This is a genomic window from Streptomyces sp. NPDC021115, from assembly GCF_044333065.1.
Lineage (GTDB): Bacteria > Actinomycetota > Actinomycetes > Streptomycetales > Streptomycetaceae > Streptomyces.
The window spans coordinates 1-112102 of the sequence record NZ_JBIRQF010000015.1 but is presented as its reverse complement, the minus strand read 5'-3'; the positions used below and the strand labels follow the sequence as shown (position 1 = coordinate 112102).

Genomic DNA, 112102 nt, shown 5'->3' with positions numbered 1-112102 from the left:
GCACCGGCCAGCCGCGCTCGCGCAGCCAGGCGGCGTCCCCGGTGGCCTGGAAGTACTGCCAGGCGGCGAGGGCGATGTCGCTCTGGAGGTGGTTCTGGGTGCGGCAGTGCGGCGGGTCCCAGCTGTGGCATTCGGTCCACAGCCCGCCCTTGCTCGCGCTGGTCCAGGGGTAGAACAGGCCCGGGTAGCCGAGCTTGCGCGCGTTATCGCGGGCACCGGCGCGGGTCTTGTAGCGGTACTCGACCACGGACTTGGCCAGTTCGGGATGGCCGGCCAGCAGCCCCGGATACATCCAGGTCTCGGCGTCCCAGAAGATCAGACCGCCGTAGTTGTCGCTGGTCAGCCCGGTCGGGGCGATGCTGTTGCGGGAACCGGCGCGGGTCGCTGACAGCAGCCCGTACTGCGCGGAGCGCACCCAGTCCTGGAGGTCGCGCTGCCTGCGGCCGCCGATCTCGATGTCGGAGCGCCAGAGCTTGCGCCAGGCGGCGGTGTGCTCCGCGAACAGCTCGGGCCAACCGCGGTCGGCGGCCCGGCGGGAGGCGGCGACGGCGTCGGCGCGCGGGGCGTGGGAGGTCAGCGCGGTGTCGACGCCGACGTACTTGGTGACCTCGTACGCGCGGCCCTTCCGCACCGGGAAACGCATCCCCTGCCGGGCGCTCAGCGTGCCGTCCTCGTCGCCCTTGTCGGCCCGCTCCGCCTTCGTGTTCCGTACGGCGCGGCCGGGGCGAAGGGTGGACGCGACGGCGCCGTCGGTCCTGGTGCCGTCCGTACGGAAGGCCACATCGACCGTGCCGTCGCCACGGCTTCCGCCGCCGGTCTGCGTCATGCGGCGCGCACCGCGCCCGTCGATGCGGTCGGTGACGGTGGCGTCGCCGCTCCAGTGCGGGGTCATGCGCAGCCGTACGGCGCCCACATGCGCGTCGTCGCGGTCGGCGAGCACGTCGTAGGTGAGGTCGGTGGCGCGGCCGTCGGACGCCGTCCAGGTGAGGGACGTACGGACGAAGCCGCAGCGCATGAAGACGGTCTGCCGGTAGTGCGAGACGCGCCCCGCGGACGTGCCGGAGCCGAAGGTCTCCGAGCCCTTGCCGCCAGTGGCCACGTTCAGCGTGGACCAGTTGGGGATGACCGCGGCGACCTGCCGGTTCTCGGTGGTCTTCTTGTTGTGCGCGTACAGGCCCGAGACGAACGCGCCGTCATAGCGGGACGTGAACAGCGGCCAGCCGGTCTTGTCGCCGCCGCCCGTATAGCCGGTGCCGTTGGGCGGTACGCGCTGGCCGAGATAACCGTTGCCCACGTACGCGTGGTAGCTGTCCTTGGGATCGATCCGATCGGAGGTCAGCGCCCAGCCGTCGGACGGCCCACGCGCACAGCCCCCGGCGCCGGCACGGGCCGCCGCTGAGGAGTCGGATTCGGGAGCGGCGGAAGCCGGTGGCACGGCGGCGACCAGCCCGCAGACGAGCAGCGGAGCGATCAGCCGGGCGGCGCGCGGCAGCCGGGGGGTGGAGTACGTCATTGTTCTCCGTCGTGGTTCGCCGGTGACGGTCGCAGCGACGATAAAGAGGTGAACACAACAGGTCAATGGATGGCGCGACGCCTTCACTAAGTGAACATGCGTTCATGGGTCAGAACGCGGTGGGGCGCACCAGCCCCGTCTCGTAAGCGAAGACTGCGGCCTGAGTGCGGTCGCGCAGGCTCAACTTGGTCAGGATCCGGCCGACATGGGTCTTCACGGTCTGCTCGGCCACCACCAGCCGGGCGGCGATCTCCGCATTCGACAGGCCCTGCGCGATCAGGGCCAGCACCTCCGTCTCGCGCTCCGTCAGATCGCCGACACGCTCCTTGAGGGGAGCGCGCGGGACGGCGCCGGTCACCCGGGAGAACTCCGTGATGAGGCGCTTGGTGATGTTCGGGGCGAGCAGCGCGTCCCCGGCCGCCACCACCCGCACCGCATGGGCCAGTTCCTCGGCCGACGCGTCCTTCAGCAGAAAGCCGGACGCGCCGGCGCGCAGCGCCTCGTACACGTACTCGTCGAGGTCGAAGGTGGTGAGGACGAGGACCTTGACGGTGGCGCCGCCCGGTTCGGTGAGCCGACGGGTGGCCTCGATGCCGCCGAGCCCGGGCATGCGGATGTCCATCAGGACGACATCGGGGGCGAGCGCGGCGACCTGGGCGATGGCCTCCTCACCGTCCACGGCCTGGCCGACGACCTCGATGCCGGGTTCGGCGTTCAGCAACACCGTGAAGCCCTGGCGGACCATGCTCTGATCGTCGGCGATCAGAACGCGGATGCTCGTCGTCATGCGGTGTCCTCGGCGGTCTCGGTCGGCCCGGTGGAGACGGGCGGCACGGATGATGCGGGTGGTGCGGGTCGTGCGGGTCGTGCGGGTGACGCGGTGTCGCGCATGGGCAGCACGGCGGCCACCTCGTAACCGCCGCCCGGCATCGGGCCGGTGGCCAGCTCACCCCGGAGCATCGCGACGCGCTCACGCATCCCGAGCAGCCCGTGCCCGGCACCCGCCGAGAGCGGGACGGGGCGGTCCGGGGCGGTGTTGACGACCCAGACGGTGAGCCCGTCCGGGTGGTACCCGATCTCCACCCGCACCTCAGCCCCCGGTGCGTGCCGCAGCACGTTGCTCAGCGCCTCCTGAACGATGCGGAACGCCGACAACTCGATGCCCGGCGGCAAGGGCCGCCGCTCGCCGGTGATCTCCACGGCCACCTCGGTCCCGGTGCTCCGCACCGTGCCCACCAGCTCCTCCAGCCGGTCGAGGGTTGGCTGCGGGGCGTGCCGTACACCATCGGCGAGGGCGTCCTCGGAGCGCAACACGCCCAGCACCCGGCGCAGTTCGGTCAGCGCCTCGACCGCGCTCCGGCGGATGCCCGCGAGATTTTCCTTCAACTCGTCGGAGGGGTTCTCCGCCAGATGCGGGGCGACCTGCGCCTGAATGGAGATCACCGACATGTGGTGCGCGACCACGTCGTGCAGCTCCCGGGCTATGCGGTTGCGCTCCTCGAGCAGGGTGCGGCGAGCCCGCTCCCCGGCGGTGATCTCCTCCTGCTCCACCAACCGTGCCCGGGCCACCCGGCGGCCGCGCAGCGCGGTGCCGACCACCACGGCGGTCACCAGGACCGAGACGACCAGGCCCGGGCCGGACCCTGGGACGGGCACCGGGCCGATGAACAGGCGGGAGACCAGGCACACCAGCAGGCTGATCACCAGCACCTCGGCCGCGATCCGGGGGCGGGTGCGCAGCGCCACCAGGAACAGCACCAGCGCCTCCACCGTCAGCCCCTCGCCGGACCAGGGGAACGTCGCCTCGGGGACGGTCCCGGACCGCGCGGACCACGCGAGCACCACCGCCACGGCCGTGATCGCCCACCAGGCCGGGACCGGCCGGAACAGCGCCATGGCGAGCGCCAGGGACTGGAGCGCGGCGAGCAGGACGCCAAGGCTCGCGCCGACCCCGTACAGCTCCGGGTACTTGTCGATGCACGCGATGAACAACACCACCGCGCCCAGCACCACCGGGAGCGCGAACGCGGGCAGCCAGTCCAGCCAGCTCGGTCCGGCTCGGCGGGGCAGCGGATCGGCCGCCGTCGTCCACAAGTCCTCGCGCAGGATGCCTGGAACGGCCCGCAGCCCTCGCGCCCCCTTCACCGCCAGCCGCCGCCCCCTCATGGACGGGATGCTATCCACGCCGCACCACTCCCGCTCCCTTCCACGCCTCCCCCAACGCCCCGCGCGGGCGCCCTTCGCGCACCACCCGGCCGTCCTTGCGCGGCCTGCCGTGCTCGTACGTACCGAACGCCGCCCGGCATATCAGCAGTGCCGCAGCGAACACCGGCAGCCAGGCCAGTCGGGCCGCCAGCCAGGCCGGGTCGTCGGGCACGGTGTGCAGGCCGGGCAGCGGGCCGGTCAGACGGAGGGTGGTCGAGGTGACCGCCATCATGGCGGTCTGGTGCCACAGGAACACGGTCATCGCGGAGGCGTTCAGCAGCGCCACCGCCGCCCAGAGCGCGGGCCGCGCCAACGCCCGTCGCAGCGGGCCGAGCAGGAGCAGCGCCGCACCGCACTGGGCCAGGCCGAAGGTGACGGCGGCCAGAGTGGGCGGGTTGAGGTTGGATATCGCGGCGCCGGGCACGCCGACCATGGCCGCCGGGTAGCCCCCGAAGAGGACGAGACCGGCCGTGATCACCCCGCCCCCGAGCAGCAGCACCCAGCCGGTCATGCGCCCCCGCAAGCCCCCGCGCGCCCAGGCCGCGCCCAGGCAGTACGGGACCAGCCAGCCCGCAGCGAGGTTGATCCAGCCGGCCCAGGCGGGCCCGCCGAAGCCGAAGCGGTACAGGTCGACATAGATGACGACGGCGAGCGGCCACAGCGGATGCAACCGCGCCACCAGCGGGGTCGCCGCCGTGAGCGCCGCGAAGACCAGCAGGAACCACAGCGGTGACAGCACCAGTTTGAGCAGGGTGTGCAGGGTCGTCAGGCCCACCCCGGAGGCCAGCATCGCCCCCGCCGCCAGGCTCCACACCGCCAGCACCGCGGCGACCGGCCGGAACAGCCGGGCCAGCCGGGCACCCAGCCACTGCCGGTACGTCACGCCCCGGGCTCGGGCGGACGCGTGGCTGCGCGCGCTCATCTGCCCACCCACCAGGAAAAAGACCGCGAGGGTCTGCAACGCCCAGGAGAGCGGGACCAGATGGGGCTGGTATTGCAGCGGGCTCGCGGCCCGCACCGTGCCGCTGTCGGCGACGAGGGCGGTCACCAGCCAGTGTCCGAACACCACGCCGAGGATGGCGAACGCGCGCAGCGCGTCCACGGCGCGGTCGCGCTCGGGCGGGGTGGCGGCGTCGACGCGCCGGATCAGCTCACGCATGCCCGTCCCCCACGATCCGGGCCAGGCTCCGCAGGCTGACGGAGCCGGGCTTGAGGTAGTCGCTGTGGCCGCCGTCACCCGCGTCGAACCTCCGGGCGCCGAACCCCTTCGAGACGGGGTCGGTGCCCAGCCCGACGGTGGTGACCAGCAGCGGAATCCGCACATGCGGGACATCGGCTATCCAGTCATGGGTGCCCCGGCCCGCCCAGACGGCGGCACGGGTGTGCAACTGGCCGACACTGTCGGCCCCGGCGCCGGGGCTCCCGTACAGGACGATGTCCGCGACCGCCGTCCCGGACGCGGCCCGGGCGCAGACCAGGGAGCCGTAGGAGTGGCAGAGCAGCGAGATCCGGGCCCGGGGCGCGGCGTCGGCCAACTCCCCGACGAAGGAGGCGAGCCGGGGCGCCGCCCGGTCGGCCCGGCCCGCCGTCAGCACCGCGGGGCTGACCGTGCCCGGCGTCTCGTACCCGAGCCAGGCGACGACGGCGCCCTGCCGCCCGAGTTGGTGCTCCAGCGCGACGGCCCCGGCGCGCAGGCGCCCGTACCTGTCGAGGCTGGTGTCCGACCCCGGCACCAGGACGGCGACCCGCGTGGCGCGCGACAGATCCCCGAAGACCTCGACGGAACGGCCCCCGTCCCGCCCGTCGAAGGAGAGGAACTGCCGCGCCGGGCCCGCCATCTCCCGCAGCGCGGCCGCCCGCCGCCGGTCCCCGTGATCGGCGGCCATCCGCTCGGCGGCCCGTATGTCCGCGCGGCGGGCCGCGTACCGCGCGTCGAGGGCGGCGGGCGTCGCGGCAATCAGCGGAGGCAGCGCCGACGGCGCGGGCGCGGGCACCCCCGCGGGCCGCGCGGCCCCCGCCACCGGCACGGCCACCGAGGCGGCGACGAGCACACCGAGCAGAGTGCGGCGCATGCGGCCGCGCACACGGGATGCCATCCCTGTCCCCTTCCATGCCGGATGTCGTACACAGGGAAGGTAGGGAGCGGGCCGGGTAGTTGGCGTCACTCCAGGGAGTGCACTGGCCGGGTAGCTCTCAGGTATTACGGGTACGACGGGGACGCCCCCTCAGGGCGCGCGGCCTCACGGCGCGCACCCGCCACGCACGGTCCCAGGCCGCGCGGCCCCACCGCGCCGCGGGGTGAAGCTGCGACGATCACCCCATGCGCGAAATCACCTTGATGTCCGATCCGAGGGTCGCGGCCGTGCCGGTCAGGGAGTGCGGGGAGCCGCTGACGGACGTACGCCGCGCACCGGAGCTGCTGGTCGACGGCCGGGCGGCGGACCCCGCCGGGGCCTACGCCTACCTGCGGCAGGGTCTGCTGGAGCGGCTGCTGGCGGCGCAGTCGGCCCTGCCGCCGGGGCTGCGGCTGCTGTTCATCGAGGGCTACCGGCCGCCGGAGCTCCAGCGGCACTACTTCGAGCGACACTCCGCCCGGCTGCGCACCGCGCACCCCACCTGGTCGGACGGGGAGATCCGGACGGCGGCGAGCCGCTACGTATCGCCGCCCGAACTCGCCCCGCACAGCGCCGGCGCCGCCGTCGACCTGACCCTCGCCGGCGCGGACGGGCGCGAGCTGGACATGGGCACCGCCTGGGACGCGACCCCGGAGGAGAGCGCCCGCGCCTGCTTCACGGAGGCGGTGAACATCCCCGCCGCGGCCCGCGCCCACCGGGACGCGCTGGGCGCGGCGCTGACCTCGGCCGGGCTGGTGAACTACCCCACCGAGTGGTGGCACTGGTCCTACGGCGACCGCTACTGGGCCCTCCACACCGGCGCCCCGGCGGCCCTGTACGGCCCGCGGGACCTCCCGGAGATCCCGGAGACGCCCTGAAGAGCAGGGTCGGAAGAGGGCTCAGGCGGTGCGCGACTGCGCGATCTGGCGGGCCATGATCGTCGTCAGTTCGTACGCCGTGTGGGAGGCCGCCACCGCGGTGATCTCCGCGTGGTCGTACGCCGGGGCGACCTCGACCACATCGGCGGAGACCAGGTGGCAGCCCGCCAGGCCGCGCAGGATCTCCAGCAGCTCGCGGGAGGTCAGGCCGCCCGCCTCGGGAGTGCCGGTGCCGGGGGCGTGGGCCGGATCCAGGACGTCGATGTCGATGGAGATGTAGAGCGGGCGGTCGCCGATGCGCTGCCGCAGCTGGTCGGTGATCTCGTCCACGCCGCGCCGCATGACATCGGCGGAGGTGACGATGCCGAAGCCCATCTTCGCGTCGTCGTCCAGGTCCTGCTTGCCGTACAGCGGGCCGCGGGTGCCGACGTGGGAGAGGGCGGCGGTGTCGAGGATGCCCTCCTCGACGGCGCGCCGGAAGGGCGTGCCGTGGGTGTACTCGGCGCCGAAGTAGGTGTCCCAGGTGTCCAGGTGGGCGTCGAAGTGCAGCAGGGCCACCGGGCCGTGCTTGCGCGCGACGGACCGCAGCAGCGGGAGGGCGATGGTGTGGTCGCCGCCGAGGGTCATGAGCCGGGAGCCGCCGTCGAGGAGGTCGTCGGCGGCGGCCTGGACCGTCTCCACCGCCTCGTTGATGTTGAACGGGTTCGCGGCGATGTCCCCGGCGTCGGCGACCTGGGCGAGCGCGAAGGGCGAGGCGTCCTGCGCCGGGTTGTAAGGGCGCAGCAGCCGGGACGCCTCGCGGATGGCGTTGCCGCCGAAGCGGGCGCCGGGACGGTAGGAGACGCCGGTGTCGAAGGGCACGCCGACCACGGCGACGTCCGCGGCGCCACCGATCTGATCGACGCGCGGCAGCCGGGCGAAGGTGGCGGGACCGGCGTAGCGCGGGACGCGGGACGAGTCGACGGGGCCGACGGGGGGTGCGGTGGGGTCACGGTCTGCTGCGGTCATGAAAGCGAGCGTAGGGAGAGCGGCCGTTCCGTCACATGTACGTTCCCCAGCACCCGGCCCGGGCGATTTGGACACCGCGGCCATTGGCGCGACGGGCCCGGCGCTGCCCCGGCCCCAGCGCCTCGCCATGGCCGCGTCACGGCCGCACGCATGGTCTCGCCATGGCCGCGTCACGTCCGCGTCACGTCCGTACAGCGAGCAATGCCGCCCATTTGCCCGGCACAGGGGCGACAATGGGCCACATGCCGATACCCAGTACCGTGCCCAGCCGTGCCGAGCTGATCGACCATCTCGTCCGTACGCGCATCGCGGGTGACGTCGCGACTCCCCGCGAGAACAACCTCTCCCACTACCGCAAGCTCGCGAACGGCGACCGCCACTACTGGCTGGGGCTGGAACTGGACGACCGCTGGGTGGACGAACAGGACGTGCTGGCCGTCATGGCGGAGCGGTGCGGGGTGGTCGACGATCCGGAGCACCGCACCGGGCAGGACACGATCGACCCGGAGCTGACGGTCGGCGCGCTGGACCGGATGGCGTCGGTGCTGCGGAAGGCGGCCGAGGGGCAGCGGCGGGTGCTGTTCGCCACCGGCCATCCGGGCGGGCTGCTGGAGGTGCACAGCGCCACGGCGTCGGCGCTGCACGCGGCGGGGTGCGAGATCGTCGAGATCCCGGGCGGACTGCACGCGGACGAGGGGTACGTCTTCCAGTTCTGCGACGTGGCCATGCTGGAGCGCGGCGCCACGCTGTGGCACACCCACTCCCCCGCCCCCATGGCGGCCATCCTGGACGGGCTGGCCCGGGAAGGGCGGCCGCTGCCGGACCTGGTGGTCGCCGACCACGGCTGGGCGGGGTGCGCGGGGCAGCGCGGCATCGACGCGGTGGGGTACGCCGACTGCAACGACCCGGCGCTGTTCCTCGGTGAGGCGGAGGGGACGCTCCAGGCGGTGGTCCCGCTGGACGACCACGTCACCAATCCGCGGTTCTACGCGCCGATGACGGCCTACTTGCTGGACGCGGCGGGGCTGACGGCCCAGTTCTGACGCCGCGCGCCCCAGGGCGACGCCCGGGGCGCGCATCGCCCCGGGGCGCGCGTCGGACAAGGACGCGCACGCCGCCCCCGGGGATCACTTCTTCGGGCGCGGGACCCGCATGACCCCTTCCTGGATCACCGAGACGGCCAGCCGCCCGTCCGCGGTGAAGATCCGGCCCTTGGCGAGGCCGCGGCCGCCGGACGAGGACGGGCTCTCCTGGTCGTACAGCAGCCAGTCGTCCACCCGGAACGGCCGGTGGAACCACATGGCGTGGTCGAGGCTGGCGCCGACGATGTCCCCGACCGCCCAGCCGCCGCGTCCGTGGGCGAGGAGCACCGAGTCCAGCAGCGTCATGTCGGACACATAGGTGGCCAGGCAGACGTGCAGCAGCGGATCGTCGGCGACGCCGTCCAGTTTGCCGTCGGTCCGGAACCAAACCTGCGACTTCGGCTGCCGGGGCTGTCCGACGCTGCCGTACGGCGGGGCGTCCACGTACCGCAGGTCGACGGCGGCCCGTGCCTGGAGCATCCGGTCGACCACTCCCGGCCCGGCGAACAGGTGCTCGTACCGGGGCAGCAGCTCCTCGGCGGTGGGCAGCGAGAGCGGATCCGGCACATCCGGCATCGGCTCCTGGTGCTCGAGCCCCTCCTCGTCCGCCTGGAAGGAGGCGGAGAGGTGGAAGATCGGCTTCCCGTGCTGGACGGCGACCACGCGGCGCGTCGTGAAGGAGAAGCCGTCGCGGATCCGGTCGACCGTGTAGACGATCGGCGCGCCGGGGTCGCCCGGCCGCAGGAAGTAGGCGTGCAGCGAGTGCGGCGGACGGTCGTCCGGGACCGTGCGGCCCGCGGCGACCAGGGCCTGGGCGGCCACCTGGCCGCCGAAGACCCGCGGCACGAGGGGTGCGGCATCGCTGGTGCCGCGGAACATGTCCTCCTCGATCCGCTCCAGGTCGAGCAGATCGAGCAGGCTCTGTAGTGCGTCATTCATGGTTCAAGCAGTCTTGCAGACCTGTGTTGCGGCGCCGTTGCCGGTGAGCGTGCGCATGGCGACCGTCACAGCCCCATCGACTTGGCGACGATGGACCGCATGACCTCGCTGGTCCCGCCGTAGATGCGGGTGACGCGGGTGTCCGTGTACAGCCGGGCGATGGGGTACTCCATCATGTAGCCGTAGCCGCCGTGCAGCTGGAGGCACTTGTCGATGACGACGGCCGCGCGCTCGGTGGTGAACAGCTTCGCCGAGGCGGCGTCGGCGGCGGTCAGCTCACCGGCGTCGTGCGCGTCGAGCGCCCGGTCGACGACCGCCTGCATCGCGTCCACCTCGGCCTTGCAGTCGGCCAGCGTGAACTTGGTGTTCTGGAAGGACGCCACGCTCTTGCCGAAGACCTCGCGGTCCCGGACGTAGGCCTTGGCGAACTCGACCGCCGCGGCGGACTGCGCATAGGCGCTCACGGCGATGCCCAGGCGCTCCTGCGGCAGGTTGTGCGCGAGGTAGCCGAATGCCTTGCCCTCCTCGCCGAGCAGGTCCTCCACCGGCACCTTGACGTCGGTGAACGAGAGCTCGGCGGTGTCGGAGGTCTTCAGCCCCAGCTTCTCCAGCTTGCGGCCGACCGCGTAGCCCTCGCTCTTGGTGTCCACCACCAGGATGGATATGCCCGCGCGGCGGTCCTCGGGGGTGGCGGGGGCGGTGCGGGCGCAGACCAGGACGCGGTCGGCGAGCACGCCGCCGGTGATGAAGGTCTTGGCGCCGTTGAGGACGTAGTGCGTGCCGTCCTCGGACAGCTTCGCGGTGGTCTTCATGCCCGCCAGGTCCGAGCCGGTGCCCGGCTCGGTCATGGCGATGGCGGTCATCATGTCGCCCGAGACGAAGGAGGGCAGCCAGCGCCGCTTCTGCTCCTCGTTGGCGTACTTGAGGATGTACGGGAGGCAGAGCGCGGTGTGGACGCCGCTGCCGCCGAAGCTGACCCCGGCGCGGGCGCACTCCTCGGTGATGATCGCGTTGAACTTGAAGCTGGTCTCGCCGGCGCCGCCGTACTCCTCGGGGACCTCGATGCCGAAGATGCCCAGCTCACCGAGCTTCTTGTAGAAGTCGCGGGGAGCCTGACCGGCCTCCCGCCACTCCTCGTAGTACGGCACGACCTCGGCGGCGATGAAGTCGCGGATGGTCTCCCGGAACGCCTCGTGATCCTCGTTGAACACCGTGCGACGCATCTCTGCGGCCTCCCTCTGGCTAAGCGCTTGCTCAGCCGAAGTTACCGCCCGGTCACTGAGCCTGTCCAGAGCCGTCCGCATCATGGGCCGCGCCGAAGGCGCCGAGGGCCAGGCGGCGCAGCAGGGCGGCGGTGGCCGCGCGGCCGGGGAGTGCGCCGGGGCGGCCCAGGTGCGGGGTGGAGTTGAGCAGCCCGAACACGGCATGGACACAGGCCCGGGCCGCGGTCTCGGCGAGCCCCGGATAGACCTGCCGCACGACCTCGACCCACAGCTCCACGTACTGCCGCTGGAGCGAGCGCACCAGCTTGCGGTCGGTGTCCCGGAGCCGGTCCAGCTCGCGGTCGTGGAGGATGATCAGCGGGCGGTCGTCCAGGGCGAAGTCGATGTGGCCCTCGATGAGCGAGTCCAGCACCGCCGCCGGGGCGTCCCCGGCGGCCGCCGCGTCCTCGGTGCGCCGCTTGCCGCCCGTCAGCAGGCGGCCGCTGATGCCGACCAGCAGCTCGGCCAGCATCGCCTCCTTCCCGGCGAAGTGACGGTAGAGCCCGGGGCCGCTGATGCCGACCGCCGCGCCTATCTCGTCGACGCCGACGCCGTGGAAGCCGCGCTCGGCGAAGAGCCGGGCCGCCTCCTTGAGGATCTGTTCGCGGCGGGTCGGTGCAGGGGCTTGCGTGCTCATGGAAGCAATTCTAGACAGCGGGGTTAGTGGTCGTTAACCTGGTGGGTATCAAGTTAACGACCACTAACCGGCGGTCGGTGAGCACACGCGAGTCGAGGGGGCCCGAAGCGATGGAGCAGGCACCGGTGCTGCGAAGCGGCGCCGACCCGGGATCCGACGCCTGGCAGGCCAATGAGGCCGCGCACCGCGAGCTGGCCGCGCGGCTGCGCGAGAAGCTGGCCGCGGCCCGGCTGGGCGGCGGCGAGAAGGCGCGGGCCCGGCACACCGCGCGCGGCAAGCTGCTGCCGCGCGACCGGGTGGACACGCTGCTGGACCCGGGCTCGCCGTTCCTGGAGCTGGCGCCGCTCGCCGCCGACGGGCTGTACGAGGGCCAGGCCCCGGCGGCGGGGGTGATCGCCGGGATCGGGCGGGTCGCGGGCCGTGAGGTGGTCGTCATCGCCAATGACGCCACGGTCAAGGGCGGCACGTACTACCCGATGACGGTGAAGAAGCACCTGCGCGCCCAGGAGGTCGCGCTGGAGAACCGGCTGCCGTGCGTCTATCTGGTCGACTCCGGCGGCGCCTTCCTCCCCATGCAGGACGAGGTCTTCCCGGACCGCGACCACTTCGGGCGGATCTTCTACAACCAGGCCCGGATGTCCGGCGCCGGGATTCCGCAGGTCGCGGCGGTGCTCGGGTCCTGTACGGCGGGTGGGGCCTATGTCCCGGCGATGAGCGACGAGGCCGTCATCGTGCGCGGCCAGGGCACGATCTTCCTGGGCGGGCCGCCGCTGGTGAAGGCGGCCACCGGCGAGGTCGTCACCGCGGAGGAGCTGGGCGGCGGCGAGGTCCACTCCCGGGTCTCGGGCGTCACCGACCACCTCGCCGAGGACGACGCCCACGCGCTGCGCATCGTCCGTACGATCGTCTCCACCCTGCCGCCCTCCCCGGCCCAGCAGGGCGCGCCGCCCTGGCCGCTGACGCCCTCCGAGGAGCCCGCCGTCGACCCCGCGGGGATGTACGGGGCGGTCCCGGTCGACTCCCGCACGCCGTACGACGTGCGCGAGGTGATCGCGCGGGTGGTGGACGGCTCGCGGTTCGCCGAGTTCAAGGCCGAGTTCGGGACGACGCTGGTCACCGGCTTCGCCCGGATCATGGGCCATCCGGTGGGCATCGTCGCCAACAACGGCATCCTGTTCTCCGAATCGGCCCAGAAGGGCGCCCACTTCATCGAGCTGTGCGATCAGCGCGGCATCCCGCTGGTCTTCCTCCAGAACATCTCGGGGTTCATGGTCGGCCGCAGCTATGAGGCGGGCGGCATCGCCAAGCACGGCGCCAAGATGGTCACCGCCGTCGCCTGCACCCGCGTCCCCAAGCTGACGGTCGTCATCGGCGGCTCGTACGGCGCGGGCAACTACTCGATGTGCGGCCGGGCGTATTCGCCGCGCTTCCTGTGGATGTGGCCCAACGCCAAGATCTCGGTGATGGGCGGCGAGCAGGCCGCCTCCGTCCTCGCGACCGTCAAGCGCGACCAGTTGGAGGCGCGCGGCGAGAAGTGGAGCACGGAGGACGAGGAGGCGTTCCGGGCGCCGGTCCGCGAGCAGTACGAGACCCAGGGCAGCGCCTACTACGCCACGGCGCGGCTGTGGGACGACGGGGTGATCGACCCGCTGGAGACCCGTACGGTGCTCGGCCTCGCCCTCACCGCGTGCGCGAGCGCCCCGCTGCCCGACCGCACGGCCAAGGAACCCGCGGCGCCCGGCTACGGCGTCTTCCGGATGTGAGGGGATGCACCCGATGAGTGCGGCGCATGCGATGTTCGACACGGTCCTGGTGGCCAACCGCGGGGAGATCGCGGTCCGCGTCATCCGCACACTGCGGCGGCTCGGCGTCCGCTCGGTCGCCGTGTACAGCGATGCCGACGCGGACGCCCGGCACGTCCGGGAGGCGGACACGGCCGTGCGGATCGGCCCGGCGGCCGCCGCGGAGAGCTATCTGTCGATCGAGCGGCTCCTGGAGGCGGCCTCCCGCACCGGCGCCCAGGCGGTCCACCCCGGCTATGGCTTCCTCGCGGAAAACGCGGCGTTCGCCCGCGCCTGCGCCGACGGCGGGCTCGTCTTCATCGGTCCTCCGGCCGGGGCGATCGAGCTGATGGGCGACAAGATCCGCGCCAAGGAGACGGTGCGCGCGGCCGGGGTGCCGGTGGTGCCGGGCTCCTCCGGCAGCGGACTCAGCGACGATCAGCTGATCGACGCCGCCCGGGAGATCGGCACGCCCGTGCTGCTCAAGCCGTCCGCGGGCGGCGGCGGCAAGGGCATGCGGCTGGTGCGGGACGAGGCGCTGCTCGCCGACGAGATCGCCGCCGCCCGGCGCGAGGCGCGCGGCGCGTTCGGCGATGACACGCTGCTGGTCGAGCGCTGGATCGACCGGCCGCGTCACATCGAGATCCAGGTGCTGGCGGACGGCCACGGCCAGGTGATCCACCTCGGCGAGCGCGAATGCTCGCTCCAGCGCCGCCATCAGAAGATCATCGAGGAGGCGCCCAGCCCACTGCTTGACGAGGCCACCCGGGCGCTGATGGGCGAGGCCGCGGTGCAGGCAGCGCGGTCGTGCGGCTATGTGGGCGCGGGCACGGTGGAGTTCATCGTCCCGGGCGCCGACCCGTCCGCGTACTGCTTCATGGAGATGAACACCCGCCTCCAGGTCGAGCACCCCGTCACCGAGTTCATCACCGGGCTCGATCTGGTGGAGTGGCAGCTGCGGGTCGCCGCGGGTGAGCCGCTGCCCTGCGGGCAGGACGGCATCTCCTTCGGCGGCCATGCCGTGGAGGCCCGTATCTGCGCCGAGACCGCCCGCGTGGCGGTCGACGGCCGGGTGGACTTCCTCCCCTCGGCCGGACCGGTGCTCGCCCTCGACGAGCCCGAGGGCGAAGGGGTGCGCGTCGACTCCGGGCTGAGCACCGGCACCGAAGTCGGCACGGTGTACGACCCGATGCTCGCCAAGGTCATCGCCCACGGCCCGGACCGCCCCACGGCGTTGCGGCGGCTGCGCGCCGCCCTCGGCTCCCTGACCGTCCTCGGCGTCGACACCAACACCGGCTTCCTCCGCCGCCTGGCCGCCCACCCGGAGGTCGCCTCGGGCGATCTGGACACCGGCCTGGTCGACCGCGCGGCGGCCTCGCTGATCCCGTCCACGATCCCCGACGAGGTCTACGTGGCAGCCGCGCTGCTGCGCCAGGCGGCGCTGGAGCCGCGTGCCTCGCGGGGCGATGGCGCGGGGGGCAGCGGCTCCGGTGCGGATGTCTGGGTCGATCCGTTCTCCGTGCCCACCGGGTGGCGGATCGGCGGCGAGCCCGCCTGGACGGTCCACCGGCTGCGGATTCCCGGCCACGACCCGGTGACGGTCCGGGTCCGCGGCCGGGCCCAGGAGGCACGGGTCCTGATCGAGTACGCGGACGACGACCGCGCGGCGGCGCCGGACGGCACTCGGGCGCGGCTCACCGTGGTGGACAACCGCACCGTGCTGCTGGACCTCGACGGGGTCACCCACCACTTCCGGCATGTCGTCGACGGCGCGAGCCACTGGCTGGGGCAGAGCGGTGACGCCTGGCGCGTGGTGGGGCATGACCCCATCGAGGAGGCGCTGCGCGGCGGGGCGGCCGCGGCGCACGCCGGGGAGCTGACGGCTCCCATGCCCGGCACCGTCACCGTCGTGAAGGCGGCCGTCGGAGACGAGGTCACCGCGGGCCAGGGCCTGTTGGTGGTCGAGGCGATGAAGATGGAGCACCTGATCTCCGCCCCGCACGACGGGACCGTCACCGACCTCGAGGTGACCCCCGGCAGCACGGTCGCCATGGATCAGCTGCTGGCGGTGGTCGCCCCGCGCGAGACCGAGGAGCGTGAGTGATGACCCTCCCCATGACCTTCCCGGCCCCCGGGCTGCCCGCCCGGGTGCGCATCCATGAGGTGGGGCCGCGGGACGGCCTCCAGAACGAGAAGGCGCTCGTGCCGGTCGCCGTGAAGGCCGAGTTCATCCGGCGGCTGGCGGACGCGGGGCTGACCACCGTCGAGGCCACCAGCTTCGTGCGCCCGGAGTGGGTGCCCCAACTGGCCGACGCCGAGGAGCTGATGCCGCTGATCGACGATGTGCGCGCCCGGCTCCCGGTGCTGGTGCCCAACCAGCGCGGCCTGGAGCGCGCGCTCGCGCTCGGGGCGCGCGAGATCGCCGTCTTCGCCAGCGCGACCGAGTCGTTCGCCAAGGCCAACCTCAACCGCACGGTGGACGAGGCGCTGGCGATGTTCGAGCCGGTCGTCACCGCGGCGCGCGAGGCGGGCGTGACCGTGCGCGGCTATCTGTCGATGTGCTTCGGCGACCCCTGGGAGGGCCCGGTTCCGATCTCGCAGACCGTCTCGGTCAGCCGCCGCCTGATCGACATGGGATGCGACGAGGTGAGCCTCGGCGACACCATCGGCGTGGCCACCCCCGGCCATGTGCAGGAGCTGCTGGCCACGCTGGGCGAGGCGGGCATCCCCGCCGACCGGCTGGCCGTCCACTTCCACGACACCTACGGCCAGGCCCTCGCCAACACCCTCGCCGCCCTCGAATACGGCGTGACCACCGTCGACGCCTCCGCCGGCGGCCTGGGCGGCTGTCCGTACGCGAAGAGCGCCACCGGAAACCTCGCCACCGAAGACCTCGTCTGGATGCTCGACGGCCTCGGCATCGAGACCGGGGTCGACATCCGCCGTCTCACCGCCACCAGCGTGTGGATGGCCCGGCACCTGGGCCGACCCAGCCCGTCCCGCACCGTCCGCGCCCTCTCCCAGAAGGAGATGTGAGTCATGGCGATCGACCATCGTCTCTCCCCCGAGCACGAGGAACTGCGCCGCACCGTCGAGGCGTTCGCGCACGATGTGGTCGCCCCGAAGATCGGGGAGTACTGGGAGCACCATGAGTTCCCTTACGAGATCATCCGGGAGATGGGCCGGATGGGGTTGTTCGGGCTGCCCTTCCCTGAGGAGTACGGCGGCATGGGCGGCGACTACTTCGCGCTGTGCCTGGCCCTGGAGGAGCTGGCCCGGGTGGACTCCTCCGTCGCGATCACCCTGGAGGCCGGGGTCTCGCTCGGCGCAATGCCGATCTTCCTCTACGGCACGGAGGAGCAGAAGCGCCAGTGGCTGCCCGGGCTGTGCTCCGGGGAGACCTTGGGCGCCTTCGGCCTGACCGAGCCGGGCGGCGGCTCCGACGCGGGCGCCACCCGCACCACGGCCCGGCTGGACGAGACGACCGGCGAGTGGGTGATCAACGGCACCAAGTGCTTCATCACCAACTCCGGTACGGACATCACCGCCCTGGTCACCGTCACCGCCGTCACCGACCGCACCGAGGACGGCCGCCCCAAGATCTCCTCCATCATCGTGCCGTCCGGCACTCCCGGCCTCAGCGTCGCCGCCCCCTACTCCAAGGTCGGCTGGAACGCCTCGGACACCCGCGAGCTGTCCTTCGCCGACTGCCGCGTCCCGGCCGTGAACCTGCTGGGCGATCTGGGCCGCGGCTACGCCCAGTTCCTCCGCATCCTCGACGAGGGCCGCATCGCCATCTCCGCGCTGGCCACCGGGCTCGCCCAGGGCTGCGTGGACGAGTCGGTGTCCTACGCCAAGACCCGCGAGGCCTTCGGCCGCCCGATCGGCGCCAACCAGGCCATCCAGTTCAAGCTCGCCGACATGGAAGCCCGCGCCCATATGGCCCGCGTCGCCTGGCGCGACGCGGCCTCCCGCCTGGTGCGCGGCGAGCCGTTCAAGAAGGAGGCGTCGATCGCGAAGCTGTATTCCTCGGAGAGCGCGGTCACCAACGCCCGCGAGGCGACCCAGATCCACGGCGGATACGGCTTCATGAACGAATATCCGGTGGCCCGGATGTGGCGGGACTCCAAGATTCTGGAAATCGGGGAGGGGACGAGTGAGGTGCAGCGGATGCTGATCGCCCGGGAGCTGGGTTTCGCGAGCTGAGCCTCCCGGGGCGGGGCTGAGGGAGGGGAGACACCCCCGCTGTCTCCCCTCCCTCAGCCGTCAGCCGCGCGGAATCAGCATTCGTAGGCGTAATCCGCCTTGCCCTGGGTCGAGTCCCAGGAGACGGAGAGAATGCGCCCAGGGTTGATCGCGATGCAGTCAAGGTCCCAGGCCCAGTCCACGGATACGGTGGCGTTGATCCGCTTGTTGCAGATGTTCTTGATCTGCGCCCGGCCCGGCTTGTTGCTGTAGAGCGACGCACAACCCACGAACGAGGTGGCCTGAGTGGTTCCGGTCACCGAAGGGGCGGCTGCCGCCGTGGAGGTCACCCCGGTCGCGGCGAGAGTTCCCGCGTCACCCGAGAGGGCGCGGAATGCCGCTGAATTCGTCGCGCTGCTGCGGGAGCTCAGAGAAAGATCGGGGCTGACCTCGCCACGCCGGTGCGCGGCTACCGGATCAAGGCGGTGCACTCGGGCCAGTGCGTTTCGGTGCCCGGTGGGTCGACCCGGAAAGGGGATCCGGTGCTCCAACTGTCCTGCACCGCCGACGACACGGGCCAGATCTTCCGGTTCGATCCGGTCCGGGCGCCGACGGCGATTCCCACCGTCACCGGTAACTGATCACTCTTCGGCGGGCCAGGGGATCTGCGGGGAGCGGTAGTAGTCGATGCCCAGGGCGTCCCAGCGGGGCGCCTGGGCGGCGAGGCGCACTCGGTAGTCGTCCCAGTCGTGCGTGGACCGGGGCGACCAGCCGAGTTCGGCGATGCCGGGGAGGCGCGGGAAGGCCATGTACTCGATGTGGGCGCTGGTGGAGAGGGTCTCCGACCACAGTGGGGCCTCCACGCCGAGGACCGAGGACGGCGGGGCGCCGGCGATGTAGCTGCCCGGGTCCCAGTCGTAGGACTGCTTCGCCTCGACGTATCCGGCCCAGCTGAGCCCCAGCGGGGTGCTCGGGTCGTACTTCATGTCCAGGTAGGCGCGGTTGGCGGGCGAGAGGATGAGCCGGGTGCCGTTCTTGGCGGCGTCGGCGACCTCCTTCTCGCTGCCGTTGGTCCCCCAGTACTGGGCGACCGCGCCCTTCGCGGGGCGCGCGCCGGTCAGCTGGTGCCAGCCGACCACGGTCTTGCCGTACTCGGCGACGATCGGCTGGACCCGGTCCATGAAGGCCACGTAGTCGTCGTGGCTGGTGGAGTGCGCCTCGTCGCCGCCGATGTGGAGGAAACGGCCGGGGGTGAGGGCGGCGAGTTCGCGGATGACGTCGTCCGCGAAGTCGTACGTCACCTCCTTGGGCACGCACAGCGAGCTGAAGCCGACCTCGGTACCGGTGTAGAGGGGCGGGGCGACGCCGTCGCAGTTGAGGTCGGCGTAGGAGGCGAGCGCGGCGTTGGTGTGGCCGGGCATGTCGATCTCGGGGACGACGGTGAGGTGGCGGGAGGCTGCGTACCGCACGATCTCCCGGTAGTCCGCCTTGGTGTAGAAGCCGCCGGGCCCGCCGCCGACCTGGGTGGAGCCGCCGTACGTCGCCAGCCGGGGCCAGGAATCGATGGCGATCCGCCAGCCCTGGTCGTCGGAGAGGTGGAGATGCAGCTTGTTGATCTTGTAGAGGGCGAGCTGGTCGACGTACGCCTTGACCTGGTCGACGGTGAAGAAGTGCCGGGAGACGTCGAGCATCGCGCCCCGCCAGGCATAGCGCGGCACATCGGTGATGGTGCCGCCGGAGATCCGCCAGGGGCCGGACTGCCGGGTGGTGCGTTCGACGGACGCGGGCAGCAGCTGCCGCAGCGTCTGGATGCCGTGGAAGAACCCGGCGGACGTACGGGCGCTGATGGTGACGGCGCGCCGGGTCACCACCAGCCGGTAGCCCTCCGCGCCGAGCCCCTTCGCGACGGTTCCCTTCGCGCCTGACCGTTTGACGTCCCGCACGATCCTCAGCCGGATGCCGTCGCCACCCCCGCGCGCGGTGACCGGCAGCCGGTAGCCGGTGGCTGGGCGCAGCACGCCCGCCAGATAGTCGCCCGCCGTGCGCGCGGCTCGGGAGCCGGGCTCCACCCGGATCGGGGTCGTCGGGCGGATCGTGTACGGGCTCTTGCCGGGCCGTACGGAGGCGGGCGCGGGCACGACCCGGTCCAGCGGCACCGGCACGGCCGCAGCGGCGCCGGGCCCGGAGGCGGCAGCGGAGGGCGGCGAGGCCGTGGCGGCGGTCCCCGCCCCCGCCGCCACGGTCAGCAGCAGGGAGCACAGCAGTCGAGCACGGCGTCGTCTCACCTGGTTCCCCCTAGGATGCCCTGGCCTTCAGGCCGGGGAGGAATCAGACTCCTGCGGAGCAGGGCCGAGGTGGCCGCATCGCCGTTAGGGCGATGCGGCGTCCACCGTGCAAGATGCCGGGGCATGCCGCACAAGCCGGGAACTCTCAACTGTCGTACCTCCCGTTTAGATTGGCGATCGTGACTGCGGAAGTGAAGACCAGCGAGGACACTGGGCATGCCCGGTGGACCTACCGGCTTCGCGTGTCTGCCGGTGCCCGTGTGGCGCTTGAGGCGGAGTGGGACCGGTGCCGATGGGTGTGGAACGAGTGCGTGGCCCGTCCGAAGAGGGCCCACCAGGGCGGGGAGAAGTGCGGACCGGCCGCGCTCGACAAGATGCTGACCAAAGCCCGCCGCGTCACACCCTGGCTCCGCAAGGGCTCCTCGGTTCCCCAGCAGCAGCTCATCCGAGACTTCGGCAAGTCCCGCGCGAAAGCGCTGAGAGACATCAAAGACCGGCTCCCCATGCACCGGCGGGCGGGGATGCCCCGCTGGAAGAAGAAGCGGGACACCGCCCCGACCCTGAACTACACCCGGCGCGGCTTCCGACTGAAAGAAGGACGCCTGCACCTGGCGGGCGGCATCGTGGTGACAGTCGTGTGGTCGCGCGAGCTCCCAGCCGACCCGTCCAGCGTGCGCGTCTACCGGAACAACGTCGGCCATTGGTACGCGTCGTTCGTCGTCCCCGCCCAGGCCGAGCCTCTTCCCGGAACTGGCCGCGCGCTGGGCGTGGACTGGGCCGTGAAGGAGACCGCCACCACCACATCCGACGCCCACGACCTTCCCCATGCCCAGTACGGCCAAATGGCCATGGCCAAGCTGGGCCGCTACCAGCGGATGATGGCCCGCCGCCGCTCGCCGAAGGGCAAGCCCCAGTCGAACGGCTACCGCGCCGCCAAGCGGCAGGCGGCGAAGCTGTACAAGAAGATCGCCCGGCAGCGGCAGGGCACCGCTCGCGATGGGGTCTCCCCTGCTCGAGCGAAGCCGAGAGCTTGGGGAAGGGCCAAGAAGGTGGTCCGTGACCATGACGCGGTGGCGGTGGAGGACTTCCGCCCGAAGTTCCTGGCCAGGACGTCGATGGCGCGTAAGGCAGCGGACGCCGACATCGGCGCCACGAAGGCAGCCCTGATCGAGATGGGCCGCAAGCACCAGCGGGACATCCGGCTGGTGCACCCTGCGCACACCACCACGGACTGCGCATCGTGCGGAGCGAGAACCAAGCACGCACTACCTCTCTCAGAACGTACCTACACCTGCCTCGCGTTCGGAGCCGTGTCCCCCAGGGACAAGAACTCCGCCCGCGTGAAGCTCATCCGGGCTGGTCTGAACCCGGCTGGTGTCGAGGGCGTAAGACCTCCCGGACCGCCGGTCCGGAAGGCAGCCTGAGCCAGAAATCACCCGCCCTCAGCCGGGAGAGCAGTCAAAGGGGTTCCCTTCAACGAGGCGTCCGCATCGTGGATACCGCGACATCTTGCGTACCGCGGCGCCCAGTTGGGGTCAAGGTGTAGACCAATGTGTCGCTATGTGCCTGCCAGAATCCATCTCATGGCGGAAATCACCCAGCGCGATGGTGCGTGGACCTTTGACGGTGAGTCGGTACGGATCGTCCCCGGGCGGGACAAGGGCGTGCACCTGGTGCGGCAGGCGCTCGGCGAACTGACCGTGCCCCTGGAGGCGCTGGCGGGCGTCGCGTACGAACCGGGGCGCAAGTCCGGTCGGCTGCGGCTGCGGTTGCGCCCGGGCGCCGATCCGTTGGCGCAGGCCACGGGCGGCAAGCTGCCGGACGCGGCCGATCCGTATCAGCTGTCGGTCGAGGCGGACCGCACCGGTGTCGCCGAGTATCTGGTCGACGAGATCCGGCAGGCCCTGCTGCTCGACCAGGTGCCGTCCGGCCCGTCCGACCGCTATCTGCTGCCCGGTCCGCCGGTGCCACTGTCGGCGACGGCGGGTGACGCCACCGCGTCCTTCGACGGTGAGCAGATCCGGCTGGAATGGAACTGGAAGACGGAGGAGTCGAAGAAGTCCGGCGGCCCCCGCACCATCCCGCTGGCGGATCTGGCGGCGGTGGAGTGGTTTCCGTCCGCCGGGCTGGAGAACGGCTTCCTCCGCTTCACCGTGTCCCAGGCGACGGCGACGGCCGCGCCCAAGTACGACCCGCATGCCGTCGTCCTGTACGGCTTCCGGAAGGATCCGCTGATGGCGCTGGTCGCCGCCGCCGTCGTCGCCCGGCTGCCGCATCCGTTCGCCCCCGCGGAGCCCGCCGACGCGCCCCCGGCCCCGGACGCCGCCCCCGTCGCGCTCGCCAAGGACGAGGACGACGGTGACGCGGATCACGACGCCCTGCTGCGACGGCTGCGCGAACTCGGCGATCTTCACCGGAGCGGGGTCCTCACCGACGAGGAGTTCACCCTCGCCAAACAGGCCGTACTCCGTCGGTTTTCTCGCCATTGAGACCCAAGCCTGCCCGATATCGGGCAGGAATCTTGCGAAACACCCCGAGGAACCGCAGTATCTACGGATGCTCGATCGCCGTATGTCCCACGATGACCTTATCGACCACCTGGTCCGCAGCACGCCGCTCAGCCGCGGCGAGGCGGCCCGGGTGGTGCTGGACGTACTGGCGTACTTCGACGAGACGACCGAGGAGTTCGTCCGGCGACGCCACCGCGAGCTTCAGTCCGGCGGGCTGACCAACGCGGACATCTTCGAGCGGATCACGGCCGAGCTGCCGTACCGCGCGGTGGCACCGCCCGAACTCTCGCTGCGCCAGCTGCGCCGCATCGTCTACGGCTGACGCCGCCGAAGTCGGGGAGCATTCATGATCGATTCAATCGGGAGGGCCTGAACACCATGTGCGGGATCGTCGGATACATCGGAAAGCGCGACGTGGCGCCGCTGCTGCTGGAGGGGCTTCAGCGGCTGGAGTACCGCGGCTACGACTCCGCGGGCATCGCCGTCCAGGCCAAGCCGGGCAAGGGCACGCAGAACGGGCAGTCCGCCGCCGGGCTGAAGACCGCCAAGGCCAAGGGCCGGGTCCGCGATCTCGAGGCCAAGCTGCCCAAGCGCTTCGCGGGCACCGCGGGCATCGCGCACACCCGCTGGGCCACCCACGGCGCGCCCAATGACATCAACGCCCATCCGCACCTGGACGCGGACGGCAAGGTCGCGATCGTCCACAACGGCATCATCGACAACGCCTCCGACCTGCGCGCCAAGCTCACCGCCGACGGCGTGGAGCTGATCTCCGACACCGACTCCGAGGTCCTGGCCCACCTCATCGGCCGCTCGCAGGCGGCCACCCTCGAGGAGAAGGTCCGCCACGCGGTCGCCATGGTCGAGGGCACGTACGGCATCGCCGTGCTGCACGCGGACTTCCCGGACCGCATCGTCGTCGCCCGCAACGGCTCCCCCGTGGTGCTGGGCATCGGCGAGAAGGAGATGTTCGTCGCCTCGGACGTCGCCGCGCTGGTCAGCCACACCCGCCAGGTGATCACCCTGGACGACGGCGAGATGGCCACCATCAAGGCCGACGACTACCGCACCTACACCACCGAGGGCAGCCGCACCGCCCCGGCGCCGACGACGGTGGAGTGGGAGGCCGAGTCGTACGACATGGGCGGCCACGACACGTACATGCACAAGGAGATCCACGAGCAGGTCGACGCCGTGGACCGGGTGCTGCGCGGCCGGATCGACGACCGCTTCTCCACCGTCCGGCTGGGCGGGCTGAACCTGGACGCGCGCGAGGCGCGCGGCGTCCGCCGGGTCAAGATCCTCGGCTGTGGTTCGGCGTACCACACGGGCCTGATCGGCGCGCAGCTGATCGAGGAGCTGGCCCGGATCCCCGCGGACGCCGAGCCCGCGAGCGAGTTCCGCTACCGCAATCCGGTCGTGGACCCGGACACCCTCTACATCGCGGTCAGCCAGTCCGGCGAGACGTACGACACGCTGGCCGCCGTCCAGGAGCTGAAGCGCAAGGGCGCACGGGTGCTGGGCGTCGTCAACGTCGTGGGCAGCGCGATCGCCCGCGAGACGGACGGCGGCGTGTACGTCCACGCGGGTCCCGAGGTGTGCGTCGTCTCCACCAAGTGCTTCACCAACACCGCCGTCGCCTTCGCGCTGCTCGCCCTCCACCTCGGCCGGATCCGCGATCTGTCGGTCGCCGACGGCAAGCGGATCATCGCGGGTCTGCGGAAGCTGCCCGAGCAGATCTCCGAGGTGCTGCGCGGCGAGGAAGAGATCAAGAAGCTCGCCGCGGAATACGCGAATGCAAAGAGCATGATGTTCGTCGGACGGGTGCGCGGCTACCCGGTGGCGCGCGAGGCGTCGCTGAAGCTGAAGGAGGTCTCGTACGTCCACGCCGAGGCGTACCCGGCCTCCGAGCTGAAGCACGGCCCGCTCGCGCTGATCGAGCCCGAGGTGCCGACCGTCGCGGTCCTCCCGGACGACGACCTGCTGGAGAAGAACCGCGCGACGCTGGAGGAGATCAAGGCCCGCAGCGGCCGGATCCTCGCCGTCGCGCACCGGGAGCAGGAGAAGGCGGACCACACGATCGTGGTACCGCGCAACGAGGTCGAGCTGGACCCGATCCTGATGGGCATTCCGCTGCAACTGCTGGCATACCACACGGCGCTGGCGCTCGGCCGGGACATCGACAAGCCGCGCAACCTGGCGAAGTCGGTGACCGTGGAGTGACCAGCGGCTGATCGGCGGTCCCCCGCGTGTGCCACCACGCACGCGGGGGCCGCCCCTTGGCCGGCGTCGCCCTCACACCGGCGCTGGCCACCGCGCGGGAACCGTCACTTCCCGCCCGGCGCCACGCCGAACGGTTTATGCCCCGCACACGTGCCCAATCCACCTCTACGCACGGGTAGTTTCCGCGGGTGTCAAGACGGTCCTGGGGCCATCTCGGCTGTGGGAATGGGGAGTTGAGGCTGTCCAGTTCTGAACGTCTCCCCGCGGCCGCGTCCGCCCGGAGGTTTCGGCGGGAGGGGACTGGAGAAAAGATCAGCCCCCGACGACCGGCTCAAGGCCGACGCAGGGCCTGCTCAGGGCCCGCCCAAGGCCCACCCAGGGCTCAGGACCAACTCGGCACCGGATCGAGTCCGACCCGAGGCCGGGCCGGGACCGGGTGTCTTCGGGAGCCGGGCCGAGCCCGGTGCCGGGCTCAGGGGATGACGACGACGGGCCGCTGCGCGCGGCGCGCGAGCCGCCCGGCGACCGAGCCGAAGATCCGCCCCACCAGGCCGTGCGTGGAGCCGACCACGATCGCGTCGGCCGCGTACTCCCGGCCGACCTCCTCCAGCTCATGGCAGATGTCGCCGCCCCGCTCGACGAGGATCCACGGCACCTCGGTGAGGTGATCGGCACAGGCCAGCTCGAGCCCCAGCACCTCGGTGCGGTGATCGGGAACGTCGACGAAGACGGGGGGCTCGCAGCCCGCCCAGACGGTCGTCGGCAGCCGGTTGGCCACATGGACGATGATCAGACCTGAGCCGGAGCGCCGGGCCATGCCGATGGCGTACGCGAGGGCGCGCTCGCTCGATGTGGAACCGTCGAATCCGACCACGACGCCGTGCTGGAAGGCTGGATCGCAGGAATGACGTGTTTCTTCCGCCGCTTCGGGGTGCGCCATGTGATCGGCGACCCGCTTGCGGTCCGCGGGTTCGGGGATTTCGTGACCGGCCATCGGTGTCTCGGCGAAGGGTGTCCTCGTGCGGAGGGATACGGCGGGGGCAGGTTGAAGTTGGCGGGGGACTAGAGCTCCGCTAGAGCTCGAGACGAGTATCGAACGAAGAAAATCCGTCCGGGATTCATCTTTCCAAGCCCTTACCCCCCAGGGTACGGCGCCATTCCTCACCCGCCCAGGGGAAGCCCCGGCAGCGGAGCGGCCGAAGCGTTCCCCGGAGCATGCCGGAGGGCGGCCCGTAACGCAATGCCCCAAGTGGTCCCGACTCGGACCGTGCCGACCCCTCCCGTACGCCGTGCGGTGGCACGGCAGTGACCTGTCGGCGGGCCGGACGTTGTAGTAGCCGCGGAGCGATCACCTCCGTACGGAACGGGCCCGGACGGCCCGCACCGGCCGCCGCCACGACCGCCCCGCGGGGGCGTCCCGGACGCCGGGGCCGACCCGCACCGGACCCGCACCGGAGCTCCGCTCCACCGCTCTTCCAGTCTCCGCCGACCCGTCTTTCCCTCATCTGTCCACCGCCCGTCCACCGCTCTGTCCACCGCGCGAGAGGAGCCGCCACCGTGCCGCGTATCCATGAGTACGACGCCCCCGGCGGCGGCCCGGGCGGCGACCCGGTGAACGAGGTCATCCGGTGGTCCGCCTTCGGCTGCGCCGTGGTCCCCGCCGTCCTCCTCCTCTGTGGGTCACCCCTGAGCGGCGCGATGGGCGCCGCCGTGGGCCTCGCCGCCGTGACCGCCGCCAGCCGCTCCCTGCTGCGCTACTACGAACGCGCGGCCGCCCGGCTGGACGCCGGGGCGGCGAGCCCGCACCGGGGACGGCACGGGCGCACCGGGATCGGGACGCACCGGGGCGGCCGCCGGACCTGACGCCGGGGCCAGGACGGCTCCGGAAGCGCGCCACGTCGTACTCCGTACACACCACCGCGCTGCTGCATGAGCCGGTCGTACGCCGGTCGAAGTACCCGTCCGCACGTCTGCGCCCGCTGGTTTTCGGCCAACTTCGCATCCCAGTTCTTCCCTTGGCAAACGCCATGCTCAACCCCCTTCCGGCCAGCGTGGAAAGGGGTACGAGCCAGCCGTACCCCCTACGGGAAGTGGGCATCAGCAGGAGGCCCACTTCACAGCGAGGGCTACGAGTGCAACGCTTCGTGATCGAATGCTTCGCGCCAAGTTGTCATGTCGACATAGTGGCGGGTGGTGAACTGGTCACGGCGACCACACGCGACACAGTAGATTCGATCTTGGCCATGACCGGCGGGGGAACCGTTCAGGACCGAGGGGAAACGTGCAGGACCGAGAGGACGCGACCACCGAGGGGGGCTTAGAGCCATGAGCCAGGACTCCACGACCGTACCGGAGACCTCGCGCAAGCTCTCCGGACGCCGGCGACGAGAAATCGTCGCGGTGCTGCTGTTCAGCGGCGGACCGATCTTCGAAAGCTCCATCCCGCTCTCCGTCTTCGGTATCGACCGGCAGGACGCCGGAGTCCCTCGGTACCGATTGCTGGTGTGCGCGGGCGAAGATGTGCCACTGCGAACGACTGGCGGACTGGAACTGACCGCACCATACGGCCTGGAGGCGCTGTCCCGGGCCGGCACCGTCGTCGTACCGGCCTGGCGGTCGATCACCCAGCCGCCACCGGCCGCCGCGCTCGACGCGCTGCGGCGCGCGCACGAGGAGGGCGCGCGCATCGTGGGCCTGTGCACCGGGGCCTTCGTACTGGCCGCCGCGGGGCTGCTCGACGGCCGCCCGGCGACCACGCACTGGATGTACGCGCCGACGCTCGCCAAGCGCTACCCATCCGTCCACGTGGATCCGCGCGAGCTGTTCGTGGACGACGGCGACGTACTGACCTCGGCGGGCACCGCCGCCGGGATCGACCTGTGCCTGCACATCGTGCGCACCGACCACGGCGCGGACGCCGCGGGGGCCCTGGCCCGCCGGCTCGTCGTGCCGCCGCGCCGCAGCGGAGGGCAGGAGCGCTACCTGGACAGGTCGTTACCAGAGGAGATCGGCGCGGATCCGCTCGCCGAGGTCGTGGCGTGGGCGCTCGAGCACCTGCACGAGCAGTTCGACGTCGAGGCCCTGGCCGCCCGCGCCTATATGAGCCGCCGCACCTTCGACCGCCGGTTCCGGTCGCTCACTGGGAGCGCTCCACTCCAGTGGTTGATCACCCAGCGGGTGCTCCAGGCCCAGCGGCTCCTGGAGACCTCCGACTACTCCGTCGACGAGGTCGCCGGGCGCTGCGGCTTCCGGTCCCCGGTCGCGCTGCGCGGGCACTTCCGGCGGCAGCTGGGCTCGTCCCCGGCCGCCTACCGGGCCGCGTACCGGGCCCGCAGGCCCCAGGGCGGCGCCCCGGACCGCGGACCGGACCGGATGGACCGGCTGGAGCGGGCAGAGCGGCTCGGCGGCGACCGCGCCGAGCTGCTCGACCAGCGCACCGGTGAGCACGCCATGCCGCTGCGCCGCCCCGGCGGGCCCGTCACCCATACGAGCCACCACCATCACCCTCCGCACTCGCCGCATCCACCGGGCGGTACGGAACCGGGCAAGCCGGAGTCCGATGCGTACGCCCCCCGCCTGCCCGAGCAGGCCACGGGCCGCGCCCCGGGCCGTCCGACCCTGCCCGGCCAGCGGGAACGCCCCGTAGGGTGAGACGTATGAACGATCGCATGGTGTGGATCGACTGCGAGATGACCGGGCTCTCGCTGTCGGACGACGCGCTCATCGAGGTGGCCGCGCTGGTCACGGACTCCGAGCTGAACATTCTGGGCGACGGAGTGGACATCGTTGTCCGGCCACCCGCCGAGTCGCTGACCACCATGCCCGAGGTGGTGCGGGAGATGCACACGGCCTCCGGACTGCTCGCGGAGCTGGACGGCGGGACCACCCTCGCGGATGCCGAGGCCCAGGTCCTGGCGTACATCCGCGAGCACGTCGCGGAGCCCGGCAAGGCCCCGCTGTGCGGAAACTCGGTCTCCACCGACCGCGGCTTCCTCCTGCGGGACATGCCGACGCTCGAGGCGTACCTCCACTACCGGATCGTCGACGTCTCCTCGATCAAGGAGCTGGCCCGCCGCTGGTACCCGCGGGCCTACTTCAACAGCCCGAAGAAGAACGGCAACCACCGGGCGCTCGCCGACATCCACGAGTCGATCGCCGAACTGCGCTACTACCGGGAGGCCGTCTTCGTCCCCCAGCCCGGCCCGGACTCGGACACGGCGAAGTCCATCGCGGCCCGCCACGTCCTGCCCGCCCGGCAGTCGTGACGACTCGCTCCCGGCACCCGCAATAGCCGGGAGCGAGCACCCCCGCCGACCCTGTATAGTTTTTCTCGGCCGGTGCGGAAAGCACCGGTCGTGGTGGGTATAGCTCAGCTGGTAGAGCACCTGGTTGTGGTCCAGGATGTCGCGGGTTCAAGTCCCGTTACTCACCCTGAACGATCAAAGGGCTGACCTGGTAGAACGGGTCAGCCCTTTGTCGTGCCCCGGGCTCCAGGCTCCGGGCTCCGGGCTCCGGGCTCCGGGAACATACGGACTTCCGGTCGGCCTAGGCGGTGCCCGCCATCTGCCGCTGACGCTCGCCGTCGGCGTGCGCCTTGTCCATCAGCGAGCCTTCTTCCTGCTCGTAGTGGGACAAGGCGATACCGAGGCCGAAGAAGGTGGGCGCCCACTCGCCGACGAAGATCCCCCACCGGTCGGCCCGGTCGAGGCCGCGGCCGGACTCGGCGCGGAGCGAGGCGGCCCAGGTCAGCATGGACAGTCCGATGGAGGCGACGGCGGCGGTGTAGGCGTGCTCGCTGCGCAGGCCCACGTCGTGCAGCTTCTTGATCACGGCGAACTCCTCCGGGAAGTTCCCCCCTCGGGTCCACCCCCGGGTGCCCAGGCTCCCGCGAGTGAGACAGACGAATCCGCCGGACCGGTGGGCGCCATAGTGCCCTCAGGCCATCGCGACGACGACCTTTCCGGACTTCGCGCGGCCCTTCTCGACGTACTCCATGGCCTCCCGGGTTTCCTCGAACGGGAAGACCCGGTCGACGACGGGGCGGATCTTCCCGGCGTCGATGAGCGGCGTGAGTTCGCGCAGCTGGTCGCCGCTGGCCTTCATGAACAGGAACGAGTACGTCACGCGGCGGCGCTCGGCGCGGCGCCGGGTCGTGAAGCTCAGTGCGCTCATCACCAGCCGGAGGATCGCGTTCGCGTTCAGTTCGCGGGCGAAGGCCGCGTCCGGAGGGCCTGCGATGCCGATGACCATCCCGCCGGGCTTGAGCACCTGGAGGGACTTCTTGAGCGTCTGGCCGCCGAGGGTGTCCAGGACGACGTCGTAACCGTCGAGGAGCGTCTCGAAAGCCTGCTTCTTGTAGTCGACGACGATGTCCGCGCCGAGCCCCTTCACCAGGTCGGCCTTGGCCGTGCTCGCGGTGGTGGCCACGTGTGCGCCCAGCTGCTTCGCCAGCTGGATGGCGATCGTGCCGACGCCGCCTGAGCCCGCGTGGATCAGGACCTTCTGGCCCGGCCGCACCCGTGCGCGCTCGACCAGCGCCTGCCACGCGGTCAGCGCGACCAGGGGAAGGGACGCGGCCTCCTCCATGGTGAGTGTGACCGGTTTGATCGCCACGTCGTCCTGGTGGACGGCGATGAGCTCGGCGAACGTACCGATGCGGTCCTTGCCGGGCCGCGCGTAGACCTCATCGCCCACCGCGAACCGCGTGACCGCCGATCCCACCTGGACCACCACCCCGGCGAGGTCGTTGCCCAGGACGAGCGGAAGACGGTACGGCAGGATCGTCTTGAAGTCCCCATCGCGGATCTTGAGATCCAGCGGGTTGACGCTCGCCGCGTGGATACGGACGAGGACATCGTCGGTGCCCACCGGTGGATCGGGCATCTCACCGGCGCGCACCCCGGCCTTGTCGCCGTACCGCTCGATCATGAAGGCCTTCATCGTCGTCTCCGTTTCTCGTCCTCGGACGCAGGGCGTCAGGCCACCGGTGCGACCGGGGCGATGACGCGGCCGGGGTCGCCCCCCTGGATGCCGCCCAGGGCTCCGGCGATCGCCTCGTGAGGGACTCCTGGCGGCACCACGCTGACGTCCGACAGGCGGGCGAACTGCTCGGGGGTCAGCTGTACGTCCAGAGCGCCCAGGTAGCTGTCGAGCTGAGGGAGGCTGCGCGGCCCGATGATCGGTACGAGCGTGGCCGCGGACCGGGCGGCGCGCTCCCGCACCCAGGCCACCGACACCTGGGCGGGCGTCACGCCGGTCTCCTCGGCGACGGCCAGGACGGTGTCGACCACGGCGGTCTTCTGGTCGGTGCTCTCCGTGTGGATGACCGCCCCCAGATCGCTCAGCCGCCCCTCGGTGCCGCGGCGGTACTTTCCGGTGAGCAGTCCGCCGCCGAGCGGGGACCACAGGGCGGCACCGAGGCCGAGGCTCTCGGCCATCGGCAGCAGCTCGCGGTCGGCGGTCCGCTCGACGAGGCTGTACTCGTTCTGGATGCCCACGATGGGCGCCCAGTTCTTCAGGTCCGCGAGGGTCGCCGCCCGGGAGACGCGCCAGGCGGGGAAGTTGGACAGCGCGGCGTGGTGGATCTTGCCGGAACCCACCAGGTCGTCGAGCCCGCGCAGGATCTCTTCCACGGGGGTGAGCTCGTCGGGGAAGTGCACCCAGAGCAGGTCGATGTAGTCGGTGCCCAGGCGCTTCAGGCTGGCCTCCACCGAGGCGACCATGTTCTTGCGGCTGTTGCCCGTCCTGGAGACGCCCGGCTGCGGCACGGCCCCGAGGGTGAACTTGGTGGCCAGGACGAAGTGGTCCCGGTCGGCGGAGGTGAACTCCCCCGTCAGCTCTTCCGACTCGCCGAACTGGTAGGTGTCTGCGGTGTCGAGGAAGGTGCCGCCCGCCTCGGCGAACCGGTCGAAGATACGGCGTGCCTCGTCCGGCTCGGCTCCGGCGCCCCAGCGGGTGCCGAAGTTCGCCGTGCCGAGCGCGTACTCGGATACGCGCAGTCCGGTCCGGTGCCCAAAGGTCGTGTAACGCATCAGATGTCCTTCACTCAAAGGTCGACAGAGATGGACTCACGCCGAGTTCGGCGAGGCGGCGAGGCTCTGCCGGACGTGCCGGGTGACCTCGTCGGCGAGGATCTCTGGCTGGCCCGTCTCGACGCCGTGCAGGGCCTGTGCGGCGACCTCGGCGGGGTCGGCCTTCTGGTCGGCGGGTACGCCCGCGGCCATGTCGGTGTCCATGTAGCCGACGTGCAGCGCCGAGACGGCGATACCGCGCGGCGCCAGTTCCTCCCGGGCCGCGTCGGTCAGCGCCCATGCCGCGGCCTTGGTCGCGGCGTAGGACGCGAGACCGGCGGGGTGCAGCCAGGACAGGACGGACAGGACGTTCAGTACGGCGCCGCCGCCGTTGTCCTCGATGACGGGGGTGAAAGCCCGCGTCACGGTGAGCGGACCGTAGAAGTTCGTCTCCATCTCCCGGCGCACCGTGTCCGGGTCGCCCCCGATCAGCGGCGTGGCGGTGGAGATGCCCGCGTTGTTCACCAGCAGCGTCGCGTCGGACGCCGTACGGGCCGCGGCCCGGATCGACGCCTCGTCCGTCACGTCCAGCCGTAGCGGGGTGACGCCCGGCAGGTCCACCGTCTCGGGGCGGCGGGCCGCCGCGTACACCTTCGCTCCGCGCTCCACGAGCTGGGCGGCCAGATGCCGCCCGAGCCCCCGGTTGGCGCCGGTGACCACCGCGACCGCGCTCTTCAGTTCCATGTCTGCTCCCAGCGCTAGATTAGATTATTTTCATAATCTAAAACACGCCCTAGGATGGATGTCAATCGACATCCAATCGGGAGGTGGCCGATGGGCCGCGTATCGCAGGCGCAGGCGGAGGAGAACCGCAAGCGGGTCGTGGACACCGCCTCCCGGCTGTTCCGGGAACAGGGCACCCACATCAGCGTCGCCGACCTCATGAAGGCGGCCGGCCTGACCCACGGCGGCTTCTACAAGCAGTTCGCCTCCAAGGACGCGCTGATCGACGAAGCCACCGCCCATGCCTTCGAGGGGCTCACCCGGCTTCGCGAGGACGGACTTGAGCAGTACGCCGGGCAGCGCGAGGCCGCCCAGCAGGCACTGATCGACACCTACCTCTCCATCGAGCACCGCGACAGCGCGGCGGACGGGTGCCCTGCCGCCGCGCTCGCCAACGACATGGCGCGCGAACCCGAAGATCGCGAGGCCCGCCGCGTCTACACCGAGGGAGTGAGCGACTTCGCCGAGTGGCTCGCCACCGAGGACCAGGACGGCGTCACCCGGCTGTGCACCATGCTCGGCGCCCTCGTCCTGGCCCGCGCCACCAAGGGCTCCCCGCTCTCCGAGCAGATCCTCACCAACGCGCGCGCGGCCCTGACGGCAACCAGCTGATCGGGGTTCAGCTCAGCGGCAGCTCCGCCAGCATCACGGCGAACACCGGGGAGTCCGGATCACGGCGAACACCGGGGAGTCCGGGAAGGGCTGGTCCTCCCCCACCTTCCGGAAGCCCCAGGACTCGTACAGGGCCTGCACCCTTGGGTGTTCCCTGTCCACGAGCAGGACCACGAGATCCTCGTCCCGTCCTTCCATGAGCGCGCGGGTCAGCCGCTCGGCCACGCCCTGCTTCCGCCACCCCGGGCTGACGGCCAATTCCGAGTACGAGAAGGTCCGGTCCTTCTCCGGCGCCGGGTCGACGTGCTCGCGCCACCACTCGCGGCCGGGGCTGCCGGGGGCGCCGTAGGCGAAGCCCACCGCCTTGTCGCCGTCGTACGCGATCACGCAGGAGAACCCGGGGCGGCCGCCCCAGTGGTCCACGAACCAGGGGAAGCGCTGATTGAACTCGTCCTCCATCGCCTCGCCTTGGGCGTCGGCGTGCAGGTCGATCAGCGTCTGGCGGATCTCCGGAACGTCCGTGTGGGTGAAGTGGCGGACGTCCAGATCGGCGGCGCTCAAGCTCGGCTCCATTCGGTTCGGTAGCGGTCGGCCCACTCCCGGGCGACGCTCGCGTCCGGGGCAAGGGTGATCAAGTCCCGGTAGTAGTCGCCGAGGAGGGAGCGCATGCGGCCGGGGATCGGGTGCCCGGCCATCAGCGTGAAGACGGTGGAGGCTGTGGCGCATGCCTGGTCGATGTCCCGCTGGTGAAGCTGGTTCAGGGCGAGCCGTGCGGTGGCCAGGGCGCGGTTGCGGCGGAACTCCTTCGGGATGCTCGCCAGGGCCTTGTGAGAGGCGGCCTCGGCCTCCGCGGGTTCGCCGATCTTGTCCCGAACGATGGCCGTGAGGGCGAACAGCTCGCCAGGTCCGTAGAAGGCGGTCCAGATCGGCCGGGGATCACCCAGGGACGCCTTGCCCAACGCCTCGTGGGCGCATCCGAGGGAGCGTAAGGCGGCCTGTCGGTCGCCCAGGTTGGAGTGGGCGAGCGCCGTACGGATGTGGGCCAGGGAACCGTAGAACGGATCTCGTCGGGCGATGGCCGTCGCCTGGGCCGCATAGCCGCAGTGGACGGCCTCGGTGTACTCACCACGATGGTGGGAGAGGCTGGAGTGCAAGTTCCAGGCTTGCAGCTCGACGACGGAGTCCTTGGCCATCCCGGCCAGATAGAGCGCCCGGTCCAGCAAGCCCCGGGCCCGTTCGGTCCGCTTGTCGCCGATGGCCGACCAGGCGGCCTGGCACGTGTAATTGGCGGCCACGCTGAACAGCCTCTGGCGGATGCGCTGGGAGGCACCCAGCTTCTGCTTCTCCAACGCCTCGGACGCCCCGGCGAGGGCCATACGCTCCAGTTCGTCGTGACCTCCCCGCGCGGCGTCCTGCGCGCGGGGAGGTCACCCCGGCTATTCACAGACCATGCGACGCGTACCGGAGAGCGCGGAAGCCGCCCGCAGGCTCGTGCGCACCGCGCTGGCCGCCTGGGGCCAGGAGGACCTGATCGATGATGCCGCGCTGGTGATCACGGAGTTGGTCTCCAACTCCGTCAACCACGCCCGGCTGGAGTCGATCCGGGTCGTCATCACCCGCCCGTCCGAGGAGTTCATCCGCCTCGGCGTTTCGGACCGGACCCGGGCCGCACCGCTCCTGCGGACAGATTCGGGCGGCGAGAGCACCAGGGGCCGTGGCCTTCTGATCGTCGACGCCCTGACCGAGCGGTGGGGGGGGCGGATCTGTACCGCTGGGGCAAGCAGGTCTGGGCCGAGATGAAGTGCGAGGCGGCCGGGTGAAGGACGGGAAGGTCTGGGTGGGCGACCGGGTCCGCGACGAGGACACCGGGCGGGACGCGGTCGTCTCGGACGTCCGCGGGGGCAGGACGTACATCCTCCGGGCGCTCGCCGGGGGCCGGGGGTGGACCTCCGAGAATCCCGAGCGGCTGAGCCCACCGCGAGGCGAGTGCACTCGAGGCGGACTTCTTCGGCGGGAAGTCGTGAATGGCCCTACGGGCCCGCCGCTGACGTCGAGTGACCCGCGCGGATGCGGCCGGGCCCGTCAGACGACCGGTTCGGTGCCCCAGCGGGTGACGGTCCAGCCGCGGCGCGGGTCGCCCTCCAGGGTCACGACCTGGGTGTTCTCCAGGGGGTTCCGGGCGGCGTAGGCGGGGTCGATGTTGCGGGCGCGGGCGGCGGTCCAGGTGCGGATGGCGGCGCCGTGGCTGATGACGGTGACGTGCTCCGCACCCGACGCGGCGATCTCCTCGATCACTTCGTCGTAGCGGGCCAGGGCCTCCTCGCCCGTCTGCCCTCCCGGCATCCGCAGCTCCGTCTCGCCCGCGGCCCAGGCCATCACCGTCTTGAGGTAGAGCCGCACGGACTCGGTGTCCTCGCACATCTCCAGGTCACCGGCGATCAGTTCGCGCACGCCCGCGCGGACGACGACCTCCAGGCCGCGCTCGCGGGCGAGCGGCGCCGCCGTCTGCTGGGCGCGCCGCAGGGGGGACGCGTACACGGCGTCGATCCGCTCGTCCGCGAGGCGCGTCACCAGCCCCTCCGCCTGCTGTCGGCCCAGCGCGGTGAGGTCCGCGCCCGGCATGTCGGTGTCCAGGGCGTGGCGGACGTTGGACGTGGTCTGGCCATGGCGGACGAGCAGGAGAAGCATGTGCGGCGGGCGTCCTCTCGGGGAGCGGGCACGGGGAGCGGCGTCCGGCCGCGGGGGCCGGGCCGCCGTCCTCATCGTCGCTCAGCCGGTCCGGGGAGGGAACACGCGGCGGGGTCGCGCACCTCACACCGCGCGGGCCGCGGGGCCGCTGGCCGTGGGCTCAGCCGTCGGCCGGGGCCGGATGTCGCACGGCCTGCTTCACCGCGGCCTCCAGCGCGGCCCGGCTGAGCCCGGTCTCCTTGGCGTGGTCGGTGACGGCGGCCTGCACGGTGACCGCGGCTTCGTACCAGTGCTTCCACTGGGTTTCGCGTTCGGCGTCGACGAGGCCGGGCAGTTTGGCCTGCTCGGCGTCCGCGGCTTGCTGGAGGGCGATGAGTCTGTCGGGGATGTCCACGCGTTGGATCATAAGTCCGACTGTCTCGGTCGTATGTGCGTACCTCCCGGCGTACGCCGCCCGCATGACTCGTTCGGCGGGCCGCACGCCGACTGTCCCGCGGCCGATGTACCGGACCGCGGGGCAGTGGGGGTGCGTAATGGGGTGGGTAAGGGGTCACGCCTCCTTGCCGGGGAAGGTCACCTGGACCTGCTCCAGCATCCGGGCGATCTCCGCCTCGGCGCCGGGCTTGTCGATGCCGAGCTCCGCGAGGAGGCCCGAGCCGTCCTCGTGCTCCAGGAGGGCGAGCAGGATGTGCTCGGTGCCGACGTAGTTGTGGCCCAGGCGCAGGGCCTCGCGGAAGGTGAGTTCGAGGACCTTCTTGGCGTCCGCGTCGAAGGGGACGAGCGCGGGCATGGAGTCGGCGGCGGGCGGAAGGGCGGCGGTGGCGGCCTGACGGACGGTGTCCAGCAGGACGTCCTGGGCGAGGATCGCCTTGGCGGCCACGCCCTCGGGCTCGGCCAGCAGACCGAGGACGAGGTGGGCGGGGCGGATCTCGGCGTTGCTGGCGGCGCGGGCCTCGTTCTGGGCGGAGACCACGACGTTGCGGGCGCGCGGGGTGTAGCGGCCGAAGCCCTGGCTGGGGTCGAGGTCCTGGGCGGCGGAGCCCTTGGGGACGAAGCGCTTCTGGGCCGCCTGCCGCGTCACGCCCATGCTCTTGCCGATGTCGGTCCAGGACGCGCCGGAGCGGCGGGCCTGGTCGACGAAGTGGCCGATGAGGTGGTCGGCCACGTCCCCGAGGTGATCGGCGGCGATGACCGCGTCGGTGAGCTGCTCCAGGGCGTCGGAGTGGGTCTTCTTGATGGCATCGATCAGCTCGTCGAGGCGCACGGGGTTGGTCATGCCGACGGGGTTCTGGTCCGGGTTCGGGTTCGCGTTCGTCATGTGTCAACTATGAGTTGACACTCCCATTCGTGTCAACCCGAAGTTGACAGTAGGCAGCGTCTACGTGAGACTGGTAGACAGTGTCTATGGGTGATGAGGACACGGGACTGCGCGCCCGACTGGTCGACGTGGGCGTCGAGTTGGTGGACCGCGAGGGCGTATCGGCCCTGTCGCTGCGCGAGATCGCGCGCCGGGCCGGGGTCTCGCACGGGGCCCCGCGGCGCTACTTCCCGACGCATCTGTCGCTGCTCTCGGCCATCGCACGGCGCGGCTTCGACGCGCTGGCCCGGGAGGCCGGGGCGGCGGTCGGGGACGGGCAGCGGGGGCCCCGGGAGCAGGTGGTGGCGCTGGGGCGGGTGTATCTGGAGTTCGCGCGGACCAACCGCGGCATGTTCGAGCTGATGTTCCGTCACGACCTGCTGGAGAGCAACCGGCTGGGGCTGCGGGAGAGCAGTCTGCCGCTGTTCGAGGTGCTGGTGGGGCTGGTACGCCGGGTGCGTCCCGAGGCCGACGCGGGCGTCGTCGCGGGGGCCCTGTGGGCCAACCTGCACGGCATCGCGCAGCTGCGGCAGTGGGGCAGCCTCCAGCTCGCGACCGGTACGGAGGATGTCGAACCATTGCTGCGGGCGGCTCTTGACGCCCATCTGGGGGCGGCGTGAAGACGCGGCACCGGCAGCGGCTGACGCTCATCGGCAGCGTCACCGGCGCCGTGATCGTCGCCCTCGACGGCACCGTGCTGACCGTCGTCCAGCCCGCCCTCCAGCGCGATCTCCACGCCTCCTTCGTGCAGGTCCAGTGGACCAGTACGGGCTATCTCATCGCCGTCGCCAGCCTGCTGGTGTTCGCCGGGCGGCTCGGCGACCGGTACGGCCACAGGCGGGTGTTCGCGGTCGGCACGCTCGGCTTCGCCGCCGCGTCGGCGGGGATCGGGGTGGCGCCCGGCGTCGGCTGGGTGATCGGACTGCGGGTCGTCCAGGGCGTGTTCGGCGCGCTGCTGCAGCCCGCCACCCTGGGGATGCTGCGCGCCGCGTATCCGCGCGACCGGCTCGGGATGCCGATCGCGCTGCGTACCAGCGCCATCGGGGTGGCGGCGGCCGCCGGGCCGATCGTGGGCGGGGCGCTGGCCGCGCAGTTCGGCTGGCGGTCGGTCTTCTTCCTGGGTGTGGCCCCCGCGGTCGCGGTGGGCGTGCTGGCACTCCTGGTACGCGTCCCCGAGGACGGGCCGCGCACCGGCGTGGCGCTGGACCTGCCGGGCGCCTGTCTGCTGGCGCTGGCCCTGGTGTGCCTGGTGCGTACGCTCGCCGGGATACCGGAGACCGGCTGGACGGCGGCCACCGCGCTCGGGTTCCTCGCCGTGGCGGCGGCCGGGGGCGCGTTCGTACGGCACGGGCGCCGTACGCCGGACCCGCTGGTGCCGCCCGGTGTGCTGCGCTCGGCGACGGTCGCCTCGGCGCTCGGGGTGCTGGTGACGGCGTCGGCGGCGCTGTTCGGGGCGCTGTTCGTCGGCACGTACTTCCTCCAGGACGTCCTCGCGCTGGATCCGCTGCAGAGCGGGCTGCGGGTGCTGCCGCTGGCCGCGACGATGGTGCTGGGCGCGCCGGTCGCGGCGGTCCTGCTGCGCCGGTACGGGGCGCGGCGTACGGCGGGCGCGGGGATGGTCCTCGTGGCGCTCGGCATCGTGCTCTTCTCCCGGCTCGACCGGGCGGCGACCGCCCCGGAGATCGGCGGCTGCTTCTTCGCGATGGGGGCCGGTTTCGGCACCGTGATGGTCACCGCGACGGCCGTCATCGTGCGTCACGCGTCGCTGGAGCACGCGGGGGTGGCGGGCGGGCTCCAGCAGACCGCGATGAACATCGGGCCGACGCTGGGGGTGGCCGCCGCGACGATGCTGCTGCGGCTGCCGGGCGGCGGGACCTTCGCCTCCGCGATGGGGCCCGCGCTGGCCGTCCTCGCGGCGGTCGCGGCGCTGGGCGCGCTGCTCACCGTCGCCCTGCCCGCCCGTGAACCGTCCGGGACAGGTGGCGACGCCCTCAGGCGTGCGGCTCGGGCTTCGGTGGGTGGCGGGGCCACCAGGGGGTCCAGGTGAACTTGTCGCCGCCGACCCAGCGGACCACGTCCGGGTCGTCCAGGTCGATGTCCTCGAGACCGAGCTGGCGGGCGATCTCGATGATGTCCAGGACCGAGTGCGCCTTGCCGACCAGTTCCCCCGCGACCTCCACCAGACGGTAGGGGGGATTGCCGTGCTGGACGCCGAGCACCACCATCGTCGGCCGGGTGACGCGCGGGCTCTCGCTCTCGGTCATGGTTCCACGCTGCGGCCCGCCCGGCGCCCGCGCACCCCGGAGGCCCCGGACGGGCGACTCCGGCTCGCCCGCCGATGGGGGGCACCGGACGATGGGGCCGTGGACCGCAGGCGCTTCCTCGGAGTCGCCGCCGGGGCCGCCGGAGCGGCCACGGTGGCGAGTTGCGACGCGGACCGGGGCAAACGCCCCGAGCCCACGTCGCGGGCGTCCCGCCGGGCACGTGAGGCGGCCGAGCGGGCGCTGCCCGGCAGCCCGGACTGGCGCCTCCGGTCGGTGGGTCCGGCCGCCGCCGTCCAGGGGTACGCGGACCGGGTGAGCGTGCTGCCGGGCGAGGAGTTCGGGCTGTACGTGTCGACGACCGCGCCGGGCTTCCGGGTCTCGGCGTACCGGGTCGGCTGGTACGGCGGGGCGCAGGCGCGGCTGGTGTGGCGGTCGGAGCGGGTCCGCGGGGTGCGGCAGGGCGCTCCGGAGCTGAGCGCCGCGACCCGGACGATACAGGCGGGCTGGGAGCGCTCGCTCCGCGTCGCCACGGCCAACTGGCCCGAGGGCGCGTACCTGCTGCGGCTGGACGCGGAGGACGGCCATCAGCGCTACGTGCCGATCGTCCTGCGCTCCCGCACGGCGCGCGGCCGTACGGTGCTGATGCACGCGGTGGCGACGTGGCAGGCGTACAACACCTGGGGCGGGTACAGCCTCTACCAGGGGGCGGACGGCTCGTACGGGACGCGTTCGCTGGCGGTCAGCTTCAACCGGCCCTACGCGGGCAACGGGGCCGAGAAGTTCCTGGTGTACGAGCGGGCGGCGGTGGTGCTCGCCGAGCGGCTGGGGATTCCGCTCGCGTACACCACCGGGGTGGACGTCGCCCTGGACCCGTCCGCGCTCGACGGTGCGACGGCCGCGCTGTCGCTCGGCCATGACGAGTACTGGACGCCGGAGCAGCGGGAGCACGTCACGCGGGCCCGGGACGCCGGAACAAATCTGGCCTTCCTCGGCGCGAACGCCTGCTTCCGCCGGATCAGGCTCGGACCGGGGCCGGGCGGAGTGCCCGCGCGCACGGTGGTCTGCTACAAGACCGCCTACCGCGACGATCCCTATCTGGTCGGCCACCGCCGCGACATGGCGACCACCGACTTCCGGCTGCCCCCGGCCGCCGACCCCGAGTCGTCGCTGATCGGCGTCATGTACGAGGGCTATCCGACGGACGCGCCCTATGTCGTCCTGGAGAGCGGCCACTGGCTGTTCAAGGGGACGGGAGCGGAACGCGGCGCCGCCTACGACCACCTGGTGGGGGTGGAGTACGACCGGGTCACCCCGGGCGACCCCACGCCCGAGCCGCTGGAGATCATCGCCCACTCCCCTCTGGTCTGCAAGGGCAGGCACAGCCACTCCGACTCCGCGTACTACACCGTGGAGAGCGGCGCCGGAGTCTTCGCCTCCGGGACGATGCGCTGGGTCGAGGCGCTGATGGCGGGGACCCGGGAGAACGGCCGCGACCACGGCATGGACGACCGCACCCGGGCCTTCGTCACCCGCACCACCGAGAACCTGCTGCGCGCCTTCGCGGCGGGGCCTTCGGGTAGGACCCAGCCGCGTCCGAAGGACAACGTGCGCAGCGTGTACCGCGCGTCGGCCCCGGCGTGACGATCGCCAGAAGGCGCGGACCTTCCGCACGGCCGGGAAAGGGCCGAAGATCAGGTCGACGGGTGAGGGCGGTGCCCTCGGCCTGATACGAAACGGGAGGCTCCCATGCGGAGATCAGAGAAGACCCGGCGCGGCACGTTACGCCGCCGGATGGCCTGGCCGACGGCCGTCGCGGCGGTGGTCGCCGCCGGTGCGACGCTGTTCACGGGCGCGGCGTCGCAAGCCGCCGTGGCCGACAACCCCGGCGGGCTGAAACAGCTCACCGCCTCGTCGGAGCTGGCGAAGCTCACGCTCACCGAGAACACGGTGTCGCCGACCACCATCGCCGAGCTGGACTCGCGGCTGCCCAACGTCGGCGTGGAGACGGTGCTGAACAGCGCCAACCACCCCATGACCAGGACCGATTCGGGGTGCCGCGCCTCGGAGAAGGCCGCGCTGCCGATCAAGCCGCAGGCCGCATCGGCGTACTGCTTCGACGACGGCGACGCGCTCACGCAGCAGTGGCTCCCGCAGTCCGTCACCTCGTCCGGGGACGCGGACGACGACGGCGTCTGGGGCACCAACAAGGTGATCTTGTCCGGCTGGACGCACAACGACCACCTCAACGAGGAGTTCCCCTCCGAGCCGGACGAGGACAAGGCCCTCGCCCGGGTCGCCTTCATCGACGCAGGCGACCCGGCACACCTGAAGTACCGCTGGGTGCTGCTAGCGGTGCCGACCGAGGGCGGCGCGAACTTCGCGAAGCTGGGCTCCCACCTGGGCGGGATGGTCTGGTACGGGGACAAGCTGATCGTCACCGCGTCCAACGGCGACGCGCACAACAACGCGATGTTCGTCTTCTCGATGAAGCACATCCTCCAGGCCACGAAGAACGGCCACGAGATCGGCAAGGTCGACGGCGGGTACTCGGCGCACGGCTACCAGTACGTGATGCCCGCCATCGGCTCGTACAGCCTGAACGGGAAGTGCTCGTCGGCGAACGACGACGCCATCCCCTGCTTCGCCTCCATCTCGCTGGACCGCTCCGACAGCCCGAACCGCATCGTCGCGAACGAATGGTTCTCCTCGGGCGGCACCGAACCCGCGCGGCTGTTCCGCTACGACCTCGCGCCGGTGACCAACGACATGCCGCTGGTGGTGAACGGCTCGAAGAAGGCCGCGGCCGCGGACGCGTACGAGACCAAGGCGGTCGGCGTCCAGGGGGCGCTGTCGTACCAGAACACCTGGTACGTGCCCAGCGCGCGCGGCGGGCCTGGGCAGCACGGCATCATGTGGCGGCAGAACGCGAACGGGGCGACCTCGACGAGCTGTTCGGGCACGAGCCCGGCCATCGCGTGCTGGGCCAAGCACTCGGAGTCCATGTCGCTGTGGTGGCAGACGAAGACGGTGTGGTCGGTCACCGAATGGGCCGCCGACGGATCCGGGAAGTGGCAGGACCCGGCGTCCAGCGGCTGGGAGGACCGAGTGGTGCCCGAACGGGTGCTGTTCTCGGTGCCGTTGTCCTCGCTGGGCTGATCGGCACCACCTCTCGGACATACTGGGCGAATGCCTGAGCAAAGGGGAATTCCGCGCGTCATCCACCAGACCTGGAGAGACGCGGACGTACCCGCCCGGTGGCGGCGCTGGGCCGAGTCCTGGCGCCGCCACCATCCACGGTGGGACTACCGGCTGTGGACGGACGCCGACAACCGCGCCTTCCTCGCCGCGCGATACCCCTGGTTCCTGCCGGTCTACGACGGCTATCCCGAGCCGATCATGCGAGCCGACGCGATCCGGTACTTCCTGCTCGACCACTTCGGCGGGGTCTACGCCGACCTCGACTTCGAGGCCCTGCGCCCGCTGGACGGTCTGCTCGAAGGCCGCGAACTGGTCCTCGGCCGCGAACCCGAGGAGCACTCCCGGCTGCTGTGCGCGCGCCGCGCCGGGCTGCCGCGGGTGGTCGGCAACGCGTTCATCGCCTCCCGGCCCGGCCATCCCCTCTGGGCGCACGTCCACCGCGAGCTGGTCGGCGCCCACACCGCGCCCGGCCCGCTGGACGCGACCGGGCCGTTCTTCCTCACGCGCGCGCTCGGCGGCGCCCCGCGCGACGCCACGTTCACGGTCCTCGGCCCTGAGGTCCTGTACCCGAAGCCGAGCCCGTACGCCACGGAGGCGTTCGGGCCGAGAGCTGTGGATCTGGAGCGGGCACACGCCGTGCACCACTGGTCCGGCAGCTGGGCGCACGACGCGGCCTTCACGCCCCGCCCCTCGGACGGACGCGCGGTCCCCTTCTGGACCAGCCAGGACCTGCGGCCGTGTGCGCGCGGCACGCTGGACCTCGACGCGCAGCGCGCCCGGTGGGCCGAGGGCGCGCCCGCACCGCTGGTTTCCTGCCTGATGGTCACCAAGGACCGGCCGCGTCTCGCCGAACGGGCGATCCGCTGCTTCCGCGCCCAGACCTACCCACGGACCGAGCTGATCGTCGTGGACGACGGCACGGACGACACCCTCGAACGGCACATCCGCGCCCTCGCCGATCCCCGGGTACGGCTGCACCGGCTGCCGCCGGAGGGCGGACGGCTGGGCGATCTGCGGAACACCGCGGCCGACCTGGCCTCCGGGCGTTACGTGTGCCAGTGGGACGACGACGACCTGTACGACCCGGAGCGGCTGGACGTCCAGATGGCCGCGATCCTGGCGCTCGGGGCCACGGCGTGCTTCCTGGCCCGGGAGCGGCTGTGGTGGCCCGCGCGCCGGATGCTCGCCGTCTCGGGGACGCGGGTGTGGGAGGGGTCCATGGTGTGCGCGAAGGAGGTGCTGCCGCGCTATCCGGCGCTGAGGCGCGGCGAGGACACCCCGGTCGCGGAGCAGGTGGTGCGGACGGGACGGGTGGTGTCCGTGGACGCGCCCGAGCTGTACACGTACGTCCACCACGGCGACAACACCTTCGACGCACCGCACTTCGCGGCCCTCTTCGACGCGGCGACGCAGCTCTGGACGGGCGGTGACTACGCGCCCGCGGTGCGCGCGCTGGCGGCCCGGCTGCCGGTGGCCCCTGCGGACCTGGTGCACGCGGAGCACGAGCCGCAGCACGAAGCGGAGCCGGAAGTGGAGAGTCCGGTGCCGTGCGAGGAAACGGTGGTCCCCCGGGCCCGGCCCCGGCCGTCCGTCCCGGCCGAGCCGCCCACCGTCCTGATCCTCACCCCGGTCAAGGACGCGGCCGCCTTCCTCCCCCGCCACCTGGAGAACCTGCGGGCCCTGGACCATCCCCGGGACGCGCTGTCGCTCGGGCTGCTCGAAGGCGACAGCCGGGACGGCACCTGGGAGCTGCTGGAGGACGCGCTGCCCGCGCTCACCGCCGAGTTCGCCCGCGTCACCCTCGTACGGCGGCACTACGGGCTGCGGCTGGCCGGGCCGCGCTGGGAGCCCCCCGTCCAGCGCCTGCGGCGGTCGGTGCTGGCCCGGGCCCGCAACCAGCTGCTCGCGCGGGCGCTCGCCGACGAGGAGTGGGTCCTGTGGCTGGACGCCGATGTGACCGGCTGTCCGCCCGACCTCATCCGGCGGCTGCTCGACGCGGACGGGGACATCGTCGTCCCCCACTGCGTCTCCGAGCCGGGCGGGCCCACCTTCGACCTCAACACCTGGGCCCTGGCCCCCGACGCCGAGAGCCTGGACTGGGACCGGTGGCTGCGGGACGGAATCCTTCAGCCGCCCAGGGGCTTCGGGCGCACCTACCTGGACGAGCTGCGCGATCGGGAGCGGGTGCGGGTGGACTCCGTCGGCGGTGCGGGGCTGCTGGTCCGCGCCGATCTGCACCGCGACGGCCTGGTGTTCCCTGCCGTTCCGTACCGGCGGCTCATCGAGACCGAGGGGCTGGCGGCGCTCGCCCACGACATGGGGACGGAGTGCTGGGCGCTGCCCACGCTGGAGCTGGTCCATCCGCTGCCGGAAGCAGAGTTCGCTGCTCCGTACAGGTGACGTCGCACGCGCTTCCGAAGCCCCGCCCCTCCGGGCTCGTTGAACAGATGCCCGCGGGTGTCCCCGCGGAGAGTCCACGAGGAGGCTATTGATGAACATCGGTAAAACGGCTGCCCTGGTGACGGCGACCGCGGGTGCGGTCGCCTTCGGCGGCGCCGACGCCACCGCGCTCGCTCCCGCGGCTCCCGTCCCTCCCGGCAACGGCATCCGGCAGCTCACCCCCTGCGCCGGCGGCGACTGCCTCGACTTCGCGCGCATCTTCGGCGGCGGGAAGAGCGTGGTGCAGAAGAACCACTGTGACTCCAGCGCCAGCAGCAGCGGCAATGTGGTCGTCGTCCCGATCACCGGCGGGCAGTGCGCCAACATCGCCGTCGAGGGCGGGTCGATGCCGGGCGCCAACCCCTTCGGAGACCGATGACGCCGTCCACGGCCGACGCGGGCAGCGGTCCCCGGGAGGCGGATCTCCCGGGGGCCGCGGTCTCGGTGGTGATCCCCTGCCACGGCTACGGCCGCTATCTGCCGCAGGCCGTGGCCAGCGTGGTGGCCCAGACGTACGACGACTGGGAGCTGATGATCGTGGACGACGGCAGTCCGGACGACACCGCGGAGGTGGCACGGTCGCTGATCGCCCGTCATCCCGATCGGCGGATCCATCTGCTGCGGCAGGCCAACGCGGGGGTCTCGGCCGCCCGTAACGCCGGAATCGCGGCCACCGGTGGGCGCTACGTACTGCCGCTGGACGCCGACGACCTGATCGCGCCGACGATGCTGGAGAAGACCGTCGCCGTGCTGGACCAGCATCCGGACGTCGCGATCGCCTCCACCGATGTCTCGGCGTTCACCGATGACGAGGATCTGCCCGCGCAGGTGCTGGAGCTGCCCGCGTACCGACCGGAGCTGCTCCTCCAGCGACTGATCATGTTCTACTGCTCGCTCTACCGCCGCGAGGTGTGGGAGACGGTCGGCGGCTACGACGAGTCCATGCGCACCGGCGAGGACTGGGACTTCTGGATCGCGTGCGCCGAGCGCGGCTTCACCGCCCGCCACCTCCACGAACCGCTGTTCGGCGCGCGCAACAAGGACGACGGACTGCACGTGGAGGCGGCCGAGAACGACCTGGCGGTGCGGGCGCGGATCGTGGCCAACCACCCGGGGATGTTCAAGCCGATCACCCGCGCCTGGGCGCACGCGGTGCTCGAATCCCGGGGCCAGGCCGACGAGCGGCTGCCGGACGACATCCTCACCCGGGCCGCCGACATGGACGGCTTCCTGCGGGCGGTGCTGTCGCTCCAGCGCACCGCCCGCCTCCAGCACCGCTACATCCAGCGGCTGGAGGCCGCACTGGCCGGGCACGGTGACGGGGCCCCCGTTCCCGGGAGCCCCGCCACGGTGCCGTAGGCGCTACTCGAAGAGCTCCGCGTACGAGCCCATCGCGAGCGCGATGTCCGCCTGGGCCCAGAAGCGGTGGTAGGTGAAGCTCGGCACGGCGCCGCCCTTCAGATACGCCTCGACCTTGGACCAGGCCGGGTCGTTCTTGTAGAAGGAGCGGATCGACAGGAAGGTCGAGCTGGAGTCGATCTTGTCGCCGTTGGGCATGGTGCCGGTCCAGCCGCTGGGGACGTAGACCGGGTCGTCGAAGCGGTTGTAGTCGGCGCGGGACTCGGGCACCGCGATGCCCAGCGCGTCCTGGTAGTGGTCCCACATGCCGTCGAGCAGCGCCTTGGCGGTGTTCTTGGCGGCGGTGTGGCCCGACTTGGCCGCGTAGTACGACAGCGTCTTGGCGTACGCGGCGGCCACGCCCACGTCGTTGGTGTAGTCGGCGACGGTGACGTGCAGGCCCGTGTTGGCGCCGGGGCTGGATGCGTTCCAGGTGTCGGGCTGGCCGGACCACTGGAGGGTGGACGGGAACTGGTAGGTGCCGTCGGGGTTGATGGTGGTCTTGGACAGCGCCCAGGTGACCCACTTGTCGAGGACGGCCTTGGCCGAGGCGTCACCGGTGCGGTTGTAGTACTCGGCGACGCGCTCCATGGACCACGCCTGGAAGCCGAACCACTGGTTGGACGGCGGGTCGTGGTAGACCGGCGCCTCGTCGTAGTACATGCCGTAGAAGGTGGACTTGCCCGCGGGCGGGGTGGCGTAGCGGCCCTGCCAGCTGTTGGTGGCACCGCCGGCGATGGCGCCCTCGCTGGACTGGAGCCACCGGTAGAACTCCAGCTGCCGCTTGAGGCTGGTGGACCAGTCGCTCGCGCCGGTCGAGGACTTGGGCTTGAGGTCGGCGTAGGAGCTCAGGGCCCAGGCCGCCATGGGGTTCTGGTAGCCGCCGTGGGCGTGGGAGGAGCCGATGCGCCAGGCCCATCCGGCGGAGGTGTCGGTGGCGCCGCCCCAGGCGTAGTACCAGGAGAGCAGATAGCTGGAGCTGTTCTTGCCGCTGCCCGCCGCGCAGGTGGTCTCGCCGACGCAGTTGCCGACCTTCTTGAAGTACTTGTCGTACATCGCGTAGCGCAGGTAGTCGCCCATCTTGGCGGCCTTGGCGATGTTGCCGGAGATCTGGCTCCCCTTGCCCTGCGCCTTGGCCCACTCCGAGGCCCAGTAGGCGGCCTGGACGACGCGGGCGTCGGCATCGGGGGCGTTGGTGAACTTCCACTGCTTGGAGTAGGAGGCGTCACCGGTGAACAGGTCCAGATAGCCGTTCTTGCCGCCGTACTTGAAGCTGTCGCAGGTCGGCTGGGTCACGGTCTCCCAGACGGACTCCTGCGGGCCGCGCTGGAAGGTGTTGACGTAGGACGGGCCGGTGTCGGAAGGACCCGCCTCGCACTTGCCGGGCGCGTTGCCGTAGCCGTAGGTGTTGTCGACGTCCTGGATCCAGTGCATCCCGTAGATGTCGTCGGTGCCGTACGCGCTCTTCAGCTCGGACGCGATGGGGTCCTGGCCGACCGGCACGTTGCCGTCGAGCTTCGACGGGTACTGCGAGGGCTGGTCCCACTCGGGCGCGTAGGTGGCGGGCTTGGAGGCGTTGTAGAAGCTGTTGGTCGGCTGGTCGGCGTGGGTGGGGATCATGTACTTCTCCATGGTGTCCCACGCGGCGTTGAACTTGGCCCAGTCGCCGGTGACCTTGCCGTACATCGCCTGGAGCCAGATCAGATAGCTGTACGCCTCGGAGGTCGTCTCATGGCCCTGGTCGGGGGCCTCGACGATCAGGGTCTCCACCGAGTGGTACGGGATGCCCTCGGGCGAGAAGTAGCCCGCCGAGGGAGCGGTGATCTTGTTGTACAGCTCAAGGAAGCGGGCGTCGTACGTCTTCGCCGCGGCCAGCTGGGTGACGGTGACCTCGGCCTTGGTGTGACCGGCGGCGGTCGCGGTGAAGGTCGCGGAGCCGGTGCCGGAGTCGGCGGCCGCAACCGTCACCTGCTGGGCGGTGTTCCAGTTGGCGGGGGTGAAGGTGAGGCTGCCGCCGGAGGAAATGGTCAGGCCCGTGTTGCCGGAGGTGCGGGCCACCGTGACCGTGACGTTGGCGGACGGCTTGGTGGACAGCCGCAGGCCGAAGGTGCCGGTCTTGCCCTGCTCGACCCCGAGCTGGGTGGGGCTGGCGACCAGCGTGGGCCCTGCGGCGACATGGATGCCGACGGGGGACGACTCCGCGGCGGCGCCCTGGCTGTCGTACGCCTTGGCGTACAGCGACAGGTCGCCCGCCGGGGCATCCGTGTAGTCGAAGGTGTACGGAGAGGTGGTGTCGGTGCCGAGCAGCTTGGTGTCGCTGTAGAACTCGACCTTGGTGATGCTCGCGCCGTCGGCGGCCGCGGCGGTGGCCGCCATCGGGACGGTGCCGCCCGTGGTGTAGACGGCGCCCGGGGTGGGGCTGGTGAGGACCGTGATCGGCGGCTGGTGGGCGCCGCGGCAGGCGACGCCGTTGACGGCGAAGGCGGTGGGCGCGGTGTTGGTGCCGCTGTAGCTGAACTGGGCGCCGGTGGTGACGTTGCCACCGGCCGCGATGTTCGCGTTGTGGGCGGCGTTCTTGACCGTGACGGTCTTGCCGGACTGCGACCAGGTGCCGTTCCAGCCGTTGCCGAGCTTCTGGTTGCCCGCGTAGTCGTAGGTGAGCGTCCAGCCGTTGATGGCCTCGGTGCCGGGGTTGGAGATGGTGAGATCGGCGGTGAAGCCGGAGCCCCAGTCGTTGGTCTTGTAGTCGACGTTGCACTGCACGGCGGCGGCATGGGCGGGGGTGGCTCCGCCGGCGGCGGTCATGGCCACAGGCAGCGAGAGGGCTGCGGCCAGCGCGGTCACCAGCCGTCTCATCCGCCGACGCGCTCCTGACAAGGGTGAGCCTCGCTGTACGCGCATGGGAGTCCTCCACGCGGGTTCGGAAATGAGAGGGGAGTGCGAACCAGTGGGAGCGCTCCCAAGCGTCCGTTCCATCTGAGGAAGTGTCAAGTCTTTGAACAAGATGGGCCGGTCGAACGTCTTCGACCGATAAATCTGTGAACGCCTCTGTTGACATGTACGCCGCTGGCGCTACGGTCAGCTCTACCAGTGGGAGCGGTTCCAGCAGTCAGCGCCGTCGGGACGGCGCGCGGACCCGAGGAGTCGCTCCATGCGAGCACCACCGCGCCTTTACGCCTTGGCGGCCGCCGTGTCGCTCACCCTCGCGGGTATGGCGGGCACCGCCGCCGCGGCGCCCACGACGCCCGGCGCGTCCGCCGCGGCGTGCACCGTGGCGTACACCGCCAACCAGTGGGACACCGGCTTCCAGGGCAACGTCACGATCACCAACAACGGGACCGCGCTCGACCGCTGGACCCTCACCTTCGACTTCCCCGCCGGACAGAAGGTGGCCCAGGGGTGGAACGCCAGCTGGTCGCAGTCCGGTACGACGGTGACCGCGGTCAACGCCTCCTGGAACGGGAAGATCGCGGCGGGCGGCAGCGTCAGCGCCGGGTTCACCGCCTCCTGGTCCGGGTCCAACCCGGCGCCCGGCGGCTTCAAGCTCAACGGCGTGGCGTGCGACGGCGGCTCAGGACCGACGGATCCGACGGACCCCACCGACCCGACCGACCCCCCACCGGGCCAGGGCGGCACCCCGCCGAAGCTGCGCGTCTCGGGCAACACGTTCGTGGACGAGAAGGGAGCCACCCGGCGGCTGCTGGGCGTCAACCGCTCGGGCGGCGAGTTCATGTGCGTCCAGGGACGGGGCATCTTCGACGGACCGGTGGACGACGCGTCGGTCAAGGCCATCGCCGGATGGAAGGCGAACGCGGTCCGGGTGCCCCTGAACGAGGAGTGCTGGCTCGGGCTTTCGCACATCGACTCCGCCTACCGCGGCGCCAACTACATCAACGCGGTCAAGGAGTTCGTGGCCCGTCTCAAGGCCAACGGCCTCACTCCGATCCTCGAACTCCACTGGAGCCACGGCAAGTACACCGGTGGCGACAACCACTGCCCGGACACCGAGTACGCCACCTGCCAGAAGCCGATGCCGGACGCCCAGTACACCCCGGCGTTCTGGTCCTCGGTCGCCCAGACCTTCAAGGGCGATCAGGCCGTCGTCTTCGACCTGTTCAACGAGCCGTTCCCGGACCGCGCCACCTCGGACCTGACGGCGGCGTGGAAGTGCTGGCGGGACGGCGGCAGCTGCCCCGGCATCGACTACCAGGTCGCCGGGATGCAGAGCCTGGTCACCGCGATACGGACCGCGGGCGCCCAGAACGTGATCCTGCTCGGCGGGCTCGCGTACTCCAACGACATGCGCCAGTGGCTGACGTACAAACCGAGCGACCCGGCGGGCAACCTCGCCGCCGCCTGGCACACGTACAACTTCAACACCTGCTCCAGCGAGAGCTGCTTCGACGAACAGCTGGCCCCGGTGATCGCCCGAGTGCCGTTCGTGGCGGGCGAGATCGGCGAGAACACCTGCTCACACGGTTACATCGACCGCGTCATGGCCTGGCTGGACGCCAAGCGCGCCTCGTACCTCGGCTGGACCTGGAACACCTGGGACTGCTCCTCAGGACCGTCCCTCATCAGCGATTTCAACGGCACACCGACCCCCTTCGGCATCGGACTCCGCGATCACCTGAAAGGACTGTCATGAGCCGCATCACCTCACCTCCCCCACACCCCCGCAGGCCCGGCACCCGCACCCGCGCGGCCGCGTTAGCGGGCGGCGCGCTGCTGGCCGCCACCGCCCTGACCGTCGGCTCGCTCGCGGGCACCGCTTCGGCCCAGGCCGACGGGGCAGCCAAGGCCGCCGCGAAGGTCGACAACCCGTACGCGGGCGCCAAGGTGTACGTCAACCCCGACTGGTCGGCGAAGGCCTCCGCCGAATCCGGTGGCTCCAAGATCTCCAACCAGCCGACCGGCGTCTGGCTGGACCGCATCGCCGCGATCAACGGCACCTCCGGCGCCCGCGGCCTGCGCGCCCACCTGGACACCGCCCTCCAGCAGTCGGGCGGCAGCCCCACCGTCGTCCAGCTCGTCATCTACGACCTGCCGGGACGCGACTGCGCGGCGCTGGCCTCCAACGGCGAACTGGGCCCGACGGAGATCGACAAGTACAAGACGCAGTTCATCGACCCGATCGCGTCGATCCTGGGCGAGTCGAAGTACGCCAACTCCAATCTGCGGATCGTCACCACGATCGAGATCGACTCGCTGCCGAACCTGGTGACCAACACCAGCGGCCGCCCGACCGCCACCCCGCAGTGCGACACCATGAAGGCCAACGGCAACTATGTGAAGGGCGTCGGCTACGCGCTCAACAAGCTGGGCGCCATCGGCAACGTCTACAACTACGTGGACGCCGGGCACCACGGCTGGATCGGCTGGGACGACAACTTCAACGCCACCGCCCAGGTCCTCAAGCAGGCCGCGACCGCCGAGGGCAGCACGGTCGACAAGGTGAGCGGCATCATCGTCAACACCGCCAACTACAGCGCTCTGAAGGAAAACAACTTCACCATCAACGACAACATCAACGGCACCTCGGTCCGCCAGTCCAAGTGGGTGGACTGGAACCGCTACGTCGACGAGCTGTCCTTCGCCCAGGCGTTCCGGCAGGAGCTGGTGAACGTCGGCTTCCCGTCCAACATCGGCGCGCTCATCGACACCTCCCGCAACGGCTGGGGCGGCTCCGCCCGCCCGTCAGGACCCGGCGCCAAGTCCGATGTCGACACGTACGTCAACGGCGGCCGCTACGACCGCCGCATCCACATCGGCAACTGGTGCAACCAGTCCGGAGCCGGGCTCGGTGAGCGGCCCAAGGCATCGCCCGCCGCCGGTATCGACGCGTACGTGTGGATGAAGCCCCCGGGCGAGTCCGACGGCTCCAGCTCCTCGATCCCGAACGACGAGGGCAAGGGCTTCGACCGGATGTGCGACCCGACGTACACCGGCAACGCGCGCAACGGCAACAACATGTCCGGCGCGCTCGCGAACGCGCCGCTGTCGGGCCACTGGTTCTCGGCCCAGTTCCAGCAGCTGCTGCGGAACGCCTACCCGGCGCTGTAACAGGCCGTCCCCCGGCGGGGCCGGTGGGCCGCATCCAGCGGTCCGCCGGCCCCTTCGCGTTCCCGCCCTTACGCGTTCACGCACTTACGCCTTCACGACGACCCGCGGCGCACCAGCTGGGTCGGCAGCACCACCTGCGGGCGCTTGGAGGGGCGCTCGGAGGGACCTTCGATCTCCTCCAGCAGCACCCGCACCATCGCCCGGCCCATCTCCTCGGTGGCCTGCCGGACGCTGGTGAGCGGCGGGTCCATGTGGCGGGCGACGGCGGAGTCCTCGAAGCCGACCAGCGCGACGTCCTCCGGGACCCGCCGCCCGGACTCGCGCAGCACCTGGCGGGCGCCGGCGGCCATCACGTCGGAGGCCGCGAAGACCGCGTCGAGGTGGGGCCGCAGCTCCAGCAGCTGGCGCATCGCCCGGCGGCCGCCCTCCTCGGTGAAGTCGGCGGACGCCACCAGCTCCGGTTCCGGCTCCCGGCCCGCCGCCCGGACCGCGGCGCGGTAGCCGTCCAGACGGCACTGGGCGACGTACATGTCCAGCGGGCCGGTGATGGTGGCGACGGTGGTGCGGCCGCGCCCGATGAGGTGCTCCACGGCGGACTGCGCGCCGCCGGTGTTGTCCGAGTCGACGTACGGCACCGACTCGTGCGCCGAGCGGCGCCCGCTGAGCACCGCGGGCATCTCGATGCGCTCCAGCAGGTCCGGAAGCGGGTCGTCCGCGTGGACGGACACCAGCAGCACGCCGTCCACCCGGTGCGCGGAGAGGTATTCGGCGAAGCGCTGGCGCTCCTTGGGGGTGCGGATGAGGGTCAGCAGCAGCTGGAGGTCGGTGTCGGCCAGCTCGGCGCCGACGCCGCGGATGATGTCCGAGAAGTACGGCTCGGCGAAGAGCCGGGTCTCGGGCTCGGGTATGACCAGGGCGACGGCGTCGGCCCGGTTGGCCGCCAGCGCGCGGGCCACCCGGTTGGGCACGTAGCCGAGTTCGGCGACGGCCTGCTCGACGGCCGTACGGGTGCGGTCGCTGACCCTCGGCGAGCCGTTGATCACCCGGGAGACGGTGCCGCGGCCGACGCCGGCGCGGGCCGCGACCTCCTCGAGGGTGGGCCTGCCGCGCCCCGCACCATGCCGCCGGGTTCCTGCCATCTCGCGCCTCCAGCCTCCGTACCCAGCAGATCCACCCCATCCGGGCGGCTGCGGTGGACATTCAACAGCAGTGTGGTTTCCGGAAGTTGTTCCGCTCTGTCCCTTGACACCCCAGCGAGGAGCCGCGACCCTTCAACACATCAACCTGGGAGCGCTCCCACAGTACCTGAGTCATACACAACCCGCACACTGCCCGCCCGTGCCGATGCATCTCAAAGTCCCATGGATTCCCCCTTTTTGGCCGGGAGCGGTACGTCAGGGCGCTAGGAGGACGGAATGCGCAGGACCACTGGTACGTACCGCAGCAGAGCGGTGGCCCTCGCTGCCATCGCCGCGTTAGGGGCCGGAGTGCTCAGCGGCTGCGCCGACGACGGCGACAGTGACAGCGACACCAAGTCCGGCGGCGGAGACAGCAAGGGCAAGACGCTCGTGACCGTCGGCACGTACGGCGTCATGGGCTTCAAGCAGGCCGGACTCTATGACGAGTACATGAAGCAGCACCCGGGCATCAAGATCGAAGAGAACGTGATCGACCCGGCCTCGAACTACTACCCGCAGCTGCTCACCCATCTCGGCTCGGGCAGTGGACTCGCCGACATCCAGGCGGTCGAGGTGGGCAACATCAATGAGGTCACCACCACCCAGGCCGCCAAGTTCGTTGATCTTTCGAAGGCGGACGGCGTCAAGAAGGAAAACTTCCTCGACTGGAAGTGGGCGCAGGCCACCGCCAAGGACGGGAAGACGATCGGCCTCGGCACGGACGTGGGCCCGATGGCGATCTGCTACCGCAAGGACCTCTTCCAGCAGGCCGGGCTCCCGGCCGACCGGGAGGCGGTCTCCAAGCTCTGGGCGGGCGACTGGCAGAAGTACCTCGACACCGGCAAGGACTTCGCGAAGAAGGCGCCGGGCGGAGCCGCGTTCCTGGACTCGGCCGGCGGACTGTTCAACGCGGCGGTCTCCGGCGGTTCGGAGGTCTATTACGACAAGAGCGGGAAGCCCATCTACAAGGACAGCCCGGCCGTCAAGAAGGCGTGGAAGCTGGCGACCGACGCGTCCGCGTCGAAACTTTCCGCGAAGCTCCAGGAGTTCACCAAGCCCTGGCAGCAGGCGCTCGCCAACGGCAAGTTCGCCACCGTCTCCTGCCCGGCCTGGATGCTCGGCCAGATCAAGGAGTACGCCGGGAACAAGTACAAGGGCAAGTGGGACGTCGCCGCCGCCCCCAAGCCCGCCAACTGGGGCGGTTCCTTCCTCTCGGTGCCGCAGGCGGCGAAGAACAAGGACGAGGCGGTCAAGCTCGCCACCTGGCTGACCGCGCCCGAGCAGCAGGCCAAGCTCTTCGAGAAGCAGGCGAGCTTCCCCAGCGCCCAGGCCGCGTACGACCTTCCCCAGGTGGCCGACGCCAAGCTCCCGTACTTCGACAACGCGCCCATCGGCAAGATCTTCTCCGAGGCGGCCAAGAAGAGCCCGACGCAGGTCCTGGGACCGAAGGACGCCGTCATCAAGCAGAACTTCACCGATGTCGGCCTGCTCCAGGTCGAGCAGCAGGGCAAGTCCGCCGAGGAAGGCTGGCAGGCCGCGATCAAGACGAACGACAACGCGCTGGACCAGTGACCCGGACATGACCGCACCTTCCGGTTTCACCCCTGATACAGCCGCGCCCCCCGCAGGGCAGGGGGGCGCGGCCCCGCGCGCCGCTACCGCGCCCGACCCGGCCGAGCAGCGGCGTCGCGACCGGCGCAGCCGCCGCTACCGCCGGGATGTGCGATGGAGCCCGTACGCCTTCGTCGCCCCCTTCTTCGTCTTCTTCGCCGCCTTCGGCCTCTTCCCCCTGCTCTACACGGGGTGGGCCTCGCTGCACCAAGTGGAACTCACCGACCCCACCCACATGGAGTGGGCGGGGTGGCACAACTACTCCAGGCTGTGGGAGGACGAGTTCTTCTGGAAAGCACTGCGGAACACCTTCACCATCGGGGTGATCTCCACCGTTCCCCAGCTGCTGATGGCCCTCGGGATCGCGCATCTTCTCAACTACCGGCTGCGCGCCTCGATGTTCTTCCGGGTGGCGATCCTCACCCCGTACGCCACCTCCGTCGCTGCCGCCACGCTGGTGTTCGCGCTGCTCTTCGGGCGTGACTACGGCATGGTCAACTGGTCCCTGGGACTGGTCGGACTGGACGGCATCGACTGGCAGAACGGCACCTGGACCTCGCAGATCGCGGTCTCCACGGTCGTCATCTGGCGGTGGACCGGCTACAACACGCTGATCTACCTGGCCGCCATGCAGGCCGTGCCGAACGATCTGTACGAGTCGGCGGCACTGGACGGGGCGTCGCGCTGGGAGCAGTTCCTGCATGTCACCGTCCCGTCGCTGCGGCCCACCATCCTCTTCACGGTCGTCGTCTCCACGATCGGGGCCACCCAGCTCTTCGGTGAGCCGCTGCTGTTCAACACCGCCGGAACGGCCACCGGCGGCGCCGATCACCAGTACCAGACCCTCGGCCTGTACATGTACGAGCAGGGCTGGGTGAACCTGCACCTGGGCCGCGCCTCCGCCATCGCCTGGACGATGTTCCTGATCCTGCTGCTGATCGCCGCGGCCAACGCGCTGTTCGCGCGACGGCTGCGGAAGAGCCAGTGAGGGAGACGAGGAGAACCATGAGCGCCACTGTCTCTTCCCGGCAGACACTCGATCCGGCAGCTCCCGCGCGCACCGCTGCGGGGGGCGGAAGGGGCCGCGGCCGAGCGGGCAGGCAGCTGCACGCAGGCAAGATCACCTACGCCGTGCTGATCCTGCTCACCGTCGGCTCGCTCTTCCCCCTGGTGTGGACCGCCATCGCCGCCTCCCGCACCAACACCCGGCTGGCCCAGACACCCCCTCCCCTGTGGTTCGGCAGCAACCTCTTCAACAACCTGGACAAGGCGTGGAACGGCGCCAACATGGGCACCGCGCTGCTCAACACGACGGTGGTGGCGGGCACGGTCGCGGCGTCGACCGTGCTGTTCTCGACCATCGCGGGCTTCGCCTTCGCCAAGCTGCGCTTCCGCTTCAAGAACATCCTGCTGATGCTCACCATCGGGACGATGATGGTGCCGCCCCAGCTCAGCGTGGTGCCGCTGTACATGATGGTGGCCAAGCTGGAGTGGACCGACCAGCTCCAGGCGGTCATCGTGCCGACGCTCGTCAGTGCCTTCGGGGTCTTCTTCATGCGGCAGTACCTCTCGCAGGCACTGCCGACCGAGCTGATCGAGGCGGCGCGGATGGACGGCGCGAGCAGCTTGCGGATCATCTGGCACATCGTCTTCCCGGCCGCGCGTCCGGCGATGGCGGTGCTGGGAATGCTCACCTTCGTCCAGTCGTGGAACGACTTCTTCTGGCCGTTCATCGCGCTCACGCAGAACGGGAACCCGACCATGCAGGTGGCGTTGACCGGTCTGAGCCGTGGGTACACCCCCGATCAATCACTGATCATGGCGGGTGCACTGCTCGGCACCCTGCCGCTGCTGATCGCGTTCGTGCTCTTCGGCAAGCAGATCGTGGGAGGCATCATGCAGGGCGCGGTCAAGGGCTGAGACGTCCGCCCGCACCGCCCGCGCCCCGCGCACCGCCATCGCCTCCCTCTCCCCCGTTCCTCCCCGCACCATGACCTCGAATGGGAGCGCTTCCATGACCCTTTCCTTCCCGCCCGGATTCCTGTGGGGCGCGGCCGCGGCCGCCTATCAGGTCGAGGGCGCCGCGCAGGAGGACGGCCGCACCCCGTCCATCTGGGACACCTTCAGCCACACCCCCGGCAAGGTGCTCGGCGGCGACACGGGCGATGTCGCGGTCGACCACTACCACCGCTTCCGCGAGGACATCCGGCTCATGGCCGACCTCAACCTGGCGGCCTACCGCTTCTCGGTCTCCTGGTCACGCGTCCAGCCCACCGGCCGCGGACCCGCCGTGCAGCGCGGTCTCGACTTCTACCGCGGCCTCGTGGACGAGCTGCTGTCCGCCGGGATCCAGCCGGTGCTGACCCTCTACCACTGGGACCTCCCCCAGGAGCTGGAGAACACTGGAGGCTGGCCGGAACGCGAGACGGCCGAGCGGTTCGCCGAGTACGCCGGGATCGTCGCGGAGGCGCTGGGCGACCGCGTCGAGTACTGGACCACCCTCAACGAGCCGTGGTGCAGCGCCTTCCTCGGCTACGGCTCCGGGGTGCACGCCCCGGGCCGCACCGAGCGGCTGGCCCCGCTGCGCGCCGCCCACCACCTCAACCTGGCCCATGGCCTCGGCGCCCAGGCGCTGCGGGCCGCCCTCCCGGCCCGCGCCCAGATCGCCATCAGCCTCAACCCGGCCGTGGTCCGCCCGCTCACCCAGGACCCCGCGGACCTGGACGCTCAGCGCCGTATCGACGCGCTGGCCAACCGGGTGTTCAGCGGGCCGCTGCTGCGCGGCGCGTATCCGAGCGACCTCATCGAGGACACGGCGGCCATCACCGACTGGTCCTTCGTCCGCGATGGCGACCTGGCCGTCATCAAGCACCCCCTCGACGCCCTCGGCATCAACTACTACACGCCCTCCTTGGTATCAGCCGCCACCGACAACGGGGACCGGCCCGCCCGCCACGACGGCCACGGGGCCAGCACCCACTCCCCCTGGCCGGGCTCCGAGCGGGTCGCCTTCCACCAGACGCCGGGCGAGCGCACCGAGATGGGCTGGACCGTCGACCCGACCGGGCTGTACGACCTGCTGATGCGCTACACCCGGGAGGCGCCGGGGGTGCCGCTGTACATCACCGAGAACGGCGCCGCGTACGACGACAAGCCGGACGCGGACGGCCGGGTGCACGACCCGGAGCGGATCGAGTATCTGCGCGCCCACCTGGCCACCGCCCACCGGGCCATCGCGGACGGCGCCGATCTGCGCGGCTATTTCCTGTGGTCGCTGATGGACAACTTCGAATGGGCGTACGGCTACAGCAAGCGCTTCGGCGCCGTCTACGTCGACTATCCAACGCAGGCCCGCGTCCCCAAGTCCAGCGCCCTCTGGTACGCGGACGTCGCGCGCACCGGTGAGTTGCCGGACGCGTAATCCGGACTGCGGCTCCGCCCGGCCTGGGGGGCGGGCGGAGCCGCGCTTTCCCGTCTGTTTCCCCCGAATGGATTACCGCGTGGGCCACACGCCCGGCCGACGGGGCGGACGGCGGACGGTGCTGGTAAATGCATGAGATATGAGCAAACCAAAGGGCGAGACACTGGCCGGGTGGTTCGACGGGCGGGTCGGCCTCTTCAAGATGGCCAAGGCCAATCTGCGGAAGGTCTTCCCCGACCACTGGTCCTTCCTGATCGGCGAGATCGCCCTGTACACGTTCGTCATCATCATTCTGACGGGCGTCTATCTCACCTTGTTCTTCGAGCCCGCCATGAACGAGGTGGTCTACCACGGCAGCTACACGCCGCTGAGCGGCATCCGCATGTCCCAGGCGTTCGAGTCCACGATGGACATCACCTTCGATGTGCGCGGCGGCCTGCTGATCCGGCAGATCCACCACTGGGCGGCCGTGCTCTTCATCGCGAGCATGATCGCCCATATGATGCGCACGTTCTTCAACGGCGTCTTCCGCAAGCCGCGCGAAATCAACTGGCTCTCCGGTGCCGGACTGCTGATTCTCGGCATGTTCGACGGCTTCATGGGCTATTCGCTCCCCGATGACCTGCTGTCCGGCACCGGGCTGCGCTTCATGGAGGGCGCGATGCTGTCAGTGCCGATCGTCGGCACGTATCTGTCGTTCTTCTTCTTCGGCGGGCAATTCCCCGGGACCATCATCGTCTCCCGGCTCTTCACCCTCCATGTGCTGCTCATTCCCGGTATCATGCTCGGCCTGCTGGCCGTCCATATGATCCTGCTCGTCTATCACAAGCACACCCATCACCCCGGGCCCGGCAAGAGGAACATGAATATCGTGGGTCCGCCGCTGTGGCCGGTCTATGTCGCCAAATCCGGGGGATTCTTCTTCCTCGTCTTCGGCATCACCACCCTGATGGCGGGCATCGCCCAGATCAATCCGATCTGGATGTACGGCCCCTACCGGCCCGACCAGGTGTCCACCGACGCCCAGCCCGACTGGTACATGGGCTACTCCGAGGGGCTGATCCGGCTGATGCCGGGCTGGGAGATCAACCTGTGGGGCCACACCCTGGTCCTCGGCATCTTCATCCCCTTGATCGTCTTCCCGATGGTGCTGCTCGCCATCTGGCTCTATCCGTTCCTCGAAGCATGGATCACCGGCGACAAGCGGGAACACCATCTGAACCAGCGCCCGCGCAACGCCCCCACCCGCACCGCCTTCGGCGCCGCCTGGATCGGCCTGTACACGGTCCTGCTGATCGGCGGCGGCAACGACCTCTTCGCGACCCACTTCCATCTCTCGATCAACGCGATCACCTGGGCCGGCCGGATCGGCTTCTTCCTCGTACCGGTCGTGGTGTTCGCCATCACCCGTCGGGTCTGTCTCGGCCTCCAGCGGCGCGACCGGGACAAGGTGCTGCACGGCCGCGAGACCGGCACGCTCCAGCGGCTGCCGCACGGCGAGTACATCGAGCTGCACGAGCAGCTGTCACAGGGCGAGCGGTACACGCTGACGTCGTACGAGCAGTACGAGCCCCTGGAGCTGCCACCGGCGGTGGACGGGGAAGGAGTCGAACGGAAGCTGTCCCGCTCGGTGCGGCTGCGGGCCCGGCTGTCCCGCTTCTACTTCGGCGAGGGCGGCCAGATCGCCAAGCCGACGGCCGAGGAGTACCGGGAGCACCAGGAGAGCCGACAGCACTAGGAGGTCAGCCCTGGGTCAGCCCTCGTAGGCGCCCAGTGCCTTGGTGAACGCCAGCGCGCCCTGCTCGATCGAGCTGCATATCGCCGACGCCGAGGACTGGGTGCCGCCCGCGCACTGCTTGTCGCGGGTCGCGGACCACATGGACAGCCTGCCGAGCCCCTTGGCCTCGGCGAACCGCACCAGCTCCGTGGCGTCCTCGACCGTGAAGATCTCGTTCTTGACGTCGTTGACGCCGATCATCGGGGTGACGGCGACGGCCTTCCACGCCTCCTCGTCGCTCAGCCCGAGGGCGCGCTTGAGCTGCTTCTGGGTCGCGGTGGCCGCCTGGATCGCGTACCGGCCCATGTCGTCGTCGAAGGAGCTGCCGTAGTCCATGGCCATGATGTTGACCGCGGAGACCTCCACCCCGTTCTTCCGGGCGTCGGCGACCAGCTCGGCGCCGTCCCGGGTGAGGCCGGTGGGCATCACGGGCAGGGTGAAGGAGACGTCCAGACCGGGCTTCTTCTTCTGGAGCGCGGTGATGGCCTGCGCCCGGCGGGTGCTGGCAGCGGCGTTCTGCAACGCCTTGCCCTCGATGTCGAAGTCGACCTTGGTGAGCGCGAACCGGTCCACGACCTCGCCGTACGCCGCGGTCAGCTCCTCCACCGAGCGGCAGGTCAGGGCCAGTTCGTTCCCCGACTGGCCGCCGAAGGAGACCCGGATGTCGCCGCCCGCCGCGCGCAGCGCCTCGGTCTGCCGGGCCACCTTGTCGGCGCCGAGGGCGGTCCGGCCGCCCCACTGGGGGGTGCAGCCGCCGCCGGGTGAGACGAAGCCGAGGGTGAACTCCTTGACGCCGGTCTTCTTCGCGGTGCCGACCATGTCGTAGGGCGCGTGGAGCGAGGTGTCGATGTACGGGGCGAAGCGCGCGGACGCGGGCTTCCCCACCCCGTTCCCCGCCCCGCCCCCGGCGCTCTCCCCCGGGCTGGTGCCCGGCGTCGTGCCGGGTGTCGTCCCCGGGGCGGCCCCCGGGCCCGTCCCGGGCCCCGTGCCCGCGCCCATGTCCGGTGCCTCGTCCACCGCGTCCCCGCCGCCGACCGCACTGCTCAGCGCGAACGCCGCCCCGCCCGCCACGAGGACGGCGGCGGACGCTCCTATCGCCATCGTGCTCCGGCCCATGGTGCGACGGCGGCCCCTGCGGCTCATCATGTGCCTGCCCTGCGTACGGAGTTGGAGGTGGTTTACGGGGGGCACGCTAGCGAGCTGGTCCGGTGCTCACGACCGGATCATCGGAATCCAACAGATTTGCCGCCGGTCACTCGAAGACGGCCGCCGGGGGTGCCGGGGACTGCCGGGCCGTCGCGTCGGTGACGGGGGCCGCGCCGCCGGTGAAGTCCGCGAGCGCGCGGCCGTGTTCGACCCGGGCGGGGTGCGGATCCCCGGCGGCGCGGCGGGTCAGCTCGGCCACCGGCAGCTCGTGGTCGGCGGCCAGCAGCACGGCGTTGCCGAAGCGGCGGCCGCGCAGCACGGCGGGGTCGGCGGTCAGGCACACCTCGGCGAACGCGGCGCGGGCGGTGGCGATCTGGGCGCGCAGATGGGCCAGCGGCGGCCCGTCGGCGACGTTCGCCGCGTAGAGCCCGCCGGGGCGCAGCACCCGGCGGACCTCGGCCAGGAACTCCAGGCTGGTCAGGTGCGCGGGGGTGCGGGCCCCGCTGAAGACGTCGGCGATGACCAGATCGGCCCAGCCCTCGGGCACCTTGGCGAGCCCGGCCCGCGCGTCGCCGCCGCGCACCCGTATCCGGTCGCCGGGGCCGAGCGGCAGCTCGCGCCGTACGAACTGGACGAGCGCGGCGTCGATCTCGACGATCTGCTGGGTGGAGCGGGGCCGGGTCGCCGCGACGTAGCGGGCGAGGGTGAAGGCGCCGCCGCCCAGATGGACGGCGTGCAGCGGGCGCCCGGGCGGGGCGGCGAGATCGGCGGCGTGGCCGAGCCGCCGCTGGTACTCGAAGTCGAGGTGGGCGGGGTCGTCCAGGTCCACATGGGACTGCGGCTTGCCGTCCAGCAGCAGCGTCCAGCCGCGCGGGCGGTCGCGGTCCGGCACCAGCTCGGCGAGGCCCCCGTCGACGGGTGCGGCGATCGGCTCCGGGGTACGCCCCCGGCCTGCCGCGCGCCCGCGCTCCGCCGCTCGCTTCCTTGTGCCTTTCGCCATGTGCCCCAGTATGAGCCGGGCCACCGACAACCGGTCCGCCGGTCTCCTGACCAGCGGTTACCCGACCGGCTGCCCGGCGGTCACTGGCAGCGGTCGACGGCCTCGATGGTGCGGGCCGCCTCGCCGAGCGCGGCCCGCAGCTCCGCGGGGTCGGTCGCACCGGTGTACGCGGCGTCCGGTGGCACCAGCCAGTGGGTGGCGCTCTGTCCCAGGGCGCCGCCGTCACTTATGCGCATGCCGCGCCCGGCGGTCTGGGTGCAGTCGCTGCCCTCCAGGTCCCAGCCGTCCGCGGTGCCGGGCGGCACCAGGAAGCCGAGCGTGTCGCAGGCGTTGTCATGCATCACGGGGCCGAGGCCGTCACAGCCTCGACGCAGGATGTCCACCGCCTCCAGCCCCTGGCGGGCGGGCACGGTGACCAGATCGCAGTCCTGGCGCTGGTGATGTTGGGCAGTCGTCCGCGAGCGGCTGATGTCCACTCCGGCCTCCCTCTTCATCGGGTTGCACAGGGTTCAACGCTCGGCAGTGTCAACGGCTACGGCCGAATGCCGCCGTAAAGGATGGCAGTTCATGGCAGATCGAGGGCGACTTGTCTTTATTGCCGTGAATATCTGGATGTCGGGAACGTCATAACCGGTACGGTTCTCCCCCGCCGACACGGCAGCCGATTCGGCAGCACCGTAGGGAGGGTCACCATGAGGCCGCTTCCGGACTCCTCCTCGTCCTCGTCACCCCGGCCGAACACCGCGTTCCGGCTGTTGCGCGGACAGCTCTCAGCGGCCGAGTTCGCGGCGTCCGTACGGCGCGCGGCCCGCGAGATCGGCGAACAGGTCTCCTGCGACGCGCGCTACATCGGACGCGTCGAGTCGGGGGCGATCCGCTGCCCCAACTACGCGTACGAGCGCGTCTTCCGCCACATGTTCCCCGGCCGCGCCCTCACCGACCTCGGTTTCACCCCCCGCGAGACGGTCCGGGGCCGTCCCGTCGGGCCCGCCGCCGTCCCGGCGCCCCGCCCGGAGCCCGCGGCCCGTCCTGAGCCGGAGCCCCCCGCCCCGGTCGACATCGACGTCTTCGAGGAGAGCGAACTGCTACGGCGCGCGTTCATGGCCGGTGGGGCGGCGACCGCCGCCGACGCCGTACGGACCTCACGGCGGTCCGGACAGGCCGGGGCAGCCGCCGTGGAGGAGGCCGTGCGCCGCATCCGGCTGCTGGACGACCGGCACGGCGCGGACAGCCTCTACGTCCACACTGCACGCCCGCTGAGCGCCGCGTACGCGCTGCTCGACGCGGGCGGCCACAGCCGGTCCGTCGTGGAGCGGCTGTACGCGGGCGCGGGCGAACTGGCCATCTCGGTGGGCTGGCTCGCCCATGACTCCGGGCGGCTCACCGACGCCCGCTCGCACTACGCGGAGGCGCTGGCGACCGCGCGCGTCACGGGCGATCCCGCCCTGGAGGCCCACGCGTTCTGCAACACCGCCTTCCTGGCCCGCGACGCGGGCCGCCCGCGCGAGGCCGTCCGCGCCGCCGAGGCCGCGCAGCGGGCCGCGCGGCGGCTGGCCTCGCCCCGGCTCCTGTCGCTCATCGCGCTGCGCGAGGCGGGCGGCCGGGCCTGGCTGGCGGACCGCGGCGGCTGCGAACGGGCCCTGCTGCGCGCCCAGACGCTCTTCGGCCGCGGCCCGTGCGGCGACGACCCGGAGTGGATGACCTTCTTCGGCGAGGCCGAACTGGAGGGACTTGAGGCGCAGTGCTGGTCGGCCCTGGGCGACTGGGGGCGCGCGGCGGAGCACGCGCGCCGCGCGGTCTCCCTCCAGAAGCCCCACTTCACCCGCAACATCGCGCTGTTCACCACGGAGCTGGCGAGCGATCTGGTCGCGGACGGCGAGCCGGAGGCGGCCGCCGCGGCGGCGGGCCGCGCCCTGGGGCTGATGGACCAGGTCACGTCCTCCCGGATCCGCCGCATGCTGGAGGACACCGCCCGGCTGCTGCGCCCGCACGGCCGCAACGCGGCGGTCGCGGACTTCCTGGCCCGCTATCAGCAGGCCGGTCGCGAGAGTCCGGTGTGACGGTGGGCAGGTCCGACGGCGGGACTGGCGGCGTCCCGTCCGCCGTGCGCGCGGTGACCGGGCGTCAGGCCAGGTGCCCGGTGTCGTTCCAGCGCTCGATGGCCGGTTCGCCGTACGCCCAGCCCAGGATCGACAGGGACGTGGGGTCGAGGCGTATGCGGGCCGCGAAGGAGGCGTCGTAGCCGAGCCAGCGGGCCCCCAGGGTGCGCAGGATGTGGCCGTGCGCGAAGACCAGCACATCGCGGTCGGCGGAGCGCGCCCACTCCACCACCGCGTCCGCCCGGGCGGTGATCGCGGCAAGGGACTCGCCCTCCGGGACGCCGTCGCGCCAGATGAGCCAGCCGGGGCGGGCCGTCTTGATCTCGCCGGGGGTCATGCCCTCGTACGCGCCGTAGTCCCACTCCAGCAGGGCGTCCCAGGCACTCGCCCGGTCGCCGAACCCCGCCAGTTCACAGGTCTCCTTGGCCCGGACGAGCGGGCTGGTGCGCACCTCGACGTCCGGCAGGCCCGCCCACGGCTCCTGACGCAGCCGCTCGCCGAGCAGCTTGGCGCCGCGCCGCCCCTCGTCCAGCAGCGGGATGTCCGTACGGCCGGTGTGCTTGCCCAGGAGCGACCACTGCGTCTGTCCGTGCCGGGCCAGGAGGATGCGTGGTGCCATGGGGGTCGCCTTTCACCGGATACATGCGTGCCGCGCGTCCCGTGCGCCCTGACGCGCGACCGCCCGCGGATATCTGCGCGTATACGCGCCCTGGGGAACGGATCGCTGTCCGTTCGTCGTCCATCCATCATCGCGCACGTGATCGAGAGGCAACCTCGGGGGGACTCCCGGCGTCTTCCCCCTCGCGCGGTCATCTGCCGTGGGGCCCCGGGGGCGGTGCGGGGCCCGCCTCGACTACACCGTACGGTTGATCGCGCGCCATGTTGTGGCCGCCTGACTTTTAACTGGGAGAGCGTCCGGATGCCCCTTACCGCGCCCCGTGCCGGAGTGACACTGGGCAGTCGGCCCCGTTGGTGGACCGAGCTGCCGCTGATCGCGGTGGTGTACCTCGCGTACGCGGGCGGTCGGCTTCTGGGCCAAGGCGATGTGTCCACCGCCGTCGGCCACGGCCTGGCCATCCTCCGTTTCGAGCGGCGGTTCAACATCGATTTCGAGTCACCGCTCAACGACTTCTTCACCAGCCACGCCTGGATAGGCATACCGGCCGACTTCGTGTACGCGTCGCTCCACTACGCGGCCACCCCGGCGGTCCTGGTGTGGCTGTGGAAGCGCGGCCGGAGCGCGGACTACCGCTTCGCCCGCACCTGGCTGCTGATCACCACGATGATCGGTCTGATCGGCTTCGTCGTGGTGCCGACCTGCCCGCCGCGGCTGCTGGAGGCGGGCCAGGGCTTCGTCGACACGATGGCCCAGTACAGCTCGTACGGCTGGTGGGGCGGTGACGCGAGCGCGCCGCGCGGCATGGGCGGGCTCACCAACCAGTACGCGGCGATGCCGAGCCTCCATGTGGGCTGGGCGCTGTGGTGCGGAATAGCGCTGTGGTGGCAGGGGCGCTCGGTGTGGCCGAAGATCGTCGCCGTGGTCTACCCGCTGCTCATCGCCCTCGTGGTGATGGGCACCGCGAACCACTACTTCCTCGACGCGGCCGCCGGTGCCGCCGCCGTCGGCGTCGGCGCGGTACTGACCCGGCCCGCGCTGCGGCTCGCGGGCGCCGTCCGCGACCGCTTCCGCCCGGTGCAGGCCGCCACCGCGACCGGCGCCGCGACCGCCACCGCGGCCCGTACGGCCGACGATTCCCCCGAGGCGGACGCCGCCGGAAACCCGGCCCCGGCCGCGAATGTCAGTGACAAGTGCGAGACTTCGGCCCGTGAACGGGAACGGATCCCCCGACAGCAGAGCAGGGGCTCGGACAGGCAACGTACGGATGGCGGCGACGGCGGCGGACGGCAAGCCGGTGCCGGTGCCGGCCGCGCCCGGGGCACCGGAGCGGGCGGCGGAAGCTCCGCCGCGGCCGACGACGGCGCTGCGGCACCAGCTCGCTGAGCTGCGCGGCCCGTCCGCCGTTCCGCATCCGATGGACGCCCGCGCGCTGGCCGCGCTGGCGGCCAACCCCGGCTGCCGCCGCCGCGCGCTGCTCGACGGCGCCGGGGTCGACAAGGGCGCGCTCGCGCGGGCGCTCGGGGCGCCAGCGCCGTTCGGCCAGTCCCAGTTCGCGCACCAGCGCGGCAACACCTTCGAGGCCCGGGTCAAGGCGGACCGCGGCACCCAGCTCATGACCCTGCTGCACGAGCGGCTGACCGACGGTTCGGCCGCGCCCGACCCGGCCACCACCGCGACCCCCGACCTGACCGCGGCCGGTCCCCAGGGGCGCACGGCCCGTACGGCACTGGCGCTGCGGGAGGCCACGGCGGCGGGGCGGTGGGCACTGCTCGACCATCCGATGGTGAGCCTGGACGTCGCGGGCTCCCCCGCCTTCCTGGAACCGGACGCGGTGGTGGTGCACCCCGACGGCTCCTGGACGGTCGTCGAGATCAAGTCCTTCCCCATGGTGGACGGCGCCGCCGACCCGGCCAAGGTCGGCGCGGCGGCCCGCCAGTCAGCCGTCTACGCCCTGGCCCTGGAGCGGATCGCGGCCCACCTCGGGGAGCCCGTGGAGGGCCCGGAGGGCAAGGCGGACAGCGTATCGGCCCGGGTGCGGCACGAGGTGCTGCTCGTCTGCCCCAAGGACTTCTCCAACCTGCCGACCGCCGAGCTCGTCGATGTGCGCAAGCAGCTGTCCGTGACCCGGCGGCAGTTGGGCCGCCTCACCCGGATCGAGGAGATCGCCGCCGCCCTCCCCGAGGGCACCACGTTCGACCTGGGGCTCACCGAGGACGGCCGGACCGCGACCCGGCCCCTCGAGGAGCTGACCGCCGCGGTCGAGACGGTGGACGCGGCGTACGCACCCGAGTGCCTGTCCACCTGTGAACTGGCCCTGCACTGCCGGGCGCGGGCCCGGTCGGCGGGTGCCGTCGAGTCGCTGGGGCGCGGCGTCCGGGGCGAGCTGGGCGGGCTCACCACGGTGGAGGCCGTGCTCGCGGCCGCCCTGGAGCCCGGTGGTGCACAGCCCACCGGCGACCCGGCCGTGGACACCCTGCGGCGCGCGGCGGCCCTGCGCGCCGAGGCCCTCGCGCTCGCCGCCGGGCAGCCCGATGCGGGGCCCGTGGAGGCGGCATGTCGCTGATCACCACGCTGGCCCGGATGGAGGCCGTCCGGGAGGGCCGGGCGCGGCCCGTCGCCACGGTGCGGCACCGTCATCTCTCGCGGCGGCCACTGGCGTTCGTGCCGCTGACCACCGCGGGCGAGACGGGCGCGCCGCTCGGCGCCCTGGTGGGCACCGAGCGGGACTCGCCGCGGCTGCTGGTCGTGTCGCAGCCGCGCAACCGCGATCTGCGGTTCGCGTTCCTCTCCGCACTGGCGGAGGAGATGCTTCCGTATCTGGAGGGGTACGCGGACGACGTCGAGCTGGAGGAGCGCAAGGAGACCGACCCGGAGACCGGGAAGAAGGTGCCGGTCCAGGTCGAGCTGTGCGCGGACGCGCCGCAGCTGCTGGTGCCCAGCGGCGCGGGCGTGGCGTTCGTCCGGCTGCTGGGGCGGTCGATGCGGTTCCGGCGCACCGCCGAGCAGGACCCGGAGACGCCGTTCCCCGCGCCTCCGCGCGTACCGCTGCTCGGCCGGTGGCTGACGCACTACGGGGAGCGGTCCCGGGTGCCAGGATCCTCGCTGCTGCTGTCGCTGACCGAGCTGCTGGGGCGGCACTGGGCGACCGGGCAGAGCAATCTGGAGGACCAGCACCTCGGGTCGCTGCTGGCCTGGATCGACCCGCCGCAGGGCGTCCCGGGCGCGGAGGCCGCGCTGCACACCGAGTCGGCGCGGGACGGGGACGGGCAGCTGCTGTACCCGCCCGCGGGTCCCGCCACCGATCCGGCCTTCGACAACAAGCTGCTGGCCCCGGCGATGTCCCGGTACGACGCGGCGCGCTCCGAGGTGACCGGCGGCGTGGCGGGCGGGGAGGCGCGGCTGCGGGCGGCCGAGGCGGAGCTGCACGAGCTGATCGCCTCCCAGCTGCGGCCCACCTGGGACGCGCTGTGGCGGGGCGTGGATCTGCTGCGGGAGCTGCCGGAGGGGGCGCGGGTCGCGGACCGCTGGAAGCGGGACCGCTGGTCGTACACGGCCCACAGGGACCGGATCCGGGCCGGTGAGCCGCCCCAGCCGAAGCTGGACGACGCGGTGACGGCCGCGCAGAAGCTCGCGGCGCGGGAGACGGCGCAGGCCCAGCTGGACGCGCAGGAGGCGCTGGACGATCCGCTGGTCATGGCGGGGCGGCGGTTGTCGGGAGAGGCGTTCGCCGGCGAGGTCACCGAGGTGGAGATGGCCTGGTCGGAGGCGAAGGTGCCGCGGCCGAGGCCGCTGGTCACGGTGCGCACCGACGACCGTCCGCATCTGGCCGAGCGGATCAAGCTGTACCGGGTGATGGACGACGGCCGGACGCAGACCGCGGAGTTCGCCTGGGATGCCGAGGAGCCCGCCGATACGGAGGAATCCGGGCAGCCCGGCAGGGCCTCCGTCGCGTTCGTGGTCCGGCTGACCGGTGGGATGGGCCGGGGCAAGGAGCCGGAGCCGGGTTCGGTGCCCGAGCCGGGCGACCGGGTGTGCTGGACGCTGTTCGAGCACGCCCCGCGCGGCGGTCCGGATCTGCCGGACCCCGAGAGCACGCCCTGGACCCACGGCGGCCCGCCGGACGCCGCCGCTCCCGAGCAGGCTCCCGACCCCGTGACCGAGGAGGACTACTTGTGATCGCCACGGACCGGGCGGCCCGGGCGGGGCGGGGCGAGCCGTTCGACCCGTCGGCCGCGGCCGCGCGCGCGACGGACGCGATCCTGCACGACACGCTGCACGGCACGCACCGCGGCGTCGTCGTGGACTCCCCGCCCGGTGCGGGCAAGTCGACGCTGGTGGTCCGGGCGGCCCGGGAGCTGGCCGCCGCCGGGCGGCCGCTGATGGTGGTGGCGCAGACCAACGCGCAGGTGGACGATCTGGTGGACCGGCTCGCCACGGCGGACCCGGACCTTCCGGTCGGGCGGTTGCACAGCAGCGATCCGCATCCGTACGACCCGGTGCTCGACGGTCATCCGGCGGTGCGCTGCTCGGCGAAGGTCGCCGATCTGGCCGGGCTCGGCATCGTGGTGTCCACGGCCGCCAAGTGGGCGCACGTCAAGAACGTCGAGCCGTGGAGCCACGCGATCGTGGACGAGGCGTACCAGATGCGCTCGGACGCCCTGCTGGCCGTCGCCGGGCTCTTCGAGCGGGCGCTGTTCGTCGGCGACCCCGGGCAGCTCGACCCGTTCAGCGTGGTGGGCGCCGATCAGTGGGCGGGGCTCTCGTACGACCCGTCGGCGAGCGCGGTGACCACGCTCCTGGCCCACAATCCGCGGCTTCCGCAGCACCGGCTGCCGGTGTCCTGGCGGCTGCCCGCGTCGGCCGCGACGCTGGTCTCGGACGCGTTCTATCCGTACACGCCCTTCCGCAGCGGCACGGACCACGGCGACCGGCGGCTGAGCTTCGGGGTGGCCTCGGACGGTTCGGGGCCTGACCGGGTGCTGGACGAGGCCGCCGTCTCGGGGTGGGGGCTGCTGGAGCTGCCCGCGCGCCGTACGCCGCGCACCGACCCGGAGGCGGTGGCGGCCGTGGCCCAGGTGGTCCGGCGGACGCTGGACCGGGGCGGCGCGGCGGTCAGCGAGCGCGCCGACGAGCCGGTGCCGCTGACCGCCGACCGGATCGCGGTCGGCACCGCCCACCGCGACCAGGCGGCGGCGGTGCGGGCGGCGCTTGCGGAGCTGGGGGTGTCGGGCGTCACCGTCGATACGGCGAACCGACTCCAGGGACGTGAGTTCGATGTGACGGTGGTGCTGCACCCGCTGTCCGGCCGCCCGGACGCGACGGCCTTCCACCTGGAGACGGGCCGTCTGTGCGTGCTGGCGTCGCGCCACCGGCACGCGTGTGTGGTGGTGTGCCGGGCGGGAGTGGCGGAACTGCTGGACGAGCACCCGTCGACGGAGCCGGTGCAGCTGGGGGTAACGGTGAAGTTCCCCGACGGCTGGGAGGCGAACCACGCGGTCCTCTCGCACCTGGCCGAACACCGCGTCTCCTGGCGTCCCTGACGCCACCCTGGCCCCCGCCCGGCCCCCGGCCTCCGTTCCGTCACGGTCCGGGGGCCGGGGGCTGGGTTCGGAGCGGGGGCCGGTGGGGAGACACCCCTGGTGGGGGCGGCGCTCTTGCCTCTCGCGCGACAATGGGAGCAGGACGCACCGTGAAACCCGACGTGTCTCACGACCCAGGAGGAGAGATCACATGCCCGAGCCGGACCCGGCGGGGGGCCCGCACAGCGCCGCGCCACGGCGCATGAAACCGGCCGCGCTGCTCTTCGAACCCGCCGCCGCCGTCAGGGACGAGGCGCACTTCTTCGACCTGGAGTCGATCGAGGATCCCCGCGAACTCCTCAGCCGCTCGACCGAGCTGGTGCTCGCGTTCCGCGCGGCGACGGACCGGGCCATGGAGTTCCAGGCGATGGCGGCCGCGCAGCTCGCCGACCCGAGACGGTTCGACCGGCTGACCCCCGCCGTGATCGCCGAGCGGGCGGAGTGGACGGAGGACTACGCCAAGAAGATGATCGAGTTCGGTCGCGAACTGATACAAAGCGGCGAGCTGCCGGACTGATGGGCGTACTCCGTACGGAAAACCCGCACGAACGGCCAGCGTCCTGCCGCGATCATGCGCCCGGGGCATATGCGGGCGGAAGGTACCCCATCACCCTTCGCCATGTCCTGGTTTTGCCGCATCCCCCGACACCTCTCCTGCCGACGGTAATTGTAGAAACATGAGCAGAACGCCTCGGGACTCACTTCACACCGCCGCCTACGTCACCCCGGCCGGCGCGGACTGGCTCGCCTCCGCCAGCCGGTCCCCCCGCGGCGTCCACGCGCTCTGGGCGGAGCATCCGGCGACCTCGGTCCCGCTGCCGTGCGGCACCGCGTTCGACGTCGTGAGCATGGACCCGCTCTTCGGCCGCCGCGTGGTCAGCCGGTTATGGACCGATGGGCCCGGCACGGGCCCGGTGGCGGCCCAGGGCGGCCGGGTCATGCTCTTCGCGACCCCGGGCGCGGCCCAGCGGCTGCCCGCGCTGCTCGGCTGGGAGGAGTGGGGCGGCGCGGCGCCGCCGCTGCTCTGCTACGGCTGGGGGGACACGGTGACCGTACCGCCCCTGTACCCGCTGGACCCCGGCTCGGCGGAGCCCGAGCCCCCGGCGGAGATCGCCTCGTACGACGCCCCCTCGCCCCGCTGGCTCGTCGCCCCCGACGTCCGCAGCCCCTGGCTGCCCGGGCCCGAGGTGCTGCTGTGGGCATGTGTGCGGGCGGCCCGTACGCTCCGTACCGCCGCCGGTACGGACGCCGACGACACGGCTGTGACCAGCGCACCCGCCCTGTTTCCGGGCTGAAGGATATCGATTTTCACTTCGCCTGACCCGGGTGCTAAGGTCTTCTACGTCAGCAGGCGCCGCTAGCTCAGTTGGTTAGAGCAGCTGACTCTTAATCAGCGGGTCCGGGGTTCGAGTCCCTGGCGGCGCACAGACATACGAAAGGCCCCTCACCACACGTGAGGGGCCTTTCGTATATTCCAGGGTTTCCTTCTAGGCGCGGGCCGTCAGGCGGGCCACCGCCGCTTCCGGGCCGGGCATCGACCGGGCCTCCTCCCGCAGCGCGCGGGCCGCGACCACGTACGACGGCTGCTCCAGCAGCGCGAAGAGGTCCCTGGCCAGCTGGGCACCGGCCGCCCGGGCGGTGCGGGGCGAGCCGCCGAGGAGGCCGGCGGGGGTATGCGCGCCGGCGCCCGCGAGAGCCACCCGCACGCCGTTGAGCTGCTGCTCGGGCCGGGGCGCGACGATCAGCTGCGGCACCCCGGCCACGGCGGCGGCCAGCACGGCGGCCCCGCCGCCCTGGTGGAGCACCGCGCGACAGCCCGGCAGCACCCGGTGCAGCGGTACGGCGGGCGGCGGCCCGTCGGCCGCGGTGCCGAGACGGACGACCTCCACCCCGCGCGCCTCGGCCGCCCGCAGCGCCGCCCGGACGCCCTCGGGCGGGCCCGCGGGGTCCTCCCACACGGCACAGATCCGAGTGGGCCCGGCGCCCGGCCCGGGGCGGTTCGGGTCGTACGACGGCTCGCCCACCGCGTCGCGCGCCCCCTCGTACGCCCCGTACGACGCTTCGTACGGCGCCTCGTAGCGCGACGCGTAGTGCGGTTCGTACGGCCGCTCATGCGGTGCCTCGTACGGAACGAACCGCACCGGAAGCCGCCGCTCCGGCGAGGGCAGCGCCAGGCTCGGCGGGCAGGGATCGAGCCACACCTGCGGTTCACGCGCCGGATCGGCCCCGTAACGCCGCATCAGGCGTGCGTAGCCGGGCAACGGCGGGCCGTCGAGCCGCTGCCGGTCCAGCCGCAGCAGCGCCGCGCTCCCCCACAGCTGGCCGACCGCGGGCACGCCCAGCGCCGCCGCGGCCACCGTGCCCGCGTACGTACTCGCGTCGTGCACCACCAGCTCCGGCTGCCAGCAGCGGGCGTACGCCACCAGCCCCTGCGCCATCGCCTCGGCGACGGCCACCCGCCGGTCGCCGAGGGCGCGCAGCACGCCGTGCTGCTCCTGGCCGAGCACCCCGGGCCGCACCGGCCAGTCCGCGGGCCAGATGCCGCGGGCGCGGCGCGCCACGGCCGGTGGCAGGCCGGGCGAGCGGGGCAGCACCCCGGCGGGCACCGGCATCAGCCCGGCCCGGGCGACCGCCGCCGCGCAGCCGCCCGGGACCGCGACCCGCACCTGGTGGCCCGCCGCGAGGAACGCCCGGGCGAGCGGCACCAGCGCGACCAGATGCCCGCCCGGGGCCCAGGTCGTGAACAGGACGCGCAACGATCCCTCCCCGATCAGCCGCCGGTGAGCGCGAGGGTGTGGCCGGTGAGATGGGTGTTGGCCGCCGAGCACAGGAACAGCAGGGCCTGCGCGGCGGCCCCGGCCACGGAGGGCGCGCCCTCCGGGCACACCGCGTTGACCAGCACGCCGTCCGCCGCCACCTGCCCGCTGAGGCCGCGGGCCAGACCGTGCAGCCCGGCCTCGGCCGCGCCGTGGAACTCGTCGGGCACCCGGCGCGATGACACCAGCGCGATCCGGCCCCAGCCGCGCTCCCGCATCCCGACGACGGCGCACTGCACCGTACGGATCACCGGCGCGAGGCTGTCCGCGACGACCGGCAGCCAGTCCCCCTCGGGGATGTCCTCGAAACGGGCGCGCGGATCGCAGCGCGCGCCCCGCCGCCATGCGTTCGCCACCAGGACGTCGAGGGTGCCCCAGCGCTCCTCGACGGCGGCCACGACCCAGCGCGGCGACGCGGTGTCCTCCAGTGCGTACGGCACGGCGAAGGCCCGGTCGCCGTCCGGGCCCGCCAGCTCGGCGGCCAGCTCCTCGGCGGTCTCCCGGCGGTTACGGAAGGCCAGCGCCACCCGCGCGCCCTGCGCCGAGAAGGCACGGGCGGCGGCCCGGCCGACGACGCCGGTGGCGCCGGTGACCAGGACCGTGCGCCCGTCCAGGCCGAGATCCATCATGGGCGCGCCACCATCGCCCGGTCCGGCGCCCCCGCCTCGGCCAGCTGGTCGCGCAACGACCGGACCGTGCCGAACCGCGGCCGCCAGCCCAGCAGCAGCCGGGCCCGGGAGATGTCCACCCGCTGCCAGCCGGGGCCCGTGGGGTGACCGCCCGCGCCCGGCTCCTCCAGCAGCGGCACGCCGAGCCCGCTGAGCACGATCATCCGCTCCACCAGCCGCCGCACACTCAGCGCCTGCCCGCAGCCGATGTTGACGACCTGTCCGCTCGCCCGGGGCGCGGTCGCCGCGGCGAGGGCCGCGGCGGCGACATCCCGGACGTCCACGAAGTCCCAGTGGCCCTCCAGCGGTTCCAGCCGCAGCGGACCGGGGCAGTGTGCCGCCAGATGCCGGGCGGCGGTGCCCAGGACGTCGGTGCGGGGCGCGCCGGGGCCGACGGGATGGGCGATCCGCAGCACCGTGCCGTCCACCGCACCGGCCCGGGTGGCGCGCAGCAGGGTCTGCGCGCCGAGCAGCTTGGTGCGGCCGTACGCGCTGACCGGCAGGGGCGGCAGATCCTCGGTGATGCCGACGCCCCGGCACACCGGGCCGTACTCGTGGACGGTGCCCAGCTGCACCAGCCGGGGCCGGTGCGGCAGCGCCGCGGCGGCCTCCACCAGGGTGCGCACCGGCTCCGCGTTGGCCGCGGCCAACTGCTCCTCGGTGCCGCCGCCGGTGAGCCCCGCCGCGTTCACCACGACATCGGCTCCGGCCTCGGCGAGCACGGCGGAAAGCTGTGCGGCCGGGGCGCGGGTCAGGTCGAGACCGGCCCAGGCCACGGCCTCACCTGGCTCCGGCTCCCGGCGGGAGACCACCAGCACCCGGGCGCCCACGGCCTCGAACGCGCGCCGGACCGCGCCGCCCAGGGCTCCGGTGCCGCCCAGCACCACGACGGACAGCCCTGCCGCGTCTGTCATCCTCGGCACCATCGGCCCCCTCCTCGCGGTCGTTCCCGGCAGCGCTCTCGTGAGAACGCCATGCTCGTGAGAACGCCATGGTCGCCGCCGTGACTCGAGCCCGCCTCGACCCGCGCCGGGGCCGACACGCGTCGGCCGTCATGGACGCCCGCACACCCGGGCATCCATGACGCGGATCGACGGGCCGCTGTACGCGATGCGTTGGAGCATCGTGCGGTGCAGTGGGGTGTGACGCAGCGCCCGGGCGAGATAGGGGCGCACATGAGTGGCGAACGCGCCGCCCGAGAGCAGGGCGCGGCTGTGCCGGGTCTGCATCCGTATGACGGCCGCGACATCGGGCCCCCGGCGCCCCTCGAAGGCGGCGAGGCGATCCGCGCCGAGGTCGCCCGCGGCCAGCGCGCCGACGAGCACCGGGTGCAGCACCACCGCGTCCTGGATGGCGAGGGTGATGCCCTGGGCGGCGATCGGGCCATGGGTGTGGGCGGCGTCGCCGATCAGCACCAGCCCGTCGTCCACCCAGCGCCGGGCGCGGGCCGAGAAGACGTCCAGCAGCCCGAGGTCGCCCAGGGTGCGGATCTGCTCGCGGATGGCCGTGGCGTACGGCGGGACGGCGCGCGCCAGCCGCTCCCTGAGCCGGTCGGGGCCGAGCGCGGTGAGGGCGCGGTGGCCGTGCTGCGGCAGCGTCCAGCCGAGGTGTATGCGGTCCGGCCAGGAGCCGTAGACCACCACCGGGCCGTCCCCGGTGCGGAACACCCGCACCTCGCGGAGCGGCGGGGCGTCCGGGCCGCCCGCCCTGAGGGTGCACGACAGCAGCACCTGGTGCAGCGCCTCGGTGCGGCCCGCGCCGATTCCGGCCAGCCGCCGGACCCGGGAGTAGCGGCCGTCGGCGCCGATCACGGCCCGGGCCCGCACGGCGCAGCGCCCGGGCGGGCCGTCGGCGGTGACCCCGGCGATCCGCCCGTCCCGCCACACCAGACCGCCGACCCTCCGGCCGGGCAGATAGCGGAAGCCGGGCCACCGGCGGCAGTGGGCGAGGAGTTCGTCCAGCAGATGCGTCCGGGGAAGGGACAGCAGATGGTCGTACGGGGCGGGCAGCAGCCGGTAGTCGGCCTCCAGCAGCATCCGGTCGCCCTCGAACAGCCGGAACCGGTCGTGCTCCTGGGCGCCGCGCGCCCGCGCCCCGGCGAGCACCCCCAGCTCGTCCAGCAGCGCCAGCGCGCCGGGCTGGAGGATTTCGCCGCGGGCATCCCGCTCGTGCGCGCGGGCGCGCTCCAGCACCGTCACCCGCGCCCCTGAGCGCAGCATCAGCAGCGCCAGGACGAGACCGGCCGGGCCGCCGCCGACCACACAGACGTCGGTGTCGACCTCCTGTCGTGCCGTCACCACCGGACTCACCCCTCGTCGAGCAGGGCCACCGCGCGGGTCCAGCCCGCGCCCGCACCCGCGGTCTTCACGGGGAAGCAGGCGACCCGGAAGCCGGTGGGCGGCAGGGTGTCCAGCCGCGCCAGCCGCTCGATGTGGCAGTACTCCCGGCGGCGGCCCGCGAAGTGCGCGGGCCACAGCGCCGACCGGTCGCCGGTGGCGTGATAGCGGCGGATCATGTCGTGGAAGGGCGCGTCGAGGCTGAACGCATCGGTGCCGATCACCCGGACCCCCAGGTCGAGGAGGTAGTCGGTGGCGGGGCCGTCGAGGCCGGTGAAGTCGGTGAAGTAGCGGGGCGTACCGGCCCAGCAGGCGGCGCCGGTGTGCAGCAGGACGACATCCAGCGGGCGGGGGCGGCAGCCGGTCCGGGCGAGCGCCTTCTCGATGTCGTCGACCCCGGCGGTGCGGGTGTCCGGGTCGGCGGCGCAGGTGATGTCCAGGACGTGCGCCGGGCGCAGGAACCACTCCATCGGCATCCGGTCGATGACGCGCGGCGTCCCGTGCGCACCGGTGGCACCGGAGGGCGCGGGGGCGTCCACCGGTGTGGACAGGTCGATGATGCGCAAGGCGCCCCCTCGGCTGGAGTCGGATGTCGGACGGGCGGTCGGCGGGATTCGGCGGAGTCGTCGGGAGTCGGCGGGCGTCGGCGGGCGTCGGCGGGAAATGCGCTACGGCTCCGCTTGCCCGCGCGGGGGGATCGGGCAGCGGAGCCGTAGCAGACCCGGCTGAAGGGCGGCGCCGGGCGTTCGGGGGAATGCGGGCCAGTCGGCGGGCGCGAACGGCCCCGTACGGACGGACGGGAGGACCTGGAGCGCCGGGCCGACCGGGTCAGGCGGCGAACAGGTCGAGCACCGGGCGGCGCCACTGCCCGTCGAGGTCGAGGTCGAGCGCGGGGTCAGAGGCGAGCACCGCCTGCTGGAGCTTCTGGAGCCGGGGCGACGGTTCGAGCCCCAGGTCCTCGACGAGCCGGGCGCGCAGGCCCTGGTAGACCTCCAGCGCCTGCCAGGGGCGGCCCGCCCGGTACAGCGCGGCCATGCACTGGGCGTGCAGCCCCTCGTGCAGCGGATGGCGGGCGGTCAGCTCGGTCAGCTCGGTCAGCAGCTCGGCATGGCGCCCGAGCCGCAGATCGGCCTCGATGCGGCGCTCCAGAACGCCGAGGCGGCTCTCTTCCAGCCGGGCCAGCTCGATCTCCAGGACCGGACCGACCTTCACGTCGACCAACGCCGGACCGCGCCAGACCGCAAGCGCCTCGCGCAGCAGCAGGGACGCCTCGACATCGTCCCCGGCGTCGAGCGCGTCGCGCCCCGCGGCCACCAGCCGGTCGTACTCATGGATGTCGACCGCGCCCGGCTGCGCCTCCAGGACATAGCCGCCGTACCGGGTGGCCAGTACATCCTTCGACGCCTGCGGCGCCTGGGGGCCGTAAGCGGCGGCCAGCCTGCGGCGGAGCTGGAGGATGTACGTCTGCAAGGTGGTGGGCGCGCTGCGCGGCATCTGCGTGCCCCAGATTTCCTCCATAAGAGTGGGCACCGGCAGCATCTGGTTGGCGTAGACGGAAAGCAGTGCAAGGATCTGCCGCGGCTTGCCCGCGCTGGGCACGATCGACTGACCGCACGCCTCGACGCTCAGCGGCCCCAACACCTTGATGTCCATGGTCCTGTACCTCCGTCAACGGTCCGTCAGGTGCCTCCTGGCCGCGCGGCCGTGCCATCGAGGCACAGAAAAGACTCGCGGGTGAGCGGTGCATCCGACCAGTGCCGGAATACCGAACTCGGTATGAGTCCTGGGAGTTCGACCCATGACAAATTCACACCCTGGGAGAGCCTGTGATGACGGAAGCCTCCATCCCTCCGCAACCCACGCGGTCCCCGTCCGACGCCGACGGCGGCGCCCCGGCAGCCGCACCTGACACCGGCTTGGACGGCCTGGACGACCTGGTCATCGAGGATCTGACCGGCGCCTCCTGGTCCGCCGTCGCACCGCGCATCTGCATCTGCACGTTCAGCGGGGAATGAGAGGACGGGGGGCGCATGGCAGGCGAACTGGGCTTCACCCCGCATCTGCGGGTCGAACCGGTGCCGGGCGAGGCCGTCTACCTGGTCTCCGAGCACGGCGTCACCGCACTGCACGGGCAGGCCATCGCGGCGCTCGCGCCGCTGCTGGACGGGTCGCGTGACCTCGCGCACATCCTCACCGAGGCCGCCCGCGCGCCCGGCCCGCCGGGCGCGGTGCCCGCCGGACAGGCCGAGCGGGTCATCGCGCGGCTGCGGGCGGCGGGGCTGGTGTCCGAGCGGGAGCCGACCCACGCTCCAGGCCCCGAGGAGGCGTACTGGGAGCTGGCCGGGCTGGGCGGCGGGGACGGTCGCTCCATACGCCCGGCCGCACGCCCGGGCGCGGCCTCCGTGGCGTCGGTGATCCTCGGTTCGGCCGACCCCGCCGAAGTCGTCCGGGCGCTGCGGGCGGCGGGACTGCGGGCGGCGGGCCCGGCGGACGGGGAGGAGGCGGGAAGCGGCCGGGCGGCCACGCAGGGCCGGGAGTGCCGATGGGCCGTACGTCAAGTGGGCCCCCGTCAACATGGCGCCGCAGAACTCACCCTTGTGGTGTGCGACGACTATCTCGATCCGCGGCTCGCCGCCGTCGACGCCGCCCATCGCGCCGCGGGCCGCCGCTGGCTGCCCGTCAAACCGGTCGGCACCCAGGCGTGGCTCGGCCCGTTCCTCGGCGCCCCCGACGACCCGTGCTGGGCGTGTCTGGCCGACCGGCTGTGGCGGGGGCGGCAGGCCGAGGCGTACCTCCAGCGCAGGCTGGGCCGCCCGGGGCCGGTGCCGCGGCCGCCCGCCTCACTGCCCGCGAGCCGTGCGGCCGCGCTCCAGCTGGCGGCCCTGGAGGCCGCCAAGTGGCTGGCCGGGCACCGGCATCCGGGCCAGCGGGCACTGTGCACTCTGGACAGCCTCACCGCCACCGTGGAGCGCCATCCGCTCTCCCGCCGCCCGCAGTGCGCGGGATGCGGGAATCCGGCGCTGGTCGCGGAGCGGATACGGGCGCCCCTGGCCCTGCCGTCGCCGCGTAAGCCCGACGACGGCCACATAGCCCCCACGGACGACACCGACCCCGACGACGGCAACACCGCCGACGACGCCTCACCACGCCGCGTCATGGAGCGCTACGGCCATCTGGTCGACCCCGTCACCGGCCTGGTCACCGAGATCCGCCGCGATCCGCGCGGTCCGGCCTTCCTCAACTGCTACCACGCCCGGCACCCCTCGTACGCGTCGTACGCCGCCTCCCCCACCGGCCTGGACGCGGTGCGCGCCGGGCTGCGGGCCGCCGCCCACGGCAAGGGGCGGACCGCCGAGCAGGCCCGGGCCAGCGCCCTGTGCGAGGCCCTCGAGCACTACAGCGGCCACTTCCAGGGCGACGAACCGTGCCAGCGCGCCGCCTACCGCGCGCTCGATCCGGCGGAAGCGGTGCATCCGGACGCCGTCCAGCTCGTGGACCCGCGGCAGTTCGGAAGAACGCTCCCGGACCGGACCGCGTCCGCGCGCCACCGGCTCCCCGATCCGTTCGACGAGGACGCCGAAATCGACTGGACGCCCATGTGGTCGCTGACCGCCGAGCGGCACCGGCTGCTGCCCACCGCGCTGCTGTACTACGGCGCCCCGCAGCCCCCGGGGCGGCGCTGCTGCCGGGCCGACTCCAACGGCGCGGCCGCCGGGTCCACGCTCGCCGATGCCGTCGTACGGGGCTTCCTGGAGTTGGTGGAGCGGGACGCGGTCGCCCTGTGGTGGTACAACCGCACCCGTCAGCCCGCGCTCGCCCTGGACGCCTTCGACGACCCGTGGCTGGCCGAACTGCGCCGCGCCCACGCCCGGCTGCGGCGCGAGGTGTGGGCGCTGGACCTCACCACCGACCTCGGCATCCCGGTGGTCGCCGCGCTCTCCCGCCGGACCGACAAGCCCGCCGAGGACATCACGCTGGGATTCGGCGCCCACTTCGACCGGCACACCGCGCTGTGCCACGCCTTCGCGGAGCTGAACCAGATGCTGCCCGCGGTGGTCGAGGCCCGCGCCGACGGGGGCGGATACGGCGCGGCCGACCCGGAGGCGCTGCGCTGGTTCCGCACCGCGACCGTCGCCGACCAGCCCTATCTGACGCCCGATCCGGAGGCCGTGCCGCTTCCCGGGACGGCCGCTCCCCCGGGCGGCGAGGCCCTGGCCGCCGTCCGGGAGGCGGTCCGGGCGCGCGGGATGGAGCTGCTGGTGCTGGACCAGACCCGGCCGGATGTGGGGCTGCCGGTGGCCAAGGTGCTGGTGCCCGGACTGCGCCCGCACCGGCCGCGGTTCGCCCCGGGCCGGCTGTACGACGTCCCGGTGGCGCTGGGGCGGCTGCGGCGGCCGACCGCGTACCGCGACCTGAACCCCGTTCCCCTCTTTCTGTGATTCTTCCTGTGATCCCCGGTGACAACCCGTAACTCTGTGTACACCATGAGTCTTCGCCGCACCCCCTCCTCCCCCGCAAAAGATCGGATACTCTCGGGCAAGCCGCCCAATCCGGCCCGACGATCCGGAGGACGAGTGCAGAGGAGCCTCTTGCCCGACGCTGCCGGGAAAAAGCCGCCGCGCGACCACGACGACCTGGCGCCGCGCCTGGCCGTGGTGATCACGGTGGTGGTGCTGCTGGGTTACTTCACCGTCGCCGTGACGTACGTGGTCGAAGGGCTCCCCCCGGGGAGCGCGATGGACGCGGCGGTGCGGATGCTGGAGATCCTGCCAGTGCTGGCCGTGCTGCTGGGCATCCAACTGCTGCACTCCTTCCCCGGCCTGGCGCCCCGGCTGGCCACCGCCCGGCACTGGACGCTGCTGCTCCAGGCGACGCTGACCTTTCTGCCGTTCGCCGTCTTCGAGCAGGCGTGGCTGGGCATGCCCGGCTTCCTGGCGGGCTCCGGGCTGCTGGTGCTGGCCCCGGCGGTGGCCTGGCCGACGTTCGCCGCGATCCTGGTGATCACCGATGTGCTGCTGTTCCAGGTGGGATTCGGCTGGGACAAGGTCGCGTACACGACCGTGTCCACCACGATCACCGGGCTGGTGGTCTTCGGCCTCTCCCGGCTCTCCGGGCTGGTCGCCGAGGTCTCCCGGTCGCGCGCGGAGCTGGCCCGGCTGGCGGTCGCGCAGGAGCGGCTGCGGTTCTCCCGGGACGTGCACGACCTGCTCGGCCTCAGCCTCTCCACCATCACCCTCAAGTGCGAGCTGGTGCACCGGCTGGTGCCCCGGCAGAACGACCGGGCCCAGCAGGAGCTGGCCGAGATCCTCAGTACGTCCCGTCAGGCGCTCGCCGACGTACGCGCGGTGGCCAGCGGCTACCGCAAGATGTCGCTGTCCGCGGAGGCGGAGACGGCCCGGTCCATGCTGGCCGCTGCGGGCATCCGGGCCACCGCGGACATCGACTGCGGACCACTGCCCGAGCGGGTGGACACGGTGCTGGCGAGCGTGCTGCGCGAGGGGCTGACCAATGTGCTGCGGCACAGCAAGGCGGACCACTGCGCGATCACGGCCCGGCGGGCGGGGTCCACGGTGCGGCTGACGCTGGTGAACGACGGGGTGGGCAAGCCGTCCACCATCCTGCGCGCCGACAGCATCGCCGGGACCGCGGGCACCGACGGCGGCAGTGGGATCGGCAACCTCCGGGTGCGGCTGTCGGGGCTCGGCGGGCGGCTCTCGGCGGATCTGCGGCCCGAGGGCTGGTTCGAGCTGCGGGCCGAGCTGGAGGTGACCACGGGGACGCAGCGGGGCGGGCGCGGGCGCGGTACGGAGGAGGAGTTCGGCCCGGCGGTGACGGCGTAACGGCGCGATGCCGCGACGTCCGGCCGTCCCTGGCGCCCGCTAGGGAAGCACCCGCTACAGCCAGCCCGCCTCGCGGGCGATCCGGATGGCGTCGACCCGGTTGCGCGCGTCGAGCTTGGTGACGGCGGAGGTCAGATAGTTGCGCACCGTCCCCACCGACAGAAAGAGCCGGGCCGCGATACGGGTCGCCTCCTCGCCCTCGGAGGCCATCCGCAGCACCTCCAGCTCGCGCGGGGTGAGCGGCTGCGGGCCGTCGTCCAGGGCGGCCAGGGCGAGCTGGGGATCGATGACCCGCTCGCCCCGGGCGACCGCCCGAATGGCATCGCACAGCGTGGCCGGGCTGCTGTCCTTCAGCAGAAACCCGGCGACATGGGCCGCGAGGGCGCGCCGCAGATTTCCGGGGCGGCCGAGGCTGGTGAGCATCATGGTCCGGCATTCGGGAACGGCGGTGTGCAGCTCGGCGGCGGCGGTCAGCCCGTCCACCCCGGGCAGATCGATATCGAGAATCGCGACGTCCGGGCGGAGCTGACGGGCCCGCGGCAGAATATCGGCACCGCTGGAGAATTCGGCCACGACTTCGATATCGGGTTCGAATTCGAGCAGGGCGACCAGTGCCTTGCGCAGCATATGCATGTCTTCGGCAATGAGCACTCTGATCATTTCGCCCCGCCCTTCCCCAGCAGCCCCCGCATAACGATTATTCCCAAACGCTTGCGGGCCTCGCAGCTCTTTGCGTCCGAATCCCCCTGTCGAACAGACGTATTGTTCTCAGCAGGCCGCGCCACCCCGGCACGGTTCGCTGAGTCCCGGGGTGTATTCGGCGTGCAGGGCGCGCAGTTCGCCGCGCAGATACCAGTCGCGCAGCACGGCTCGGCGCACCTTCACCGCCCCGTCCCGGCGCACCGTGCCGGGGCGTACGAGCAGCACCGCGCCGGTGGTCACGCCGAACTCCTCGGCCACCCGGTCCCGGATCCGCGCGGCGAGCCGGGGCAGTCCGGTCCGGGCGGCCCGTACCGTACGGACCTCCTGCACGACGACCAGCGGCCCGGCGCCGGGCCCCGCGCAGAACACCCGGGCCGACCCCAGCGCCCGCCCGCAGCCGAGCAGTTCGCGCTCGACGTCCTGGGGGTGCAGGGTGACCCCGTCCACCAGCAGCCCGTCATGGATCCGGCCGGTCATGCGGAGGCCGCCGTCCGCCGCGAGGCCGAGGTCGCCGGTGCGCAGGAACCCGCCCGGCCCGTCGGCGGCCCGGGCGGCGAAGAGCGGCGCGGTGTCCGGGTGCCGCCCCCAGTGGCCGGTGGCGACGGCTGCGCCGCGCGCCCAGATCTCCCCGGCCGCCCCCTCGGGCAGCCGACGGCAGGTGAGCGGGTCGACGACGCCGAACTCGGCGCCGGGCACCGGGGCGCGGCCCTCGGCGAGCAGCAGGGGCGCGCCCTCGGCGGGGGCGTATCCGGCGAGCAGGGTTCCGGGGCGCAGTCCTACGGCTTCGTAGCGGCGGACGAAGGCGGCCATGGTGGCGGGCGAGACCGGCTCCCCGGCGTTGAGCGCGGTCCGCCAGCGGGAGAGGTCGAGCCCGGCGGGCTGTTCGTCGGCGGTCAGCGCGGCGCAGCGGGCGTAGTGGGTGTCGGGGGCGACGGCTTCGGTGATGCCGTGGCGGCTGATGGCCCGTAACCAGGCGGCAGGGTCGGTACGGAACGGGCGCGCGGGCAGCGGGACGGCGGTGGCGCCCAGCCACAGCGGGTGCAGCACCTGGCCGATCAGGCCGGGGGTGTGGCGGCGGGGCAGCCAGCCGCCGATCCGGGAGCGGGGGCCGCTGCCCAGGGTGGCGCGCAGGGCGTGCATGGCGGCGAGGAGGTTGCCGTGGGTGAGCCGGGCGCCGCGCGGGGCAGTGGCGGGCCCGGAGTCGTACGCGAGCAGGGCGAGGCTGTCGGGCCCGGTGCGCGCGGGCGGGGCGGGCCGGGTGGCTGTGTGATCGGCGGCGGGGTCGGCGGGGTGATCCGGCCGCAGCCGGTCGACGGGCAGGCAGGTGAGATCGGCGCGGCCGACGAGCGAGAGGCGGCGGGAGGTCTCGGTGGCGTGCGCGGTTTCGGTGAGGACGAGGTCCACCGCGGCGTCCCGGGCGATCGCCGCGGTGCGCTCGGCGACGGTGCGGGAGGCGGTGGGCGCGGGGACGGGTACGGCGACGGCGCCCGCGTACAGGCAGCCGAGCAGGGCGGCGGCGATGTGCGGGCCGGGGTCCATGACGACGAGCACCCGGCGCCCGGCGGCGTCGCGTCCGCGCAGCCAGGCGGCGACGGCGCCGGCGCGGGCGTCGAGTTCGGCGTAGGAGATCCGCCGCTCGCCGCCGCTGCCGTCGGGGTGCGCCAGCGCCACGGTGGCGGTCCCGCCGTCCCGGGCCCGTTCTCTCAGTGCCTCGGCCAGATTCTCGTGTCGTGGCATGGTCAGCTCCCGGGCGCCGGAGATCGAAGCGAGGCCACAGTCTCGGAGCGCGACCTCGAACGCTGCTTGATCAGCGTTCGGATGCCGGGAGACGCGCTACGCTGCCCGGTCGGCCTCCGGCCTCGAGTCCGGTGCCGCCGGGTCTACGAGCGCTCGCCGCGGGAGACCTTGACGGCCCAGGAGCCGCCTGCGCCACGGCCGGTGACGGTGACCCGGACCGCCTCCTCCCTGGCCAGGAGGGAGTCGCCGACGCCGAGAGGGGCATCGGCAAGCTCCGGGTAGACCGACTCGTCCCAGCAGGCGGAGGTGGCGGGGTGGCCGTCGAGCACCCGGATCGGGCCCTCGCCGGAGGCGGCGTCGTTGCGCACCCGGTAGACCAGGACGCCTTCGGTGCAGGTGCCCGCGTCGTTGCCGTACGCGCCGCGCGCCTCGATGGCCAGGGCGGTGGTGGGGCCGGTGCGGACCACCACCAGCCGGGTGCGGGTGTCGGCGCGGGGGCCGCCTTCCATGGGGGCGCCGAGGGGCTGGAGGGTGTACATCTTCGGGCCGAGGGCCCGGGAGCAGACCACCTGACGGCCGGTGAGCCAGCCGAGTTTCCACTTGTGCCAGCCGAAGGGGTCGGGAGAGAGCCCGAACTGGCTGCCCATCAGGTCCCAGTCGCCGACGTAGGTGTCCCAGTCGCCGCTGTTGTCGGCGGTGCTGGGGCGGTGGTAGAGGTCGGGCAGGTCGAAGACGTGGCCGGTCTCATGGGCGAGGACATTGCGATCGGGCGGATGGTGCTCGAAGACGGTCACCAGGCGGCGCAGATCCTTACCGTCGGCGCGCAGCGGCCGTTCGAAGTTGACCACTTTGGTCGCGTCGGCGTCGACGCCCGGGGCGTCGGGGTCGGCGACCAGATAGACGATGTCGTAACGGCCGAAGTCCACGTGCGGATCGGCGGCGCGAATGGCGTCGCGCAGATACGCGGCGCGGCGCGCGGAGTTCCAGTCGCGCTGTATGGCGTACGCGGTGGACGCCTTCGGCATGGTGATCCAGCGCCGCAGCGGGTGGACGCCCAGCGAGAAGCGCCCGTAGGAGGCGCGCTTGAAGAAGTCGCCGGTGCCGGGGTTGTGGTCGGCGGCCAGCCGGGCGGGGGTGACCTGGGGGGCGGCGTCCGGGAAGGACAGGAAGACCATGACCGCGCGGAGCGAGCGCACCGGGCGGGGGTAGTCGGTGTTCCAGCTGTCCAGCCCTTCGGAGTGGTGGGCCTCGGTGCGCTCCAGGGCGCACGGCCCGCCCGCGCCCGCGGCCGCGGCGGGTCCGGCCACGATGGTGGTGGCGATCACGGCGCTCAGCGAGGTCAGGACGGCCTGGGCCCGGCGCAGTCTGGGCAGCCGGGACGCCCCCTCGGACGCTTGAGGACGCGCCATGCCGCCTCCCGGGCGTAGAGCGGAACACCCACTCCACCCTGAGCCGGATCCGCGCGGTACGCCCTGTTCGACTGAACCGGTCGAGTGAACCGGCCGGGAATCGGGTACGTAACAGACGGTCACATCCGGTCAAGCGGGCAGTGCGCCCGCGCAGAGTCGAACAGTTACGACCAAACACCTTGTCAAGGCGGCGGTGATCGCGATGGCGTCGTTGGAACGCGCGGAGTACGAGCCTCTATGATCGGCACATTTCCAGCGGGGATTCCCTACTCAGGAGGGCTCTTATGCCCTGCCCGGCACCCGGTGTGAGAGATGCACGAGACGTGTACGACACAGATGACATACCTGGACACGACCAACGCCACGCGGGAGCGAGCGGTGAGCGGAACCCCCGACGGGCAGGGCCGCGCGCCCGGCGCGACGCTGCCGACGATCACTGAGCGTCATACCCACCCCAGTGCTCCGCCCATCGAGGCGGGCGCCGGCGCACCCCCCGCTCCGGCGGCCCCCGCGGGTGCGCCCCCGAGCGCGCCATGCGGCGCACACCCGGCCGCACCACCGGGCGCTCCCCCGGGCGCCGCGCCCAGCGACTACCGCGCCGCCTTCAACGCCGCGCGGCTCGCCATGGCGGTCATCGACCGCGACGGCAAGGTCCTCGACGCCAACCCCGCGCTCGGCACCCTGCTGGGCGCCGACCCCGCCCAGCTGGCGGCCCGCGGCGCCGCGGAGCTGGCGGAGCTGCGGGAGGACGCGCGCACCTGGAGCGACTACCGCGATGTGCTGCTCGGCCGCCGCGAGCGGATGACGTGCACCCGTCGACTGCATCATTCCGACGGCCATGCCCTGTGGGCCGAGATCACCGTCGAACCGGCCCCTGACAGTTGCAGTCTGCTGCTCTCGATGGCCGACATCAGCGACCGCCGGGACCTCCAGGGGAGGCTGCGCCATCTCCAGATGCACGACCCGGTGACCCGGCTGCCCAACCGGAACCTCTTCTTCGAGCGGCTGGCCGCCGCGCTGGAGGCGGGGGCGTACGACCGCGCGGGCACCGGCCGGATCGGGCTGTGCTACCTCGATCTGGACGGCTTCAAGGCGATCAACGACACCCTCGGCCACCGGGTCGGCGACCGGCTGCTGCGCGCCGTCGCCCTGCGGCTGACCGAGTGCGCGGCGCCCGGGGACCATCTGGTGGCGCGGCTCGGCGGTGACGAGTTCGCCCTGCTGGTGCGGGAGTCCAGCGGCACGGAGCAGTTGTGCGAGCTGGCCCGCTCGGTGCTGGCCGCGCTCCAGCGGCCGTTCGACGTGGGCGGGCAGCGGCTGTCGGTGTCGGCGAGCATCGGCGTCGTGGAGCGCCCGGCGGCGGGCACCCACACCACGTGGCTGATGCAGGCCGCGGACACCACGCTCTACTGGGCCAAGGAGGACGGCAAGGCGCGCTGGACCCTCTTCGATCCCGAGCGCAACGCCCACCGCATGACCCGTCAGGCGCTGTCCAGCACGCTGCGACCGGCGGTCGAGCGGGAGGAGTTCGTGCTGGACTACCAGCCGCTGGTCGGCCTGGTCGACGGGGTCGTACGGGGCGTGGAGGCGCTGGTGCGCTGGGACCATCCGCAGTTCGGACGGCTCTCGCCGAACCGGTTCGTCTCGCTGGCCGAGGAGAACGGCGCGATCGTGCCGCTCGGGCGCTGGGTGCTGCGGACCGCCTGCCGTCAGGCCCGCGCCTGGCAGCAGGCGCATCCCCGGCATCCGCTGGTGGTCAGCGTCAATGTGGCCGTGCGTCAGGTGTGGGACTCCGACCTGGTCGCCGACGTGGGCACGATCCTCGCCGAGACGGGGCTGCCGCCGCGGCTGCTCCAGCTGGAGCTGACCGAGTCGGCGGTCATGGGCTCGGCGGGCCGTCCGCTCCAGGCGCTCCAGCAGCTGAGCGACATGGGGGTGGCCATCGCGATCGACGACTTCGGCACCGGCTACTCCAACCTGGCCTATCTGAGCCGGCTGCCGGTCTCCACGCTCAAGCTGGACGGCTCCTTCGTCCAGGGCTTCCGGGCCGAGGAACACCCCAATCCGGCGGACGAGACGATCGTCCGGGCGCTGGTCGAGCTGGCGCACCGGCTGGGGCTCACAGTGGTCGCGGAGTGCGTGGAGAGCGCGGAGCAGGCGGAGCGGCTGGGACGGATCGGCTGCGACACGGGCCAGGGCTGGTTCTACTCCCGCCCGGTGCCGCCGGACCGCATCCCTCCCATGCTCCCCGCCTGCCCGGAGCCCGGCCGGTAGACCCTTACGCGGGCGCGTCCGGGAGGCCGTACGCGTCCGCGATCAGGCCGTACGAACGGAGCTTGGCCTCCGGCCCGTGCGCCGTCGTCGTGATCTTGAGTTCATCGGTCCCGGTGCGCTTGACCAGGTCGTCCAGCCCCTCGCGCACCTCGTCCGGTGTCCCGTAGACCACGTTGGCCAGCCAGCTGTCCACGAAGTCGCGCTCGATGTCGCTGAACGCGTGGCCCTCGGCCTCCTCCGGCGACGGCACCAGGCCGGGGCGCCCGGTGCGCAGTCGGATCATGGAGAGGGCGCCGGTGAGCACCTGCCGATGGGCCTCGTTCTCATCCTCGGCGGCGAACGCCGAGACGCCGATCGACGCGTACGGCCGGTCCAGCACCGCGGACGGGCGGAACGACTCGCGGTAGAGATCGAGCGCCGGGATCGTATGGGCCGCGGAGAAGTGGTGCGCGAAGGAGAACGGCAGCCCCAGCTGCCCCGCGAGCCGGGCGCTGAACCCGCTGGACCCCAGCAGCCACACCGACGGCCGGTCGGCGGACTGCACCCCGCCGGGGACGGTCCCCTGGACGGGTCCGGGCACCGCGTGGATACGGGCGTACCGGTGGCCGTCGGGGAAGTCGTCGTCCAGGAACCGGATCAGCTCGGCGAGCTGCTGCGGGAACTCGTCCGCGCCCTCGCGCAGCCGGTCGGTGCGGCGCAGCGCCGCCGCGGTCGCCCCGTCCGTGCCGGGGGCGCGGCCGAGGCCGAGGTCGACGCGGCCGGGGGCGAGCGCCTCCAGCGTGCCGAATTGCTCGGCGATGACCAGCGGGGCGTGGTTGGGCAGCATCACCCCGCCCGAGCCGAGCCGGATGCGCTCGGTGTGCGCGGCGACATGGGCGAGGATCACGGCCGGGGAGGAGCTGGCGACGCCCGGCATGGAGTGGTGCTCGGCCACCCAGAAGCGGTGGAAGCCGCGGCGCTCGGCGAGCCCGGCCAGCGCGGTGGTGGTGCGCAGCGCCTGGGCTGCGGTCAGCCCGCTGCCGACGGTCGCCAGATCCAGCACCGACAGCGGTACGGGCGCACTGCCCCGGGCCCTGGCCCGGATGGTGTCGCGCTCCGCGTCTCGCTCTTCGTCCCGCCGGTCCCGCTCATCGGCCACGGTGGCCCGCCTTCCTGATCACGACTGATCGCACCGCGATGCACATGCGCGCACCGCGCACGGTCAACCGGATGAAGGCTCCGCTTTATTCCCGGCCCCATCTTCCCGGCCCCACGGGACCCACGGAACTGCTGGGTTCCGTGCGTCCCGTGAGCCCCGGGGCCGGGCGGGGTCAGGCGGTACGGCGGCGGAGCACCAGGACGGTGGCCGCGGTGCCGAACACCAGCGCACCGGCGGCGATGCCGAGCGGCAGGACGGCCGAGCCGCCAGCGCCCGCACTTCCGGCGGTCCCGGCGAGGCGGTGCGGGGTGAGGGCGTCGGCGATCGGGGCGCCGGCGGCCAGGGCACTGGTCGTGTAGTGCCCGGACCGGTGCACCGAGTCCACCGAACCGTCCTGCCTCAGCAGCACCTGGGTGTTGTTCGGGTGCCGGAAGTCGAACATGCCGGACAGCGAGTTCGCGCGGGCGTCGAAGGAGGCGTCACCGATCCGGCCGGTGTGCCAGTTGTCCTCGATGAAGCGGGTGATCGAGGTCTGCTCGGTGGGGGTGTGGTCCACCTTGTTGGACTTGCTGTACGGGGAGATCACCAGCAGCGGCTGACGCGGGCCCGGGCCGCAGCGGTCCTGGTAGCCGCCCGCGGGCCGGGGCGCGGACTGGCAGGCGGGGCTGTCGGTCGCCTTGCCGTTCGAGCCGGTCGTGGTGTCGCGGGAGCCGTTGGTGGGCATGGCGTACGCGTGGTCGTACCAGCCGTCGCTGTCGTCGTAGGCGACGACGACCGCGGTGTCCTTCCACTGCGGCGACTTCTGGATCGCGTTGATCTGCTTGACGAGGAAGTGCTGCTCGTCGACCGGGTCGGAGTAGCCCGCGTGGCCGTCCTGGTACTCGGCGGCCTTCAGGAAGCTGACCGAGGGCAGATGGCCCGTCTTGAGGGCGGCGTCGAAGTCGGTCAGATCGTAGTTGTGGTTGGCCTGACCGTTGTGGCCGATCTCCCGCACGCTCTTGGGCGGCAGATGATGGGGGTTGGCCGTGGACTTGTAGTACTGGAACGGGGCGTGGTGCGGGCTGTAGTCCACGGAGGACGCGCCGCCGACGTTGGCGTGGGTGGTGCCCGAGCACTTGGCGTGGCCGCCCTGCGTGCCGTCCCAGGGGGTGCTGGGCCGGAAGCCGCCCTGGAACCAGCCCCAGCTGACGTCCTTGGCGTTGAGCAGATCGCCGATGTTCCTGCCCTTGAGCATGCCCAGGGTGCTGCTGCTGGTGTGGTCCTTGCCCGAGCAGTCGTCGAAGGCCGGGTCGGGGTCGTTGATCATCGTGCCGACGCCGTGGGCGTCCGGCGAGGACACGGTGGCCGGATCCGGCTTGTCGGTCTGCTTCGGGTCCTCGGTGGAGGACTTGGGGTCGGTGGAGACGATGCCATGGGTCTGACCGGAGACCAGCTCGATGGCGCCCGGGCTGGACGGGCCGTAGGCGGAGCTGAAGGAACGGTCGCTCAGCGCGTAGTGCTGGGCGTAGTTCCACAGCCCGGTGACCGTGTTGCCGTCGTAGTAGTCCATCACCAGGCCGGGCTCGCCGAACAGCCCGGTGCACTTGCCGACCCCGGTGTTCTCGACGTACTTGTCGGCCTTGCCGCCGTCGGCCGCGTACTGCTCGGGGCCGTAGGAGTGGTTCTGGTCGCACGTCATCGCCTGCGAGGACGCGAGCCGCTTGGGCTTGTAGAGGTTCGGGTTCTTCTCCAGCAGGCCCGCGTGGCCGAGGGTGTCGATGTTCTTCGGGGTGTCCTTGGCGGGCGTGAACTTCGTGCCGTCGGTGTTGGCGGCCTTGGGGTAGGTGCCGAAGTAGTGGTCGAACGAGACGTTCTCGTCGAAGATCACCACCACATGCTTCACGGGCGTCGCGGTCCGCTGCGCCCCCTCGGCGGGCGCGGGGGCGGCCCATGCGGGCGCCACCCCGCCCGCGGCCGCCAGCACCGCGGCGCCGGCCAGGGCACTCCAGCGCTTCGCTCGTCGTCTTCCGCCCATGCCATGCCTCCACACGTATCCGTTTCACACTGCACAGTGATCCTCGTCCGCGGGCCGGACATTCCGATGGAATCCATGGAGGAGGGAGAATGAATAGAGGGTCAGGGAAACACAAGGAATTCTTGAGGCGTTCTTGACCGGGAGGTGGGCGGGACGCCGCCGGACGCTCAGGACAGCAAGGCCCTCCCCAGCCAATCCGCTTGGTCCCGCACCCCCGGCAGCGCGAAGAAATAGCCGCCGCCGAACGGGGTGATGTAGTCGACCAGCGGTTCGCCCGCGAGCCGCTTCTGCACCGTCTCGAACTGCCGGGCCAGGTCCTGCTGATAGCTGCAGAACAGCAGGCCCATGTCCAGATTCCCGTTCCCGTCCATGCCGCGGTCGTAGTTGTAGGCGCGGCGCAGGATGCGCTGGTCGTCGGTGCGGGCGGTGCGGGGATTGGCCATCCGGATATGGCTGTCCAGCGGGATGATGTCGCCCTTGGGGTCCTGGGCGAAGCGCGGGGTGTCGAATTCGTGCCGCCCGTCCAGCGGTGCGCCCGACTCCCGGCTGCGGCCGAACATCCGCTCCTGCTCGGTGATCGACACCCGGTCCCAGAACTCCACCAGCATCCGGATCAGCCGGACCACCTGATAGCTGCCGCCCGTCGCCCAGCCCGGCTCCCCGGCGCGATCACCCGCCCACACCAGGCGGTCCATCAGCCGGGCGTCGCCGGTGTCCGGGTTGGCGGTGCCGTCCTTGAAGCCCATGTGGTTGCGCGGGGTGCCGGAGGGGCGGGGCGGGCTGACGAAGCCGTCCATGCGCCAGCGCACCTGGAGCGCGCCCCGGGTGTGCCGGGCTATGTCGCGCAGCGCGTGCAGCACCGTGTCCGTGTTGTCCGCGCAGAGCTGGAGGCTCAGATCACCATGGCACCAGCCGGGGTCGAGGTCGTCGTCGGGGAAGGACGGCATGGCGCGCAGCCGCCGGGGCTTGCGGTCCGTCAAGCCGTAACGCCCGTCGAAGAGCGAGGCGCCCACGCCGACCGTCGCGGTCAGCCGGTCCGCGCTGACCAGGGGCCCCAGGGTGCCGGAGTCGACCGGCGGGGCGGTGATCCCCACCGGGTCCGGGGTGCCGCCGGTGGTGAGGAAGCGGCAGCGCGCGGTGAGGGTACGGAACAGCTCGGTCAGCTCGGTGCGCCCCTCGGCGGTGGCGTCGAAGGCGACGAACGCGGTGGCGCGCTGCGGCGGGGTGAGGATCCCGGCCTGATGCCGACCGTGGAAGGGAACCCGCGCGGACGGCCCTCCCCCGCCGTCCCCCGTCGCCCCGCCCGGCCCCGCACCGTCCGACCCCGTGCCGCCCGCCCGCTCGGCGGCCGGGGCGGCCGAGGCGCCCGCCACCGCGCCGACCGTGCCCGCCGCGGCGCCCCACAGAAAGCCCCGCCGCCGCACCTCGCTCACCCGGTCCTCCGCACATCCGTCAGGGCCGCCACATCGGCCAGCCGCTCCACCAGCGCGCCCGCAGCGGCGTTGATCTTCTCCCGGCTCCCGCGGCCGAGCCGGTCCGCCGGGGTCCAGTGGTCCCCCTGGTGGGCGGCTTCCAGGGCCTTCTGGGTGCGGTCCAGCCAGGAGTCGATCTCCGGCAGCCCGGGGTCACGGGACGTCAGCAGCGGACGCAGCCGCTTCAGCACGGCCCGGGTGCCGTCGAGGTTGGCCCGCGCGGTGGCCAGATTGGTGCCGCTGCCGTAGTCGGTGCGGCCGGTCAGCTCGAACTGCACGGTGTTCTCCATGATCTCGTGCGCCCGCAGACCCAGGTCCGCGGGATCCATCCGCGCTTGCGGCCAGCTGTCCCGCAGCGCGCGGACGGACCGGTCGAGCTGGTCGGCGGCAGCGCGCAGACTGCTCGCGGACGCGTGGTGCCACAGCCCGTACTCGATGCGGTGGAAGCCGGTGAAGCCCGGATCGCGGACCCCGCCGGAGAGCCCCGCCGTGGTGCCGTTGATCGCGCCGTCCGCGTCGCCGAAGGTGCCGTAGGCGGCGCCCATCCGCTCGTACACCAGATGGGCGGGCAGCCAGGCCGCGCGGGCGCCGGCCGGGTCGCCCGCGCGGATGGCCGAGCGCAGCGCGTCGGTGCGCCGCACCAGCTCGCCCATCCGGTCCTGGACATACCGCTGGTAGGCGATGGTCGGGGGGATCAGATCCTGCTGGGTGACCGGAACGGCGGCCGGGCCGCCGCCCCGCGCCGGTCCGGCCACGGTCACCGTGGGTCCGGTGATCGCGTCCGTGTCGTCGGGCAGGCACCGGAAGGCATAGGAGCCTCCGCCGAGGGTGACCCGCAGCGGGCGGGTGGTGCCCGGGCCCAGCCCCTCGACCTCCCCGTAGACCGAGCCGTTCGCCGGGCTGGTCAGATAGACCTCGGCCGCCTTGCTGGAGGTGTTCGTCAGGTCGAAGACCTGCTTGCCGCGGTGCGGATGCGCCCAGCCCTTGCCGCAGCCGCCCTCCGACACCTCGACCGCGGTGTGCCGCAGCCCGTCGGCTGCGGTGGCGGACGGCCGGGGCCCCCGGCCGTCCGGCGATGCCCCACCGGTGCCCAGCGTGGCGGCGGCCACCGCCGCGGCGACCGCCACCGCACCGGCGATCAGCAGCGGGCGTTGCGATCCGGGGAGAAAGGGAGGAAGGCGGCGCACGGCTGCATGCTAAGCGGACTTCGGAAAGCGGAACCCTGCCGGGGATGTCCGGAGAGAGGGAATTCCAGCCCGGTTCACCGGTCCGTCACCGCCCGCTCCCTTTTCTCAGCCGCTCGCCGCGAAGAGCGTGCCCAGCCGGTCATGGACCGGCCTGCGGCCCAGCAGCCGCAGCCCCTCCCAGACCGTGACCTGGTTCGCCGTGAGCACGGGCTTGCCCAGGTCCGCCTCCAGATCGGCCAGCCAGGCGGCGGTGTGCAGGGCGGTGTCCGGCAGCAGCACCGCCTCGGCGTCGGGATGGTCACCGGCCCGGGCCATCCGCAGCACCTCGTCCCGCCCCCAGGTGCCGACCTCGGCGGCGGTGATGATGCCGCTGCCCTGGGTGGAGACCACCTCGGCGCCCGCGGCCTTCAGAAACGTCCGGAAATACTCGGCGACGTCCTCCGGATAGGTCGCGGCGATGGCCAGCTTCTCCAGGCCCAGCGCCTGCACCGCGTGGGCGAAGGCGAAGGAGGTGCTGGAGGCGGGCAGCCCGGCCGTCTCCTCCAGCTCGCTCACCTGCTCGCGGGCGCCTTCCCAGCCGAAGACGAAGCTCGCGCTCGTACACGCCCAGATCACCGCCTGGGCGCCGCGCTCCTTCAGCTCGGCGACCCCGGCCGCGAGCCGGGTGCCCGACCCCATTTCCAGCAGGGCGTCCACCCGGTGCGCGTCCTCACCGATGTCGGTGTGGACGAGCGGGAGCCGCACGCTGTCGCCGAGCAGCCCTTCCAGACGCGGATAGTCGTCCTCGGCGGAATAGCCCGGGTAGAGAAAACCCACCGTGTCCGGCGTCGCGTGTGCCGCGCCCGCCGCCGCCGTGGTCGCGTCCGTCATGACTGCCTCCTTACCTGCGGCCCCCGTGAGCGCCGCCCCTGCTCTGTCACCTGTGTTACACCGCAGCCGCCCGGCGGGTTCCCTCACATCGCGGACGGACCTCCCGAGTCGTCGAGGAACGGGCCCTCGCCGATCCCCGGCCCGAACCCCGGGTCGAGCCCGTCCGCCGGGTCGACGTCCGGCCCCGGCGACGCGGCCCCGGCCAGGGCCGCCTCCGGCTCAGGACCGGCGTCCGCCACCGGACCCGCGAGCGGGGGCATCGAGGCCATCGGGTCGGCCACCGTGGACGACGACGCCATCCCCGCCGGGCCCCGCCGTGCTGCCGGGTCCAGCAGCGCCTGGTACGGGCCGACGGCCTGGGCGCCGATCGCCCGCAGCGCCGCCCAGATCGTCACCTGGTTGGCCGACAGCACCGGCATCCGCAGCTCCGCCTCCAGCTGCGGAATCACGTCGTACGTCGGCAAGTTGGTGCAGCTGATGAAGAGCGCGTCGGGCGATCCGACCACCGCCTCCCGCGCCATGTCGACCACGTCGCGGTAGGGCACCTTCCAGATGTGCCGGGTCAGTCCGAGGTAGGCGCGGCCGGTCACGGTGATACCGGCCTCGCCCAGGTAGTCCTCCAGCGAGTCGGTCACCGACCGGGTGTACGGGGTCACCACCGCGACCCGCCGGGCGCCGATCTCCCGCAGCGCCTCCAGCAGGGCGCCCGAGGTGGTGAGCGACGGCAGCTCACCGGCCTGTGTCATGGCCGCGCACATCGCGCGCTCACCGGCCACGCCGCCGACGAAGCTGCCCGAGGTGCAGGCGTATGCCGCCACTTCCGGTGCGACGGCGCTCAGCGCCCGCACCGCGTCCTGAAGGGTTTCGTGCTCGCTCACCAGCCGTGCCAGGTCGAGACTGACCTCGACCGGGACGAAAGGCGTGCGGGTGAGGTGCAGGGAGACCTCGTCCGGTACCCAGCGCCACAGTTCGCGATCAAGAGCGAAGTCGAACGGTGCGACCACGCCCACGCCACGCTGCGGCTGCGGGCCACCGAGAAAGGAGACGTCCATATATCGAGCCCCAATGCAGAAAGGAGAGGGCTGGACCATTGGCCAGAGATATAAGAGAGCACCGGCGATGCCGGGACGTCGGGACAGATGCCGTTGTTGACGACGGTAGTTTCCGCTGCCTAGCGTGGTCAATCCCCGCAAACTTTGGCGCCTGCCCCAACTGTCGTCAGCCAAACTCACCCACGTTTCGAAACGGTTTCCCGCCTATGTCCGAAAGCACTGTTGTCGTCTTCGGTGATCAGCCCCCGGTCCGGCTGGACCGGCTGGCCGGCCGGGCCCAGGTCGTGGTGTGCGACGAGAAGACCCTGCCCGACGCCCTGCCCTCCGCCGACGTCCTCCTGGTCTGGGATTTCACCTCCGACGCCGTACGTGACGCCTGGCCCGGCGACGGCCCACGCCCGGCCTGGGTCCACACCGCGAGCGCCGGGGTGGACCGGCTGCTGAGCCCCGAACTCATCGCGTCCGACTCCGTGTTGACCAACGCGCGCGGCGTCTTCGAGCAGCCGATCGCCGAGTACGTCGCCGGTCTGGTCATCGCCATGGGCAAGGACTTCCTGGGCAGTTGGGAGCTCCAGCGGCAGCGGCGCTGGCAGCACCGCGAGACCATGCGGCTGGCCGGGACCCGCGCGGCCGTCGTCGGCGCCGGGCCCATCGGCCGGGCCATCGCCACCACCCTGACCGCGCTCGGGATCACCGTCGACCTGGTCGGACGCACGGCACGCCCCGGCGTACGCGGCAACGACGAGCTGCCCGAGCTGCTCGAGCGGGCCGACTGGGTGATCTCCGCCGCCCCGCTCACCGACGCCACGCGCGGCATGTTCGACCGGACCGCCTTCGCCCGGATGAAGTCCACCGCGCGTTTCATCAACGTCGGACGCGGCCCCCTCGTCATCGAGGCCGACCTCAAGGCGGCCCTCCTCGGACGCCATATCGCGGGCGCCGCGCTGGACGTCTTCGAGAACGAGCCGCTGGCCCCCGACGACCCGCTGTGGGACGTGCCCGGGCTCTTCGTCTCGCCCCACATGAGCGGCGACACGATCGGCTGGCGCGACCACCTCTCCGAACAGTTCCAGGACAACTACGACCGCTGGAGCGCCGGCGAGCCCCTGCTCAACATCGTCGACAAGCGTCTCGGCTACGTACCGGTGGACTGATCGCACGGCCCGAATGATCGATCGACACGATCCGAACGGAGAGCTGGATGACCGACCTGCACGACCTGACAGCGGTTCAACTCCTCGAGCGGTACGGCTCCGGCGACCTCTCCCCCGTCGAGGCCACCCGAGCCGCGCTCGACCGGATCGAGCAGATCCAGCCGACGGTCAACGCCTACAGCCGGGTGGACGCCGAGGAAGCGCTGCGCCAGGCGGAGGAGTCCGCCGAGCGGTGGCGGCGCGGTGAGCCCGTGGGGCTCCTGGACGGCGTTCCGGTGTCCGTGAAGGACATCCTGCTGATGCGCGGCGGCCCCACGCTGCGCGGGTCGCGCACGGTACGCACGGAAGGGCCGTGGGACGAGGACGCGCCCGCGGTGGCGCGGATGCGGGACCACGGGGCGGTGTTTCTCGGCAAGACGACCACCCCGGAATTTGGCTGGAAAGGTGTCACGGACAGCCCCGTGTACGGGGTGACGGGCAACCCGTACGACCCCGGGCGCACCGCGGGCGGCTCCAGCGGCGGCAGCGCGGCCGCCGTCGCACTGGGCGCGGGTCCGCTCAGCCTGGGGACGGACGGTGGCGGGTCGGTCCGCATCCCCGCGTCCTTCTGTGGCGTCTTCGCGCTCAAACCCACCTACGGGCGGGTGCCGATCTACCCGGCCAGCGCCTTCGGGACCCTCGCCCATGTGGGGCCCATGACCCGGGACGCGGCCGACTCCGCGCTCCTCATGGATGTCATCAGCGGGCCGGACTGGCGCGACTGGTCGCAGCTCGCCCCCTTCCAGGGCGGCTTCCGGGAGGCGATCACCGCGGGCGGCGGCTCGGTGGACGGGCTGCGGGTCGCCTACAGCCCGACGCTCGGCGGCTCGGCCGACGTCGACCCGGAGGTGGCCGCCGCCGTGCGGCGGGCCGTGGATCTGCTGGCCGGTCTCGGCGCGGTCGTGGAGGAGATCGACCCCGGCATCGAGGACCCGGTGGAGGCCTTCCACACGCTGTGGTTCAGCGGCGCGGCGCGGGTGGTGCAGCCGCTCGGGCAGGAGCAGTGGGAACTGCTCGACCCGGGGCTGCGGGAGGTGTGCGCCCAGGGGGCCGCGTACAGCGCGCTGGACTATCTGGCGGCGGTGGACGTACGGATGGCGCTCGGGCACGCCATGGGGCGCTTCCACTCCGCGTACGACCTGCTGGTGACGCCGACCCTGCCGATCACCGCCTTCGAGGCGGGGGTGGAGGTTCCCGAGGGGTCGGGGCACACGCGGTGGACGGGGTGGACGCCGTTCACGTACCCCTTCAACATGACGCAGCAGCCGGCGGCGTCCGTCCCGTGCGGGATGTCGGCCTCGGGGTTGCCGATCGGGGTGCAGTTGGTGGGGGCGCGGCATGCGGATGCGGTGATTCTGCGGGTGGCGCACGCGCTGTACGGGGCGGGCGTCGCGGAGAGCGTGCGGGCGCCGCTGGTGTGATGCGTGCCGTCCCGGCTCCGGCTGTGGCCGGAGCCGGGGCGGTGGGGTCAGGCTCGGCGGAAGCTGAGGGTTTCGCCCAGGGCTCCGGCGCGCCAGAGGTCCTGGCAGGCGTCGGCCATGCGGTCGAGGCCGTCGACGACCGAGCCCCAGACGATGCCCGGGACCCAGCCCGCGTCGCCGTTGATGAGCAGGTTGTTCCGCTCGTAGAACAGCGCCAGGTCGACCACCTGGCGCTTGCCCTGGTGCTTGGCCTGGGCCTCGTAGCCGTAGGACTTCGTACCGAGCTGGGTGTCGGAGAAGGTGAAGTAGCAGAGGTCCCCGGGGATGGGGGTGATGGTGGGGTTCTCCAGCGGGGGCTCCTCGGGGGCGAAGGGTGCCAGCAGCGCGTAGATCTCGTTGCGCGCGTACTTGGCGTGGTACACGTCGCCCCCCAGCGGCAGCGCGTTCCAGACCGCATCGCAGGTGATCGGCGCGCGGTCGTCGAGGAGTTTCGCGGTACAGGTCACCCCGCGCTTGTCGAGCGAGACCTCGATGAACCGGTCGGCTCGGTCAACCATCGACATTCCTCCAGGTCAGTTCGGAAGCAGTCCTTACCAGTCCTTCCCCAGGGGACATACCCAGCATCGTCTGTATCAAGGGCTGGAAACGACCTGCATATATTTCGTGGGTTCGGGTAGTCGCGCGCCCATGGCTCCACCACGTGGGAAAGACATCGATAGCAGAACAAAAGGGGCAACCCGTCGATCGCTTCTGGTCGGCGGCGCGGCTCTTGGTCTGCTGGGCGCGGTCGGCTGTAGCCGGGTGTCCAGCACGGACGCCAGGGACGGGGGCAATCTGCTGGAGCGCCTGCGGGCGCAGGGCACGGTCCGACTGGGAATTGCGGGGGAGATCCCATTCGGCTATATCGACAAGAATGGTGACTTCACCGGCGAGGCGCCGGAGATCGCCAAGGTCATCTTCAAACGGCTGGGAGTGGAGAAGGTCCAGCCGGTGCCGACCGAGTTCGGCTCCCTGATTCCGGGGCTCCGCTCGCAGCAGTTCGACGTGGTCTCGGCGGGGATGTACATCAATCCCGAGCGCTGCGCCCAGGTGATCTTTTCCGACCCCGACTACCGCATGCGGGACGCCTTCATCGTCCGCAAGGGCAATCCGAAGAACCTGCACAATTACGAAGACATCGTCAAAGCCAAGGCCAAAATGGCCACCGGTACCGCCTATGCCGAGATCGATTACGCCAAGAACGCCGGGGTCAAGGAGAGCGACATGCTGATCCTCCCGGACCAGCTGGCCGGTCTGCTGGCGGTGGAGCAGGGCCGGGCCGATGTGTTCGCGGGCACGACCGTGACGGTGCACAACGTGGTCAAGCAGCGGAACAGCAAGCGGGCCGAGGCGACCGAGCCGTTCCAGGCCATGCTCGACGGCAAACCGGACATCGGGGCGGGCGGCTTCGCCTTCCGGCCGGAGGAGACCAAGCTCCGCGATGCCTTCAATGTCGAGCTGCACAAGATGAAGAAGAGCGGTGAGCTGTTGCGCATCGTGCGGCCCTTCGGTTTCACCGAGGGCGAGATGACCGATCTGACCGCCGAGGAGCTGTGCAAATGACGGCCGGGCTGTGGGAACACTGGCTTCTTCCGGGCGTCTGGATCACCATCCAGCTGACCCTGTACAGCGCGGCCTTCGCCCTCGTGGTCGCCTTCGGCATCGGCATGGCGCGCTCCTCGCGGCTGAAGAGCGTCCGCTTCCTCACCGGCGCCTACGTGGAGATCTTCCGCGGCACGTCGGCCCTGGTGCTGATGTTCTGGCTGGCGTTCGTGATGCCGCTGGCCTTCGGGTGGCAGCTGTTCCCGATGTGGGCCGCGGTACTGGCGATCGGGCTGAACTACGGGGCGTACGGCTCCGAGATCGTCCGCGGCTCGATCGCCTCCGTGGCGCCCGCGCAGGGCGAGGCGGCCATCGCGCTGAGCTTCACCCCGGCGCAGCGGATGCGCCGGGTGATCCTGCCGCAGGCGATCCCCGAGATGATCCCGCCGTTCAACAATCTGCTGATCGAGATCCTGAAGGCGACGGCCCTGGTCTCGGCCGTGAACGTCGCCGACATCACCTTCGCCGCCCAGCTGTCCCGGCTGGCGACGGGTGAGAGCGCGCAGATCTACTCGATCATCCTGGTCCTCTACTTCGTGCTGGCGTTCGTCCTGACCCGGCTGATGCGGCTGCTGGAGCGGCGTGCCAAGGCCAACATCGGCCAGGCTCCGCCCAAGGGTTCGCTGGTCACGCGCAAGCTGCTGGGCAAGCAGGAGGCCGAGCAGTCGCGCAACATCGTCGTCGGAGGAGGTGCCCAGTGAAGTGGAACTGGGACGTGGCCAGGGACTTCCTCCCGCAGCTGGGCCACGGGCTGCTGATCACGCTGGAGGCCACCGCCCTCGGCTCGATCCTGGCGTTCGCGCTGGGGCTGGTGTGGGCGATGGCGTTCCGTTCGCCGAGTCGCTTCGTGCGCTGGCCGGTGTCGGCGGTGACGGAGTTCATCCGCAACACCCCGCTGCTGGTGCAGCTGTTCTTCTTCTTCTATGTGCTGCCCACCTGGGACATCAAGTTCTCGGCGCTGACCACCGGTGTGATCGCGCTCGGGCTGCACTACTCGACGTACACCGCCGAGGTCTACCGGGCCGGTATCGACGGTGTGCCGGTGGGCCAGTGGGAGGCGGCCACCGCGCTCAGCCTCTCCCGGGGCCGCACCTGGCGGGCGGTGATCCTGCCGCAGGCGATCCGCCGCGTGGTGCCCGCCCTCGGCAACTACGTCATCGCGATGCTCAAGGACTCCCCGATGCTCGCGCTGATCGGCGTCGTCGACATGTTGCAGAAGGCGCGGGGCGAGGCTTCGTCGTCCTTCCACTACATCGAGCCGTTCACGATGGTCGGCATCGCCTTCATCCTCATCGCCTATCCGGCATCTCTTCTCATGCGAGCCCTGGAGCGTCGTCTTGGCCACTGAAACCGACCACACGAATCCTGCCGTGGACGGCAGTGAACTGATCCGCTTCGACAAGGTGACCAAGCGCTTCGGGGCCAATACGGTCCTGGACGACCTCGACTTCTCGGTCTCCTCCGGCAAGCACGTCACCCTCATCGGCCCGTCCGGCTCCGGCAAGACCACGATCCTGCGGCTGCTGATGACGCTGCTCAAGCCCGACGAGGGCACGATCAAGGTCGACGGGGACTACCTCACCCACGAGGACAAGGGCGGCAAGCTGGTCCCGGCGGGCGAGAAGCACACCCGTGAGGTGCGCAAGAAGATCGGCATGGTCTTCCAGCAGTTCAACCTCTTCCCCAACATGCGGGTGCTGCGGAACATCACCGAGGCCCCGGTGCACGTTCTGGGCCTGGGCAAGGACGAGGCCGAGGAGCGGGCGCGGGAGCTGCTCGACCTCGTCGGGCTCGGCGACAAGTGCGACATGTACCCGACGCAGCTGTCCGGAGGGCAGCAGCAGCGGGTGGCGATCGCACGGGCGCTGGCGATGCGGCCGCAGGTGATGCTGCTGGACGAGGTGACCTCGGCGCTCGACCCGGAGCTGGTCGCCGGGGTGCTGGACGTCCTGCGGGACATCGCCCATACGACGGACATCACCATGCTGTGCGTGACGCACGAGATGAACTTCGCCCGCGACATCTCCGACGACGTACTGATGTTCGACGCGGGCCGGGTCATCGAGTCCGGCCCGCCGGAGAAGATCTTCTCGGAGCCGGAGCACGAGCGGACCAGGGAGTTCCTGAGCGCAGTGCTGTAGCGGCGCCGCAGCGACACCGTGCGGTATCGGCACATCGTGGCGTAAGGGGGCGATGTGGGCGGCTTGAGATGGCACATGCCATCACTCAACTTCCGCTCCATATCGCCCCCTTGGCGGCTATCGTGGTACGAAGCCGCTTCCTGTGGGCGCCTTGCGCCACCCCACACCCGTGACCCGCAGCGACGGCGATGACGCAAACGGTCACCACCTGCGAGAGGGGACGCCGTGGTGCTGGGGCCCGAGCCGATCGCGCCGCTCCGCTCCGTGCGGCACGCCCTGCGCATCCTGGAGGTCGTCGCCCGGCACTCCGGCGGGGTGAGCCACACCGGGATAGCCCGCGCGACCCGGCTGCCGAACGACCGGCTCGCCGAGCTGCTGCGGATGCTGCGCCGCGAGGGCTACGTGGAGCAGATCGCCGACGGGGCGTACATCGGCGGTGCGTCGCTGACCCTGCTGGACACCGGCGTCCCGGGGCGCGAGTGCGCCGTCGAGGACAAGCTCCAGAGGTCGCTCGGCGCGCTCCGTGACTCGGTGGGCGCGGCGGTCTACTTCAGCCGCTATGTGGACGGCGAAATCAAGATCACGCAGTATGCGGACGGACCGCACACCCCCAAGGTCAACGAGTGGGTGGACTTCCGCTCCGCCGCCCATGCGATGGCGATCGGGAAGTGCCTGCTCACCCAGCTCGACCACGACGGCCGCCGCGACCACCTCTCCCGCCACAAGACGGTGCGGCTCACCTCGCGCACGACGACCAGCGAGAAGGTGCTCTTCCGCCAGCTGGACAGCCAGCCGCCCACCGTGCCCGTGCTCGACCTCCAGGAATACGCCGTGGGCACGGTCTGCGCGGCCGTCCCCGTCACGGCGGGGCACACCGCAGGCTGCCTGGCGCTGTCCCTTCCGCTGGAGCACGCCCACCGGCTGCGGAAGGCCGCCTATCTGCTCAATCGCGAGGCGGCGCCGATGCTGCTCTCGCTGGCCATCTGAGGGTCGTCCCGGCGTTGGTCAGGAGCACCCTTGTGGACCAGGTAGTATTTACGTCGTCAGCACGCGCCGCTAGCTCAGTTGGTTAGAGCAGCTGACTCTTAATCAGCGGGTCCGGGGTTCGAGTCCCTGGCGGCGCACTGTGACATTGACTGGGGCTCCCCGATGAATCGGGGAGCCCCAGTCGTGTGTGGCTGGCACTCTCGTAAGCCTGCATACCAACGGCATCGCGTGGCCGCGCTCCCTACACCTCTGGAGGAAGGGACCGAGTCCGTGGTGGCCCAGCAGACGGCGGGGCACCAGCTCCCCACCGCGCTGGCCGTCGTACGGGCGGCTCTGGCCGCCGAAAAACTTCTGAGCGCCAACGACAAGGACCATGAGCCGCGCCTCGCCGCACTGCGGAGGCGGGGCCGGGTGCTGATCGCCATGGAGTCTCCGGAGGGGTCGGACGACCCGACGTCCGAGGAGATGGCCGACTACGCCATCGAGCTGGGGGAAGCGGCTGACGTCCTGGCAGCGGCCGATCCGCTCGCGGACCGGCCCGCCGTACTGCGTGAGCTGCGCGGTGTGCGCGCGTCACCGCCCGATGTCGAACCGTCACTCGTGGGAGTGATCCACCACGGACCGTGCCCCCGCCGCGCATGCGCCCGGGAACACTGGCCTCCTCCAGGAAAGGGGTGCAACATGACGGTTATGGCAGAGCGCACGTCCCACATGCTGGTGGAGGAATTCGAGGAGATCGCCTCCACCGCGCCCGAAACCGTCACGTTGGAATTCATCAACGGGCGGATCGAGGAGAAGCGCGTGCCGGACGGGGATCACAGCGAGATCATCAGGTGGCTGCAGAAGCGCTGTATGCAGCACCGCCCCGATCTCTGGCTCTACGCGAGCGACTGCGGCTTGAAGGTCGAGGCGTACCGCAAGGGGCGCGCCCGCCCGGACGGCGTACTGGCGCCTGATGGGCACTTCTCGGGCCGCGGTGAGTGGTCGAACCCCGAGGGGGTCCTGATGACCGTCGAGGTCACCTCGCACGACGGAGACACCGACCGACGCGACCGGATCGAGAAGCCCGCCGCCTACGCGTCCGTGGGCATCCCGGTCTATCTGCTCGTGGACCGCGACGCCTGCGCGGTCATCGTGCACACCAACCCTCATCCCGAGAGCGGTTGTTACCTCGACATCCACCGCGCACCCTTCGGCGAGCAGGTCGTACTCTCGGAGCCCGTGGACATCACGCTCGATACGGAGATTCTGAAGAACTACGTCCGCTGAGCCTCCGCCCGGCGCCGAGCCTTCGGTGGGCACGGTGGACGGCTGGACGGCAGCACATGTCCGCACCGGCTCCCGGCCTCAACTCCGCCGCCGGAAGCGTTAGACAGGCATGACGCCTCAGACAGCAGGGCCGCGTATCACGCGTTTCCAGTGCTACCAGAAGCCGCCCGGCCCTTGTCGCCTCGGGGCAGGGACCAACAAGGGCCGGGCAGCGGCCTTCAGTAGCGCTGCCAACCGCCCGGGTAGCGGACCGGCTGACGGCACTCCGGGGCGTCACTGGGTGGTAGCTGCCCGTCCAGCGCGTAGCACAGGGCGGCGTGCAACTGCTCTGCGGAGGCGGGGGTCAGCCGCAGTTCGGTGACGGCGAGATACCGTCCGTCGCTGCCGATCTGGAGGCAGTGCGAGTACGCCACCGTCGGTGCGGCGCAGGCCCCGCCCCGGGACAGTGCTGATCGTCCAGCCGGTCACGACGCCTCACCTCCGCTGCCGGACGCCGGGTGGTCATCGGCGTCGTCCTCCGGCTCGGCCGGTCCGTTCTCCTCGTCGCCCGTGGGCAGTCGCGCTCCTCTGCTCTCGGCCACCCGAAGCGCGTCGCGCAGCGCCTCACACAGCCGTTCCGACAGGAAGCGGACCTCTCCGATGTCCGCCTTCCGGTCGTCGAGCAACGCGCGGGCGTGGCCGAGGAGTTCGGCCCCCATGGAGAGTGAAGAGCCTCGACCTCGTCCGCCCGTCGGCTCAACCGGCTGTTGGCGCCGGCTGGCGCCAGGTAGCACGGGCGACCGTCGGGAGTGGTCCACGGCAGCAGCCGCAAGTCGTTCGTCGCGATCACCGGCACGCCCCCACGAGCACGCCGTGAATCCACTCCGGCCCCGCGTCGACGCCGTCGAGGGCCAGCAGCAGCACCCGCCGCCGCTCCCGTTGCAGCTCCTGCTTTCGGCGTTGATGCTCCCGCCGGCGCCGCTCGCGTTCCTCGCAGACGAGCACATACGGCCGGACGAGCAACCGCCCGCTGTCCCAGGGCACGTCAAAGCCCTGGGGGCTCCTCGCGTCCGGGCGTCGCACGGTGGCCACCGAGGACGGCAGGCCGCCGATGGCCGGCGACGGGGGCGCCATGGTTGCCGTGGGCGCAGCGAGAGCCCCTGGCCGGGCCTGGTGGCGGCCATGTGGTCGTAACGCGACGCAATGCGCTGCCGCAGCGCCTTTCCGAAGCCACCCTCGCTGCGCGGCTCGCTGACCTCGACGGTGCTGCGGATTCGCTCCGCCAGGACGTCAGGTTCGTCGCCGTTGAGCGCTGACCTCACATTCGACGGGCGATACAAGCGATCAAGCTGAATGGCCCGGGTGACGGCACCCGGGCCATTCAGCTTGTGCGGCCCCTGACCTCCAGCGTGCCCAGCAGCTCCCCGGTGGCGGCGGCGATCGCCTCGACCGCCTTGTCGAACGCCTCGGCGTTGTGCGGAGCGGGCTGGCGGAAGCCGCTGATCTTGCGGACGTACTGGAGCGCGGCGGCGCGCATGTCCTCCTCGGTGACCGATTCGGCATACGGCGGGCGGAGCGTCTTGATGGATCTGCACATACCCCCGACGGTACGCCGCGGGTCCGACAGCGCGGCCTGCCGAGCGTTCATAGGCGGCAGCTGATCTCCATGCCGTCCTCGATGGTGAACGTCACGCCCTGGTAGCCGTTCGCCGGATCGCGTACGTACTCCAGGTACGGCTGCATGTCGTCGAAGACGACGTCGTCGGCCACCACGAGGGCGCCGGGGCGCAGGCGCGGTTCGAGCTGGCGCAGCATCGGCAGGCACAGGTCCTTCCAGCCGTCGAGCAGCACGAACTCCAGCGGGCCCTCGATGTCGGCGAGCGTTTCCCGGGCGTCCCCTTCGAGGACGGTGATCAGGTCGTCGAGACCGGTCTCGGCGAAGGTGCGGTGGGCCGCGGCGATCTTCTCCTTGCTCATCTCGGTGGTGACCACGCGCCCGGTGCCGTTGTCCCGCACGGCGGCGGCCAGGTGGAGCGTGGAGATCCCGAAGGACATGCCGAACTCGACCACCGTGGCCGGGCGGATGGCCCGGACCAGGTTGTAGAGCAGCTTCCCGCCCTCGGGGGATATCGGCATGTAGATCCCGGCCGCGAGGTCGGCCAGCTCCTGGTGGGGCGTCGTCTCGGGTGCCAGCCCGCCGAGTCGCGCGGCGGTGGCCTCGTCCTGCTCGGCCAGCTCGAACATCCGGCTGAGGGCGGTCTCGACCCGGGGGTCGGCAAGCGTGTTTGTCATGACCGCTAGAGTAGACGCGACGTTGAGTCTTGTCTAGGAGCGCGATGGATATGCTGTTCCGGGGAGGCGAGATGGCACGCGCGACACACACCGCCGAGGCGGGCACCACCGGACGGACGGCACCGCGCCACCACGGCAACCGGCACGGGCGCAGCGAGGAGGCCCGGCAGGCGGTGCTGTGGGCGGCCGACGACCTGCTGGCGGAGAAGGGCTTCGCGGGCGTCACCATGGAGGGCATCGCTACGCGGGCCGGGGTCGCCAAGCAGACCATCTACCGCTGGTGGAGCACCAAGACCGACGTCCTCATGGACGCCTTCCTCCAGGATGTCGCCGAGGACATCAGCCAGGACGACTCCGGTGACCTCGCCGCCGATCTGCGCGGCTATCTGCGCCAACTGGCCGGGTTCCTCAACGCGTCCGACTCCGGCGCCATGTTCCGGGCCCTGATCGCCCAGGCGCAGCACGATCCGGCGTTCGCCCGGGACTTCCGGGCCCGGTACCTGGACGCGCAGCGGCAGCGGGACCGGCTGCCGCTGGAACGGGCCGTGGAACGGGGTGAGTTGCCGCCGGATGTGGATCTGGCGGCCGAGATCGACCAGCTCATGGGCCCCGTCTACTACCGGGTGCTGGTGACCGAAGGGCCCGTCGGCGAGGAGTTCACCGACCGGCTGGTCGATGCCTTTCTACGGCGGCACGGGCTGGATTAGGCCGTCGCAGGGTCCAGCATGAAGCTGCGCATCAGCGTGGCCAGCCGGTGCGGCTGGTCCACCGGGATCAGGGTGTAGCTGTCGGGGATCTCCACATGGCGGCCCTGCGGCAGCAGCGCCGCCAGCCGGAGGCCGTGTTCCGGGGGCATCACGCGGTCCTCGGACGTCCACGCCACCAGTGCGGGCCGGTCGAAGCCTCGCAGCCGCTCGGCCCAGCGCAGCAGCTCAGCGGCGGGCGGCACGCCGAGCACGTACTTCCGCAGATCGCGGCGGACACCGGGGGATTCCCACAGCGGACGGAACCAGGCGTCCATGACCTCCGGCGGCACCGGGCGCTTCGTCATCCACCCCCAGGTCATCGGCAGCCGCCGCAGCGGGCGCAGCTTGAGCAGGGCGAACGCGGTGCGCAAGCCCCCCGGGAGGCGGGCTGAGGTGTGCAGGTTCCTGCCCGGCAGGCCCGGCGGGAAGTTCTCGAACGCCTCGCACGAGGTGATGACCAGCCGCCCGATCCGCTCGTCGCGGCCGTCGGCGACGAGGGCCTGGGCCCCGCCCCAGTCGTTCATGGCGAGGGTGACGTCCGTGAGGTCCAGCCGCTCCAGGAACTCGGCGACCAGCCGGGCCACGCCGAGGACGGACAGATCGGCGTCGGGGCGCATGGGGCGGCGGTGGCCGCCCAGCGGCAGGGTGGGGACGATGCAGCGGATGCCGGGACGGAGCCCGGCGACCACCTCGCGCCACAGCGAACCGTCCATGGCGACGCCGTGCAGCAGCACGGCGACCGGCCCCTCACCCCCGGTGTCCTCGTACTCGATGGTGCCTGCGGAGAGTTCCACCTCGTCACGATGCGACATATGTCCGAAGGTACCCGACCCGGTCACCCCAGCCGTAGACCGGTGAGGGTCACAGCAGGGGCGGCGTCGGCACGGACGGCGACGGCGGCGTGATAGCCGGTCGGGGCGGGCAGATCGGCGAAGGCCCAGCCGGGCGGGGTGGACACCTCGGTGGGGGCCGGGGCGCCGATGTCCTCCGCGAGGCCGACGTAATGGGTGCGCAGCCCGCCCGGCAGCCCGGTCCCGATGCCCTTCAGATACGCCTCCTTGCGCACCCAGCAGCTCATGAACGCCCGCTCCCGCCGCTCCTCGTCCGGCAGCGCGGCGATCGCCGCGCGCTCGCCCGGGTGCAGCTGGCCGATCAGGCCGTCGAGCCGGGCGCCGGTGCGCCGCGGGCTGCGCTCCTCGATGTCGGCGCCGACGGGGGCGCCGCCCGACACCGCGCACAGCGCCGCGTCCCCGGCGTGGGAGAGCGAGAACGCCAGCGTGCCGTCGCCAGCGACGGCCGGGCGGCCGTGCGGCTTGTCGCAGTCCGGCATGCCGCAGGTCTCGCGGGTGAACACGATGTCCGCCGGGTCCGCGCCCAGATATCCGCCGAGCAGCGTCCGCAGCCCCACATGTGACGTGACGTAGCGTTCGCGCGCCGTCTCGTGCCGCATCCCCGCGGCGCGCTCGCGCTCGTGCGCGTCCAGCATCCGGTCCGCGATCGCGGTGGCAGCGGCGGCGGACGGCGGGATCCGCAGCAGCCATACGGCGACCTCACCGGGGCCTGGGCGGTCCTCTGGGCGGGGCGGTGCGGCGAGCGGGCCCCAGTCGTCGAAGGCCCGGGGGTCGTCGGCCGGGCGTATGAGCGGCACTGTTCCGTTACCTCCGTTGGAGTTCATCCGTGTCCGCCGTCCGGCGTCCGTCCCTCCACGACCGTACCCCTGCGTCACGCCCCCAACGCCCGTATCACGACGCGACGTTGCCGTACGGGAACGCCCGGTGACTTCGGACACGTTCCGATCCCGGCCGACCCGGTCACCCGGTGACACCACTACGATCGCGCACGACCGGGCACGATCTGTAATGGGGGTTTGCGACATGGCGACGGGATTCCTGACGAAGGCGGCCTCCGCGGCGACGCTCCCGGTGGCCCCGCTCTACGGCGCCTTCCTCTCGTACTTCATCTATCACCCGCCGCGGCGGCCGCATCATAAGAAGCCCGAGGACCTGGGCCTGACCAGCACCGATGTCCAGGTTCCGCTGAACGGGAAGCCGCGCGGACTGCATGTGTGGCTCATCCCGGGCGACGAGGCGCGGGTGGTGGTGCTCGGGCACGGGCTGGGGCTGAGCAAGTCGGCGAGCCTCGCCCAGGCGGCGCTGCTGAACCGGGCGGGCTACACGGTCGCCCTGTTCGACCACCGCAACCACGGCAAGAGCGTCTCGGACCCGGCCTGCTGGGGCATGAGCGACCGTCACACCGACGATGTGGTGGCGGTCATCAAGCATCTGCGCGCGAGGGAGGAGTACGCGGCGGCGCGCTTCGCCGTCTTCGGCTTCTCCATCTCCGCCTTCCCCTCCTTCTACCTGCTGGGACGGGCGGAGGACTGCCCGGTCGACGCGGTGATCTGCGACAGCGGCCCGGCGCTCGAACTCTCCCCCCTGTTCCGCAACTTCGTCGCCGCCGACGGGCTGCCGATCCCCGGCCCGCTGCGCACCGGCCCCTCCCGCAAGGCGCTGGAGACGGTCGCCGCGTCGGCGGCGCTGGCGATGCTGCGGGTGCAGTGGCCACCCGCGGCGGAGGGGGCGTACGAGCGCACGCCGATGCTCTTCCTGGCCGGTGAGCGCGACTCGATGATCCCGGCCGCGGGGGTGCGGGCGCTGGGCGAGCGCTATCCGCTGGCCGAGGTGCACACGCTGCCGGACACCGACCACCTCCAGGGCATCAAGACCCAACCGGATGTGTACACGGACACGGTGCTGGGCTTCCTGGAGCGCACGCTGAAGGACTGACCGGCCCGGACACATCGGCAGGCCCCTAGAATCCGCCCTGACGGGGTGGGGCCTGCCGATGAGGGGCGCAGAGTGCGGCGTCAGTCCTTGACCTCGCAGATGACGGCGCCGGAGCTGACGGAGGCGCCGACGTCCGCGTTCAGGTTCTTGACGATCCCGGCGCGGTGGGCGTTGAGGGGCTGTTCCATCTTCATGGCTTCGAGGACGACGACGAGGTCGCCTTCGGCCACGGTGTCGCCCTCGGAGACGGCGACCTTGACGATGGTGCCCTGCATCGGGGAGGCGAGGGCGTCGCCGGAGGCGGCGGAGCCGCCCTTCTTCACCGCCTTGCGCTTGGGCTTCTTCGACGCGGCGGCAGGGGCGGAGGCCACGCCGAGGGAGGCGGGCAGGGAGACCTCCAGGCGCTTGCCGCCGACCTCGACCACGACGGTCTCGCGGGCGCCGGTGTCCTCGTCCTCGTCCGTCGCGGCGGGGGCGGCGGCGTAGGGGGCGATGGTGTTGGTGAACTCGGTCTCGATCCAGCGGGTGTGGACCGTGAACGGGTCGCTGGTGAAGGCCGGGTCGGTGACGACGGCGCGGTGGAAGGGGATGGCGGTGGCCATGCCCTCGACCTGGAACTCCGCCAGCGCGCGGGCGGCGCGCTGGAGGGCCTGGGTACGGGTGGCGCCGGTGATGACCAGCTTGGCCAGCAGCGAGTCCCACGCCGGGCCGATGACGCTGCCGGACTCCACGCCCGCGTCGAGGCGGACACCAGGACCCGACGGCGGGGCGAAGACGGTCACCGCCCCCGGAGCCGGGAGGAAGTTGCGGCCGGGGTCCTCGCCGTTGATGCGGAACTCGAAGGAGTGGCCGCGCAGCGGCGGATCGTCGTAGCCGATGGCCTCGCCGTCCGCGATACGGAACATCTCGCGCACCAGGTCGATGCCCGAGACCTCCTCCGTCACCGGGTGCTCGACCTGGAGGCGGGTGTTGACCTCCAGGAACGAGATCGTGCCGTCCGTCCCCACCAGGAACTCCACCGTCCCCGCGCCGACGTATCCGGCTTCCTTGAGGATGGCCTTCGAGGCGCGGTAGAGGTCGGCGTTCTGCTCCTCGCTCAGGAACGGCGCCGGGGCCTCTTCGACGAGCTTTTGGTGGCGGCGCTGGAGGGAGCAGTCACGGGTGGAGACCACCACCACGTTGCCGTGGGTGTCGGCCAGGCACTGGGTCTCCACGTGGCGGGGTTTGTCGAGGTAGCGCTCGACGAAGCACTCACCGCGGCCGAAGGC

101 protein-coding genes, 3 tRNA genes and 2 pseudogenes (1 of these 106 cut by a window edge) are annotated in these 112102 nt (G+C 71.9%); 54 read left to right on the top strand and 52 right to left on the bottom strand.

Going from position 1 to position 112102, the window contains the following annotated elements:
- The 5 genes from ACH4TL_RS33850 to ACH4TL_RS33830 all read right to left on the bottom strand — a co-directional run.
- Positions 1-1513, bottom strand: partial view of a discoidin domain-containing protein gene (locus ACH4TL_RS33850; protein ID WP_398323855.1) — the 5' portion only. 1232 nt of this gene lie to the left of the window's left edge; 1513 of the gene's 2745 nt are visible here — the first part of the coding sequence; its start codon is at positions 1511-1513; its stop codon lies off the left edge, out of view.
- A gap of 109 nt (positions 1514-1622) precedes the next feature.
- Positions 1623-2300, bottom strand: a complete 678-nt coding sequence (locus ACH4TL_RS33845) for a response regulator (protein WP_398323857.1) — start codon at positions 2298-2300, stop codon at positions 1623-1625.
- Positions 2297-3679, bottom strand: coding sequence for a sensor histidine kinase (locus ACH4TL_RS33840; protein WP_398323860.1), 1383 nt, complete (start codon positions 3677-3679; stop codon positions 2297-2299). Before ACH4TL_RS33840 ends, ACH4TL_RS33845 begins: the two co-directional genes overlap by 4 nt.
- Before the next feature lie 10 nt (positions 3680-3689).
- A complete protein-coding gene (locus ACH4TL_RS33835; protein ID WP_398323863.1) occupies positions 3690-4877 on the bottom strand; it encodes an acyltransferase in 1188 nt (395 codons plus the stop codon).
- Entirely contained in the window at positions 4870-5814 is a 945-nt protein-coding gene (locus tag ACH4TL_RS33830) for an alpha/beta hydrolase (protein WP_398323865.1), read from the bottom strand. Before ACH4TL_RS33830 ends, ACH4TL_RS33835 begins: the two co-directional genes overlap by 8 nt.
- A gap of 224 nt (positions 5815-6038) precedes the next feature.
- Between ACH4TL_RS33830 and ACH4TL_RS33825 the strand changes: the two genes are divergently transcribed.
- A complete protein-coding gene (locus tag ACH4TL_RS33825; RefSeq protein WP_398323868.1) occupies positions 6039-6710 on the top strand; it encodes a M15 family metallopeptidase in 672 nt (223 codons plus the stop codon).
- Positions 6711-6731: 21 nt separating this feature from the next.
- Here the strand turns inward: ACH4TL_RS33825 and speB are convergent, their stop codons facing one another.
- Positions 6732-7718 (bottom strand): agmatinase, encoded by a 987-nt coding sequence (gene speB / locus ACH4TL_RS33820; RefSeq protein WP_398323869.1) that lies wholly within the window; start codon positions 7716-7718, stop codon positions 6732-6734.
- A gap of 233 nt (positions 7719-7951) precedes the next feature.
- On the opposite strand from speB, the gene ACH4TL_RS33815 reads away from it, so the two are divergent.
- Positions 7952-8761, top strand: a complete 810-nt coding sequence (locus ACH4TL_RS33815) for a phosphatase (protein ID WP_398323872.1) — start codon at positions 7952-7954, stop codon at positions 8759-8761.
- An 84-nt stretch (positions 8762-8845) separates the two neighbouring features.
- On the opposite strand, the gene ACH4TL_RS33810 is transcribed toward ACH4TL_RS33815, so the two are convergent.
- The 3 genes from ACH4TL_RS33810 to ACH4TL_RS33800 form a co-directional block, all read right to left on the bottom strand.
- Positions 8846-9739, bottom strand: a complete 894-nt coding sequence (locus ACH4TL_RS33810; protein WP_398323874.1) for an acyl-CoA thioesterase — start codon at positions 9737-9739, stop codon at positions 8846-8848.
- A 65-nt stretch (positions 9740-9804) separates the two neighbouring features.
- Positions 9805-10962: an acyl-CoA dehydrogenase family protein gene (locus tag ACH4TL_RS33805; protein WP_398323876.1), complete on the bottom strand. Its 1158-nt coding sequence runs from the start codon at positions 10960-10962 to the stop codon at positions 9805-9807.
- Positions 10963-11014: 52 nt separating this feature from the next.
- On the bottom strand, positions 11015-11638 hold the full coding sequence (locus tag ACH4TL_RS33800; RefSeq protein WP_398323878.1) for a TetR/AcrR family transcriptional regulator: 624 nt from the start codon (positions 11636-11638) through the stop codon (positions 11015-11017).
- A 110-nt stretch (positions 11639-11748) separates the two neighbouring features.
- Here ACH4TL_RS33800 and ACH4TL_RS33795 point away from each other — a divergent pair, with 110 nt between their 5' ends.
- The 4 genes from ACH4TL_RS33795 to ACH4TL_RS33780 are packed head-to-tail and all read left to right on the top strand — an operon-like array spanning position 11749 to position 17625.
- Complete coding sequence (locus ACH4TL_RS33795; RefSeq protein ID WP_398323880.1) at positions 11749-13401, top strand: carboxyl transferase domain-containing protein; 1653 nt, start codon at positions 11749-11751, stop codon at positions 13399-13401.
- A gap of 31 nt (positions 13402-13432) precedes the next feature.
- Positions 13433-15523 (top strand): acetyl/propionyl/methylcrotonyl-CoA carboxylase subunit alpha, encoded by a 2091-nt coding sequence (locus ACH4TL_RS33790; protein ID WP_398324062.1) that lies wholly within the window; start codon positions 13433-13435, stop codon positions 15521-15523.
- Complete coding sequence (locus ACH4TL_RS33785) at positions 15523-16455, top strand: hydroxymethylglutaryl-CoA lyase (RefSeq protein WP_398323882.1); 933 nt, start codon at positions 15523-15525, stop codon at positions 16453-16455. Before ACH4TL_RS33790 ends, ACH4TL_RS33785 begins: the two co-directional genes overlap by 1 nt.
- Positions 16456-16458: 3 nt before the next feature.
- Entirely contained in the window at positions 16459-17625 is a 1167-nt protein-coding gene (locus ACH4TL_RS33780) for an acyl-CoA dehydrogenase family protein (protein ID WP_398323884.1), read from the top strand.
- A gap of 74 nt (positions 17626-17699) precedes the next feature.
- Here the strand turns inward: ACH4TL_RS33780 and ACH4TL_RS33775 are convergent, their stop codons facing one another.
- Positions 17700-17924: a hypothetical protein gene (locus tag ACH4TL_RS33775; protein WP_398323886.1), complete on the bottom strand. Its 225-nt coding sequence runs from the start codon at positions 17922-17924 to the stop codon at positions 17700-17702.
- A 141-nt stretch (positions 17925-18065) separates the two neighbouring features.
- On the opposite strand from ACH4TL_RS33775, the gene ACH4TL_RS33770 reads away from it, so the two are divergent.
- Positions 18066-18245, top strand: a complete 180-nt coding sequence (locus ACH4TL_RS33770) for an RICIN domain-containing protein (RefSeq protein WP_398323888.1) — start codon at positions 18066-18068, stop codon at positions 18243-18245.
- Here the strand turns inward: ACH4TL_RS33770 and ACH4TL_RS33765 are convergent, their stop codons facing one another.
- Positions 18246-19889, bottom strand: coding sequence for a beta-N-acetylhexosaminidase (locus ACH4TL_RS33765; protein WP_398323890.1), 1644 nt, complete (start codon positions 19887-19889; stop codon positions 18246-18248).
- Positions 19890-20068: 179 nt separating this feature from the next.
- Here ACH4TL_RS33765 and ACH4TL_RS33760 point away from each other — a divergent pair, with 179 nt between their 5' ends.
- From ACH4TL_RS33760 to glmS, 4 genes are all read left to right on the top strand, one after another.
- Positions 20069-21313 carry an RNA-guided endonuclease InsQ/TnpB family protein gene (locus ACH4TL_RS33760; protein WP_398323892.1) on the top strand — a complete coding sequence of 415 codons (1245 nt, stop codon included), beginning with the start codon at positions 20069-20071 and terminating at the stop codon, positions 21311-21313.
- A gap of 159 nt (positions 21314-21472) precedes the next feature.
- Entirely contained in the window at positions 21473-22378 is a 906-nt protein-coding gene (locus ACH4TL_RS33755) for a DUF4429 domain-containing protein (RefSeq protein ID WP_398323894.1), read from the top strand.
- Positions 22379-22445: 67 nt separating this feature from the next.
- Positions 22446-22721 carry a hypothetical protein gene (locus ACH4TL_RS33750; protein ID WP_055552634.1) on the top strand — a complete coding sequence of 92 codons (276 nt, stop codon included), beginning with the start codon at positions 22446-22448 and terminating at the stop codon, positions 22719-22721.
- A 56-nt stretch (positions 22722-22777) separates the two neighbouring features.
- Complete coding sequence (gene glmS / locus ACH4TL_RS33745) at positions 22778-24622, top strand: glutamine--fructose-6-phosphate transaminase (isomerizing) (RefSeq protein WP_398323897.1); 1845 nt, start codon at positions 22778-22780, stop codon at positions 24620-24622.
- 472 nt (positions 24623-25094) lie between these two features.
- Here glmS and ACH4TL_RS33740 read toward each other — a convergent pair whose 3' ends face one another.
- A complete protein-coding gene (locus ACH4TL_RS33740) occupies positions 25095-25616 on the bottom strand; it encodes a universal stress protein (RefSeq protein WP_398323899.1) in 522 nt (173 codons plus the stop codon).
- Positions 25617-26179: 563 nt separating this feature from the next.
- Here ACH4TL_RS33740 and ACH4TL_RS33735 point away from each other — a divergent pair.
- The 4 genes from ACH4TL_RS33735 to ACH4TL_RS33720 all read left to right on the top strand — a co-directional run bounded on the left by ACH4TL_RS33735 (position 26180) and on the right by ACH4TL_RS33720 (position 29053).
- Positions 26180-26485, top strand: a complete 306-nt coding sequence (locus tag ACH4TL_RS33735; RefSeq protein WP_398323901.1) for a hypothetical protein — start codon at positions 26180-26182, stop codon at positions 26483-26485.
- 462 nt (positions 26486-26947) lie between these two features.
- On the top strand, positions 26948-28273 hold the full coding sequence (locus ACH4TL_RS33730) for a helix-turn-helix domain-containing protein (RefSeq protein ID WP_398323903.1): 1326 nt from the start codon (positions 26948-26950) through the stop codon (positions 28271-28273).
- Positions 28274-28278: 5 nt separating this feature from the next.
- On the top strand, positions 28279-28887 hold the full coding sequence (gene orn / locus ACH4TL_RS33725) for an oligoribonuclease (RefSeq protein ID WP_398323905.1): 609 nt from the start codon (positions 28279-28281) through the stop codon (positions 28885-28887).
- A 93-nt stretch (positions 28888-28980) separates the two neighbouring features.
- Positions 28981-29053 (top strand) — tRNA-His (locus ACH4TL_RS33720).
- Between the two features lie 114 nt (positions 29054-29167).
- On the opposite strand, the gene ACH4TL_RS33715 is transcribed toward ACH4TL_RS33720, so the two are convergent.
- From ACH4TL_RS33715 to ACH4TL_RS33700, 4 genes are all read right to left on the bottom strand, one after another.
- On the bottom strand, positions 29168-29452 hold the full coding sequence (locus ACH4TL_RS33715) for a hypothetical protein (RefSeq protein WP_398323907.1): 285 nt from the start codon (positions 29450-29452) through the stop codon (positions 29168-29170).
- Between the two features lie 105 nt (positions 29453-29557).
- Complete coding sequence (locus ACH4TL_RS33710; protein ID WP_398323909.1) at positions 29558-30562, bottom strand: NADP-dependent oxidoreductase; 1005 nt, start codon at positions 30560-30562, stop codon at positions 29558-29560.
- 35 nt (positions 30563-30597) lie between these two features.
- Positions 30598-31653, bottom strand: coding sequence for an aldo/keto reductase (locus tag ACH4TL_RS33705; protein WP_398323911.1), 1056 nt, complete (start codon positions 31651-31653; stop codon positions 30598-30600).
- A 36-nt stretch (positions 31654-31689) separates the two neighbouring features.
- Entirely contained in the window at positions 31690-32376 is a 687-nt protein-coding gene (locus ACH4TL_RS33700) for an SDR family oxidoreductase (protein WP_398323913.1), read from the bottom strand.
- A gap of 90 nt (positions 32377-32466) precedes the next feature.
- Here ACH4TL_RS33700 and ACH4TL_RS33695 point away from each other — a divergent pair, with 90 nt between their 5' ends.
- Positions 32467-33027 carry a TetR/AcrR family transcriptional regulator gene (locus tag ACH4TL_RS33695; protein WP_398323915.1) on the top strand — a complete coding sequence of 187 codons (561 nt, stop codon included), beginning with the start codon at positions 32467-32469 and terminating at the stop codon, positions 33025-33027.
- A 33-nt stretch (positions 33028-33060) separates the two neighbouring features.
- Here ACH4TL_RS33695 and ACH4TL_RS33690 read toward each other — a convergent pair whose 3' ends face one another.
- Positions 33061-33600, bottom strand: a complete 540-nt coding sequence (locus ACH4TL_RS33690) for a GNAT family N-acetyltransferase (RefSeq protein WP_398323917.1) — start codon at positions 33598-33600, stop codon at positions 33061-33063.
- The gene (locus tag ACH4TL_RS33685) at positions 33585-34403 is read right to left on the bottom strand and encodes a hypothetical protein (protein ID WP_398323919.1); all 819 of its coding nucleotides are present in this window, start codon (positions 34401-34403) and stop codon (positions 33585-33587) included. Before ACH4TL_RS33685 ends, ACH4TL_RS33690 begins: the two co-directional genes overlap by 16 nt.
- Before the next feature lie 73 nt (positions 34404-34476).
- On the opposite strand from ACH4TL_RS33685, the gene ACH4TL_RS33680 reads away from it, so the two are divergent.
- Positions 34477-34827 carry an ATP-binding protein gene (locus ACH4TL_RS33680; RefSeq protein ID WP_398323921.1) on the top strand — a complete coding sequence of 117 codons (351 nt, stop codon included), beginning with the start codon at positions 34477-34479 and terminating at the stop codon, positions 34825-34827.
- Between the two features lie 282 nt (positions 34828-35109).
- Here ACH4TL_RS33680 and ACH4TL_RS33675 read toward each other — a convergent pair whose 3' ends face one another.
- The 3 genes from ACH4TL_RS33675 to ACH4TL_RS33665 all read right to left on the bottom strand — a co-directional run bounded on the left by ACH4TL_RS33675 (position 35110) and on the right by ACH4TL_RS33665 (position 37033).
- A complete protein-coding gene (locus tag ACH4TL_RS33675) occupies positions 35110-35715 on the bottom strand; it encodes a histidine phosphatase family protein (RefSeq protein ID WP_398323923.1) in 606 nt (201 codons plus the stop codon).
- Positions 35716-35875: 160 nt separating this feature from the next.
- Positions 35876-36109 (bottom strand): hypothetical protein, encoded by a 234-nt coding sequence (locus ACH4TL_RS33670; RefSeq protein WP_398323925.1) that lies wholly within the window; start codon positions 36107-36109, stop codon positions 35876-35878.
- A 156-nt stretch (positions 36110-36265) separates the two neighbouring features.
- Positions 36266-37033: a Clp protease N-terminal domain-containing protein gene (locus tag ACH4TL_RS33665; RefSeq protein ID WP_398323927.1), complete on the bottom strand. Its 768-nt coding sequence runs from the start codon at positions 37031-37033 to the stop codon at positions 36266-36268.
- An 86-nt stretch (positions 37034-37119) separates the two neighbouring features.
- Here ACH4TL_RS33665 and ACH4TL_RS33660 point away from each other — a divergent pair, with 86 nt between their 5' ends.
- Together ACH4TL_RS33660 and ACH4TL_RS33655 are read left to right on the top strand one after the other, a co-directional pair.
- A complete protein-coding gene (locus tag ACH4TL_RS33660; RefSeq protein ID WP_398323929.1) occupies positions 37120-37692 on the top strand; it encodes a TetR/AcrR family transcriptional regulator in 573 nt (190 codons plus the stop codon).
- The gene (locus ACH4TL_RS33655; RefSeq protein WP_398323931.1) at positions 37689-39119 is read left to right on the top strand and encodes an MFS transporter; all 1431 of its coding nucleotides are present in this window, start codon (positions 37689-37691) and stop codon (positions 39117-39119) included. The genes ACH4TL_RS33660 and ACH4TL_RS33655 overlap by 4 nt, the downstream gene beginning before the upstream one ends.
- Here ACH4TL_RS33655 and ACH4TL_RS33650 read toward each other — a convergent pair.
- Positions 39064-39336 carry a hypothetical protein gene (locus ACH4TL_RS33650; RefSeq protein WP_398323933.1) on the bottom strand — a complete coding sequence of 91 codons (273 nt, stop codon included), beginning with the start codon at positions 39334-39336 and terminating at the stop codon, positions 39064-39066. The genes ACH4TL_RS33655 and ACH4TL_RS33650 overlap by 56 nt on opposite strands.
- Before the next feature lie 99 nt (positions 39337-39435).
- Here ACH4TL_RS33650 and ACH4TL_RS33645 point away from each other — a divergent pair, with 99 nt between their 5' ends.
- The 5 genes from ACH4TL_RS33645 (at position 39436) to ACH4TL_RS33625 (ending at position 46332) form a co-directional block, all read left to right on the top strand.
- A complete protein-coding gene (locus ACH4TL_RS33645; protein ID WP_398323936.1) occupies positions 39436-40977 on the top strand; it encodes a N,N-dimethylformamidase beta subunit family domain-containing protein in 1542 nt (513 codons plus the stop codon).
- 105 nt (positions 40978-41082) lie between these two features.
- Complete coding sequence (locus ACH4TL_RS33640) at positions 41083-42492, top strand: hypothetical protein (protein WP_398323937.1); 1410 nt, start codon at positions 41083-41085, stop codon at positions 42490-42492.
- Positions 42493-42522: 30 nt separating this feature from the next.
- Positions 42523-44934, top strand: coding sequence for a glycosyltransferase (locus tag ACH4TL_RS33635; protein ID WP_398323939.1), 2412 nt, complete (start codon positions 42523-42525; stop codon positions 44932-44934).
- Positions 44935-45025: 91 nt separating this feature from the next.
- Positions 45026-45352 (top strand): hypothetical protein, encoded by a 327-nt coding sequence (locus ACH4TL_RS33630; RefSeq protein ID WP_398323941.1) that lies wholly within the window; start codon positions 45026-45028, stop codon positions 45350-45352.
- Positions 45349-46332, top strand: a complete 984-nt coding sequence (locus ACH4TL_RS33625) for a glycosyltransferase family 2 protein (RefSeq protein WP_398323943.1) — start codon at positions 45349-45351, stop codon at positions 46330-46332. Before ACH4TL_RS33630 ends, ACH4TL_RS33625 begins: the two co-directional genes overlap by 4 nt.
- 3 nt (positions 46333-46335) lie before the next feature.
- Here ACH4TL_RS33625 and ACH4TL_RS33620 read toward each other — a convergent pair whose 3' ends face one another.
- Positions 46336-49227 (bottom strand): glycoside hydrolase family 48 protein, encoded by a 2892-nt coding sequence (locus tag ACH4TL_RS33620; RefSeq protein WP_398323945.1) that lies wholly within the window; start codon positions 49225-49227, stop codon positions 46336-46338.
- A 295-nt stretch (positions 49228-49522) separates the two neighbouring features.
- On the opposite strand from ACH4TL_RS33620, the gene ACH4TL_RS33615 reads away from it, so the two are divergent.
- On the top strand, positions 49523-51019 hold the full coding sequence (locus ACH4TL_RS33615; RefSeq protein ID WP_398323948.1) for a cellulose binding domain-containing protein: 1497 nt from the start codon (positions 49523-49525) through the stop codon (positions 51017-51019).
- The gene (locus tag ACH4TL_RS33610) at positions 51016-52434 is read left to right on the top strand and encodes a glycoside hydrolase family 6 protein (protein ID WP_398323950.1); all 1419 of its coding nucleotides are present in this window, start codon (positions 51016-51018) and stop codon (positions 52432-52434) included. The genes ACH4TL_RS33615 and ACH4TL_RS33610 overlap by 4 nt, the downstream gene beginning before the upstream one ends.
- A 92-nt stretch (positions 52435-52526) precedes the next feature.
- Here ACH4TL_RS33610 and ACH4TL_RS33605 read toward each other — a convergent pair whose 3' ends face one another.
- Positions 52527-53573 (bottom strand): LacI family DNA-binding transcriptional regulator, encoded by a 1047-nt coding sequence (locus ACH4TL_RS33605; RefSeq protein ID WP_398323952.1) that lies wholly within the window; start codon positions 53571-53573, stop codon positions 52527-52529.
- 276 nt (positions 53574-53849) lie between these two features.
- Here ACH4TL_RS33605 and ACH4TL_RS33600 point away from each other — a divergent pair, with 276 nt between their 5' ends.
- From ACH4TL_RS33600 to ACH4TL_RS33580, 5 genes are all read left to right on the top strand, one after another.
- Positions 53850-55184, top strand: coding sequence for an ABC transporter substrate-binding protein (locus ACH4TL_RS33600; protein ID WP_398323954.1), 1335 nt, complete (start codon positions 53850-53852; stop codon positions 55182-55184).
- Between the two features lie 7 nt (positions 55185-55191).
- Positions 55192-56211 (top strand): carbohydrate ABC transporter permease, encoded by a 1020-nt coding sequence (locus ACH4TL_RS33595; protein WP_398323956.1) that lies wholly within the window; start codon positions 55192-55194, stop codon positions 56209-56211.
- 17 nt (positions 56212-56228) lie between these two features.
- The gene (locus ACH4TL_RS33590) at positions 56229-57143 is read left to right on the top strand and encodes a carbohydrate ABC transporter permease (protein WP_398323958.1); all 915 of its coding nucleotides are present in this window, start codon (positions 56229-56231) and stop codon (positions 57141-57143) included.
- Between the two features lie 94 nt (positions 57144-57237).
- Positions 57238-58644, top strand: a complete 1407-nt coding sequence (locus ACH4TL_RS33585; protein WP_398323960.1) for a glycoside hydrolase family 1 protein — start codon at positions 57238-57240, stop codon at positions 58642-58644.
- A 139-nt stretch (positions 58645-58783) separates the two neighbouring features.
- Entirely contained in the window at positions 58784-60382 is a 1599-nt protein-coding gene (locus ACH4TL_RS33580) for a cytochrome bc complex cytochrome b subunit (RefSeq protein ID WP_398323962.1), read from the top strand.
- Positions 60383-60397: 15 nt separating this feature from the next.
- On the opposite strand, the gene ACH4TL_RS33575 is transcribed toward ACH4TL_RS33580, so the two are convergent.
- The 3 genes from ACH4TL_RS33575 to ACH4TL_RS33565 form a co-directional block, all read right to left on the bottom strand.
- Positions 60398-61567, bottom strand: coding sequence for a chitinase (locus tag ACH4TL_RS33575; protein ID WP_398323964.1), 1170 nt, complete (start codon positions 61565-61567; stop codon positions 60398-60400).
- Positions 61568-61673: 106 nt separating this feature from the next.
- Complete coding sequence (locus ACH4TL_RS33570; RefSeq protein ID WP_398323966.1) at positions 61674-62567, bottom strand: spermidine synthase; 894 nt, start codon at positions 62565-62567, stop codon at positions 61674-61676.
- Between the two features lie 80 nt (positions 62568-62647).
- Positions 62648-63061, bottom strand: a complete 414-nt coding sequence (locus tag ACH4TL_RS33565) for a hypothetical protein (RefSeq protein WP_398323968.1) — start codon at positions 63059-63061, stop codon at positions 62648-62650.
- A gap of 198 nt (positions 63062-63259) precedes the next feature.
- Here ACH4TL_RS33565 and ACH4TL_RS33560 point away from each other — a divergent pair, with 198 nt between their 5' ends.
- Positions 63260-64627 (top strand): tetratricopeptide repeat protein, encoded by a 1368-nt coding sequence (locus ACH4TL_RS33560; protein WP_398323970.1) that lies wholly within the window; start codon positions 63260-63262, stop codon positions 64625-64627.
- A gap of 64 nt (positions 64628-64691) precedes the next feature.
- Here ACH4TL_RS33560 and ACH4TL_RS33555 read toward each other — a convergent pair whose 3' ends face one another.
- Positions 64692-65285, bottom strand: a complete 594-nt coding sequence (locus ACH4TL_RS33555; protein WP_398323972.1) for a histidine phosphatase family protein — start codon at positions 65283-65285, stop codon at positions 64692-64694.
- Between the two features lie 300 nt (positions 65286-65585).
- Here ACH4TL_RS33555 and ACH4TL_RS33550 point away from each other — a divergent pair, with 300 nt between their 5' ends.
- From ACH4TL_RS33550 to ACH4TL_RS33520, 7 genes are all read left to right on the top strand, one after another.
- Positions 65586-66668, top strand: coding sequence for a phosphatase PAP2 family protein (locus ACH4TL_RS33550; RefSeq protein ID WP_398323974.1), 1083 nt, complete (start codon positions 65586-65588; stop codon positions 66666-66668).
- On the top strand, positions 66550-67848 hold the full coding sequence (locus tag ACH4TL_RS33545) for a hypothetical protein (RefSeq protein ID WP_398323976.1): 1299 nt from the start codon (positions 66550-66552) through the stop codon (positions 67846-67848). Before ACH4TL_RS33550 ends, ACH4TL_RS33545 begins: the two co-directional genes overlap by 119 nt.
- Positions 67839-69461, top strand: coding sequence for a hypothetical protein (locus ACH4TL_RS33540; protein WP_398323978.1), 1623 nt, complete (start codon positions 67839-67841; stop codon positions 69459-69461). Before ACH4TL_RS33545 ends, ACH4TL_RS33540 begins: the two co-directional genes overlap by 10 nt.
- Positions 69458-70825, top strand: coding sequence for an AAA family ATPase (locus ACH4TL_RS33535; RefSeq protein ID WP_398323980.1), 1368 nt, complete (start codon positions 69458-69460; stop codon positions 70823-70825). Before ACH4TL_RS33540 ends, ACH4TL_RS33535 begins: the two co-directional genes overlap by 4 nt.
- Positions 70826-71015: 190 nt before the next feature.
- Entirely contained in the window at positions 71016-71381 is a 366-nt protein-coding gene (locus ACH4TL_RS33530; protein ID WP_398323982.1) for a hypothetical protein, read from the top strand.
- Positions 71382-71541: 160 nt separating this feature from the next.
- Positions 71542-72159, top strand: coding sequence for a bifunctional DNA primase/polymerase (locus tag ACH4TL_RS33525; RefSeq protein WP_398323984.1), 618 nt, complete (start codon positions 71542-71544; stop codon positions 72157-72159).
- A gap of 56 nt (positions 72160-72215) precedes the next feature.
- A tRNA-Lys gene (locus tag ACH4TL_RS33520) sits at positions 72216-72289 on the top strand.
- 62 nt (positions 72290-72351) lie between these two features.
- On the opposite strand, the gene ACH4TL_RS33515 is transcribed toward ACH4TL_RS33520, so the two are convergent.
- The 6 genes and pseudogenes from ACH4TL_RS33515 to ACH4TL_RS33490 form a co-directional block, all read right to left on the bottom strand.
- Entirely contained in the window at positions 72352-73620 is a 1269-nt protein-coding gene (locus ACH4TL_RS33515) for a nucleotide disphospho-sugar-binding domain-containing protein (protein WP_398323986.1), read from the bottom strand.
- A 14-nt stretch (positions 73621-73634) separates the two neighbouring features.
- On the bottom strand, positions 73635-74309 hold the full coding sequence (locus ACH4TL_RS33510; RefSeq protein WP_398323988.1) for an SDR family NAD(P)-dependent oxidoreductase: 675 nt from the start codon (positions 74307-74309) through the stop codon (positions 73635-73637).
- Entirely contained in the window at positions 74306-75262 is a 957-nt protein-coding gene (locus tag ACH4TL_RS33505) for an NAD-dependent epimerase/dehydratase family protein (RefSeq protein ID WP_398323990.1), read from the bottom strand. Before ACH4TL_RS33505 ends, ACH4TL_RS33510 begins: the two co-directional genes overlap by 4 nt.
- Before the next feature lie 138 nt (positions 75263-75400).
- Positions 75401-76645 carry an FAD-dependent monooxygenase gene (locus tag ACH4TL_RS33500; RefSeq protein ID WP_398323992.1) on the bottom strand — a complete coding sequence of 415 codons (1245 nt, stop codon included), beginning with the start codon at positions 76643-76645 and terminating at the stop codon, positions 75401-75403.
- A gap of 8 nt (positions 76646-76653) precedes the next feature.
- A pseudogene (locus tag ACH4TL_RS33495) lies at positions 76654-77229 on the bottom strand (cyclase family protein); the annotation flags it as partial.
- A gap of 283 nt (positions 77230-77512) precedes the next feature.
- Positions 77513-78337: a BTAD domain-containing putative transcriptional regulator gene (locus ACH4TL_RS33490; protein ID WP_398323994.1), complete on the bottom strand. Its 825-nt coding sequence runs from the start codon at positions 78335-78337 to the stop codon at positions 77513-77515.
- A gap of 176 nt (positions 78338-78513) precedes the next feature.
- On the opposite strand from ACH4TL_RS33490, the gene ACH4TL_RS33485 reads away from it, so the two are divergent.
- The 3 genes from ACH4TL_RS33485 (at position 78514) to ACH4TL_RS33475 (ending at position 82524) form a co-directional block, all read left to right on the top strand.
- Positions 78514-78699: a hypothetical protein gene (locus ACH4TL_RS33485; RefSeq protein WP_398323996.1), complete on the top strand. Its 186-nt coding sequence runs from the start codon at positions 78514-78516 to the stop codon at positions 78697-78699.
- Positions 78700-78714: 15 nt separating this feature from the next.
- The gene (locus ACH4TL_RS33480) at positions 78715-81123 is read left to right on the top strand and encodes a TOMM precursor leader peptide-binding protein (protein WP_398323998.1); all 2409 of its coding nucleotides are present in this window, start codon (positions 78715-78717) and stop codon (positions 81121-81123) included.
- Between the two features lie 150 nt (positions 81124-81273).
- Positions 81274-82524 (top strand): sensor histidine kinase, encoded by a 1251-nt coding sequence (locus ACH4TL_RS33475; protein WP_398324000.1) that lies wholly within the window; start codon positions 81274-81276, stop codon positions 82522-82524.
- Between the two features lie 54 nt (positions 82525-82578).
- On the opposite strand, the gene ACH4TL_RS33470 is transcribed toward ACH4TL_RS33475, so the two are convergent.
- The 3 genes from ACH4TL_RS33470 to ACH4TL_RS33460 form a co-directional block, all read right to left on the bottom strand.
- Complete coding sequence (locus ACH4TL_RS33470) at positions 82579-83184, bottom strand: DNA-binding response regulator (RefSeq protein WP_398324002.1); 606 nt, start codon at positions 83182-83184, stop codon at positions 82579-82581.
- A gap of 108 nt (positions 83185-83292) precedes the next feature.
- Complete coding sequence (locus ACH4TL_RS33465; RefSeq protein ID WP_398324004.1) at positions 83293-84963, bottom strand: AMP-binding protein; 1671 nt, start codon at positions 84961-84963, stop codon at positions 83293-83295.
- A 143-nt stretch (positions 84964-85106) separates the two neighbouring features.
- On the bottom strand, positions 85107-86372 hold the full coding sequence (locus tag ACH4TL_RS33460; RefSeq protein ID WP_398324006.1) for a M6 family metalloprotease domain-containing protein: 1266 nt from the start codon (positions 86370-86372) through the stop codon (positions 85107-85109).
- A gap of 312 nt (positions 86373-86684) precedes the next feature.
- Between ACH4TL_RS33460 and ACH4TL_RS33455 the strand changes: the two genes are divergently transcribed.
- On the top strand, positions 86685-88646 hold the full coding sequence (locus tag ACH4TL_RS33455; RefSeq protein WP_398324008.1) for a putative bifunctional diguanylate cyclase/phosphodiesterase: 1962 nt from the start codon (positions 86685-86687) through the stop codon (positions 88644-88646).
- A gap of 4 nt (positions 88647-88650) precedes the next feature.
- On the opposite strand, the gene ACH4TL_RS33450 is transcribed toward ACH4TL_RS33455, so the two are convergent.
- The 6 genes from ACH4TL_RS33450 to ACH4TL_RS33425 form a co-directional block, all read right to left on the bottom strand.
- Entirely contained in the window at positions 88651-89784 is a 1134-nt protein-coding gene (locus ACH4TL_RS33450) for an LLM class flavin-dependent oxidoreductase (protein WP_398324010.1), read from the bottom strand.
- Positions 89785-89956: 172 nt separating this feature from the next.
- On the bottom strand, positions 89957-91798 hold the full coding sequence (locus ACH4TL_RS33445) for a phospholipase C (RefSeq protein ID WP_398324012.1): 1842 nt from the start codon (positions 91796-91798) through the stop codon (positions 89957-89959).
- Between the two features lie 167 nt (positions 91799-91965).
- The gene (gene efeB / locus ACH4TL_RS33440) at positions 91966-93231 is read right to left on the bottom strand and encodes an iron uptake transporter deferrochelatase/peroxidase subunit (RefSeq protein WP_398324014.1); all 1266 of its coding nucleotides are present in this window, start codon (positions 93229-93231) and stop codon (positions 91966-91968) included.
- Positions 93228-94457, bottom strand: coding sequence for an EfeM/EfeO family lipoprotein (locus ACH4TL_RS33435; protein WP_398324016.1), 1230 nt, complete (start codon positions 94455-94457; stop codon positions 93228-93230). Before ACH4TL_RS33435 ends, efeB begins: the two co-directional genes overlap by 4 nt.
- A gap of 105 nt (positions 94458-94562) precedes the next feature.
- Positions 94563-95327, bottom strand: coding sequence for a decarboxylase (locus tag ACH4TL_RS33430; RefSeq protein WP_398324018.1), 765 nt, complete (start codon positions 95325-95327; stop codon positions 94563-94565).
- Positions 95328-95410: 83 nt separating this feature from the next.
- Positions 95411-96379 (bottom strand): decarboxylase, encoded by a 969-nt coding sequence (locus ACH4TL_RS33425; RefSeq protein WP_398324020.1) that lies wholly within the window; start codon positions 96377-96379, stop codon positions 95411-95413.
- 206 nt (positions 96380-96585) lie between these two features.
- On the opposite strand from ACH4TL_RS33425, the gene ACH4TL_RS33420 reads away from it, so the two are divergent.
- Together ACH4TL_RS33420 and ACH4TL_RS33415 are read left to right on the top strand one after the other, a co-directional pair.
- Positions 96586-97533 (top strand): D-2-hydroxyacid dehydrogenase, encoded by a 948-nt coding sequence (locus tag ACH4TL_RS33420; protein ID WP_398324022.1) that lies wholly within the window; start codon positions 96586-96588, stop codon positions 97531-97533.
- Between the two features lie 47 nt (positions 97534-97580).
- Positions 97581-98993, top strand: coding sequence for an amidase (locus ACH4TL_RS33415; RefSeq protein ID WP_398324024.1), 1413 nt, complete (start codon positions 97581-97583; stop codon positions 98991-98993).
- Between the two features lie 47 nt (positions 98994-99040).
- On the opposite strand, the gene ACH4TL_RS33410 is transcribed toward ACH4TL_RS33415, so the two are convergent.
- Positions 99041-99550 carry a DUF3830 family protein gene (locus ACH4TL_RS33410; RefSeq protein WP_398324026.1) on the bottom strand — a complete coding sequence of 170 codons (510 nt, stop codon included), beginning with the start codon at positions 99548-99550 and terminating at the stop codon, positions 99041-99043.
- Between the two features lie 130 nt (positions 99551-99680).
- On the opposite strand from ACH4TL_RS33410, the gene ehuB reads away from it, so the two are divergent.
- The 7 genes from ehuB (at position 99681) to ACH4TL_RS33375 (ending at position 105031) form a co-directional block, all read left to right on the top strand.
- A complete protein-coding gene (gene ehuB / locus ACH4TL_RS33405) occupies positions 99681-100595 on the top strand; it encodes an ectoine/hydroxyectoine ABC transporter substrate-binding protein EhuB (RefSeq protein ID WP_398324028.1) in 915 nt (304 codons plus the stop codon).
- Positions 100592-101335 carry an ectoine/hydroxyectoine ABC transporter permease subunit EhuC gene (gene ehuC / locus ACH4TL_RS33400; protein ID WP_398324030.1) on the top strand — a complete coding sequence of 248 codons (744 nt, stop codon included), beginning with the start codon at positions 100592-100594 and terminating at the stop codon, positions 101333-101335. Before ehuB ends, ehuC begins: the two co-directional genes overlap by 4 nt.
- Positions 101332-101982 (top strand): ectoine/hydroxyectoine ABC transporter permease subunit EhuD, encoded by a 651-nt coding sequence (gene ehuD / locus ACH4TL_RS33395; protein WP_398324032.1) that lies wholly within the window; start codon positions 101332-101334, stop codon positions 101980-101982. The genes ehuC and ehuD overlap by 4 nt, the downstream gene beginning before the upstream one ends.
- A gap of 22 nt (positions 101983-102004) precedes the next feature.
- Complete coding sequence (gene ehuA, locus ACH4TL_RS33390; RefSeq protein ID WP_398324064.1) at positions 102005-102775, top strand: ectoine/hydroxyectoine ABC transporter ATP-binding protein EhuA; 771 nt, start codon at positions 102005-102007, stop codon at positions 102773-102775.
- 225 nt (positions 102776-103000) lie between these two features.
- Positions 103001-103762 (top strand): IclR family transcriptional regulator C-terminal domain-containing protein, encoded by a 762-nt coding sequence (locus ACH4TL_RS33385; protein ID WP_398324034.1) that lies wholly within the window; start codon positions 103001-103003, stop codon positions 103760-103762.
- Between the two features lie 63 nt (positions 103763-103825).
- Positions 103826-103899: transfer RNA gene (locus tag ACH4TL_RS33380), tRNA-Lys, on the top strand.
- Positions 103900-104443: 544 nt separating this feature from the next.
- Positions 104444-105031, top strand: a complete 588-nt coding sequence (locus ACH4TL_RS33375; RefSeq protein WP_398324066.1) for a Uma2 family endonuclease — start codon at positions 104444-104446, stop codon at positions 105029-105031.
- 218 nt (positions 105032-105249) lie between these two features.
- On the opposite strand, the gene ACH4TL_RS33370 is transcribed toward ACH4TL_RS33375, so the two are convergent.
- From ACH4TL_RS33370 to ACH4TL_RS33350, 5 genes and pseudogenes are all read right to left on the bottom strand, one after another.
- Positions 105250-105444: a hypothetical protein gene (locus ACH4TL_RS33370; protein ID WP_398324036.1), complete on the bottom strand. Its 195-nt coding sequence runs from the start codon at positions 105442-105444 to the stop codon at positions 105250-105252.
- Positions 105445-105495: 51 nt separating this feature from the next.
- Positions 105496-105842, bottom strand: a pseudogene (locus ACH4TL_RS33365) (hypothetical protein).
- 14 nt (positions 105843-105856) lie between these two features.
- Complete coding sequence (locus tag ACH4TL_RS33360; RefSeq protein ID WP_398324038.1) at positions 105857-106144, bottom strand: hypothetical protein; 288 nt, start codon at positions 106142-106144, stop codon at positions 105857-105859.
- Positions 106145-106391: 247 nt separating this feature from the next.
- Positions 106392-106607, bottom strand: a complete 216-nt coding sequence (locus ACH4TL_RS33355; RefSeq protein WP_398324040.1) for a DUF2277 domain-containing protein — start codon at positions 106605-106607, stop codon at positions 106392-106394.
- 47 nt (positions 106608-106654) lie between these two features.
- On the bottom strand, positions 106655-107302 hold the full coding sequence (locus ACH4TL_RS33350) for an O-methyltransferase (protein ID WP_398324042.1): 648 nt from the start codon (positions 107300-107302) through the stop codon (positions 106655-106657).
- Positions 107303-107373: 71 nt separating this feature from the next.
- Between ACH4TL_RS33350 and ACH4TL_RS33345 the strand changes: the two genes are divergently transcribed.
- Positions 107374-108009, top strand: a complete 636-nt coding sequence (locus ACH4TL_RS33345) for a TetR/AcrR family transcriptional regulator (RefSeq protein WP_398324044.1) — start codon at positions 107374-107376, stop codon at positions 108007-108009.
- Here ACH4TL_RS33345 and ACH4TL_RS33340 read toward each other — a convergent pair.
- Both ACH4TL_RS33340 and ACH4TL_RS33335 read right to left on the bottom strand, forming a co-directional pair.
- Positions 108006-108860, bottom strand: a complete 855-nt coding sequence (locus tag ACH4TL_RS33340; RefSeq protein WP_398324046.1) for an alpha/beta fold hydrolase — start codon at positions 108858-108860, stop codon at positions 108006-108008. The two genes, ACH4TL_RS33345 and ACH4TL_RS33340, sit on opposite strands and share 4 nt — an antisense overlap.
- Before the next feature lie 23 nt (positions 108861-108883).
- Positions 108884-109696 (bottom strand): 4'-phosphopantetheinyl transferase family protein, encoded by an 813-nt coding sequence (locus tag ACH4TL_RS33335; RefSeq protein WP_398324048.1) that lies wholly within the window; start codon positions 109694-109696, stop codon positions 108884-108886.
- A gap of 226 nt (positions 109697-109922) precedes the next feature.
- Here ACH4TL_RS33335 and ACH4TL_RS33330 point away from each other — a divergent pair, with 226 nt between their 5' ends.
- The gene (locus tag ACH4TL_RS33330) at positions 109923-110834 is read left to right on the top strand and encodes an alpha/beta hydrolase (protein ID WP_398324050.1); all 912 of its coding nucleotides are present in this window, start codon (positions 109923-109925) and stop codon (positions 110832-110834) included.
- Positions 110835-110914: 80 nt separating this feature from the next.
- Here ACH4TL_RS33330 and ACH4TL_RS33325 read toward each other — a convergent pair.
- Positions 110915-112102: biotin/lipoyl-containing protein (locus ACH4TL_RS33325; RefSeq protein WP_398324052.1), on the bottom strand; the 1188-nt coding region annotated here is incomplete at its 5' end.

Bases quoted from the DNA above. Each gene is read 5' to 3' on its own strand.
- ACH4TL_RS33425 (WP_398324020.1), bottom strand. From the start codon at position 96,379: ATGGACGTCTCCTTTCTCGGTGGCCCGCAGCCGCAGCGTGGCGTGGGC.
- ACH4TL_RS33455 (WP_398324008.1), top strand. From the start codon at position 86,685: ATGCACGAGACGTGTACGACACAGATGACATACCTGGACACGACCAAC.
- ACH4TL_RS33605 (WP_398323952.1), bottom strand. From the start codon at position 53,573: ATGGCAGGAACCCGGCGGCATGGTGCGGGGCGCGGCAGGCCCACCCTC.
- ACH4TL_RS33415 (WP_398324024.1), top strand. From the start codon at position 97,581: ATGACCGACCTGCACGACCTGACAGCGGTTCAACTCCTCGAGCGGTAC.
- ACH4TL_RS33780 (WP_398323884.1), top strand. From the start codon at position 16,459: ATGGCGATCGACCATCGTCTCTCCCCCGAGCACGAGGAACTGCGCCGC.
- ACH4TL_RS33640 (WP_398323937.1), top strand. From the start codon at position 41,083: ATGCGGAGATCAGAGAAGACCCGGCGCGGCACGTTACGCCGCCGGATG.
- ACH4TL_RS33470 (WP_398324002.1), bottom strand. From the start codon at position 83,184: ATGATCAGAGTGCTCATTGCCGAAGACATGCATATGCTGCGCAAGGCA.
- ACH4TL_RS33550 (WP_398323974.1), top strand. From the start codon at position 65,586: ATGCCCCTTACCGCGCCCCGTGCCGGAGTGACACTGGGCAGTCGGCCC.
- ACH4TL_RS33750 (WP_055552634.1), top strand. From the start codon at position 22,446: ATGCTCGATCGCCGTATGTCCCACGATGACCTTATCGACCACCTGGTC.
- ACH4TL_RS33600 (WP_398323954.1), top strand. From the start codon at position 53,850: ATGCGCAGGACCACTGGTACGTACCGCAGCAGAGCGGTGGCCCTCGCT.
- ACH4TL_RS33545 (WP_398323976.1), top strand. From the start codon at position 66,550: ATGGCGGCGACGGCGGCGGACGGCAAGCCGGTGCCGGTGCCGGCCGCG.
- ACH4TL_RS33575 (WP_398323964.1), bottom strand. From the start codon at position 61,567: ATGATGAGCCGCAGGGGCCGCCGTCGCACCATGGGCCGGAGCACGATG.
- ACH4TL_RS33570 (WP_398323966.1), bottom strand. From the start codon at position 62,567: ATGGCGAAAGGCACAAGGAAGCGAGCGGCGGAGCGCGGGCGCGCGGCA.
- ACH4TL_RS33505 (WP_398323990.1), bottom strand. From the start codon at position 75,262: ATGACAGACGCGGCAGGGCTGTCCGTCGTGGTGCTGGGCGGCACCGGA.
- glmS (WP_398323897.1), top strand. From the start codon at position 22,778: ATGTGCGGGATCGTCGGATACATCGGAAAGCGCGACGTGGCGCCGCTG.
- ACH4TL_RS33700 (WP_398323913.1), bottom strand. From the start codon at position 32,376: ATGGAACTGAAGAGCGCGGTCGCGGTGGTCACCGGCGCCAACCGGGGG.
- ACH4TL_RS33790 (WP_398324062.1), top strand. From the start codon at position 13,433: ATGTTCGACACGGTCCTGGTGGCCAACCGCGGGGAGATCGCGGTCCGC.
- ACH4TL_RS33685 (WP_398323919.1), bottom strand. From the start codon at position 34,403: ATGGCCCTCGCCGGGGCGTCCGAGGCGTTGGAGAAGCAGAAGCTGGGT.
- ACH4TL_RS33635 (WP_398323939.1), top strand. From the start codon at position 42,523: ATGCCTGAGCAAAGGGGAATTCCGCGCGTCATCCACCAGACCTGGAGA.
- ACH4TL_RS33705 (WP_398323911.1), bottom strand. From the start codon at position 31,653: ATGCGTTACACGACCTTTGGGCACCGGACCGGACTGCGCGTATCCGAG.
- ACH4TL_RS33510 (WP_398323988.1), bottom strand. From the start codon at position 74,309: ATGATGGATCTCGGCCTGGACGGGCGCACGGTCCTGGTCACCGGCGCC.
- ACH4TL_RS33710 (WP_398323909.1), bottom strand. From the start codon at position 30,562: ATGAAGGCCTTCATGATCGAGCGGTACGGCGACAAGGCCGGGGTGCGC.
- ACH4TL_RS33835 (WP_398323863.1), bottom strand. From the start codon at position 4,877: ATGCGTGAGCTGATCCGGCGCGTCGACGCCGCCACCCCGCCCGAGCGC.
- ACH4TL_RS33615 (WP_398323948.1), top strand. From the start codon at position 49,523: ATGCGAGCACCACCGCGCCTTTACGCCTTGGCGGCCGCCGTGTCGCTC.
- ACH4TL_RS33460 (WP_398324006.1), bottom strand. From the start codon at position 86,372: ATGGCGCGTCCTCAAGCGTCCGAGGGGGCGTCCCGGCTGCCCAGACTG.
- ACH4TL_RS33755 (WP_398323894.1), top strand. From the start codon at position 21,473: ATGGCGGAAATCACCCAGCGCGATGGTGCGTGGACCTTTGACGGTGAG.
- ehuC (WP_398324030.1), top strand. From the start codon at position 100,592: ATGACGGCCGGGCTGTGGGAACACTGGCTTCTTCCGGGCGTCTGGATC.
- ACH4TL_RS33630 (WP_398323941.1), top strand. From the start codon at position 45,026: ATGAACATCGGTAAAACGGCTGCCCTGGTGACGGCGACCGCGGGTGCG.
- orn (WP_398323905.1), top strand. From the start codon at position 28,279: ATGAACGATCGCATGGTGTGGATCGACTGCGAGATGACCGGGCTCTCG.
- ACH4TL_RS33665 (WP_398323927.1), bottom strand. From the start codon at position 37,033: ATGACGAACGCGAACCCGAACCCGGACCAGAACCCCGTCGGCATGACC.
- ACH4TL_RS33345 (WP_398324044.1), top strand. From the start codon at position 107,374: ATGGCACGCGCGACACACACCGCCGAGGCGGGCACCACCGGACGGACG.
- ACH4TL_RS33530 (WP_398323982.1), top strand. From the start codon at position 71,016: ATGCCCGAGCCGGACCCGGCGGGGGGCCCGCACAGCGCCGCGCCACGG.
- ACH4TL_RS33730 (WP_398323903.1), top strand. From the start codon at position 26,948: ATGAGCCAGGACTCCACGACCGTACCGGAGACCTCGCGCAAGCTCTCC.
- ACH4TL_RS33810 (WP_398323874.1), bottom strand. From the start codon at position 9,739: ATGAATGACGCACTACAGAGCCTGCTCGATCTGCTCGACCTGGAGCGG.
- ACH4TL_RS33840 (WP_398323860.1), bottom strand. From the start codon at position 3,679: ATGAGGGGGCGGCGGCTGGCGGTGAAGGGGGCGCGAGGGCTGCGGGCC.
- ACH4TL_RS33565 (WP_398323968.1), bottom strand. From the start codon at position 63,061: ATGAAGAGGGAGGCCGGAGTGGACATCAGCCGCTCGCGGACGACTGCC.
- ACH4TL_RS33610 (WP_398323950.1), top strand. From the start codon at position 51,016: ATGAGCCGCATCACCTCACCTCCCCCACACCCCCGCAGGCCCGGCACC.
- ACH4TL_RS33800 (WP_398323878.1), bottom strand. From the start codon at position 11,638: ATGAGCACGCAAGCCCCTGCACCGACCCGCCGCGAACAGATCCTCAAG.
- ACH4TL_RS33695 (WP_398323915.1), top strand. From the start codon at position 32,467: ATGGGCCGCGTATCGCAGGCGCAGGCGGAGGAGAACCGCAAGCGGGTC.
- ACH4TL_RS33445 (WP_398324012.1), bottom strand. From the start codon at position 91,798: ATGGGCGGAAGACGACGAGCGAAGCGCTGGAGTGCCCTGGCCGGCGCC.
- ACH4TL_RS33490 (WP_398323994.1), bottom strand. From the start codon at position 78,337: ATGGACATCAAGGTGTTGGGGCCGCTGAGCGTCGAGGCGTGCGGTCAG.
- ehuB (WP_398324028.1), top strand. From the start codon at position 99,681: ATGGCTCCACCACGTGGGAAAGACATCGATAGCAGAACAAAAGGGGCA.
- ACH4TL_RS33410 (WP_398324026.1), bottom strand. From the start codon at position 99,550: ATGGTTGACCGAGCCGACCGGTTCATCGAGGTCTCGCTCGACAAGCGC.
- ACH4TL_RS33785 (WP_398323882.1), top strand. From the start codon at position 15,523: ATGACCCTCCCCATGACCTTCCCGGCCCCCGGGCTGCCCGCCCGGGTG.
- ACH4TL_RS33625 (WP_398323943.1), top strand. From the start codon at position 45,349: ATGACGCCGTCCACGGCCGACGCGGGCAGCGGTCCCCGGGAGGCGGAT.
- ACH4TL_RS33330 (WP_398324050.1), top strand. From the start codon at position 109,923: ATGGCGACGGGATTCCTGACGAAGGCGGCCTCCGCGGCGACGCTCCCG.
- speB (WP_398323869.1), bottom strand. From the start codon at position 7,718: ATGACCGCAGCAGACCGTGACCCCACCGCACCCCCCGTCGGCCCCGTC.
- ACH4TL_RS33485 (WP_398323996.1), top strand. From the start codon at position 78,514: ATGACGGAAGCCTCCATCCCTCCGCAACCCACGCGGTCCCCGTCCGAC.
- ACH4TL_RS33480 (WP_398323998.1), top strand. From the start codon at position 78,715: ATGGCAGGCGAACTGGGCTTCACCCCGCATCTGCGGGTCGAACCGGTG.
- ACH4TL_RS33825 (WP_398323868.1), top strand. From the start codon at position 6,039: ATGCGCGAAATCACCTTGATGTCCGATCCGAGGGTCGCGGCCGTGCCG.
- ACH4TL_RS33430 (WP_398324018.1), bottom strand. From the start codon at position 95,327: ATGACGGACGCGACCACGGCGGCGGCGGGCGCGGCACACGCGACGCCG.
- ACH4TL_RS33620 (WP_398323945.1), bottom strand. From the start codon at position 49,227: ATGAGACGGCTGGTGACCGCGCTGGCCGCAGCCCTCTCGCTGCCTGTG.
- ACH4TL_RS33795 (WP_398323880.1), top strand. From the start codon at position 11,749: ATGGAGCAGGCACCGGTGCTGCGAAGCGGCGCCGACCCGGGATCCGAC.
- ACH4TL_RS33465 (WP_398324004.1), bottom strand. From the start codon at position 84,963: ATGCCACGACACGAGAATCTGGCCGAGGCACTGAGAGAACGGGCCCGG.
- ACH4TL_RS33375 (WP_398324066.1), top strand. From the start codon at position 104,444: ATGACGGTTATGGCAGAGCGCACGTCCCACATGCTGGTGGAGGAATTC.
- ACH4TL_RS33845 (WP_398323857.1), bottom strand. From the start codon at position 2,300: ATGACGACGAGCATCCGCGTTCTGATCGCCGACGATCAGAGCATGGTC.
- ACH4TL_RS33660 (WP_398323929.1), top strand. From the start codon at position 37,120: ATGGGTGATGAGGACACGGGACTGCGCGCCCGACTGGTCGACGTGGGC.
- ACH4TL_RS33525 (WP_398323984.1), top strand. From the start codon at position 71,542: ATGAGCAGAACGCCTCGGGACTCACTTCACACCGCCGCCTACGTCACC.
- ACH4TL_RS33590 (WP_398323958.1), top strand. From the start codon at position 56,229: ATGAGCGCCACTGTCTCTTCCCGGCAGACACTCGATCCGGCAGCTCCC.
- ACH4TL_RS33680 (WP_398323921.1), top strand. From the start codon at position 34,477: ATGCGACGCGTACCGGAGAGCGCGGAAGCCGCCCGCAGGCTCGTGCGC.
- ACH4TL_RS33560 (WP_398323970.1), top strand. From the start codon at position 63,260: ATGAGGCCGCTTCCGGACTCCTCCTCGTCCTCGTCACCCCGGCCGAAC.
- ACH4TL_RS33360 (WP_398324038.1), bottom strand. From the start codon at position 106,144: ATGGCGCCCCCGTCGCCGGCCATCGGCGGCCTGCCGTCCTCGGTGGCC.
- ACH4TL_RS33740 (WP_398323899.1), bottom strand. From the start codon at position 25,616: ATGGCCGGTCACGAAATCCCCGAACCCGCGGACCGCAAGCGGGTCGCC.
- ACH4TL_RS33805 (WP_398323876.1), bottom strand. From the start codon at position 10,962: ATGCGTCGCACGGTGTTCAACGAGGATCACGAGGCGTTCCGGGAGACC.
- ACH4TL_RS33595 (WP_398323956.1), top strand. From the start codon at position 55,192: ATGACCGCACCTTCCGGTTTCACCCCTGATACAGCCGCGCCCCCCGCA.
- ACH4TL_RS33690 (WP_398323917.1), bottom strand. From the start codon at position 33,600: ATGGAGCCGAGCTTGAGCGCCGCCGATCTGGACGTCCGCCACTTCACC.
- ACH4TL_RS33340 (WP_398324046.1), bottom strand. From the start codon at position 108,860: ATGTCGCATCGTGACGAGGTGGAACTCTCCGCAGGCACCATCGAGTAC.
- ACH4TL_RS33350 (WP_398324042.1), bottom strand. From the start codon at position 107,302: ATGACAAACACGCTTGCCGACCCCCGGGTCGAGACCGCCCTCAGCCGG.
- ACH4TL_RS33830 (WP_398323865.1), bottom strand. From the start codon at position 5,814: ATGGCATCCCGTGTGCGCGGCCGCATGCGCCGCACTCTGCTCGGTGTG.
- ACH4TL_RS33815 (WP_398323872.1), top strand. From the start codon at position 7,952: ATGGGCCACATGCCGATACCCAGTACCGTGCCCAGCCGTGCCGAGCTG.
- ACH4TL_RS33585 (WP_398323960.1), top strand. From the start codon at position 57,238: ATGACCCTTTCCTTCCCGCCCGGATTCCTGTGGGGCGCGGCCGCGGCC.
- ACH4TL_RS33650 (WP_398323933.1), bottom strand. From the start codon at position 39,336: ATGACCGAGAGCGAGAGCCCGCGCGTCACCCGGCCGACGATGGTGGTG.
- ACH4TL_RS33420 (WP_398324022.1), top strand. From the start codon at position 96,586: ATGTCCGAAAGCACTGTTGTCGTCTTCGGTGATCAGCCCCCGGTCCGG.
- ACH4TL_RS33355 (WP_398324040.1), bottom strand. From the start codon at position 106,607: ATGTGCAGATCCATCAAGACGCTCCGCCCGCCGTATGCCGAATCGGTC.
- ACH4TL_RS33675 (WP_398323923.1), bottom strand. From the start codon at position 35,715: ATGCTTCTCCTGCTCGTCCGCCATGGCCAGACCACGTCCAACGTCCGC.
- ACH4TL_RS33540 (WP_398323978.1), top strand. From the start codon at position 67,839: ATGTCGCTGATCACCACGCTGGCCCGGATGGAGGCCGTCCGGGAGGGC.
- ACH4TL_RS33580 (WP_398323962.1), top strand. From the start codon at position 58,784: ATGAGCAAACCAAAGGGCGAGACACTGGCCGGGTGGTTCGACGGGCGG.
- ACH4TL_RS33555 (WP_398323972.1), bottom strand. From the start codon at position 65,285: ATGGCACCACGCATCCTCCTGGCCCGGCACGGACAGACGCAGTGGTCG.